88 protein-coding genes (2 of these 88 cut by a window edge) are annotated in these 115,343 nt (G+C 62.9%); 43 read left to right on the forward strand and 45 right to left on the reverse strand.

The genetic code is table 11. From position 1 onward, the window contains the following. The 4 genes in view from GVM20_RS00515 to GVM20_RS00530 are tightly spaced (at most 6 nt apart) and all read right to left on the reverse strand, a layout consistent with a single transcriptional unit that may run on beyond the window. A protein-coding gene (locus GVM20_RS00515; protein ID WP_166545349.1) for a nucleotidyltransferase domain-containing protein crosses the window boundary here: on the reverse strand, positions 1-461 show its beginning. It extends 730 nt beyond the left edge of the window; only the first 461 of its 1,191 coding nucleotides appear in the window; its start codon is at positions 459-461; the stop codon falls past the left edge of the window. Continuing rightward, positions 454-2,202 carry an asparagine synthase-related protein gene (locus GVM20_RS00520; protein ID WP_166545350.1) on the reverse strand — a complete coding sequence of 583 codons (1,749 nt, stop codon included), beginning with the start codon at positions 2,200-2,202 and terminating at the stop codon, positions 454-456. The genes GVM20_RS00515 and GVM20_RS00520 overlap by 8 nt, the downstream gene beginning before the upstream one ends. Positions 2,203-2,208: 6 nt before the next feature. Further along, entirely contained in the window at positions 2,209-2,613 is a 405-nt protein-coding gene (locus GVM20_RS16475) for a lasso peptide biosynthesis B2 protein (protein WP_166545351.1), read from the reverse strand. Beyond that, a complete protein-coding gene (locus GVM20_RS00530; RefSeq protein WP_166545352.1) occupies positions 2,598-3,548 on the reverse strand; it encodes a hypothetical protein in 951 nt (316 codons plus the stop codon). Before GVM20_RS00530 ends, GVM20_RS16475 begins: the two co-directional genes overlap by 16 nt. A 206-nt stretch (positions 3,549-3,754) precedes the next feature. Here GVM20_RS00530 and GVM20_RS16480 point away from each other — a divergent pair, with 206 nt between their 5' ends. Further along, complete coding sequence (locus GVM20_RS16480) at positions 3,755-3,871, forward strand: lasso RiPP family leader peptide-containing protein (RefSeq protein ID WP_353653084.1); 117 nt, start codon at positions 3,755-3,757, stop codon at positions 3,869-3,871. Here GVM20_RS16480 and GVM20_RS00540 read toward each other — a convergent pair. Together GVM20_RS00540 and GVM20_RS00545 are read right to left on the reverse strand one after the other, a co-directional pair. Continuing rightward, on the reverse strand, positions 3,868-5,346 hold the full coding sequence (locus GVM20_RS00540) for a methyltransferase regulatory domain-containing protein (RefSeq protein ID WP_166545354.1): 1,479 nt from the start codon (positions 5,344-5,346) through the stop codon (positions 3,868-3,870). The genes GVM20_RS16480 and GVM20_RS00540 overlap by 4 nt on opposite strands. Further along, entirely contained in the window at positions 5,343-5,675 is a 333-nt protein-coding gene (locus GVM20_RS00545; protein ID WP_166545355.1) for a PqqD family protein, read from the reverse strand. Before GVM20_RS00545 ends, GVM20_RS00540 begins: the two co-directional genes overlap by 4 nt. 186 nt (positions 5,676-5,861) lie before the next feature. On the opposite strand from GVM20_RS00545, the gene GVM20_RS00550 reads away from it, so the two are divergent. Then, positions 5,862-6,572 carry a hypothetical protein gene (locus GVM20_RS00550; RefSeq protein WP_166545356.1) on the forward strand — a complete coding sequence of 237 codons (711 nt, stop codon included), beginning with the start codon at positions 5,862-5,864 and terminating at the stop codon, positions 6,570-6,572. A gap of 531 nt (positions 6,573-7,103) precedes the next feature. On the opposite strand, the gene GVM20_RS00555 is transcribed toward GVM20_RS00550, so the two are convergent. From GVM20_RS00555 to nusG, 4 genes are all read right to left on the reverse strand, one after another. Continuing rightward, positions 7,104-7,994, reverse strand: a complete 891-nt coding sequence (locus GVM20_RS00555) for a UTP--glucose-1-phosphate uridylyltransferase (protein ID WP_166545357.1) — start codon at positions 7,992-7,994, stop codon at positions 7,104-7,106. Positions 7,995-8,082: 88 nt separating this feature from the next. Continuing rightward, positions 8,083-9,090, reverse strand: coding sequence for a GDP-L-fucose synthase (gene fcl, locus GVM20_RS00560; protein WP_199799384.1), 1,008 nt, complete (start codon positions 9,088-9,090; stop codon positions 8,083-8,085). 28 nt (positions 9,091-9,118) lie between these two features. Further along, complete coding sequence (gmd, locus tag GVM20_RS00565) at positions 9,119-10,162, reverse strand: GDP-mannose 4,6-dehydratase (RefSeq protein WP_166545358.1); 1,044 nt, start codon at positions 10,160-10,162, stop codon at positions 9,119-9,121. 371 nt (positions 10,163-10,533) lie between these two features. Continuing rightward, positions 10,534-11,031 (reverse strand): transcription termination/antitermination protein NusG, encoded by a 498-nt coding sequence (gene nusG, locus GVM20_RS00570; RefSeq protein WP_166545359.1) that lies wholly within the window; start codon positions 11,029-11,031, stop codon positions 10,534-10,536. A gap of 1,359 nt (positions 11,032-12,390) precedes the next feature. On the opposite strand from nusG, the gene GVM20_RS00575 reads away from it, so the two are divergent. Beyond that, positions 12,391-13,806, forward strand: coding sequence for an exopolysaccharide biosynthesis polyprenyl glycosylphosphotransferase (locus GVM20_RS00575; RefSeq protein WP_166545360.1), 1,416 nt, complete (start codon positions 12,391-12,393; stop codon positions 13,804-13,806). Positions 13,807-13,860: 54 nt separating this feature from the next. Here the strand turns inward: GVM20_RS00575 and GVM20_RS00580 are convergent, their stop codons facing one another. Then, positions 13,861-15,108, reverse strand: coding sequence for a glycosyltransferase family 4 protein (locus GVM20_RS00580; protein WP_166545361.1), 1,248 nt, complete (start codon positions 15,106-15,108; stop codon positions 13,861-13,863). Positions 15,109-15,780: 672 nt separating this feature from the next. Between GVM20_RS00580 and GVM20_RS00585 the strand changes: the two genes are divergently transcribed. Continuing rightward, positions 15,781-16,197, forward strand: coding sequence for a hypothetical protein (locus tag GVM20_RS00585; RefSeq protein WP_166545362.1), 417 nt, complete (start codon positions 15,781-15,783; stop codon positions 16,195-16,197). 398 nt (positions 16,198-16,595) lie between these two features. Here the strand turns inward: GVM20_RS00585 and GVM20_RS00590 are convergent, their stop codons facing one another. From GVM20_RS00590 to GVM20_RS00610, 5 genes are all read right to left on the reverse strand, one after another. Next, positions 16,596-17,939, reverse strand: coding sequence for an O-antigen ligase family protein (locus tag GVM20_RS00590; protein ID WP_234031790.1), 1,344 nt, complete (start codon positions 17,937-17,939; stop codon positions 16,596-16,598). Between the two features lie 5 nt (positions 17,940-17,944). After that, positions 17,945-19,117, reverse strand: coding sequence for a hypothetical protein (locus GVM20_RS00595; protein WP_166545364.1), 1,173 nt, complete (start codon positions 19,115-19,117; stop codon positions 17,945-17,947). Positions 19,118-19,170: 53 nt separating this feature from the next. Next, a complete protein-coding gene (locus GVM20_RS00600; protein ID WP_166545365.1) occupies positions 19,171-21,393 on the reverse strand; it encodes a GumC family protein in 2,223 nt (740 codons plus the stop codon). Positions 21,394-21,402: 9 nt separating this feature from the next. Next, positions 21,403-22,146 carry a polysaccharide biosynthesis/export family protein gene (locus GVM20_RS00605; RefSeq protein WP_166545366.1) on the reverse strand — a complete coding sequence of 248 codons (744 nt, stop codon included), beginning with the start codon at positions 22,144-22,146 and terminating at the stop codon, positions 21,403-21,405. 146 nt (positions 22,147-22,292) lie between these two features. Next, entirely contained in the window at positions 22,293-22,529 is a 237-nt protein-coding gene (locus tag GVM20_RS00610) for a hypothetical protein (RefSeq protein ID WP_166545367.1), read from the reverse strand. Between the two features lie 411 nt (positions 22,530-22,940). Between GVM20_RS00610 and GVM20_RS00615 the strand changes: the two genes are divergently transcribed. Continuing rightward, on the forward strand, positions 22,941-23,273 hold the full coding sequence (locus GVM20_RS00615) for a hypothetical protein (RefSeq protein ID WP_166545507.1): 333 nt from the start codon (positions 22,941-22,943) through the stop codon (positions 23,271-23,273). Positions 23,274-23,463: 190 nt separating this feature from the next. Here GVM20_RS00615 and GVM20_RS00620 read toward each other — a convergent pair whose 3' ends face one another. From GVM20_RS00620 to GVM20_RS16485, 6 genes are all read right to left on the reverse strand, one after another. After that, the gene (locus GVM20_RS00620) at positions 23,464-25,770 is read right to left on the reverse strand and encodes an SdrD B-like domain-containing protein (RefSeq protein ID WP_166545368.1); all 2,307 of its coding nucleotides are present in this window, start codon (positions 25,768-25,770) and stop codon (positions 23,464-23,466) included. Then, on the reverse strand, positions 25,757-26,614 hold the full coding sequence (locus GVM20_RS00625; RefSeq protein ID WP_166545369.1) for a hypothetical protein: 858 nt from the start codon (positions 26,612-26,614) through the stop codon (positions 25,757-25,759). The genes GVM20_RS00620 and GVM20_RS00625 overlap by 14 nt, the downstream gene beginning before the upstream one ends. Positions 26,615-26,619: 5 nt before the next feature. Continuing rightward, positions 26,620-27,108, reverse strand: coding sequence for a hypothetical protein (locus tag GVM20_RS00630; RefSeq protein WP_166545370.1), 489 nt, complete (start codon positions 27,106-27,108; stop codon positions 26,620-26,622). Further along, positions 27,105-27,785 carry a hypothetical protein gene (locus GVM20_RS00635; protein WP_166545371.1) on the reverse strand — a complete coding sequence of 227 codons (681 nt, stop codon included), beginning with the start codon at positions 27,783-27,785 and terminating at the stop codon, positions 27,105-27,107. Before GVM20_RS00635 ends, GVM20_RS00630 begins: the two co-directional genes overlap by 4 nt. A 650-nt stretch (positions 27,786-28,435) precedes the next feature. Then, positions 28,436-28,975 carry a hypothetical protein gene (locus GVM20_RS00640; RefSeq protein ID WP_166545372.1) on the reverse strand — a complete coding sequence of 180 codons (540 nt, stop codon included), beginning with the start codon at positions 28,973-28,975 and terminating at the stop codon, positions 28,436-28,438. Between the two features lie 606 nt (positions 28,976-29,581). After that, a complete protein-coding gene (locus GVM20_RS16485) occupies positions 29,582-30,340 on the reverse strand; it encodes a MarR family transcriptional regulator (protein ID WP_166545373.1) in 759 nt (252 codons plus the stop codon). 1,025 nt (positions 30,341-31,365) lie between these two features. Here GVM20_RS16485 and GVM20_RS00650 point away from each other — a divergent pair. From GVM20_RS00650 to GVM20_RS00685, 8 genes are all read left to right on the forward strand, one after another. Further along, on the forward strand, positions 31,366-34,929 hold the full coding sequence (locus GVM20_RS00650; RefSeq protein WP_166545374.1) for a cadherin-like domain-containing protein: 3,564 nt from the start codon (positions 31,366-31,368) through the stop codon (positions 34,927-34,929). 39 nt (positions 34,930-34,968) lie between these two features. Next, a complete protein-coding gene (locus tag GVM20_RS00655; protein ID WP_166545375.1) occupies positions 34,969-39,348 on the forward strand; it encodes a beta strand repeat-containing protein in 4,380 nt (1,459 codons plus the stop codon). Positions 39,349-39,550: 202 nt separating this feature from the next. Next, entirely contained in the window at positions 39,551-39,763 is a 213-nt protein-coding gene (locus tag GVM20_RS00660) for a hypothetical protein (RefSeq protein ID WP_166545376.1), read from the forward strand. A 58-nt stretch (positions 39,764-39,821) separates the two neighbouring features. Continuing rightward, a complete protein-coding gene (locus GVM20_RS00665; protein WP_166545377.1) occupies positions 39,822-41,159 on the forward strand; it encodes a TolC family protein in 1,338 nt (445 codons plus the stop codon). After that, positions 41,159-43,267 carry an ATP-binding cassette domain-containing protein gene (locus tag GVM20_RS00670; protein WP_166545378.1) on the forward strand — a complete coding sequence of 703 codons (2,109 nt, stop codon included), beginning with the start codon at positions 41,159-41,161 and terminating at the stop codon, positions 43,265-43,267. The genes GVM20_RS00665 and GVM20_RS00670 overlap by 1 nt, the downstream gene beginning before the upstream one ends. 78 nt (positions 43,268-43,345) lie before the next feature. After that, positions 43,346-44,464: a beta-barrel domain-containing protein gene (locus tag GVM20_RS00675; protein ID WP_199799386.1), complete on the forward strand. Its 1,119-nt coding sequence runs from the start codon at positions 43,346-43,348 to the stop codon at positions 44,462-44,464. Positions 44,465-45,592: 1,128 nt separating this feature from the next. Continuing rightward, positions 45,593-46,105 (forward strand): hypothetical protein, encoded by a 513-nt coding sequence (locus GVM20_RS00680; RefSeq protein ID WP_166545380.1) that lies wholly within the window; start codon positions 45,593-45,595, stop codon positions 46,103-46,105. 479 nt (positions 46,106-46,584) lie between these two features. Next, positions 46,585-47,763 (forward strand): L,D-transpeptidase family protein, encoded by a 1,179-nt coding sequence (locus tag GVM20_RS00685; protein ID WP_353653081.1) that lies wholly within the window; start codon positions 46,585-46,587, stop codon positions 47,761-47,763. Between the two features lie 22 nt (positions 47,764-47,785). On the opposite strand, the gene GVM20_RS00690 is transcribed toward GVM20_RS00685, so the two are convergent. After that, positions 47,786-49,234, reverse strand: a complete 1,449-nt coding sequence (locus GVM20_RS00690) for a M20/M25/M40 family metallo-hydrolase (RefSeq protein ID WP_166545381.1) — start codon at positions 49,232-49,234, stop codon at positions 47,786-47,788. Positions 49,235-49,269: 35 nt separating this feature from the next. Further along, a complete protein-coding gene (locus GVM20_RS00695) occupies positions 49,270-51,744 on the reverse strand; it encodes a zinc-dependent metalloprotease (protein WP_166545382.1) in 2,475 nt (824 codons plus the stop codon). A gap of 202 nt (positions 51,745-51,946) precedes the next feature. On the opposite strand from GVM20_RS00695, the gene GVM20_RS00700 reads away from it, so the two are divergent. The 3 genes from GVM20_RS00700 to GVM20_RS00710 all read left to right on the forward strand — a co-directional run bounded on the left by GVM20_RS00700 (position 51,947) and on the right by GVM20_RS00710 (position 58,594). Then, entirely contained in the window at positions 51,947-55,267 is a 3,321-nt protein-coding gene (locus GVM20_RS00700) for an amidohydrolase family protein (RefSeq protein ID WP_166545383.1), read from the forward strand. Between the two features lie 85 nt (positions 55,268-55,352). Further along, positions 55,353-57,512 carry a TonB-dependent receptor gene (locus GVM20_RS00705; protein ID WP_199799387.1) on the forward strand — a complete coding sequence of 720 codons (2,160 nt, stop codon included), beginning with the start codon at positions 55,353-55,355 and terminating at the stop codon, positions 57,510-57,512. Next, positions 57,512-58,594, forward strand: a complete 1,083-nt coding sequence (locus tag GVM20_RS00710) for a PepSY-associated TM helix domain-containing protein (RefSeq protein ID WP_166545384.1) — start codon at positions 57,512-57,514, stop codon at positions 58,592-58,594. The genes GVM20_RS00705 and GVM20_RS00710 overlap by 1 nt, the downstream gene beginning before the upstream one ends. Here the strand turns inward: GVM20_RS00710 and GVM20_RS00715 are convergent. Then, complete coding sequence (locus GVM20_RS00715; RefSeq protein WP_166545385.1) at positions 58,566-59,198, reverse strand: TetR/AcrR family transcriptional regulator; 633 nt, start codon at positions 59,196-59,198, stop codon at positions 58,566-58,568. The genes GVM20_RS00710 and GVM20_RS00715 overlap by 29 nt on opposite strands. Positions 59,199-59,299: 101 nt before the next feature. Here GVM20_RS00715 and GVM20_RS00720 point away from each other — a divergent pair, with 101 nt between their 5' ends. The 3 genes from GVM20_RS00720 to GVM20_RS00730 are packed head-to-tail and all read left to right on the forward strand — an operon-like array spanning position 59,300 to position 65,145. Beyond that, complete coding sequence (locus tag GVM20_RS00720; RefSeq protein ID WP_166545386.1) at positions 59,300-60,466, forward strand: efflux RND transporter periplasmic adaptor subunit; 1,167 nt, start codon at positions 59,300-59,302, stop codon at positions 60,464-60,466. 3 nt (positions 60,467-60,469) lie between these two features. Beyond that, positions 60,470-63,712, forward strand: a complete 3,243-nt coding sequence (locus GVM20_RS00725) for a multidrug efflux RND transporter permease subunit (protein WP_166545387.1) — start codon at positions 60,470-60,472, stop codon at positions 63,710-63,712. After that, the gene (locus GVM20_RS00730; protein WP_166545388.1) at positions 63,709-65,145 is read left to right on the forward strand and encodes an efflux transporter outer membrane subunit; all 1,437 of its coding nucleotides are present in this window, start codon (positions 63,709-63,711) and stop codon (positions 65,143-65,145) included. Before GVM20_RS00725 ends, GVM20_RS00730 begins: the two co-directional genes overlap by 4 nt. 8 nt (positions 65,146-65,153) lie before the next feature. Here the strand turns inward: GVM20_RS00730 and GVM20_RS00735 are convergent, their stop codons facing one another. Continuing rightward, on the reverse strand, positions 65,154-65,738 hold the full coding sequence (locus GVM20_RS00735; protein ID WP_166545389.1) for a TetR/AcrR family transcriptional regulator: 585 nt from the start codon (positions 65,736-65,738) through the stop codon (positions 65,154-65,156). A 102-nt stretch (positions 65,739-65,840) separates the two neighbouring features. Between GVM20_RS00735 and GVM20_RS00740 the strand changes: the two genes are divergently transcribed. After that, positions 65,841-67,244: an NAD(P)-binding protein gene (locus tag GVM20_RS00740; protein ID WP_166545390.1), complete on the forward strand. Its 1,404-nt coding sequence runs from the start codon at positions 65,841-65,843 to the stop codon at positions 67,242-67,244. 13 nt (positions 67,245-67,257) lie between these two features. On the opposite strand, the gene GVM20_RS00745 is transcribed toward GVM20_RS00740, so the two are convergent. After that, positions 67,258-68,325 carry a BLUF domain-containing protein gene (locus tag GVM20_RS00745; RefSeq protein ID WP_166545391.1) on the reverse strand — a complete coding sequence of 356 codons (1,068 nt, stop codon included), beginning with the start codon at positions 68,323-68,325 and terminating at the stop codon, positions 67,258-67,260. A gap of 598 nt (positions 68,326-68,923) precedes the next feature. Between GVM20_RS00745 and GVM20_RS00750 the strand changes: the two genes are divergently transcribed. Both GVM20_RS00750 and GVM20_RS00755 read left to right on the forward strand, forming a co-directional pair. Next, complete coding sequence (locus GVM20_RS00750; protein WP_166545392.1) at positions 68,924-69,193, forward strand: GlsB/YeaQ/YmgE family stress response membrane protein; 270 nt, start codon at positions 68,924-68,926, stop codon at positions 69,191-69,193. A gap of 17 nt (positions 69,194-69,210) precedes the next feature. Beyond that, positions 69,211-69,501 (forward strand): hypothetical protein, encoded by a 291-nt coding sequence (locus GVM20_RS00755; protein ID WP_166545393.1) that lies wholly within the window; start codon positions 69,211-69,213, stop codon positions 69,499-69,501. Positions 69,502-69,591: 90 nt separating this feature from the next. On the opposite strand, the gene GVM20_RS00760 is transcribed toward GVM20_RS00755, so the two are convergent. Next, entirely contained in the window at positions 69,592-70,128 is a 537-nt protein-coding gene (locus tag GVM20_RS00760; protein ID WP_166545394.1) for a sigma-70 family RNA polymerase sigma factor, read from the reverse strand. A gap of 205 nt (positions 70,129-70,333) precedes the next feature. Between GVM20_RS00760 and GVM20_RS00765 the strand changes: the two genes are divergently transcribed. Continuing rightward, positions 70,334-70,939 carry a DUF4142 domain-containing protein gene (locus GVM20_RS00765; protein ID WP_166545395.1) on the forward strand — a complete coding sequence of 202 codons (606 nt, stop codon included), beginning with the start codon at positions 70,334-70,336 and terminating at the stop codon, positions 70,937-70,939. 69 nt (positions 70,940-71,008) lie between these two features. Here the strand turns inward: GVM20_RS00765 and GVM20_RS00770 are convergent, their stop codons facing one another. The 3 genes from GVM20_RS00770 to GVM20_RS00780 all read right to left on the reverse strand — a co-directional run bounded on the left by GVM20_RS00770 (position 71,009) and on the right by GVM20_RS00780 (position 74,555). Beyond that, on the reverse strand, positions 71,009-72,427 hold the full coding sequence (locus GVM20_RS00770) for an alpha,alpha-trehalose-phosphate synthase (UDP-forming) (protein ID WP_166545396.1): 1,419 nt from the start codon (positions 72,425-72,427) through the stop codon (positions 71,009-71,011). A 158-nt stretch (positions 72,428-72,585) separates the two neighbouring features. Next, positions 72,586-73,299, reverse strand: a complete 714-nt coding sequence (gene otsB / locus GVM20_RS00775) for a trehalose-phosphatase (RefSeq protein ID WP_166545397.1) — start codon at positions 73,297-73,299, stop codon at positions 72,586-72,588. After that, complete coding sequence (locus tag GVM20_RS00780; protein ID WP_166545398.1) at positions 73,296-74,555, reverse strand: cation:proton antiporter; 1,260 nt, start codon at positions 74,553-74,555, stop codon at positions 73,296-73,298. Before GVM20_RS00780 ends, otsB begins: the two co-directional genes overlap by 4 nt. 629 nt (positions 74,556-75,184) lie before the next feature. On the opposite strand from GVM20_RS00780, the gene GVM20_RS16490 reads away from it, so the two are divergent. Next, a complete protein-coding gene (locus GVM20_RS16490) occupies positions 75,185-75,937 on the forward strand; it encodes a Crp/Fnr family transcriptional regulator (protein ID WP_166545399.1) in 753 nt (250 codons plus the stop codon). 63 nt (positions 75,938-76,000) lie between these two features. Here the strand turns inward: GVM20_RS16490 and GVM20_RS00790 are convergent, their stop codons facing one another. After that, the gene (locus GVM20_RS00790; RefSeq protein ID WP_166545400.1) at positions 76,001-76,375 is read right to left on the reverse strand and encodes a response regulator; all 375 of its coding nucleotides are present in this window, start codon (positions 76,373-76,375) and stop codon (positions 76,001-76,003) included. 13 nt (positions 76,376-76,388) lie between these two features. Continuing rightward, entirely contained in the window at positions 76,389-78,527 is a 2,139-nt protein-coding gene (locus tag GVM20_RS00795) for a PAS domain-containing protein (RefSeq protein WP_166545401.1), read from the reverse strand. A gap of 153 nt (positions 78,528-78,680) precedes the next feature. Here GVM20_RS00795 and GVM20_RS16235 point away from each other — a divergent pair, with 153 nt between their 5' ends. The 3 genes from GVM20_RS16235 to GVM20_RS00810 all read left to right on the forward strand — a co-directional run bounded on the left by GVM20_RS16235 (position 78,681) and on the right by GVM20_RS00810 (position 80,299). Next, entirely contained in the window at positions 78,681-78,926 is a 246-nt protein-coding gene (locus tag GVM20_RS16235; protein ID WP_234031775.1) for a hypothetical protein, read from the forward strand. Between the two features lie 169 nt (positions 78,927-79,095). Next, positions 79,096-79,833, forward strand: a complete 738-nt coding sequence (locus GVM20_RS00805; RefSeq protein ID WP_166545402.1) for a Crp/Fnr family transcriptional regulator — start codon at positions 79,096-79,098, stop codon at positions 79,831-79,833. A gap of 163 nt (positions 79,834-79,996) precedes the next feature. Next, complete coding sequence (locus GVM20_RS00810) at positions 79,997-80,299, forward strand: SemiSWEET family sugar transporter (protein WP_166545403.1); 303 nt, start codon at positions 79,997-79,999, stop codon at positions 80,297-80,299. A 35-nt stretch (positions 80,300-80,334) separates the two neighbouring features. Here GVM20_RS00810 and GVM20_RS00815 read toward each other — a convergent pair whose 3' ends face one another. Beyond that, positions 80,335-80,697: a PRC-barrel domain-containing protein gene (locus GVM20_RS00815; RefSeq protein ID WP_166545404.1), complete on the reverse strand. Its 363-nt coding sequence runs from the start codon at positions 80,695-80,697 to the stop codon at positions 80,335-80,337. A gap of 258 nt (positions 80,698-80,955) precedes the next feature. On the opposite strand from GVM20_RS00815, the gene GVM20_RS00820 reads away from it, so the two are divergent. The 4 genes from GVM20_RS00820 to GVM20_RS00835 all read left to right on the forward strand — a co-directional run bounded on the left by GVM20_RS00820 (position 80,956) and on the right by GVM20_RS00835 (position 88,027). Further along, positions 80,956-81,474, forward strand: a complete 519-nt coding sequence (locus GVM20_RS00820) for a sigma-70 family RNA polymerase sigma factor (protein WP_166545405.1) — start codon at positions 80,956-80,958, stop codon at positions 81,472-81,474. A gap of 39 nt (positions 81,475-81,513) precedes the next feature. After that, positions 81,514-82,437, forward strand: coding sequence for a FecR family protein (locus GVM20_RS00825; protein WP_234031794.1), 924 nt, complete (start codon positions 81,514-81,516; stop codon positions 82,435-82,437). A gap of 31 nt (positions 82,438-82,468) precedes the next feature. After that, positions 82,469-84,811, forward strand: a complete 2,343-nt coding sequence (locus GVM20_RS00830; RefSeq protein ID WP_353653082.1) for a TonB-dependent receptor — start codon at positions 82,469-82,471, stop codon at positions 84,809-84,811. A 75-nt stretch (positions 84,812-84,886) separates the two neighbouring features. After that, positions 84,887-88,027, forward strand: a complete 3,141-nt coding sequence (locus tag GVM20_RS00835; protein WP_234031776.1) for an autotransporter outer membrane beta-barrel domain-containing protein — start codon at positions 84,887-84,889, stop codon at positions 88,025-88,027. A gap of 60 nt (positions 88,028-88,087) precedes the next feature. Here the strand turns inward: GVM20_RS00835 and GVM20_RS00840 are convergent, their stop codons facing one another. From GVM20_RS00840 to GVM20_RS00865, 6 genes are all read right to left on the reverse strand, one after another. Further along, the gene (locus GVM20_RS00840; protein WP_166545408.1) at positions 88,088-88,702 is read right to left on the reverse strand and encodes a 3,4-dihydroxy-2-butanone-4-phosphate synthase; all 615 of its coding nucleotides are present in this window, start codon (positions 88,700-88,702) and stop codon (positions 88,088-88,090) included. Beyond that, complete coding sequence (locus tag GVM20_RS00845; protein WP_166545409.1) at positions 88,699-89,271, reverse strand: NADPH-dependent FMN reductase; 573 nt, start codon at positions 89,269-89,271, stop codon at positions 88,699-88,701. Before GVM20_RS00845 ends, GVM20_RS00840 begins: the two co-directional genes overlap by 4 nt. Then, positions 89,268-90,758, reverse strand: coding sequence for a glycerol-3-phosphate dehydrogenase (locus GVM20_RS00850; protein WP_199799388.1), 1,491 nt, complete (start codon positions 90,756-90,758; stop codon positions 89,268-89,270). Before GVM20_RS00850 ends, GVM20_RS00845 begins: the two co-directional genes overlap by 4 nt. Beyond that, positions 90,758-91,852, reverse strand: coding sequence for a YeiH family protein (locus GVM20_RS00855; protein ID WP_166545410.1), 1,095 nt, complete (start codon positions 91,850-91,852; stop codon positions 90,758-90,760). The genes GVM20_RS00850 and GVM20_RS00855 overlap by 1 nt, the downstream gene beginning before the upstream one ends. Positions 91,853-91,936: 84 nt before the next feature. After that, positions 91,937-93,202: an MFS transporter gene (locus tag GVM20_RS00860; protein WP_166545411.1), complete on the reverse strand. Its 1,266-nt coding sequence runs from the start codon at positions 93,200-93,202 to the stop codon at positions 91,937-91,939. Positions 93,203-93,307: 105 nt separating this feature from the next. Next, complete coding sequence (locus GVM20_RS00865; RefSeq protein WP_166545412.1) at positions 93,308-95,623, reverse strand: TonB-dependent receptor; 2,316 nt, start codon at positions 95,621-95,623, stop codon at positions 93,308-93,310. A gap of 164 nt (positions 95,624-95,787) precedes the next feature. On the opposite strand from GVM20_RS00865, the gene GVM20_RS00870 reads away from it, so the two are divergent. From GVM20_RS00870 to GVM20_RS00905, 8 genes are all read left to right on the forward strand, one after another. After that, positions 95,788-97,776, forward strand: a complete 1,989-nt coding sequence (locus tag GVM20_RS00870) for an alpha-glucosidase (protein WP_166545413.1) — start codon at positions 95,788-95,790, stop codon at positions 97,774-97,776. Next, positions 97,773-98,780 carry a LacI family DNA-binding transcriptional regulator gene (locus tag GVM20_RS00875; RefSeq protein WP_166545414.1) on the forward strand — a complete coding sequence of 336 codons (1,008 nt, stop codon included), beginning with the start codon at positions 97,773-97,775 and terminating at the stop codon, positions 98,778-98,780. Before GVM20_RS00870 ends, GVM20_RS00875 begins: the two co-directional genes overlap by 4 nt. Continuing rightward, complete coding sequence (locus tag GVM20_RS00880) at positions 98,781-99,695, forward strand: aldo/keto reductase (protein ID WP_166545415.1); 915 nt, start codon at positions 98,781-98,783, stop codon at positions 99,693-99,695. 138 nt (positions 99,696-99,833) lie between these two features. Continuing rightward, on the forward strand, positions 99,834-100,922 hold the full coding sequence (locus GVM20_RS00885; protein ID WP_166545416.1) for an LLM class flavin-dependent oxidoreductase: 1,089 nt from the start codon (positions 99,834-99,836) through the stop codon (positions 100,920-100,922). Positions 100,923-101,182: 260 nt separating this feature from the next. After that, complete coding sequence (locus tag GVM20_RS00890; protein WP_166545417.1) at positions 101,183-102,379, forward strand: acyl-CoA dehydrogenase family protein; 1,197 nt, start codon at positions 101,183-101,185, stop codon at positions 102,377-102,379. A 24-nt stretch (positions 102,380-102,403) separates the two neighbouring features. After that, entirely contained in the window at positions 102,404-103,534 is a 1,131-nt protein-coding gene (locus GVM20_RS00895; RefSeq protein ID WP_166545418.1) for an acyl-CoA dehydrogenase family protein, read from the forward strand. Between the two features lie 102 nt (positions 103,535-103,636). Beyond that, entirely contained in the window at positions 103,637-104,161 is a 525-nt protein-coding gene (locus tag GVM20_RS00900) for a sigma-70 family RNA polymerase sigma factor (protein ID WP_166545419.1), read from the forward strand. 2 nt (positions 104,162-104,163) lie between these two features. Then, the gene (locus GVM20_RS00905; RefSeq protein WP_166545420.1) at positions 104,164-104,808 is read left to right on the forward strand and encodes an NrsF family protein; all 645 of its coding nucleotides are present in this window, start codon (positions 104,164-104,166) and stop codon (positions 104,806-104,808) included. Positions 104,809-104,823: 15 nt separating this feature from the next. Here the strand turns inward: GVM20_RS00905 and GVM20_RS00910 are convergent, their stop codons facing one another. The 4 genes from GVM20_RS00910 to GVM20_RS00925 all read right to left on the reverse strand — a co-directional run bounded on the left by GVM20_RS00910 (position 104,824) and on the right by GVM20_RS00925 (position 109,467). Further along, entirely contained in the window at positions 104,824-106,623 is a 1,800-nt protein-coding gene (locus GVM20_RS00910; RefSeq protein WP_166545421.1) for a DEAD/DEAH box helicase, read from the reverse strand. Between the two features lie 176 nt (positions 106,624-106,799). Next, positions 106,800-107,060 carry a hypothetical protein gene (locus GVM20_RS00915; protein WP_166545422.1) on the reverse strand — a complete coding sequence of 87 codons (261 nt, stop codon included), beginning with the start codon at positions 107,058-107,060 and terminating at the stop codon, positions 106,800-106,802. 50 nt (positions 107,061-107,110) lie between these two features. After that, positions 107,111-108,136: a LacI family DNA-binding transcriptional regulator gene (locus GVM20_RS00920; protein WP_166545423.1), complete on the reverse strand. Its 1,026-nt coding sequence runs from the start codon at positions 108,134-108,136 to the stop codon at positions 107,111-107,113. 2 nt (positions 108,137-108,138) lie between these two features. After that, positions 108,139-109,467, reverse strand: coding sequence for an MFS transporter (locus tag GVM20_RS00925; RefSeq protein ID WP_166545424.1), 1,329 nt, complete (start codon positions 109,465-109,467; stop codon positions 108,139-108,141). A gap of 176 nt (positions 109,468-109,643) precedes the next feature. On the opposite strand from GVM20_RS00925, the gene GVM20_RS00930 reads away from it, so the two are divergent. From GVM20_RS00930 to GVM20_RS00945, 4 genes are all read left to right on the forward strand, one after another. Then, positions 109,644-112,115, forward strand: a complete 2,472-nt coding sequence (locus GVM20_RS00930) for a TonB-dependent receptor domain-containing protein (RefSeq protein WP_166545425.1) — start codon at positions 109,644-109,646, stop codon at positions 112,113-112,115. Positions 112,116-112,203: 88 nt separating this feature from the next. Next, on the forward strand, positions 112,204-113,283 hold the full coding sequence (locus GVM20_RS00935; RefSeq protein WP_234031777.1) for a glycoside hydrolase family 68 protein: 1,080 nt from the start codon (positions 112,204-112,206) through the stop codon (positions 113,281-113,283). Continuing rightward, positions 113,283-114,143: an ROK family protein gene (locus GVM20_RS00940; protein WP_166545426.1), complete on the forward strand. Its 861-nt coding sequence runs from the start codon at positions 113,283-113,285 to the stop codon at positions 114,141-114,143. Before GVM20_RS00935 ends, GVM20_RS00940 begins: the two co-directional genes overlap by 1 nt. Positions 114,144-114,194: 51 nt before the next feature. After that, positions 114,195-115,103, forward strand: coding sequence for an alpha/beta hydrolase (locus tag GVM20_RS00945; protein WP_166545427.1), 909 nt, complete (start codon positions 114,195-114,197; stop codon positions 115,101-115,103). Positions 115,104-115,150: 47 nt separating this feature from the next. Here the strand turns inward: GVM20_RS00945 and eda are convergent, their stop codons facing one another. After that, positions 115,151-115,343: the final stretch of a bifunctional 4-hydroxy-2-oxoglutarate aldolase/2-dehydro-3-deoxy-phosphogluconate aldolase gene (gene eda, locus GVM20_RS00950; RefSeq protein ID WP_166545428.1), read on the reverse strand. Its footprint extends 416 nt past the window's final position; 193 of the gene's 609 nt are visible here — the last part of the coding sequence; the start codon falls outside the window, past its right edge — the gene reads right to left on this strand; it ends in the stop codon at positions 115,151-115,153.

Raw genomic sequence — 115,343 nt, forward strand, 5'->3', positions numbered from 1 at the left:
ATGACCGGAAGGTAGCCAGAGGCCTCGAGCAGGTCTGCCACCCTGTCCCTGTCCTCAAGGGAAACCAGCAGGTCGATGTCGTTGAACTCTCGAAACTGCGCAGCGCCATAAACCTGCTCGCCAAGAACGGCGCCCTTGAAGAAGACGGCCGTGACACCCTCAGCTTCAAGAGCGTTGGAGAGGGACACAATCTCGGCCGTCTTCTGCAGAACGGCAAAGGCGTGCCCCCTCGTGAAGTCGGCCAGGTCTGCCACCAACCAGGGCGGTGGCAGGCAGCTTTCTGGCAGCCGTTTCAGCGACTGTGCCAAAGCCGGCCGAACGCCATGGAAGCCGCAGAACCGCCACGCTGCCTGCCAATCGTCTGGACAGACCTCCCCTTGGCGAGGAGCCCACGAAAGGGGGGTCAGTAGCCTGACGGTTGCGTCCATCGGATCCCGCTGGGCGATCTGACGGCTAGCCATGCTGCACTCTGAGCCAATGGTGGAGGATCGCTACACGCGTGAGCGCATAGATATCGGGGTGGGAGGCGGGATCTTCAGGCAGTTTTTCCAGATCGACAAAGTCTTCGATGGCATCTCCCGGCCGCGGCATCGCCGGCAAGTGCCTCCGTAGAAGTTCCGCTGTGTCATCCCTGTGAAGCGGGGTCTTGGGACGACGCAAGATCTCTTCCGGCAATTTCCCCTCCATCGCGCGGCGGATGAGCATCTTGCGGCGCGCCCAAGGGATTGGCGGAGTCGCCAGCAAGAACTCGAGCACGCGCAGGTCCATGTAGGGGTGACGCCATTCGATCCCCAGCCTTTCCCCTTCCGCGTCAAAGCGCTCAAACATCAATTGCCACAATGGGCTGGAAAGGCCGCGGTGCGCCCTTGGGCGCCAGTCGCATGCCTGATTGTCTGGGTTGGGAGAACCTTCACAGCGCACCCAGTTGGGCTCCGGCCAGACACCCTCGCGATGCCGGTGCCCACAAAGCCCCAGACGTGTCTGGAAGGAGGTTGTCCAGTCGGCGAGGGGCTTGGTCGCAAGGTAATTTACGACCACCGCAGGCAAGCGGCCCCATTGCCGATGGCGGACCAGCCATTTGAGGTGCATTTGCCACTCGAAGGTGAGGGCGTTGTCTGGCCCCTCGCCATAGAACCAGCACGCCGCCTGGGCGCGCATGGCCTGCGTGTCAGCAAAGTACGCCGGAGGCGTGAGAACATCCAAGCTGGGTTCGGGTGGCGCGGTCGCCCTGGCCGACCACTGGGGATCAATCCGCATTGAAGTGCCGTCGAGTACAGTTTGTTCGATGCCAAGATACGCGGCAACGGTGGCGCTCGCCTGCGCCTCCGGGTCGGCCTCGCCGCCCACAAGCCAGGTGCGAGCAACAATCTTGAGACCGGGTGCCCCAAGCTCCAGCGCCTTGGCCGCGAGCGTCGAAGAATCGAGCCCACCGCTGAGCATTATGCCGAGCTGGCCGCTCGGCAGCCGATCGCGCATTGCGGCATCAAGCCGGGAATGAAATTCCACTATATAGTCTGACCGGGATTTCAGGTGCAAAGGCTGAGCTACTTCAAGCGCCCAATACCTCTCCGTGATGAGGCCGTTGGGGCCCAGCGAGAGCAGATGCGCAGGCGGCAACCTAGAAATGCCGGCATAGACCGAGCGGGCCGGATCCTCACATAAGCCTGATCGCAAGAAGTTGGAAATCCACACCGAGTCGAGTTCGCCAGCATCGGGAGCGGCGACGGCGCAAAGGTCCTGCATCGATCCGGCTATCCAGCAGGCTTCCCCGCGCCGACACCAGGCAAGCATCCTAACGCCAAACCTGTCTCTCGCACAAACAAGCTCACGCGTGGTATCATCATAGATCACGAAGGCAAAATCGCCGTGGATATAATCCACAAACCGCTCGCCCCACCTAGCATAGGCCAACAGGCAGAGCTCTGCATCGGGCAGCCTTGCAAGCTGGTTGCCCTGATCAGTCGCCAAGCTCGCGCACAATTCTTTCCGCCGATCGAGCCTGACCCTGCCTACGATTAGGCAGTCGCCAGCATCGCCGCGCCTGAGCCGGGCCGTCGTGGCCAGCGGCGACAGACAAACGGCGCCGCCTTTGCTGTGATCCCCGGGGTCGAACCACACGACAGGGACACCGCCAGCAGCCCGCAGGAGGGGTGAAGGATCGGTTTGGCCAGCTTGTGCCGAGGCAAGGACGAGGAAAGCCATGCGGGTCTACTTCCCGCTCTGCCAGCTCGCGAGCACGGAAAATTCCTCTGCCTCCTGCCCGCCGCCCTCAAGGGTTTCATCACCGCAGACGAGCCACGCGTGGGCCTCGAAACCCTTGCCGGTACGCCCGACCCCAATCCGAAGTTCCGACGGATGGCCATATCGCGACAGCAGGTACTGCAGCGCGAGAGCCCTGATGAGACAAGTCCCTCCGAGGCGGCGAGAGGCCCGCCGGAATGCGAGCAGGACCTCATCGCGGTCACGCGAGCGCCTGCCGTGTTTCGTGGCCCAAGCCTGCAAATCCTCGACTGGCGCGACTCGCAATCTCCAGCGAGCCTGCAGGAGGGCCACTGCCGCCTCTGCAGCCAAAAGCACGTCACGAGGTGATTGGCGGATCAACCCGCGTTGCATTTCGACAAGATCGTCTCTTCGAGGGTTCGGACAACATCGGGGAGGATATCATGACGCCGCGGATAATGAAGGGCGTAGACAGGCAGCTTTTGCGCCAGGCGCCTGGCAAATTTGAATTGCCGGGCCAACCGGTCGGCAGTCTGAAGTCGGTAATTCATTGTAGAGGAGGTGAGCGTCTGGAACAGTTCGAGCCCCTCGAGACGGCGCAGTTCGATTTTGTCTGGCGCCCCCTCGCGAGGCGGCGCCAGAAAGATCAGTGCATCCAGGGGACGATGCGCGCGGAGGGATGCCGGGGCGGCGAGGTCGAAGAGATACTTCTGGGACACCGGGTTCCATTTGCCCTTGTTGACCGACGCGGTCAGGTGACGCGCCGCTGCCTCTTCGAAGAGCTTCAAACGAGGCTGACCTGGCTCGGCATAATGCACGCCGTTATTCTCGGTGATGCGCAGCATGTCGTCCGTGACAAGTTCGGCCCCGCAACCAATGAGATGCGCCGTCAAGGTCGACTTTCCTGCGCCGCTGGGACCGAGGAAGCCCAGACCCGCGCCGCGATACTGGACGACGGTTGAATGCAGCACCTCCTCGCCCTGAAGGAGGAGGCAGGCAGACACGGCAAAATTACCCACATAGGCCTCGAATGCAGTCGGATACGTCTCGTTCTTCACCCGGTAAATTACCGAGCGCCCTTCGGCATTGATCCAGAACCAGAGCCAGTCCCTCCACTCGATTTCCACGCCGCCTCCGGAGTAGACGCGCAAGGTCACCCAATCATCGCCGTCTTCCTGGACAATTTGCCCCGCACCAACGGCCGGCCAAGCACCTTTGCATTCCTCAAGCTGGAAACGAAGCGGTTCCCCGATGGGAGCAGAAGGCAATTGGAGCTCGATGTCGGAACAAAATGGCACGCCAAAAAGTGTGTAACGATATCGCCTCAATTGGTTCCTCCAATGCGGTCGCTAGACTTGATGGGCCAGCCGTCTTTTACATAGATTTGCCTCATGCATCTGGCGCTAGCACGAAGTGGAACATGGATCCTGATGGCCATTGATTGACCGCACACAACCAGATAGAAGACGGACTACGATTTTGGAGTACGCGTCACATGACTAAAATACCTCAGAAAAATTCCGACCGCAGCCAAATGGAATATTCGACTCCCCGCCTCGTCGAATATGGCACACTCAGAGATGTCACTCTGAATGTTCTTAATGGCAAAGGTAAGAACGATAACGCTCAGTCATCAAACAAGACTAGTTAGATTTTATTGAACCTTGTTAAAGCAAGAGTTTGGTAAATTTTTACAAGGCAAGCGAAATTTGCTGCATATTTTAGCGTTTGAACAGCGGATATTTTTTGTTTCCCTTGTTCGCGAATTGCCAGCCTCGACATAAGCTCTTGGGGCTGGTTGGCATAAGCGATCAGTTCTTCGTCGAGGGCTGATAGATTCGCCGCAGAGCCAATAGCGGGTGATACTCGCAACTGCTTTTGCTTTTCGCGGAAAAGAGTGGCGCAAAGAAAGTCGTCTAGCCTCTCACTCGAAGTCCGGGAGGCGGCGCAGTCACTCGCTGCAACCGGGTGGGTGAAGCCATTGTTCAAGGCTACGCAGAGCGCAGCAAGATCCTGCCTATCGCCTGTTGCCTCCCCCCCGCTGCGCAAAAGCTCTCCAATACGCAATCGCGAAGGAGTATGGCTCTCCAGCTTTTCGAGGAGCGTCCTGACTTGGTCTGCAATTCCCTGGGCCTCGGGATCCGCGGGGGACACATCGACTTCATCGGGCACCGCAGTCAAGGCGATGACCTGATCGTTTAGCTCTCCGACCGTAGCCAAGCGCGCGGAGCCGAGCGGTGCGCGCACAAAAAGGTCCGAGCGGAAGGACCGGTCAAGTCGGAAATCGCGCAGCGTTTCCTCCAGGACCAGGTCTGCCTCATTAACTTCCGCCCCCAGGGTTACGATCCTCTGGGGATCAAGGTAAGCCGACCCGCAGAATTCTAGCCCGATCTGCTTCATCTGCGCCGAAACTTCACACAGGAGCTCGGGCCTCCAGGAGGCTACGGTATATTCGTGGAGAAGGTAGGGCGACTTGCCCCCCAGAATCCGGTCGAGACGCTCTCTCGCTTTCGGGTAGCCGTCGAAGTGGTTGCCCGGCTCTTCTGCTACATTGCTAAGATAGCCACGGGCCAAGTCAAACCGCTCGCCCTCCGAGAGGGATGAGTCCATTGACGCCGTGACCGCATGCAGGAGACGCTGGACCGCTATCCCGGACGCTGCCCCTGGCAGGGCGTTGTAGCTGATATAGAGCAGCCCGCCCGGAGCCAGCCTTTCATCCAGGAACCGGAGGACCGCCTCTCGGGTCCCGTCGGCAATCCATGACCAGATGCCGTGGGCAACAATCACGTCGAACTGGGGCAGGTCACGCCGCTCGGCCAACTGCTCGAACGAGTCGCCTAGGAGATGGATGTTAGCACCGGACGCCTCGGCCATTTGGCGGGCGAAGGCAACATGCTCCGGGTTGTAGTCGTTACCCCAGTATTCTCCCGGGTTCGCCGCCGCATGGACGTTGAGTGAGACGCCTTGCCCGAAGCCAAGCTCGAAGTAACGAAGCGTCTCACCCGCCGGGAAAGGAACGCCGCGCGACAGGGCAACGAGACGGAGCCAGGTCGGCGACAATTGCCGATAGTAGCCGAAGGTGTAGCCCGACCGGACGCCGTATCCGTCGACTTCGGCGGTGGTCACACTGCACTTTCCTGTACCTGCAACAATCCCCGCTCCGACAAGGTCTCGAGGAAAGCAGCCACATCGCTCCGGCACTGCTCTGCCTCAACATCGTATTGTGCCATCACGGCAATCACGATGTCGGCGAAGCTTTGCGGCGTTTCGAGTTCACGCCAGACCGCCGCCGCAACATCGGTCAAACCGAAGTATAGCTTTGACCCGAGGTTGAGGATGGCGATTTCGCCATCTAGCTCGCACGACAGCTGCTCGGGGGCTCGGACGAAACGCAGATTGGAATTCGCGAAGTCCATTTGATCTCCAAAGATGAGCAAGGGAAAGGCTTTGGCCATCAACCGTTGGCTCGAGCCATGCAAGTGGCCTAAACTAGGCCAGCAGGCAAGAGGCCAGCCACGGTGGCCGGGCGCTCTACATTCCGCTTGCTCAGCCACGCCTTGACTTGAAGGCTTTCAGTTTAGCCTTGACGCCTCGCCCTGCAGGAAGCCACGTGGTCGCAGTCGTCGGTAAGGGATCATTCCATGGAAGTGAGGGAGAAACATTGGCTGAACCCCAATTTTCTGGCGCCCAATGTCCTGGAGGTCGAAATCGACCCGGCAACCTTCTCCGCGGCATTCGGCCTGGTGCCAGAAATCCAGTCTGTCGAGGCGGGTTCAAGAGAACTTGCGCTCGGCGGCGGTCTCCGCTTCAGCGTCAAGTCGATGGCTTCGTTGTGGGCGAGCGACATCCTCTGGATCTCGCAGGATGACATGGCGACGTATAACTTCTTCAACGCCATGTTCCGCGCTTCGGGCATCGCCGAGAAGGTCGCCCACCGCGTCGATCACGATCACGATTTGCGGCTCTATTCAGGCTTCTTTGTCACCCGCAGCAAGTGCGAAAAGCCCGACTTTCACGAGGATTGGCTAGAGGCGAACAATGACGCCTTCACCTTCCTCATGCCGCTGACCGCAAATTGTGGAGAGGTGGGCCTCACTTACGCCAATGCGCGAGGCGGTGTGGCGCACTATGCGTACCAGATGGGCAAGGGGCTGATCTTCGGGGATCACTTCGTCCACGCGACTGCTGCGGGGCAGACCAGTCAGCGGTGCGTCCTCTTGTCCTTCACCTTCGGCACAGACAGGATGGATAACTGGCCGCGCATTGCCGAGACGGCGGCAGCCCAAGGCCGTCTGCATTGCCGGCCCGACGGGGTGGTCATGCGCGGGGACAAAGTCGTCGGCACCGTGTGAGGGCCTCCGCCAGCGAGCAGACGGGCAGGGAGCAGATCGCGACAGGCTTTCAGGTAAGCGGCGGCCCTGCCAGCATTGCTGGCCTCCCGGCTTGCTTCATCGCCAATTTATAGGCGCGACTAAAGCACCCCACGCCCGATAACCCCCACTGTAACGCGCTCACGTAGCGGAGCGATAGCGCAACAAGAACGCGCTCACGTAGCAAAGCGATAGCGCGACAAGAACACGCTCAATTGGCCAACGGGTAGCGCGATCTACAAAACTGCGAGCCTTTTGTCCGCACGCGATGTCCCGCCTGCGGCGGTTCAGCTGCGCTTCCCGGTGTGCGAAATTCTCGCCCGCACGCACTTCGGGCGGGTGGCGCTTCGCGCCGTCTGCGACGCCGCTGCGGGCGGGAGTGTCTGTTTGGCCTGTCGCCGAGGCTGCTTGATGCCAATCGCCGCTGCGGCCCCTACGCGGTCCGACCCAAAACTTGCCACAGATGTCGATCCGCGCCGCGGTGTCCGCGGCCCTCGCCCACCGGCGAGATCCTCACGCGAGCAGCCGCTCGGCCAGCTTGCGTACTTCGGCGCCCATATCGGGGCGGGCGAGCGCGATGGCCAGCGTCGCCTCGACAAAGCCGATCTTGCTGCCGCAGTCGTAGCGTGCGCCGTCGAAGGTCACAGCGTGAAACGGCTGGGTGCCGATCATCTTGGCCATCGCGTCGGTCAGCTGGATCTCGCCGCCCGCGCCCTTGCCTTGGTTCTCCAGCACCCGCATCACTTCGGGCTGGAGGATGTAGCGGCCCGAGACGATCTTGTTGGACGGCGCGTCGGCTTGGGTAGGCTTCTCCACCAGCCCGCGCACTTCGGTCAGCGCACCGTTTGCGGCACCGGGGTCAATCACGCCGTAAGAGGAGACCTGCGCCATCGGCACTTCGAGTACGCTGATGAGGTTGCCGCCGACTTCGCGATAGGCCTCGACCATCTGCTTCATGCAGCCGGTGCCCCCTTCGCGGGCGACCATCAACTCATCAGGAAGGAAGATCGCAAACGGCTCGTCCCCCACAATCGCGCGGGCGCACCAAATCGCGTGGCCCAGGCCCAGCGGCACCTGTTGGCGCACCGCGATCACATCGCCGGGCGTGGCGCGGGTGCAATCGAGCACCGACAGGTCCTTGCCCCGCTCGCTCAACGTCTGTTCGAGTTCAAACGCGATGTCGAAATGCTCGACGATCCCGGTCTTGCCGCGTCCGGTGACGAAGATCATCTGCTCGATCCCCGCCTCGCGCGCTTCGTCCACCGCGTACTGGATCAGCGGACGATCAACGACAGGGAGCAGTTCCTTGGGCACCACCTTGGTCGCGGGCAGGAAGCGGGTGCCAAGACCGGCTACGGGGAACACGGCCTTCTTTATCGGCCTGGGGCGAACAGGCTCGCTCACTAAATGATCCCCTCGCGAATGTATGGCATGAACACGCGCAGCCGCGTGCGGTACGGAATGGGACGTGTCGACGGGGCCACGCTTCGGATCACGCAATCGGCCCGTTCACCGCCGGGGCGACGCCCCGCACGCCCGCTCCTCCAGCCTCCGCCAAGAGTTGCGCCCGGTACCAGTCGTAAGTCTCGGCAATGCCTTGCGCCAAGCCGGTCGCCGGACGCCAGCCCAGGCGGGTGAGCTTGCCCGTGTCGAGCAGCTTTTGCGGCGTGCCGTCGGGCTTGGATAGGTCGCGCGTGATCGCGCCTTTGAAACCCACCACCTCGCATACCAGCTGCGCCAGCTCGCCAATGGCCACATCCGTGCCGCAGCCGACATTGACCGGCGCCGCGTCCGAATAATGCTGCATCAAAAACACGCAGGCATCGGCCAGGTCATCGACATGCAGGAATTCGCGGCGCGGCGTGCCCGTCCCCCAGATGGTAAGGTCTGCAGCCCCGCTCTCTTTGGCCTCATGCGCCTTGCGGATCAGAGCGGGCAAGACATGGCTCGCCGCGAGGTCAAAATTGTCGCCGGGGCCGTACAGATTGGTGGGCATGGCCGAGATAAAGTCGCAGCCATGCTGCCGGCGATAGGCCTGGGTCAGCTTGATCCCGGCAATCTTGGCAATCGCATACCACTCATTGGTCGGCTCAAGCGGACCGGTGAGCAGCGCCTCCTCAGCCATCGGCTGCGCGGCGAGCTTGGGATAGATGCACGAGGAGCCCAGGAACATCAGCTTCTCGGTCCCGCTGCGCTTGGCAGCCTCGATGACATTGGCCGCAATCATTAGATTGTCGTAGAGAAAATCGGCCGGAAAGGTGTCATTGGCAAGGATCCCTCCGACCCGCGCCGCCGCCAGGAACACTGCCTGCGGCCGGTGCCGCTCGAACCAGGCGCGCGTGGCAGCCTGATCCATCAGATCGAGCTCGTCACGCCCCGCGGTCAGCACCTCGCATTGCTCAGCCGCCAGGCGCCGCATAATCGCTGCACCCGCCATGCCCCGGTGGCCCGCGACAAACACCCGCTTGCCGGCCAGATTGTAGAGTGGAAGCTCCATCATGCGGTCTCACACTGCAAAATTAGCAGCCTCACCCGAGCAGCGCCAGATCGGCCGCGACCATCTCGCGAGCCAGCTCGCGCACGCTGGTCTGGTGCGTCCACCCAAGCTTTTCTTTTGCCTTGGAAGGATCGCCAAGGAGAAGATCGACTTCGGTTGGCCGGAAGTAGGCCGGGTCGACCTCGATCAGGCAGCGCCCGTCAGCGCGCGCATAGCCCTTCTCCTCGACCCCCTCGCCCCGGAACTCGATCGGGATCCCGGCATCTTCGAAGGCCCAGCGCACAAACTCGCGCACCTGAGTGGTCTCGCCGGTCGCCAGCACATAATCGTCCGGCGCCTCCTGCTGCAGCATCAGCCACATGCCATACGCATATTCCTTCGCGTGGCCCCAGTCGCGCTTGGCATCGAGATTGCCAAGATAGAGCTTGTCCTGGCGCCCCAACGCAATTGCGGCCGCAGCCCGGGTGATCTTGCGGGTCACAAAGGTCTCGCCGCGCAGCGGGCTCTCATGATTGAACAAGATGCCATTAGAAGCATGCATACCATAGGCTTCGCGGTAGTTGACCGTGATCCAATAGGCATAGAGCTTGGCAGCCGCGTAGGGGCTGCGCGGATAGAACGGTGTGGTCTCGCTTTGCGGGACGGCCTGCACCAACCCATAAAGCTCCGAGGTCGAAGCCTGATAAAAGCGAGTTTTAGTCTCGAGACCCAGGATCCGGATCGCCTCGAGCAAACGCAGCGTGCCGATCCCGTCGGCGTTGGCGGTGTATTCAGGTGTCTCGAAGCTCACTGCAACATGGCTTTGCGCGGCCAGATTATAGATCTCATCGGGCTGCACTTCCTGCACAATCCGGATGAGATTGGTTGAATCCGTCAGGTCGCCGTAGTGCAGCACAAAGCGCTGATGATGCTCGTGGGGGTCCTGGTAGATGTCCTCAATGCGCCCCGTGTTGAACGAGGATGAGCGCCGCTTGACCCCATGCACCAGATAGCCCTTCTCTAGCAGAAGGCGCGCCAGATAGGCGCCATCCTGGCCCGTCACTCCGGTGATCAGTGCTGTCTTGCCGTTACTCATCTCTTGCCCTTATTGGTGCGCCGCCTAGCCCCGTGCGGCAGCAACTGCCTCCTGTAGGGGAAGGGCTGGGGGCTTGCCCTAACCCACCACCTACCGGAAACTGTCTGGGTCGTTTACGTTAGAGGCAGAACCGGTGCTTCGACAAGCCGCTCGGCCAGCAGCCCATCGCGGCCGTCCCTGAATGCCAAAGGGAGCTGCTCCAGCCGGCATCCAATTTGTCGCTCCGCCGCTCAAGCGCGATCCGCGGCGCCTGCCCGTTGCCAACGCTCCCACGGCTACCGCACTCGGCGGGAAGTGCGCCCGCTTGAGATCGTGAAATCGGACGCCTTCGCGCCGTCGCCAGAGGGATAATGCAAAGACATGCTGAGCCGCTAGGCCGCGATCAAACGCGCACGCGGCACCTGGACCCGGCGCGGACCAGAAAGCAGGTCAACCAGCACCATGACCCGCGCATGACGATCGCCAGACAAAAGAATGCCGGTCACATCATCGAGCGCGCCGCCTACAATCCGCACGGCGTCACCCGCCGCCAGAGGCGTATCGAAATCCACCACGCCGTGCGCATCTGAGCGCGTGGCCAAGCCTTCGACAAAGCCTGCGGGCAGGCAGGCAGGCATGTCGCCGAACATCACAAGCCGGGATACTCCGATCGTACCATTGACCGAGCGCCAGCTGTCGCGGGTCACGTCGAGCGATACAAACACATATCCAGGGAAAAGCGCTTCACGCACATCCAGAACGCGGCCAGCGCGGCGGCGAGTGCGGGAAATCCGCGGCGCAAAATGCGCGAAATCTTGTCGTCCCAGATGCAGGCAAGCAAGCGCTTCCTTGCGCGGCTGGACCTGTACTGCATACCACTGCTGTGTCATGCGAGAGCCCCTTTTGCGGCCGTGGAGAGGGGAGCATGGCCGCACCGCGAGGTATATCGCTGCCTCGCACTATGTCCATAACCAACCAGCGCTTTTTCGCTTCGGGTCACCGCGCATTGCGCCACGAATTGCTAGCTCAGGGGCGGCCGGGCAGCTTTGCCATAGGAGGCACACACAGGCAGCGACCTATGCCGGTCACACCGAGCGGTAGCAGGACCGAAACCCTGAAGCGGCGCTTTACGATAAACAATAATGCGCTGGTCACTTTCACCCCCAATAGAGCTCTGCGCGACCCGAAGGGATGCGGTCCATGCCGGCCATCCCTTATTGTCCTAAGCCCCGCCCACACCCGGGGTGCGGGGCCATCTTTCTGGCTGGGTGGCGCCACTTTCTGGGCGCGAGTGGCTGTCGATCCTGCAGCGAGTTCACACCGCTGCTGAATGGCGCGCGACAGAGTGGTCCGAATAGATCGCCAATCTGCCGGCTCCGCAAACTACCGACAGAATTTTGCACTGAAGGTCGCTGGCAGCCATTCATCTAGCGGCCGGTAGACTGCGAATCTTGCCAATCTGTTGCCAGATCAAAAGTCGTGCAGTGATGATGTGGCCCGAATATCACAAAGCGGGCTCGCGTGAGCAACAACACCGTTGGGCGCAGTTAATCGCGTTCAGGCCCAGGGAGCCTGCGAGGCAAACAGTCACAATGCTTGGCTTTGGCCTCCTCCTGCCGGAGTGCAGAGCACAGTCCAGCGTCGCCGAGCCTGCCGGAAAGCTCATCCCTGCGAGGAGCGAAGTCAAATTTTTGGGGCGCCAACCGCGTTTTGGGCTTGGTGACCCCGCCGCCTTGCTGCGGCCACAGCTCCCACGATATTCTGCAGCAGCATAGCCTTATTGTGTTGCTCGACTAACAAGCCCGCCAAGAAGGCGGCTGTCACCAAGAGATCACACTATTGCGTCAAGCCTACGTGACGGTCATGTTACGGCACAGAAAAATAGACCCTTTTGCCTTCATTGCACCGCACGATTTGCCCGGTTTGTCGCAATGGAAGTGCCATTTCATCCGACTTCCCGCACATTCGACGTCTAGCAATGTGGGTGGCCCGATTGCCACCGTTAGACGTTTCCTTGGGGAGGGAAAACGGGGGTTAGGTGTCATACGATGTTTGGCGCAGGATAACTGTAGAGTTGGCGGCATCGAGCGGCGTGATCAAGCGCTCTCGTGCACTTTTAGCCTTCAGCCGCGTACTCGCGGGCTCATTTGGCCCGTCCGGATGCTTTCACTCCGCCATCAGATCGTTGGGATCGTTAAATGACAGAAGGTCCTTTGCCCCCTCTTTCTGAGGTCTCGCTTGGCCGATCTATGATTGTCAGCAGCGACACAACCGCCGAAGCCAAGAACGATCCAAGCACTTCTTCCGAGGGGCGCCCTACTCAGCCTCCGCACTTATCTTCGTCTCCCGCGGGAGTTGAAAAGTCAGAAGGCGGAGAGGCGGTCAATGTTGTGCCTCCGGAGCTTTTCAGCGCTTTCATGGTGCGGCGTCTCGAGCTGCCCTTCCTCCTTGTCGGCGGGATAGCTCCATCGATTGCTGTTTGGCGGTTGCAGGGGCGCGCACTTTTTGGCGAAGGCTTTACCGAAACTCTGCTTATGCTCTCGCTCAGCATAGCCGTCAGTTGGTACGTTCTGGACCGTCTGCGCGCGCACGCCAAGGCACGGCATTTGTCTTATGTTATGCCTGTCAACACACTGGTCTATGGCAGTGCGTTGTCCGTTATCGCTTTGATGCGCCTGCCTTACTCAGCCTCATTTTTCTTGGTGGGCGCCACCAGCGCCATCGCGGTGAGCTTTATTCTCGCCGTACGCAGGCGCGGAATTATGAAACCGCACCTTATCCTGCTCAATGGGCGAGCCTCCGAGATTCGTCTAGGAGGGCAGTACTTGGCGGCACCATCGCTCGATGATCTTACTGCTTTATTGCAATCGGGACGACGTGGTTGGGCGCTCGTCGCCGACCTACATTACTATCACTCTGCACCATGGGAACGCCTATTTGCACAGGCTTCGTTGGCGGGGGTTCCGGTCTATCACTTTCGCCAGATTGCCGAGATGCAGACTGGACAGGTCAAGATCACCCACCTGAGCGAAAATGAGCTTGGCTCTCTAATTCCCAACGTCACCTATATGCCATTCAAGCGGCTTATTGATTTTCTGGCAGCGTTGCTTTTGCTACCATTCTGCGTCGTCGCCTTTGCGATCATTGCGCTTTTGGTAAAAATTGACTCGCCCGGCAGCGCGTTCTTCATTCAGGAGCGTGTGGGCTTCCGCGGGCGTACCTTCCGCATGATCAAGTTTCGTACCATGCGCCAAACTGGACCATTGGAGGACGCACAGGATAGCCGCGAGGATGCGATGACCCGCACTGACGATGATCGGATTACCAGGATTGGTCGGTTTATGCGCCAGACCCGGATCGACGAACTTCCGCAGATATTCAACATCCTGAAAGGCGAAATGAGCTTCATTGGCCCGCGTCCTGAAGCTCGCTCACTCGCTGAATGGTATGAGGAAGAACTGCCGTTCTACTCCTACCGCCACATCGTGCGTCCCGGCATCACGGGCTGGGCGCAGGTCAATCAAGGCCACGTTACCGACGTAACGGACATTCTTTCCAAGCTGCGTTTTGATTTTTATTACATCAAGAACATATCGCTCTGGCTCGACCTGCTAGTCGCGTTGAAGACCGTCCGCGTTATCGTTACTGGCCTTGGAGCAAAGTGATCTCTGATATGGTTGAGGCTGTGTCGCCCAGCCAGCATGGCTCCGACGCGAGTTTCAATCGGTTCCGACGATGTTCTTGGACACCGCCTCTTCGATGACGGACCGCCATTGAGCGATGCGATCAACCCGCGAAAGCTGACCGACAGAATAGGTTCGCGCGTTCTTTCCAAGCCTCTGCCGAAGTGCAAGGTCCCCCGCCAGCCGCGATACAAAATCGGCTACACCTTGCGCGTCGCCCTTGGCGAAACTCGACCCGCAGTCTGCTTTCCGGATCAGACGAGCGACCTCGCCTTCAATATCACCGATATATACGATGGGTCGTCCGACCGCGGCCGCGCCATAAAATTTGCTCGGAACAATCAAGCCTTCGAGTTCTGGTTCGAGTGAGAGCCAATGAATGTCGGGTACGCTGAGGCTCTGTCGCAATTCGGCGCGTGGTCGGTATGGCCGCTGCGCGACTACACTGGCTAGGCGAGCCTCCTTTGCTGCCGTCTCAAGGTCAGCATGTTTGGCGCCCCCGCCAATGAACAGAAACCGGACCGTCTCGGCCTGCCTGACTGAGAGGAGGGCTGCGGCTTCAAGCATGGTGGCTGCATCATGTGCCCGGCCCAAATTGCCCGAATATCCAACAACAATGTCGGTTTGGCTGAAACCCCATTGCGCGCGCAGAGAGTTATCCTCTGGCGAAAGCGGCAACAGCACATCGTCCTCCGCCCAATTTTGGATGACGCATAACTGTCTCTGGAAAACACCCCTAGATTGCAGCATTTGAGCCATGCGTTCCCCGATTATCACGTTCTTATCGGCGTGTTTCCATGCCCAATCGCGCAGCCGGATCACCCAACGGATTACTGGGTTCGAAGGCGAGCCAATGCCGAGACGCATAGCCGTTTCGGGATAGATATCCTGAACCCAATGGATGAGCCGCGCACCCTTGAATCGTGCGAGCAACGCCGCAAAGATGCCAACCAGCGGCGGGTCGGTCAGGCAAATCACAATATCGCCTTGGCGGATATGGTGCAGCCCAGCGAAAATCAGGCCACAATAGAAGACAATGAAGTTTAGCGCACGCCCAGCGAGTGATTGATGTGAGATCGGTAAGTTAGGCAGGCGTGTAACGCTGACATCGCCCCCGAATAGGCTAAGCTGAGAGCCATCGGCTTCCGGCGTGTAGGAAGCTGCAGTGGTAATAACATGTATTTCAAGACCAATCGGCGACAATCCGACGACCAGATCGGTGAGCATCAGCGCCGTGGCGCTTTCGTCAGGATAGAAAAATCGGTTGATGAATATGAGGCGCATGAGCCCACGCGTACAAGGTGACACGACGTCGCTGCAAGGCCTGAGTGGCGGCGCTGCGCGTCAGAAAGGCGGTAGCGATCACCGTGATCAGCGCTAGCGCCTCTTTTCTTCTGGCAACGGCGCATGGGGAGGGGAGGATCTGCCTATTTCTGGACGACCCTTCAAGCTAATCCGGTCTTGTTCCGAGCCGGTCGTCGTCATCCACGCGACCGATGCGTCCTTCCTAGGCCTACGGGACGAGGACGAGGGCGTCTGAAGGATCGCCCCCGCAAAATGCGGCCAGCGCAAGTGCAAAGGCCAGCGCCATGCGACCGAGAATGGTTGCAAACGCAACCCCGGCAAGGGTCTGGAACAAGGGCCACTAGCAAGGGCTATGGTTGGACGATGTACATGCAGGCACCCGTCACCCAATCTCAGGAGAGGGTAGGAAACAAGCTGGCTGGTGCAGCACAGCCTGGCTGTCATGCTTGCGCGATTTCGGCGCAGCTCTGTGACCATATGGGCGCCGACTGCGGGGCCTTGGCGTTGTGGATTGCCATACGTCTAAACCGAACTCCGCGCCGCACCGACCAGCCCATTCTCTATCGCAAAAACTCACCTGGATCAGGGATGATAGACTTTATTCGGTAAGGTTTTGATGCTATGGGACTACTACACATGGGAGTACAAGCCGTGATCAAGATTTCAAACCGCAGCACTTGGGCCGCGCTCGCGTCGCTTGCGGTCCTTTCGTCCGCCGCGATTGGCGGTGTCGCGATTGCACAGAATGGGCCCGCGCCGAAGCAGTGCGGCGTGACGATTGATCGCAGTGCAGATCCTTCAAGCTTTGGCCTCGTACGCCAAGAATTCAAGAACGGCAGCTGTATATGTGCCGTGACGACGGGTCCGTTGGATCAATCCGAGTCGGTAGAGAAGCGGATCGCTTCGCTTGTTGAAAGCAGGACATGCGCTGATGCGACCTCAGTCGTTATGCCCGGTCAAGGCGCCGGCCTGTCGGGAGCTGTGATAGGTGGCGTAGCCGGTATTGTCGCTGTCGTTGGCTTGGTATCTGCACTCGATGACGACGAACCGCAGCCCGTTAGTCCGTAACGCCGCTCTCGAATGTGCCGGGCTGCGCCGATGACTTGGGCATTCGTGCAGTTTTGAATTTCGCATAGGATGATCAGCGCGAACGTTGAAGTCTTAAGGCGCACCAAGACAGCTCAGAGGTCATGTCTCGGTATAGGCTGCAAATTAGCAGCCGCGTGTATTTCGAGAAACGCTCCAAAAGGGCTATCGCAGACTAACCGCTGGCCTCTGCTAGACATCCTTCGTCGCGCGTTGCAAATCGCCCAAAACCACTCGTAAACCGGTCGCGATTATGCAGCGGTGCCTAAGAGCACATCAACTTTGCTTTGTCGCGCCAATATGCCCGGCACCGTGAGCAAAGCTTGCCTGCGGCTATATGCGCCAACCGCTGCTGCGCCTCGGCACACGCTAGCTTTTCATTAAGCTTGGTCCGGCGCGCGATCCGGCTGTTTCGGCGCCTTACCTATTGCTGCCGACTGAACCGCCATCATGACCAGGCTGATTGCAAAAACACCGCTGATCGCCGCCGTTCGCAGTGGATAGTCGACGACCGAATGAATTAGAATTGTCCCCACGGCAATTGCGCCTGCCAAAGCAAAGGGGTTGTCGGTCTCATTTAGCCAGATCCGGACCAAGCTGCGCATCCACCAGGCCAGAAAGGCCACCATCAGCGGCAGGCTAAGGAAACCGAGCTCGAGCAACAATTCGAGATAATCATTATGCGCATGATTGATATAGGCTTTGCTCACCTTATCGGTATCTTCGTAGCGCTGATAGACCTCGGAAAATGTGCCAAGGCCCGACCCGAAGGGTAAGTGATCGCCAATCGCCTCAAGCGTGTGGCTCCAGATTTGCTGGCGGCTGCCACCCGAGGAATCGAGCTCCTCAAATTCCAGAAGCTGTGCACCTTCTTCAGTCACCAGCAGCCAACTGAGCCCCCCGACCAGCACAAGCGGCAGCAGTATCAGGCTCGCCTTGCGGATCTGCCAGGATCTTACCAAAATCATCGCGCTCGCGACAAGCACCGGCCCAATCAGCGCGAAGCCCGCCAGGGACCCATTGACCACAATCCCTGTGATAACCAGCGCAGCGAGCCCGAGGCCAATTGCGATAAAGAGTACATTAAATTCCTCTTTGCCGGTCTTGAACTGCCGCGCGATCAGTGCAGCTATAAATGGCAAGCTTACAAGCATCAGGGTAGCCAAATGATTGCTATTGGCGAAAAATCCGACCGTAGAACCAACGTTGGTGATGGTGTAGAGATAGGCTAACGATCCTCTACCTTGCCCAAGCTGGATAGCGCCCAGCAAGACGGAAAGCGCCATTGCCGCCACGATCGCCCAAGCCAGGCGCTGCGGCTGCCAGGCCGACAGCCGCAGCATGCCAACGGCCAAAGCCATCGCCGGTATCAACCAGACAGCCGATTTGAGCGCCTCGTTGGGCAAGAGACCCCAAAACACTGGTGCATAATCGAGCCCAATCGCTGCCCCCTCTGCCGCCAACGCAGCGCGCCCTGTAGGCATGTCCCACAGAGCCTGGGGGATTGGGACAAACTGCAGCAGTATCATGAGCACGGCGGCGATGAGCAGCCGAGCGAATATGCGTCCATCGGCTGTCTGGGGTGACGATGGTTGCCACAATGCCCAAGCGATCAGGATAGCACCGAGAACCTGCAACACACCATTCGCAAAAAAGCCCCCATTACTGGCGCCTCCCAGAATGAGGCAGGCCAGCAGATACAGAGGGATCCATAGGTCGCGCATCGGCACTACTCATTCCCCAGTCTTAGGATCTCAACGGAACGGATCACGACCGAGCGGGCCCCCCTTTCGTCCCCAACGCGTGCTGCAAGCGCCAGCCACTGTGCCGGACAGGCATCGACCGGCACCGTAAAGCGGTCCGTGACGCGGGTGCCGAGAATGTTCGCGCGCTCGAACGGCAGGTCGATTAAGGTTGTCCCGCTGGTCGCACAATCGACCCGCCAGGCAAGATCGGGCAAGCTGGTACCTTGTGTGCCAAGACTATAGTTTAGGCGATAGGTCCCCGGCGTGAGCAACAGCGCCTGGCGAGCCACCACCCAATTTTTGCGACCGAAATGGACGACCTGCAATCCTGCAACACTCTGCTCTGCCAAGCCACCGTCAGACGCGGAAATCTGCCACCCAAATGGCGGACCCACATTGCCCGAGAATTTTGGATCAATGACACGCCCAAGATCGGCCGGCTGACGGGCGTAGAAATGCGCCCACAACTGCGCCGCCTCTGGCCACCGTTCTGCCTTCAGATAGGGGTCGATCAGACCACCAACCTGCTGCCTGATGCTATCGCTGCTCAATTGCTCTGCGGTCATACGAGCGCTTAATGCCATAATAAGCGCCGGATCGACCTGCTGCTCAGCCAGTTCGCGCATGATGGGATAGTTCAGCAGCGACCCCTGAAGCGCCTGTTTCGTTGCCGCGCGGGTAGTATCGTTCTGCACCAAGCTGGCAAGGACCGGTAATAGTGTTTGCGTCGAGCCAGGCCGGAGACGCTCGAGCACGCCAGCCTCAGTCACGACCTGCTTCGCATTGGCCTGCCGAAGATAGGCTTCCAAAAGCATGACGCGCGTGATTGCGTTTCGAGGATCACGCTGTCGAGCGATTTCGAGCAAGCGCAGGGCTTCACTGTAGCGCCCTTCATTGGCGGCGCCAAAGGCAGCCACCACAAAGGCTTCATCGCTCAGAGGTTCGCGGCGTGCAGCGCCCAGAACCGCTGAGCGATATGCAAGTGATGGGCCTGATGGATTTCGTGTCAGCTCGGCGCGCGTTTGGCTCAGGACCCGAAAAGGATCATCGGCAAGCGAGCCGGCAAGCCGGGAGTCAAAGGGCGCCAACCTCAGATTCCAAGTCATTGCCAGCAGAGCCAAAGCGCCAAGGCTTAAGGCCGAGAAAGTGGCCACCATACGCTGCGCCCAAATCACACTAACCTCACCGAAAACTACCAGCCCTTCCTGAGCTAATCCCGCCCCGGCTCACTACCTTCGAACAATTGCGGAGACAGCTCATGACCCCTCGACTCTCCGGAGATTTGGGTCTGGCTGTCATAATAGCCATAGTCATATCCATAGGCGACGGCGCTGCTTGGGCATTTGGTAAGCGCAACGCCAACAATACGCGCGCTGGCCGACTGCAATTGTGCAATGGCCTCCAACACCACTTTACGCCGCGATCGTCCACTCTCTACCACCAGCAAGGTCCCATCGCTAATGGAGCCGAGAATTATGCTGTCGGAAAAGCCTAGGGTCGGCGGACAATCGATGATGATCTGATCAAAGAGCGTCCGTAGCCTGGCGATCAAGGATCGCATTTCTTTGGAGTTCAAAAGCAGGCTAGGATTGGGCGGCACGGGACCGCTCTGGAGCACATAAAGCCCCCCAGAGTTTGTACGGATGAGGTTTTCTTCAAGCGATCCGTGTCCAGTGAGCAAATGTGACAGACCTGCGTCCTGCCGATCATCGAAAATGAACGAGGGACGCCGCATGTCGCCATCGATTAATAAAACGCGTTTACCAATCGCAGCCATACGTTTGGCGAGCACCAGACTGGTCGTCGACTTGCCTTCAGCAGCTGTCGAACTGGTCACCGTCAGCACCTTCGGTAGGCCTAGGCTAGTGCTGAACTGCAGCGTCGTCAGCAAGGAGCCATAGGCCTCTGACATTGGCGATTTGGGGTCGAGTAATTCATCAGTCAGATTTTCGTTGCGCTTGAGCTTGGGAATGGTGCCCAGCAGGGGCTGGCGCAGCTTTTCGCGAACGTCATCCGCTGTCTTGATCAGATCGGTCATGAATTCGTGGAGCATTGCAGCTCCCACACCGATCGCTAGGCCAAGCAGCAGGCCGAGGATCAGATTACGCGGAATGTTCGGTGTAAACGGCACGCCAGGAACTTGGGCGCGGTCAACGATAACTCCAGCTGGTGTGCCCACGCCTTCGCCCACACCAATCTCATTATACTGCTCGAGCAGCGCCTGGTAGAGTGACTGCTGCGTATCAACCTCACGCTTAATGACCTTGTATTCTGACGTAAGGCCTTGCTCTTGCAGCACGCTCCCACTCAATTGTTGCACGCGAGCCTGCAATGCGGCCTCTTCGGCTTGTGCAGCGCGGAACTCTGCCGCGAGACCGCTTGAGGCGGTTCGGGACTCGCGATTAATGGCCTCGTTGAGCGCGTTAATGCGCTCCCGCAACCGCACCATGTCGGGATAATCATTGCCAAGATAGGTGGATTTCTCCCGAAACTCTGCATCGAGAGCAGACTTCTGGCTCCGCAACGACGCCGTGGCTGCCTGGTTCTCCGTCAGGGCGCCGGCTTGGCGATAGCGCTGTTCAGTGGCAATCCGGCGTTGCTGCGCTTCGGCAAGGGCAGAATTCAACGTGGTGAGCGAGCTGGAGGTCAAACTGGTAGTGCCCTCGCCATCCTCGCCGTCTCCACCCGGCATGATGATATTGTTGGCCCGTGCATATTGAACCAAAGCCAGCTCGGCCTCGCTCAGCTTCTCACGCGTGATTTTGAGTTGTTGGCTAAGGAAATCACGAGTCTTAGCGGTGGATTCGTAACGTCGATCAATGCTGCTTTGAACATAGGCGTCGGCAAATCCATTGGCGATACGAGCAGCTTCCTGTGGATTGTCAGACGTGTACGATAAGGCAACAAGTCGGCTGTCGGGCACAGGTGCAACCTCAAGCCCTCCTGACAGTTGCGCCGCCAAGGCCTCTACCCGCTCGACAAGCCCAGTCGCTGAGCCTGCCGAGCCTGGCTTGTTGGCCAGGCTCAGGTCTTCTACCACGCGCTTAGCCAAGTCCCGGCTCTTCATCAGGCCATATTGCGTGGGCAAAAACTGATAGTCATTGCTCATGTAATTCATCGACTCGTTGGACGCACCGGCGGCAATAATCGGCACGGTCGGCGGACTAAGTTCGAGCGTTACTGACGTGCGATAAAGCGGCGTCACGGTCAATGAATAGGCCAAAGCAGCCAGCAGGCCGAGCACTGCTGCCGCCGAGATCCAAGGCCACCGAGCAAGAAGCACCCGCAAGATTGCGCGCAAATCGAGCCCGTCATCCTCGTAATCGTCATCGACAAAGCGCTGCGCCTCCGAAAGCGCCAGGGGGGTTGGTTTTGCGCTCTGCTGTTCAAGATTGCGCGAACTGTCGCCGGAGCTGGAACTGATTTGGTTCATGCGCGATGCCTAGAGCGGAGAAAAGATTTGGAAGATCGGAAAGGCTTGAATCGTGTCGCGCCATGCGCGCCGAACATTATTGCCGTCCACTACGATGATGTCACCGCGGAACACTTCAGGATCAGGCGCTTCTCCCGATCGGATCGTGGTCACATCGAAGGCAGCCGCCATCCGCTGACCATCGACCTGACGAAAGATCGCAACCCGCTTGGGGTTGCCGTATTCGTCCACACCGCCGGACCGAGCGATTGCTTGCAATAGGGTAGTGCGTCCGATTACGGGGTATACACCGGGAGTTTTCACTGAGCCTTCCACCGTGAGCACACTGCCGCGGGATTCGGCAACACCGACACCAATTTCAGGGTTCTTGAGATATCCTTGCGAAAATCGTGTCTTGAGCTCTTGTGCCAGCTGGTCGGCAGTCAGGTCGACCGCTCGAATGCTACCGATAAAAGGCATCGTGATCCGCCCGGTCAGGTCGACTTCGTAGGTACCAGAAAGCTCGGTGACCTGAAACACTTGAACGGTCAGCTTGTCGAGCGGGGCAATGGTATAATCGGCCTGCAGAGCGGTTTGAGATATCGGATCGGGCTTGCCAAAGTCGGCCACATCATAAGGGATCGCGCCGCCCCTCGACGCACAGCCTGTCAAGACGAACACGCCAAGGATGAGCGACACCATAGCGATTGCCGAAGACATTGTCACAGCAACGCCGTTAGGAAATTGAGACTGCTCAAGCTTATCTGGCGACATTTCTTCAAACCCTCATTGATCTGACATTTGAGACAGAATCAGTGCCTTGGTCTCGGGATTACTCCGAGTACTACCCCGCCAGAGGCTCCGTGGCTAGCTCGAGGTTGAGGGTTCGGCCCTAGCTTGATTTAGATCTGGGCGGTTGTTTAGCGCATCAGCGCGGTTGAAGCAGGCCATAGCTTATCGAGTTCGGCGGCGAACGCAGCCGGGGTTGTGTAGCCAAGGGACAAGTGCAGCAAGCAGCCGGTGGCCTCGGGGATCTCGCACAGACTTGCGCCGTCGGCGCGGCGCATCAGCTCGACCACGGCATCGATCTTGTGGGGGCGGGAAGGGGAAGTTTCGGTGATAGCGAGGGTGCTGATTGTTTTTGCCGTACGGGCCATGAGGTGGCTCCAGCGTAGGAAGCGTCCTAGTGTCGTTGCTATCACCTTAAGCCCCGGTCGCGCGCATGCGTCGGGGTTGCCGCACCGGCCGACATGCGACTCGCTGGCGGAGCAACACACGCTCGACCGTGCGGGGCGGTCGAATGGAATGTGCAATGGTTCTAGAAATCGGCCCGGCCTTTCGGTTGACCGCGCGTCCCTTCCAGATGCATGAAAGCCGCGCGCCGAGCCGAAAGTGCTTGGCTGGTAACTTGCGCCGCGAAGTAGCCAATCAGACTTAAGGACGCACGGACTGAGACAGCCAACAAGACGCGGTGATTTCGCTTGCAATAGCGTCCAAATCCGCGATCTTTGCGTTCTGAAACCGGGGTAATGGGGGCTAATATGTATAACTGGATAAAGGCGGCAGTGATGGCCGCAATGCTGCTTTTTGGGGCCACAACCGTCTCGGCGGGAAAGCAGGATTTCGATCTTATCAATGCCACGGGGTACACGATTGCCGAGGTTTATGTTGCGCCTTCCTCCAGCAATGACTGGGAGGAAGATGTTCTCGGCCGTGACATGCTTTCCGATGGTGAGGGGGTGACGATCAACTTCGCGCCCAATCAGAAGGCCTGCATGTATGATCTTCTCATTGTGTGGGAGGATGGCGACCAGGCCACCTGGGAGGGCTTCAATCTGTGCACCGTCTCAGAAATCACGCTCTATTGGAATAACGGCAAGGCAACCGCCGAATACCAGTAAGGGTAAGGTTAGCCAGCTTTGCGCCGGTCGCGCTTTATTGCGTGATCGGCGTCCGTTTTTTGGCTTGGCAGCGCGAATGCGCGAGGCTGCAAAGAGGCACTGGGGCAAAGCTGTCGGTCTCCTACGTGTAGCGGTGCGGTTGCCTGCACTATGACCGATGCAGCACAAATCTACACGACTGCCAACGTGCTCATTGCCTCGTAGCCGCGATATCGAGCTGCGTTGTTGTGCGCACCTCAACCTTGACCGTAGCCGCATAGGGCAATCCAATCTCATCCGTGCCCTTGCGCTCGATGACCCAGGGCAGCGGCAGGTTATCGGCGTTCAGCGTGATGCGGTGCTCGCCGTCAGCCACACCGGGGAACTGGTAGAAGCCCGCTTGATCGGTTCGGATGGCTTCACGCCCGTCGAGAATGACGATGATGCCGGGTACGCCAGCTTCGGCGGGGTCGCGTTTGCCGTTCTCGTTGGCATCGAAAAACACCGATCCCGCAAGGTTGCCCACGCCGCCGACCGGGAACTGGCGGTTGCCCAACATGCTCCGCGGACGTCCGGCCGACATTGTGTAGCGAAGTGTCAGATAGGCTGCGCGCAATCGGAATGAGCTTCGCCGAAGTTCCTCAAGTTGAGCGGGATCGGGACCAAGCGGTGAATTGAAAAACGGGATGCCGAGACGTGACACCAGGCTTGATCTTGTGTCGGTGTAAGAGCCCGAGAGGCTCCAATTGGCCGAAAGCCGCGCAGAGGCAACCAACGTTGCCGAAAATGAATCCGATTGCTGCGAGGCAAGGCTACCGAAGGACGCGCCAGTGGACTGGAAGGGTCCAAAAAACTCCGACGCCGCTGTGCTGTTGTCGGTGGTGTATGCAACGTTGGCGTCAAGGCTGACGTCCTTGAAGGGCATCAGGCCGGCGCTGACGGCGAGCGAAAAGCCGTCAGCCCGCTCGCTCTGGACGAGGCCTGCTCCCGAGAATCCTTCGCCAGTCTGCTTCCGATATTGATAGGACGCCTGCGTACTCAGGCGGCTGCCTGCAGGCAGGCTCTCCGGCAGTGTCCAATTCTGGACGAAACCGATCCGATAGAAGTCTGATAAGGCATCCTGGCTCCAGCCAGCTTCGGCCCGAGATGTCCCGAGCCCGGTCTCGAAGTCGACATAGGCGAGCGCCTGTCCAGAGCTCTGCCCGTTGGCAACGCGAAAACTCGAATTTAGGCCGACAGCCGTTGAAAACCCGATGCTTCGGCGCATGTCGGCGTTCACGACAAATCCGCCAAGGCCCGAATTGTCGACAGAATCGATGGCATCAAAGTTGAACGTCCAACGCCACCGCTGCGACGAACGCGAGAAGCGGTAATAGGCCCCGTAGGCGTTGCTCAGCACTGCTGATGCGCCCCAGGTGAGCCCTGGGCCGAAGTAGTAAATGCCGCCATTATGGACCTTGCGACCCGAGCGGTATCTCACGTCGATCGAGCCGCCCGCAGCTGCACCAGCCTCAGCGAAAGCCTGGGTCTCTGCCTGACTGACCGAACGGTTCGACCATATCGCATTGGCCTGAAGGCGCAGCCCCGGCTGCGCGTAAGCCAACGATCCAACCACGGCCTGTGATGATATCAGTGGTACGGCATCATCCGCGCCCGGCGTCTGTATAAACGCTGCGAAAGGATCGCGCGTATCGTCAACAGCGATCGCCTGCGCGCCTGCTGTCCAGCCCGGTGCCAGTTCGAGCTGGCCGCCGCCGGACACCAGCAGACCTGACAGGCCCGAATAGTCGTTCAATCGCAGCCCGCCGAGCAATCCGGGCTCTCCGACCGAGAGGTTAAGGCTGGCGAACGGAACCGGATCCTTATCGATCTCGGTCGGACTGATTGGTTTGTAGGCCTCGAGCGAAACGGCAGCGCCCATGATCGGGGTGACGGGCAGGAAGAACCGGGTTTGCCGATCAAACAAGCCAATAAGCGGCGTGGAGGTCGCGCCCAATGCACCATCGCCAAGCCAGCCGGACCCGAGCGGCAGATCATCGGTCGCAAGCCTGAACAGGCCGTTCCAGCGGTCAGTGCCGGGCTCGCTCAGTGGACCGAGACTAGACCCGCGCCGGATCTGCGCATCCAGCCCGATCATGCCGAAATTGTCGGTCTGATACTTCCCGGACACAAGAATGCCCGCTTCTTGCTGTGGGCGATCAAGCGCCGAGGTATCAAAGCTGCCGGACTGCGATTTGGACGTGATCCGCGCTCCGCCCACTTCGATAACCAGTGACCGGAGGTTGCCACTGGTGTTGCTGGAGGGGACATCATCGGATTGAAGCGACGGCTCGAGCGAACCGTCGCCAATCAGGCGATCAACATAGGCGACCGCGGGCTCGGACTTTTCGTTGGGAGCGGACTGGGTCTGGCCATATGCGGCAGAGGCCGCAAGCACGGGTGCGAGGACCGCGACCCGCAAACCAGAACTGTAACAAACCCGAACTCGAAGCAAGGCGTGGTTGTCACTCTTGTACATCAGGCTCGAACACCCCTTCGAATTTGAAGGAGTTGGTCGAATCGTCCATCTCGCCAGCGATCGTTATCGGAAAGACGATCGGTTCCTTTGCCTTGCTCTGCGTTGTCTCTCCGGCTTCCAGCAGCTCTTCGCCATCATCGGGATTGAGCGCGATCATACGCGTCTCGCCGGGGAGAATGGGGAGGGTGGAGGGAGAAAACTCCCGCCGCACACCGGCAGCATCGGTGCCGCTCAGAAAGGCTGAAAGCCGACCATGCGCGGTTCCCGTGTTCTCCACCATCACCACAGGTGTCTGGACGCCGCCAATCGGAACAACGTCAGCCTTCACGATTTTGAGCACGGGCTTCACGTCGCCGACAGCAACATAGACAATAAGGGCGATCTGCCCGCTCACCGGAAACTTGACGTTCTCCGCAGGCGCGACGTTGTTGTCACCTCCCGCAATGACAATCGCAAACCGGCATTCGGTTGGCGGCGTCTCGGGCGGCGGGGTGACCTCGAACCGGTAGCGTAGCGAAGTTCTGCCGGGCAAGGATGTCTGACGCCGTTCAATCGCTACCCACGGGCGGCAGGAGCCGGGCTTCAGCGCCTCGGTAAGGATCACGCCCCCATCCGCCGTCAGATCCCATTCCGCCGTGGTAAATGTCAGCTCGGCTGGAACGTCGGACCGGTTGCTCAGCTCTGCAACGGCCCGCACCGTCTCGCCTGTTTTGGCGGAAAGCTCGAAACGCGGCGGCGAGACCGCGAGGGCAAACTCATTAGCCTGTGCAGGAAGCGCCCCGAATGCAAGCGCCACACCTGCGGCCCACAGGGCCGGCGGAAAACGGAGTGTTTGATTGGTCATTGGCGTCACTGGTCCAATTCGATTTCAAAGCCGAACGCCAGAGCCTCAGGCTGGGTCAATCGCGCGCCATCAGCCTCCAGCGCAATGTCGATTAGATCGCGCAGCGCGACGCTGGTCACGGGGCCGGCATAGACCAGCGTTCGGTCACCCGAGATCACGGTGCCCGGCAGCAGTGTCCCGCCCGTTCTCCAGGTGGCGCGGACCGTGGGCCCAGGGGTGCGCGGCAAGGTCATGTAAATCCGCCCCGTCCGCCCGACCCAGGCGGCCAGGTTGAGCTGGACGCTGACACGCGTCGAAGCGGCGACCAGCGAGGTCGTGCCGCTGCGTCCGGGCGGCTGCCACTCCATTTCGAGAACGGGATCGAGGACGACAGTGCCGCTGTCATCCACTCTGAAGACCTGTCCCGAAGACACCACGTCCTCTTGCGCGGCATAGGCTACTGACGCACCGGCAGGGGTGCAGCACAGCAGAGCGGGAAGGATGAACCTTTTCAAGGCAAGCTCAGGGTGTAGACCGCCCGTCCGGTGTAGGTTCCGGCCGCAGGCACCACGGTATTAGCGTAGGAGAATGTCATGCATTGCTCCTTCCACGTATTGCGCGCGAGGGTGCCAAGGGTCTGCGTGCCACCGGTGAATGTTCCATTCGGGAACTGGAAAACCGTATCGCCATTGCCCGACATGACCCAGCTGATCTGGCTGAAGGGGATGGTGTTGCTACCGCTGGTGAGATTGGCCGGCGATGTGACAGTCAGCGTCGCCACGCCATTCCCCGACCCCGGCCGAGACCATGCACCGATATAGACCTGCGCGGGGGGATTGCAGAAGGCAAAGCCGTCGATCGGGCTCTGCGATACGGTGCTGTTCGACGTCATGGCCTGAGCCGTGCCGGAGCCGACCGCCCCATTCGGCACAGTGACCGAGACAACGTTGATCGTCGCGTTGTTTCCCGGTGTCCCGCCCGACGCGTTGGTGCCGGTATATCCTCCGGCCCCCACTTGCAGGTAGATGGATCGCGCCCCCGCAGTGATCGTGATCGTGTAAGCATGCGCGGCTTGTGAGCCGAAAGTACATGCGAGCAAGGTCATGGCCGCAGTGCTTCGCCAGAAAGCGGTCCTGTAATGAAGAAACCTGTCGGCAATGCGCCCGAATTGTTTAGCACCTTCAGCGATCATGCTGGGAATCCTTGATTAATTCACGCTGCCAGTAAAGCCTTGATTGGAGGTCATGCGGAATTCAAGGTATGGCCACAAGATATACACCGATTGGCGAAGTTTGAGCTTCCCCGCCTCTGGTGCCGACGTCCCGGCTCTGTGCCCGAGCAGCACGTTCAGGCGCGAAGGCCAGGGTTCCGGCATTGGTTAGCACCACATAGGGCTCGCGCGACATTGCACCATTGGCCCTTTTGGCGCTCAACGGTTGCTGAGGGTCGTTAACTATCCCCGCCGAGGCCGAACCAAGGTAAACAACCTCCGGGATCACGATGGTAAAGTCGAGAGATACGGCAGGTTTCGTGCCTGGCATCGGGATGGTCTCAAACCGTGATCCCGCCTGCGCTGCCTCGATGAAAAGAGCGAGCGCACACAGCGCCGCCAGTCTGCGTATCGTCGATGCCCCCCAACGCCTCACGCTCTGCCCCTCTCTTATCTCCGCATACGGAAGACGGGCAGGCGTAGCTCAGTTTAAGGGAGTGAGGTATAGTTAATGAAACGTGTCTTGCGATGGGACGCAGTTTCGGCTGCACTGGCAACCAAGACGAGCTGTCTCCCCACTTTGACTTGCCGGAGCCCGGCGCGAGCATGCGCCGCGCTCCGGCAGAGCAAAATCAGGGCATCGACACCGCGTAAGTCACGCGGCCATTCTGCGCATTGACGCCACCATAGGTGCCGGCTGCGACGATGTTCTGGTTGAGGTAGGAGAAGGTCCAGCGCGCATCAAGGTTCGTCACCTTCGTCCCGCTCGTGGGGGAAAGATTGATGCTGGTCGTCGCGCCATCAACCAAGGTGGGGTGAGCCAGCGCGGTGGCGCTTGTATTGGCGGCTACGGAAACGGCCATCTGCGACCACGAGATCGTGTCGCCAGCGCCATTGTTGAGCGCGCCAAGCGTCGTCGAGCTAAAGGCGATCGTGCCATTGTTGCCGGTAACGCGCGCGGTGACCTGGCCATTGGTCAGGTCGCCGCCCGTGCCAGCAACCGACGTGCCGTCACCCACGTTGGCCGCGGGTACGGTGAAAACGAGGTTGTCGACCGTCGTGTTGACGGCCCGATCCGTGCCGGTGCCGATGCGGACATAGACGAACTTCGGAATGGTCACGGTGAAGTCGAGATTGGCACTCGCCGTCAGCGGGCTAGCAGTGCCAGTCACAAACCGCGATTCTGCCTGGGCTCCGGTCGAAAAAGATGCTGTGGCAGCAAGGATTACTGCCGAGAGAAAAAGCTTAGTGGTCACGATTTGGTCTCCGATCTTAATAATCATGCGTTCGAGTGATCGCGCCGCTGCCTATATCCCGTGAATGGTTAACATCTCGTTCAGTCTGTTTTTTATGGCGAAATGCACCGAGAGAGCCGGCCGTGGATTTGACCGCCAGCCTGCTTGTAAGTCTCTGCGCCAAGAACGGCGTGTGCCCGCAGAACCGAGTATTGCAGCAGTCAGATGAAGAGACATGAGGCGCCGCCAGAGCAAATGCACTGGACTGTATGAGTTGGTGAGAGGCGAGGCTGGGGCGGTGCCACCGTCCCAAGACATTCGGTACCTCGGCGCCGCGCCGGAAGCCGGATGGCACGCGGTGGCAATGTGAGTGTGGTTCCGGCTTGGCCTGCGGAGTGGCGGGGCCACATTGTCTATGCTGAAAGCGGGAAAGGGATCGCTTCGCCATGCGGACCGGCGTGCGATGATGCGGACGGCATCCACCGCAAGCGATAGAGCCTAGGCCACTATTGGAATGTCCGCTCTATCACTGCACAGCTGTGCCTATGGAAATTCTTCCAGTGCACGGCCGACAGCCACCACCCCTTTGCGGGTCAGATCGATGAGCGTAACGCGCTGGTCGACATCGCTGGTTCTGCGCTTGATCAGACCCTCTCGCTCCAATCGATCGATCTGACGAAAGGCTGTCGTTGGCGGCGCGCGGGATACCTTGATCAGGCTCTTGGTAGAAACGGCCGTCCCCCCTGAGAACTGCACAAAGAGTTCCAGAAGCATATCCCACGCCGGCCCATCGTGAGCATCTGGCGGCAAGAACTTGGCGCGTTGTTGGCGAAACTGAATGAGGAGCAGGGCTACCTTTGCAAGTTCCAGCGCGTTACGCTCAATCCGGGCGGCGGTAGACGGCATGTTGTAGCTTGAACGGACAACCGCGGGCCGCCAATCCTGCTCGACCGCTTCGGCCATGTTGATCAGTCTCCGCCCCAAGCCGCGCAGCTCATCGGGTGAGAGCCTCGCGACGAGCTCGTCCAGCAACGCAATCTTCAAAGTCAGGGGGTGGCGCGGGTCGGATGATCTGGTGGCTGGATAGGGCGGTGGCATGTCAAACGCTGTCGCTTCGGCCATGTCGGGGTCAAAACTCTCAGACTGTTCTGGCAGCATTGAACTCAGCTCGACCAACCGTTTGCGAGCGTCCTCCACCAAAAACCCGTGCGCGCTTGCAGCATCTTCAAGCGACAGGCCATCGGCCAACGAAGATAGCAGGAATTGAACCCGCGATTCGCGTACCTTCGCTTGTGACTTCACAGCCGTTCCCCCGTCGCGATTGCACGTGGTGCTATATGACCAACTTAGTTGAATCAAGCGCGTTGGATAACATTACAAAACAATGAAGGTCGTTGTTAGACTTAGAGCGTTTAACTATACATTTGTGCATCGTTCTATCGGGCATCGAAATGCGGTGCGCGCTTGGCGGACCAAAGAAATGAATCGCGCGGCCGTTTCGGGCTTCATTCGCGCACCAGCATGGTCGCCATGCGATAGCCAAGGCATCCCAGCTATCGCTGTCGGCACCTGCCCGATGATGGGGCTTTCAGACAAATAATCACTGAACAGGTCGTTCGGTGAATTAGACTGTCTGGTGCGATGCGGCGCTCGTCAGAACATCCGAGGCGGTATCTGATCGAAAGTCCTAGCAGGTGACGTGGGGAGGGGGCGGCATGCTGCCTGGCTGGCAAAAGGCTGCCCCGCATACGAATTCGCTCTGCGTCTGGTCTGGTCGCCCGATACTTGAGCATGGCCAGAAAGGCGTCTCTGCTGCCGCGCTGAGCAAAGGGCGCACTGGGTCTGTTCCGAAACGCCCCCAAAATGCATAGCCCAACATTGCCGTGCGATGGCGTTTCAACTGGAAACCGGCCTCGCCGAGGCTGGCGCGAACCCAACCCCACACTGTCACTCTGACCGCCAAACCGAACGGATTTTGTCGCCAACGCTCCCACATTTTCGTCACACGGAAGTAAGGAAATTGGGGAAAAGGTGCCAAGATGGTGCAAATTGACAACACTGTGTGCAGTGAATCCCGTCAAAGCATAAACACCCAAAACGAGGCTTGCGTTGCCCCAAACCACTGGCTAATGCACCGTCACGCACTAAGGGAGTTTCTTTTAATGGACAGGATGGTGAGTGTGAACAGTAGCGCAAATGAGGCTACAGTTAGCCACAACGAGCAGGATGCCGGACACTCGGCAGTTCAGGCGCAAAAGGCGGTCGTTGCTGCTTCGCAGCCGAACGCTCAGCAAGCTCACGCTGCTCCGTCTCAGCCGGCGCGCGCAGTGCCGACCGAAGCCGAACTGGCAGCGGTAAAGGTTGCTGCTGCAAACTCGGCCGCTGAGGCCGAAGAAGTTCTCGCGAAGCTCGCTGAGGACGCCGAGAAGGACAAGGAAGAACTCCAGCTTGCGGTTGCTGAAGAAGCTGAAGCCGAAGCAGATGTGGTCGAGACCGCAGAGTTCACGGCCACTGCTCCTGCAATCGATCTGACCTCGGGCCTGACCACCGTACAGTTCGCTCAGGCTGGTATGCCCGCGCGTCAGGGCGTTGATGGTTCCAGCTCGCTGGGTCAAGATGATGAGGATGGCGGTATCTCCGGCGTCCTGATCGGTGTCTTGGCGCTCGCTGCGATCGGCGGCGGCATTGCTGTTGCAGCCGGCGGCGGAAACAAGGAAAGCGATCTTCCCAGCAATTCGCCCCCCGTCGCGGGTGATGATACGCTGGCCGCGACCGAAGGTTCGGGCACTGTCAATCTGTCGGTGACCGCCAATGATAGCGATCCCGATGGCAACACCTTGACCTACACGGCCAACGGAACCCTCCCGGTCGGCGTTACGCTTTCGGCCACTGGTGCTGTCACCTTCGACAGCAACAACGCCGAATACAACAGCCTGGCTGCTGGTGCGACCCGCGCTCTGACGTTCTCCTACACCGTCAACGACGGCAACGGCGGAACTGACACTGCGAACGTCACGCTCACCGTAACCGGCACGAATGACGCGCCGGTCGCTGTTGCGGACACCGCTGCGGCAACTGAAGATGCTCCGGCAGTGACCGGTTCGGTCGCAACCAACGACAGCGATGTCGATGCTGGTACGACGCTCACCTACGCCTTGGCGGCTCCGGTTGCCGGTCTGACGCTGAACGCGAACGGCACCTACAGCTTCGACCCGTCGAACGCTGCCTATCAGCCGCTTGCGGCTGGTGCGACGCAGGTTGTTGTGGCCAACTACACCGTCAGCGATGGTGCAGGTGGTACTGCAACTTCGACCCTGACCATCACCGTGACCGGCGCGAATGATGCTCCGGTGGCTGTGGTTGATGTGGCTACTGCGACCGAAGATGGCGCCGTGGTGACGGGCTCGGTGGCGACCAATGACAGCGATGTCGATACGGGCGCCACGCTGACCTACGCGGTTGTGGGTACCCCGCCGGCTGGCGTTACGCTGAACGCAAACGGCACCTACAGCTTCGATCCGTCGAACGCAGCTTATCAGTCGCTTGCGGCTGGCGCGACCCAGTCGGTTGTCGTCAATTACACTGTCAGCGACGGGATTGCCCCGCCGGTGGCTTCGACCCTGACGATCACCGTGACGGGCGTGAACGACGCTCCGGTGGCTGTGGCTGATGTGGCTGCTGCAACCGAAGATGGTGCGGCGGTGACTGGTTCGGTCGCAACCAACGACAGCGATGTCGATACGGGTGCTGTGCTGACCTACGCACTGGCGGCGCCGGTGGCAGGTCTGACCCTGAACGCGAATGGCAGCTACAGCTTCGATCCGTCGAACGCTGCCTATCAGTCGCTTGCGGCTGGTGCGACCCAGGTGATTGTTGCCAACTACACCGTCAGCGATGGCAATGGTGGTTCGGCGACATCGACCCTGACGATCACTGTAACCGGCACGAACGACGCTCCGGTGGCTGTGGCTGACGTTGCAACTGCAACCGAAGATGGTGCAGCGGTGACCGGTTCGGTCGCGACCAACGACAGCGATGTCGATAACGGCGCGGTCCTGACTTATGCGCTCGATGCACCGGTTGCTGGCCTGACGCTCAATGCCAATGGTAGCTACAGCTTCGATCCGTCGAATGCAGCCTATCAGTCGCTCGCAGTTGGCGAGACCACCGATGTGGTGGCGACCTACACTGTGACCGACGAGAACGGTGCAGAGTCGACCTCGACCCTGACGATCACTGTGACTGGCGTGAACGACGCTCCGGTGGCTGTTGCTGATGTTGCTGCTGCGACGGAAGATGCTGCGCCGGTGACCGGTTCGGTCGCAACCAACGACAGCGATGTCGATAACGACGCGGTCCTGACCTACACGCTGGACGCTCCGGTGGATGGTCTGACGCTCAATGCGGATGGTAGCTACAGCTTCGATCCGTCGGATGCGGCCTATCAGTCGCTTGCAGTTGGCGAGACCACCGATGTGGTGGCGACTTACACTGTGACCGACGAGAACGGTGCAGAGTCGACCTCGACCCTGACGATCACTGTGACCGGCGTGAACGACGCTCCGGTGGCTGCGGATGATGTTGCAACCGCGACGGAAGACGGCCCGGACGTGACCGGTTCGGTTGCGACCAACGACAGCGATGTCGATGCCTCCGACGATCTGACCTACGAACTGGACGCACCGGTTGCGGGCCTGACGCTCAACGCGGACGGTAGCTACACCTTCGACACGTCGAATGCGGCCTACCAGTCGCTTCGTTCGGGTGCGACGCAAGTTGTGGTTGCGAACTACACCGTCAGTGACGGCAATGGTGGTTCGGATACTGCCACGCTGACGATCACCGTCACCGGGACGAACGATGCTCCGGTCATTACGTCGGCGACGACGGGGACGGTGGCTGAGAACGCCGCTACTTCGACGGTCGTGTATGATGCGAATGCAACCGATGTCGACGCGGGTGACGTGCTTTCCTACAGCATCAGCGGTGCTGATGCGGCGGCCTTCAATATCGATGCTGCCACGGGTGAAGTGCGCTTGAACGCTCCGGCGAACTTCGAGCGTCAAACGAGCTACTCGATCACAGTGACGGCAACCGACAACGGGAACCCGGCACTGTCGGCCACTCAGGCGATCACCATTGCCGTTACGGACCAGATCGATGTCCTGTCGATTGATGTCGGTGCGTTTAATGATCCGGAAGTTATCGACGCCGGAATTCAGCCCGGTGACGTGACGGACACGAACTTCCAGTTCACCGAAACGTCGGGTGGGTTCTCTGAAGTCGAAATCGTCAACTTCAGCGGCAACGATTTCATCTTCTTCGATGGGTTTGATCCGAGCGATTACACCTTCCAGGACGATGGCAACGGGAACCTGGTGCTTTCGCGTCTCGATGACGACGGCGCCACCACCAACCTGATCACTCTGGTTGATGTGCTGGACGGCCTGACGATCGATCCGATCGTGACCGAAGCTGATGCAGAAGCGGCTCTGGCGCTTGCCTTTGGTGCTGGCGATTACTTCCGGGGCTCGGCTGCTCCGGCAGATGTCGCAACCTCGGGTATCGCCACGTTCAATGCGGCGGGTGTGCAGGCTACCTTCATCGAAGACCTCGATGCACCGGAAAGCTTCATCATCATCCAGAACTTCCGCGCTGACGACCGCATCCTGTTCCTCGATGGCGACATCGGTGAAGTGAGCTTCGGCACCGACCCCGATGACGCCCGCGATCTGCGCATCGAGTACTTTGATTTCACCACGAACCAGGCGAGCACGATTATCCTTGATAACGTGCTCGACCCCGACGGTCCGATCGTGTTCGACGAGGCAAGTGCCGAGGCGGCGGTTGGAGCTATCATCGGCGCGGGTGATTACTTCCAGGTGGGCTAATAATAATAAGTCTTACAAAAATTTTAGAAGGAAGAAGTTATGGCACGGGTTACTCTTGGTACCGGTGAATCGATCACCGTCGGGGGGAATACTGAGATTTTCGGTACCTCTGGCGCGCAGAACGTCACCATCATCGACGGTTCGACCGTCACTTTCCGCAGCGGTTTCAACAGCGGCGGTGACACGATCCGCCTTAACGGGAACGCATCGGATTTCTCGGTGTCGTTCAGCGGCTCGAACGTGACGCTGACGAGCGTCACGGATGGGATCACCGTGGTTATTCCGATCGGTGTTGTTGCCAACACCATCGTGTTCGACAACGGCGACTCGCGCAGCCTCTCGCTCGTGAACGGTGTCCCGACCCTTGGCGGTCAAGCCATCACCGGCACGCCGACCGCTCTTCCGGCTGGCCCCGGTGTGTATGAAGTGACTTCGTCGGGCGAAGTGCTCGAAGGTGGGGTTCTCACCTTCACCGTCACGCGCACCGACACCAGCACTGCCGAAACGCTTCAGGCAACTGCCCTCGGCTTCACCAATGGCGGTACCATCGTTGATGCGCAGCAGGGTGATGACTTCACTGTCGCTGGTGCAACCTTGACCTTCGCAGTGGGTCAGGCAACGCGCACCTTCACAATCTCCGCTCCGCTCGATGCAGAAGTCGAAGGCGTTGAAGGCCTTCGGGTCAACATCGTGAAGGGCGGCAGCCAAGTTGTTGCAACCACGACTGCGCTGATCCTTGACGGCACGCCTGAAGGTCAGACCTTCCAGCTGACCACCGGTCTTGACACCGTTGGCACTGGCGTTCCGACTGATCTGATTGGCAGCGGCGGCAATGCTGGCACCGGTGGTAACGACACCATCGTTGCCGTTACCGGCGAAGTCAGCCTGCTCAACCCGAACCTCGGCCTGACCGGCACTCTGACTCCGTTCGACAACATCAACGGCGGCGCTGGCACCGACACCCTTCTGGTGCTCGACAACGGCAACCCGTTCACCTCGGCCCCCAACTTCACCGGCGTCACCGTCGATAACGTCGAGAGCCTCGATTATCGTGCGCCGACCCGCGGGTTCCTCGGTGGCGCGTTCAACGTGAACACCGCTGGGTTCGATGGTCTTGAGAACGCAACGTTCTTCATCAACGGTTCCACGACCCAGACCATCACGCTTGACGACGAAACCACGTCGACTGCGGCCAATGGCGTGACCCCCACGGACGTCAACACCAGCGCCACCGTCACCCAGATTGGTGATGGCGACTTGGTCATCAACGGCGGCGGCGATAGCCTCAACGTGACGGCTGCTGACGGTAACGTGTTTGTCGGCGGGGCAAATCAAAACGGTGGGCTCGCTCCGACCGGGACGGCCGCTTCGAACTCGTACGACACGGTAGCTATCACCGGCGGTCGGAACGTCACTGTCACTGATCGCGGTGCGCAGGAACTGGCGACCGTTTCGGTTACTGGCACCGGCAACAACGTCAGCGTCCGCGGTGCGGCGGTGACTGCGGTCAACGTCTCGAACCTCGCTGACACCGGCTTCCGTGACATTGATGTTGACGTGAACGCGGCAGCAACGCTTACGCTTACCGGCATCAACGACGCCGACGATTTCGGCTCGCAGTTGTTCGACATCAATAGCCAGGGCAACATTCGCGTCGTAACCGACTCGAGCGTCAACGGCCTGGCCGATCTGATCTCGAAGGGCACCCGCGTTGACTTGGTCAGCAATGGCGACCTCGCCTTGAGCGACATCAACGTGCTCGGAACCAACGCTACGGTCAGCATTGAAGCCAACGGTGACGTCGGTCTCGACAACATCGATGGTGGCGCTGAAAATGGCGTGCCGGAAGTGTTCGGTAATTCGGCTGGTTCGACGGCTAATGACGTTCGGAACGTGATCCTGTCGGGCACTGGCTCGGTAACGATGACGTCTGTTCAGCAGGCAGGCAATACGAACGACACCAAGACCACGATCACTTCGACCAACGTTCCGGGCGGGATCACGATCTTCGATCAGCTTGGCAATGACACGCTGTTCAATGGATCTGCCAACACCGGCAACGACAACATCACTTTTGGTGCAACCACTGAAGACAACAGCTTCGGCGGCGGAACCGACCGTGTCACCTTCAATTCCGACACCTTCGGGACCACTGGTGGGACTGGTACGAGTGGTTCGTTCGATGGCGGCGAAAGTGTCGGCGACGACGACCGTCTGGTTATGGAATCGAACGACGCGGCGACCTTCACCAGCACCGCTCAGGCCGTTGTCAACTTCGAGCATCTCGAACTGGATTTCCAAGATGTCGCCAAGCATGACGTCATCAACCTGGCGAACATCGGTCTGAACGACATTTCGAATGTGACTTCGGACATCGGTGCGGGTTCTGAGCCCGAGATCTCCCGTGTGTTGTTTTCCGGTGAAACTACCGGGGCTGACAGCGTCACGATTACTGCTGCCGGTCTTAACGTGACCGTCCCGCTCACCGATGACCTTGGTGACGGCATCCCCAACAATGGTGATGACGCAGCAGCGATCGCGGCGAAGGTTGCGGCAGCCATCGATGGTGTGAATGGCTACAGCGCGGTCGTCGATCCCGACAACAGTGAAGCTGTCATCATCACCGGTCCCACCGGCGTCGATGCCAACGTCGCTGTAAGCTTCACCGACGGAACGGATATCGGTGCGCCGGGCCGCGAGCAAATTCTCGGAATCCTCAACAATGATGGTCGGGCTCCGGCCGCTGAAGATCCCGATACTGCTCTGCTTGAGCTCACATCGGTGACCATCCTGAATGGTGAAACCATCACGATCCAGTATGACAATGTTGATGGGACCGATGGCGAGTTCACCTTCACGAACACCACCGGGCAGGCGTTGACTCAGGAGGGCGGTACTCTTGCTGACCTGATCGTTGCGGCAGCAAATGCTGATGGTGACTTCAACGATAATGCAGTTGCAGTTCGCGTCGGTAACAATGTCCGCTTCACCGCACTTGCTGGTGAGACGGATGGCGACACAGCCTTCATCTTCAACGGATCCAACACCGGTCTGACTACTGGTCTTGATGTCTTTACCCTTACCAACGAAAAGGGTTCTGCGGCCATTACGGGTCTTGATGAGGATGCGGTCTTTGTCTTGGATGGTGAGGCCTCGGCCGATGATACGCTTGAAATCACGCTCCGGGATAACGACCCCCTGACGGCTGATGAGGTAATCACTGTTCAATTCGAAGATGGTGATACCAACCTCACCGGTCTTCGGAACGCGGTGATTAACGCGATCAATGCTCAGTCTTCGTTGTACACGGCTAACGTGTTTGCCGGTGCTGAGTTCGGGTTCGCTGGTGTTCCCTTCATTGGTATTGGTGTTCAGATCCAGTCGATCAACAACGAGAACCTACCCGACCTCACGGCGGCGGATTTCCGCTTCATCGATGACAGCAACGTCGGGACGCCGGGTGCAGCGGTTACGGTTCTTCAACAGGGTACGACTTCGTCGGTGACGCTTAACAACTTCATCAGCGGATCGACCCTGACCCTGACGAACACCAACGGTAACCACACCGTCAACATGAAGACCGACACCACGGCTGATGTTCTCAACCTCGTGCTGGCGGTTGATGCCGGTGACCACGGTGTTGTGACTGCGAAGGATGCCGAGACGGTCAACATCGATACTACCGGTTCGCTTGGTACTGACACTCTCGACCTGTTCGGTGGTGATCTTACGACGCTGGTTATCGAAGGTGCCAACGGTCTGACGCTCGACACCAACAGCACGAAGATTTCGTCGATTGATGCGACGGGTCTTGGTGGTCTGTTCACCTGGTCGGCTGATGCCAACACGGTGGCTATCACAGTGCGTACCGGTGCTGGGGACAGTGATGTTGATTTCAGTGCGATGACGATCCCGGGCGGTAACGCGTCCGCCGGCACCGCTCCGATTACCTTCATTGGTGGCTCGGGTGATGACGTCGTGACTACCGGCAATCTCGGCACCTCGCGTGGTACTATCACGACTGGTGATGGCAACGACGTGGTCTTTGTTGGGATCGTCGACGGCGGTAACGACTTCTGGTCGATCAAGGACTTCGACGAGAAGGATGGCGTCTCAGACCTCGAGTTTGATGTGCTTGACTTCGCTGCCGCGCCGGTCTTCATCGGTCGTGATCAGGAACTCGAACCCACTGCCATCTTCCAGGATTACCTGGACCAGGCGGCCCGTGGTAACACTGTTGACGGCAACTTCACTGCCGGTGGCATCCGTTACTTCTGGTACGATGAAGACGGCGATGGCGACTTCGATGCGACCTACGTGGTGCAGGACAACTCCGACAGCGAAGATTTCGTTGACGGCAGCGACACTGTGATCCGCCTCGAAGGTCAGATCACTCTGACCGCCGACAACTTCATCTAAGTCGAACGGCAACGTTCGGAGAATTGAGCGACGGCCCTCGGGCCGTCGCTTTTTTCGTGTCTCAAAGCGAGATGCGTTGCGGTGAAGGAAAGTGAGGTCTAGAGAGCAACGACCTCGAACAGTCTTACCGGTCGGCGATTGACGATTGTCTGAGGCTGTTCATCTGCCCAATGGGCACAGTAGAAATTCTGAAGGAATACCGATGTTGATTGAAGGTTTGGGTACTGCAACGATCGTCAATGGCATGATGCGGATTGAGACTCTCTATCGCAACGCCAAGGGTGACGATGTGTCCGGTCCGGAAATGCTCATCCCCGTGGCGCGCGTTGCCGCCGTGGCACAGGGTCTGCAGCTCCTCCTCGAACGTGCGGAACAGGCCGCCAAGTCGCAGGCCGCCGGTACGGAACTGAATTGAGGTTAAGGCGGGGGTATCCTCTGATGACGACAGATGTTGCCATTGATGGGGGCAGGGCATGAAATTGCGGTTCGCGCCCGCAGTTGCCGGCCTGTGCGGATCATTAATCTTTGCAGGCGCCGCCCTCGCGCAAACTGAACCTGTCTATGGTCCTCCGGTGCCCGCGGAATTGGTACCGGCCGCCGTGCCAGAGCCCGAAGCGTTGCCGGTTGGCATCCCTCTCGCGCTAGGGCAAGTTGTCGAGATCGCGGCGCGTCAACACCCGCTGATCCTGCGCTCCATTGCCGATCGACGCTCAAGTCTCGCTGATCTGCGCGGTGCGAAGTGGCAGATCTATCCGAGCCTGTCGGTCGAAGGCTTGGCGCTCGGCGGTGGCAGCAATGTCGGTACGCAGAACGGGGTGGCAGCCAACCTCATTTTGGAGCAGCCGCTTTATACCTTCGGCAGGATCAGCGGCACGATTGACCGGGCTGAGGCAGCCTTGGAGTCGAGCACTTACGCAGTGGTCGACTCTCAGCAAGAAATCGCGCTGCGGACAGTAGGCGCCTATTTCGATCTCTCTCTGGCAACGCGCCGGGAGCTGATCCTGAAAGAGGCGCTTGCTCAGCACCAAGAGCTCCTGCGCACGATGGAGCGCCGTGTTGAGCAGGAAGTGTCGCCCGGTTCGGACCTCGATTTGGCGCAATCACGCACTGCGCAGATTGAGCAGGATCTCGCGTCGGTGGCAGGCTTGCGCTCGACCAGCTTCAGCCGGTTGCAGGAGTTGATCGGCTACGCTGAAATCGAATTGGGATCGGTGCCGGAGTTCAATCCGAACCTGCTCACGCCGACCGAAGAAGAACTCGTCGCGATGACGCTCGAGTGCAGTCCGCGGCTCAAGGCGCTTCAGGCCTTGCGGGCCGAGGTTGACGCCGAGCGTCGCGTTGCCAAGGCGCGGCTGTTCCCGCAGCTCTTGGCCCAGGCGAGCACCAATGAAATCACTGGGACACGCGCCGGCGTTGCGGTCCGCGTTCAGACCGGCAACGGCCTGTCACAGTTGTCGGCGGTCCAGTCCGTCGAGGCTCAGATCGTCTCGGCCGAATTCGAATTGGCGACGAACGAGCGTGAGATCCGCGAGCTGATGCGGACGGATTATCTGACCTATATCTCGGGTTTGAACCGCGCTCTGGCCAGCGAGAGAGTCTCGCGCTCATCCGAACTGGTCACCGAGTCCTACAAGCGCCAGTTCATCACAGGACGCCGCGGATGGCTCGATGTGATGAACGCCGTGCGCGAAAGCATGACGGCGAAGCTCTCCGAAGCCGATGCTGAAATTGGCACACTCGCCGCTTATTCGCGCCTCATGTTGCGCAGCTGTATCTGGCGGCCGACACCGATTGCTATGGAAGACAACTGATGACTGTCAGTGCAACACATACCATCTGCTCCGCGATCGACCACCTGGCTTTGGCTCAGGGCAAGTCGCTTCCTCCCGGTTGGTCCGATGAAATCGATGAGGCAGAATTGGCCGGCGATGTCGCTGACATTGCCCGCGTCTGCAACAAGATGGGTTGGGCGATTCCTGTGCTTCAGCAGGCACGTCCCCGGCCCGACCAGCTGCCGCTGATTGTCTACGACAAGAATGAGGGCTGGGCGGTCGTCGATCAGTGGGAGAACGAGCATCAGTTCCGGCTGCGGAACGGAGGGGGTCTGAAGGACTTCGACGATGAACTCGTCTTCTTCGATATGAACCTGCCTGATCCGCTTCAGGGCGGATCGGTGCAGACAGCACGGTCAATCTTCTGGCAGGCGATCATGCGGCGCAAGCAGGTGCTTGTGTCGGCGGCGATTGCCACAATTTTTGCCAATATCATTGCGCTCGCAACCTCGCTTTTTTCGATGCAGGTGTTTGACCGGGTTATCCCGCTTGCGAGCTATTCGACCCTGTTCGTGTTGACCCTCGGGACGCTTGTAGCGCTCAGCTTCGATTTCGTGCTTCGTACAGTGCGCTCGCTCATGATTGAGCGTGAGGCCGCTGATATCGATTTTGAGGTGTCTGAGTACTTCTTTGCTCGCTCGCAAGCGCTACGGATGGATACCCGCCCGCCGGGCGTTGGCACTTTGGCCGCCCAGCTGCGCGGTCTCGAACAGGTGCGCAGCACCATGTCGTCGGGCTCGCTGTTTCTGATCGCCGACTTGCCGTTCGCACTGTTCTTTATCGGGTTCATCTATTGGGTCGGCGGGCCGGTGGCCTTCGTGCCCATCATTTCCCTGCCGATTGCCCTTCTGTTTGCGATGATCCTCGCGCGGTTGATCCGCAACGGGACTGATCGGGCTCAGGTCAGTGGGAACCGCAAGAACGGCCTTTTGGTCGAATCTCTCGATGCCGTGGAAACCATCAAGGCATCCCGCGGCGGGTGGTTCATGCTGGCCAGATGGAACCGACTGGTCAGGGACGTGCACCACTATGAAGACCCGGTGAAGCGGACCTCGGCGGTCGCCCAGTCGGTGTTCTCCATTCTTCAGCAGGTATCCTATATCGCCATCATCGCGGTAGGCGCGATCCAGGTTGGGGAAGGCCACATCACCTCCGGCGCGTTGCTTGCGTGTTCGATCATCGGGGGCCGGGTGAATGGGCCGCTGATTGCGCAGCTTCCGAACCTCATTGTTCAGTGGGGCTATGCCAAGTCATCGCTGGCAGCACTCGACTCCATCCTGAAGTTGCCGATCGAGCGAAGCTCTGGCGACAATTCGCTGCGCCCCGATGTTCTGAAGGGCCCGCTGATCGCTGATGGCGTGCGGTTTGGCTACCCGGGTGCTCGCGAATCCCTCGAAATTCCGGGGCTGGTCATCAAGGATGGCCAACGGATCGCGATCGTGGGTGGCATCGGGTCAGGAAAGACGACCCTGCTGAGAGTTCTGTCTGGGCTGTATTCACCGCAATCGGGGGCGCTGAAGCTGGGCGGCCTTGATATGGCGCAGATCGCTGATGACGTGCTGCGAAAGTACATCGGCTATCTTCCGCAGGACTATCGTCTGGTGAACGGGACGCTGCGTGACAATCTGCTGATGGGTATCGGGTCTACGGACGATGAAGCCATTTTGGCTGCCGCCAGCAAAACGGGCCTTGATCAGACGATTTCGGCCCACCCGATGGGTCTTGATCTCCCCATCCAAGAAGGTGGTCGCGGCCTTTCGGGAGGTCAGCGGACTCTCGTCGGCCTGACGCGCTTGATGCTGATCAACCCAAGTATGTGGATCCTGGACGAGCCGACCTCGAACCTCGATGCGAATTCCGAAGCGCAGTTCATGGATCTCATTGGCCGCGAATTGTCCAGTGACCGGACGCTCGTCGTGGTTACGCACAAGTTGCAGCTTCTCAATCATTTCCAGCGGGTCATCGTAATGGCGCGCGGGAAGATTGTTGCCGATGGTCCGCGAGACGAAGTGCTCCGCAGGCTGCAAGCGAATGCGGCAAACGTGGCTTCGAGCACCGTCCACCCGCTGTCTCGCGCGACTTCATAATGTTCATGACGATAATTTAACTTTAATTTGTCCAGAGATATTATGTTACAAAGATTCCGCCTGTCTCACACGATCGTATTGACCATCGGGCTATTGATCATAGCCTCGATCACTTGGGCACGATGGGCGGAACTCGATCAGATTACGCGCGCACCGGGCACCGTTATTCCGATTGGCCGCGTTCAGATCGTCCAGAGCGTCAATGGCGGCGAGATTGCGCGCATCAACGTGCGTGAGGGTGACCAAGTCCGCAGGGGTCAGGTTCTGGTCGTCCTGAGCAAGGTGCGGGAAGCGGCTGCCGTCGAAGAAGCCCAGGGTAAGGTCGCGGCCTTGCTCAGCCAGCGGACTCGCATCGACGCCGAATTGTTCGACAAAGCACTGGTCTTTCCAGCCGAGGCGCTGGCGTACAGTGACTTCGTTCGCAACCAGACGCAGCTCTATCAGCGCCGGCGTGAGGCGCTCGCCGCTGAGCTTTCAAGCCTGGCCGAAATGAAGGCGCTCCTCAAGCAGGAGCTGGATCTGAACCTTCCGCTCCTCAAGACCGGTGACGTCGCCCGCGTTGAAGTCATTCGCATGGAGCGGTCCATTGTTGATGTTGAAGGGCAGATGTCCTCCATCAGGCAGCGCTACATCCAGGAATTGCAGACAGAATTGGCACGGACGGAAGAGGAGCTCGTCACAGCGCAGCAGGTGCTTGCGCAGCGCAATGATGCTCTTAAGGTGACCGAGCTTGTTGCTCCTACTGATGGGATCGTGAAGAACGTCCGCCTCACCACTGTCGGTGGTGTGTTGCGTCCGGGTGATGAGGTTCTGCAGATTGTTCCGACCGGAGAAATGCTTGTCGTGGAAGCCAAGGTGCCGCCGCGCGACATCGCGTTTGTGAAGGCAGGCCAATCCGCGTCGATCAAGTTCGATGCCTATGATTACAGCACCTATGGCCCAGCCTCCGGGAGGGTCACTTACATCAGCCCGGATACCCTCACGGAAGAGGGCGCAGACGGTAAGCAGGAAGTCTATTACCGGGTCAGCCTTGAGGTCGATGTCTCTGGGATGCGGCCAAAAGAGGCGGGAGAGAAGATTATCATCCAGCCTGGGATGACGATCGTCGCTGAGATCAAGACCGGTAAGAATACCGTGTTCGACTATCTCACCAAGCCGATCACCAAGACCTTCTCTGAGTCCTTGCAAGAAAAGTGATCGTCGCGACCTGCGGGGTCTGGTCGCGCGCAAAAACGGGAACATGGGTCGCTGGAGGTTTGCCAGCGACCCATTTTTGCTTCTGAGCCAAATGGCGCGGAACGATCGCTATGACCGATCATGCGCCAAGCGGAGCGAGTGACCAGCGTAATGGTCGGACAGCGATCCTGTGTTTTCGCTAAACGCTGTGAGCGCGTCTTCCAGCACTTTTACTGATCAAGTGATCGCTCGGCCATGATGCTTTCCCCACGCTATGGGTGAGATGCTTCCCGTTCGCGCTCGAAATCGCTTTTGTCAGTTATGACCATCATCAAAATATTCGAAAGGCGTCGAGTTAGCAGATGTGTGCCTTGTGTCGTCAGTATCGCCTTGGCCGCTGGCTTGAAGGGTATTTCACCTCGGGGCTGCCGTTTCCGATCAGAACAGGAGCTGGTCGTAATCCACCGGCTCAGCCTGTGCAGATGCTGTTTGTTCCAAACAGGATTGTTCAAGCCGAAGCTGGTCACTCTGGCTAAGTACTGGCCGAGACTTTGCGTTTGACCGTTCTCGCTGACCAAGTGCCTTTGGGCGATAGTGCGCATGGCGCTTGAAGATCTGGCTGCGGGCACCGCCTCCCAGATTTCCGGCCCATGATTACGCCCGCCTCAAAGTGCCTAGGATGAGCGACAACGATTACGTCAATAGACGTAGGGCCCTCTGGGATCAGACTTGCTAGTCTCTAACAGTTTTACCTACACTCCGCATTTCGCCGTGGTCGGAGGGCGGCTAGATGCGCATGGGGAAGGGGCCAGCTTCCAGCTGCGTATCGAGCACCGCTGACTAGCGTGCGCTGACGCTCATTCGATCAGTTAGAAACGAAATTCTTGATGCTGGATATTTTTTTGGTAATAGAAATGGGTCTAGCGGCAGTCGTCTTGCTTTGTGTCATAGCATAACGAAGACAAGAGCTGTCAAAGATCTAAAGCAAAAACGATTTATAGTAGCATACAAGAAAAAAGGAGACGAATGAAGCCATTTCATCCCATTTTGTACTAAATTGTTATACACTGTCGAGCCCTTTGCGGGAGTTGGTTAAACTGACTCCCATCAGAGGGACGGGTCGCAAAAAAATAAGTGGTTGTAACAAGCATGAACAAAGCAACATTGACGCTCACGATAGCGGACATCGAGGCGCTTAGCACCGCCGCGAGAGAGGAATTGCAGCAGCTGTTTTTTGGGGCGCTTGAACAAGGTGTTTCAAACGCGCTCGCTGGCCGGCCTGAGCCGGTTGAAACTGCATCAGAGATTTTGGAGGGGCCGGCAGACTTGACCGTCGCGATGTGTCGCAGGTTGATCGCCCACCCAATCCACGACAAAAGCCTCGCGATCCTGCGGACGATCGCGCAGAACGAGACACCGAGATTCCGCATGGCGGACATCTTGGCGACGGCTCCTGATGCCAAGGAGCCCAATGACCTCCGCGGGGCTTGGGCCGGACTGTCGCGGCGCACTCGCACGATCCTCGGGAACGACGAGGCCGAATTCGTGTGGTGGGAAGGTGAGTTGATTTACGATGACGCCCACAAATATGTCGACCGCGTCGGCCGCGTCTCGGTAATCACCCATCAGTCGCTCAGGGCCGCATTGGGTATCCGGTCCTAGCGCGTGCGAACCGGGTGGAGGTCATGCGCGCAGCAATTGCGATCATGCCACCGGTTCTTTTTCGGGAAATGCCTAGGCTAGTGGAAAGCGGCCGACAGGTTGAGTCGGGGTGATGCCCAGACCCTGCAAACCTGCGAGCCCTTTCCGCTACGCCGAGGTTTTGCCTGACGTTACGTCTTCACTCTTGATGTGAGCCAACCGGCCCAGCGGACCGGCCAATGGGGGCATTTGCTGCGGGCACCTGGCAGCAATCGATAATGGGATCCACACCGCCTGCGACGCACACCTGCCGCACAGCTTACGCCGCTCGTCCGCGTGATTGCCATGCTACCCGACAAAGGCTGGGTACCGCGCGTCTTCCGCCAACTGCATCCTCCCACGAAAATACCAAAAGCAGGATAGGATCTGGCCTCACGTCTCGTGCGATAGGGCAGATCGCCGCGGATTTCCCATGTCTGCCATCTGTCTGATGGCGCATTGTGCGCAAGGTCTGGAGCGGAATTCTTGCGTCGAAGGCGCAGTTGATAATCGAAGGAAGTGTCTTGCGTCTGACATCAATGACTGCCGCCATCCTCTGTTCGTTCGGAATGCTCGGCGCTTGCGGCCCGAATGGGGCTGGAGACGCTGGACAGTCCGATCAGCCTGCCTCCGCTGTCGCCACCGACAACAACGGCGCCGACTCCATGGCCTCGCGTGATCCAGCTGCAGGCGAGGCGGCCCAAATCGACGATGCCGATACCGAATTGCGCCCCGTCATGCAGGCGCAGGTGGTGCTGGAAAGGCTCGGCTTCGGACCGGGCGTTATCGACGGCAAGCAAGGCGTGTCGTTGGCGAATGCGCTCAAGGGGTTTCAGGAAGCCCGTGATCTGCCCGTGACGGGAGAGCTTGATGACGCGACACGGTTGGCGCTCGCCAAATGGGACAACATTGCCGCGACCCGGATTGTCACGATCCCGAAGGCTTGGGGCGACATCCCATTCAGTCCGATACCGGAGGACGCCGCGCAACAGGCGGAAATGCCCCACCTAGGATATGAAAACCTCGCCGAAAAACTAGCCGAGCGGTTCCACACGACCCCTGAGGTGCTGGCTCAGCTCAATCCCGGCACTCAGGAGCCGCGCTTTGCGCCGGGACAGAAGCTGCGCGTTCCCAATGTCGGGGCCGACCGGATTGATGCGTCGCTGGTGGACAATAAGGAATGGCTGGAAACCCTGCGCTCCTTGGGAGTGGGAACCGGCCAGCCTGATGTCGTACGGATCCTCGTTGATGAATCCGAAGGCTGGTTGAAGGCGTTCGATGCGCAGGATCGGCTCGTAGCCATGTTCACGGTCACGACCGGATCGCAGAACGATCCGCTACCGATTGGCAATTGGGAGGTGAAGGGCGTGGCCTACAACCCGCATTTCGCGTTTGATCCCAAGCTGTTCTGGGACGTTCCCGACAGCGAAGAGAAACAGCAACTTCCCCCAGGGCCCAATGGTCCGGTTGGTGTCGTCTGGATTGATCTGTCCAAGGATCATTACGGAATCCACGGGACGCCCGCACCCGAGACGATTGGCCGCGCGCAAAGCCATGGCTGCATCAGACTGACGAACTGGGATGCCGCGCGGCTTGCGCTGATGGTCAGCGGCAGCACCAAGGTGGTGCTCCAGAAATAGGGCGCACGGCGGTCGCGCGATGTCAGCCTGCAAGGTCTTTGAGCAGGCGATACCAGTGGTCGAGCCCGCCATAGAACGCATCGACCGACAGCCGCTCGTTCAGGCCGTGCGCGAACATGTCCTGCGGCCGACTGGCTGCGCCCGAGATCGCAACCGTCGCATAGCCGCGGGCGCGGTAGTGCATTCCGTCGGTGCCGCCCGATTCCATGTAGGGCTGGATTGGCAGGCCGGGATAGCGCGCGTCGATGGTCTTGCGCAGCGCCGCCATCACCTCGTCCGGCACGGCGGATTCCGGGCTTTCGGTAACGTCGGTGACCAGCTTGAAGAGGACCTTGTCATTGCCGATCACCTGCTTGAGCGCAGCCTCGGTCGCGGCGGCGCCTTCCCCCGGGAAGATCCGGCAATTGACCGTCGCAGTCGCCGATTGCGGCAGAGCGTTCTCGGCATGGCCGGCCTTGAGCATGGTCGCGACGCAGGTGGTGCCGAGCGTGCCCACAGTTTCCGGGTTGGCGCGCAGCACCGCAATCGCCGCTGCGTCGGCAGGATTAGCGGCGAAGGCGCGCATCGCCGCCCCGGTCTCGCCTGGCGTGATCTGTCCGAGCGCGCCTAGGAAGGAGCGGGTGAGCGGGGTGGCCTGCACCGGGAAGCGATAGGCGGCGATCTTTTGCAACGCGTCGGACAATTCGTAGATCGCATTGTCCTTGCGCGGGCGTGAGGAATGACCACCGGGGTTGGTCACGGTGAGTTCAAAGGTTGCGAAGGTCTTTTCCGCCGCCTGCACGGCCATGGCCAGCGGCTTGTTGTCGGGCGCGAGCGTGATACCGCCCGCATCGGAATTGAGAACATAGGCCGGGTCGATGGACTTGGCGACATAGTCCGCCTGAGCGCGGGTGGAGATCATGCCGGTTTCCTCGTCGCCGGAGAACACCAGATAGAGATCGCGCCGGGGCGTCCAGCCTTCGCGCTTCAGGCGGATGAAGGTCTGGGTGAGGTTGGTGATGCCGTACTTGTTATCAGTCGTACCGCGCCCGAAGAAGAAGCCGTCTTTCTCGGTCACGGTGAAGGGGGGTAGCTCCCAATCCTCGGCCAGCGCGTCGACCACGTCCATGTGGCCGAGCAGCACGATCGGTTTGCGCCCATCGGGCTTGGCGGCGGCAAAGCGCACGATGAGGCCCTGCACACGTTCGCCATTGCTGTCGTAGTCGCTGACCATGATGTCGGCATCGGCGAATCCCGCCTGCTTCAGCCGCGCCACCAGATAGGCGACCATCTCGGGTGTCTTGGCCTGCCCGCGCGCGGTGCGGATGGCGATGATGTCACGGTAGATATCGAAGGCCTGCTGCTGATCCGCAGTCAGCGGCGCACGCTCTGCCCCGTGGGCGGTGCCGCCCGATGCGAGCACGCCAGCGGCCAGTGCCAGCGCAGTGGCGGTGCGCAGTCCGAAGCGCCGCGCGGTGGTTGCCTTGGTCATCATCATCCCCTTCCCGTTGTCTTTTCTTTGCGCGATCATTCGACCGGCGCGAGCAGGCTGGACAGGTCCATCCAGTCATCCTCGCCAATCGGGTCGCCCGGCGGCACGGTCACCATCCTTGGCAGGCTGGCCGCCAGCTGATCGCGCTGCGCGGGATCGAGCAAGCGCCGTGACAGGCTCAACGCCCAGGCCCGCTCGGCCCCGCTCGCCTTGCGCTTGGCCAGCGCTGTGCCGACATCGGTGAGCTTCTGGTCGATCGCGGCGGCGACTTCAGGGGTGGCATCCGGGCGGCGCGCAACCTGCGCCATGGTCGCCAGCGTGCGATAGGCGATACGGCGGCCGAGATCGTCGCCGGTCGAAGCCAGCACGGTTGCCGTCAGCCGGTCGAGCAACTCGCCCACGCCCAGCGCCGAAGCATCGCTCTGGCTCTGGACGACCAGTCGCGCCAGTCTGCGCGGGGCGAGCAGCGTTTGTGCGGTCAGTTGGGCGGCGGCGTCGGCGGCGACCAGCGGATCGAACACCGGGCCGCCGGCGGTGGCAAAGATCTCGGTCTCGTACTGGCGGTCGGTCGTCCCGTTCTGCGCGGCTGAGAGCAGCGGGACCAGCGCAGGCGGGACGCGCAAGGCCTCGGGCCGCAGGGTTGCCAGCGCCGCATCGAGCGCCGCGCGCTGTTGTGCAGGCGCCACCGGCGCTGCCGCTTCACGACCGCCACCCTTGACGGCATAGACAAAATCGACCCCGCCAATCGCCTTGGCGGCGGCAACCAGTTGATAACGATGCAGCAACCATAGGGGTACGAACCGCCGACGAAGGTTCGCAACCGGCTCGCCGGGGCTGAGAGCATCCAGCCCGAAGCGGGACAGCGCGGCGGCGCGCACTCCCATCAGCCGGTTGAGCTCAGCAGTAGGGTCCGCGCCATCGTCCCACAAGCCGCCCCACACCTGGGACGTATCGGCCGCGCGGGCGTTGTCGTCCTGGACAAAGCGGTAGCGTGCCGCCGCTTCGGCTGTCTCGCGTTCGCCCGCGTCGGCATAGAGCCAGCGCACGGTTGCCACGTCCCAGATGCCGATCCCCTTGGCATAGGCGTCCGACAGGTCGGGCTTGCCCTCGGCAAGGCCGATCCGGGGCGGGGGGTAGTCCATCACCGAGGCGCGGTCTTGCGTACTGGCGGCAAAGTTATGCGCAAAGCCCAGCGTATGGCCGACCTCGTGCGCGCCCAGTTGGGCCAGCCGGTCGAGCGCGACCTTCACCGGATCGTTCGGCCCGCCGCTGTTCAGTTCTGCGGCACCGACCAGCGCCTGAAAGATCTGGATGTCCTGCCGCGCCCGCAAGGAGCCGAGCACCACCATGCCCTTCACGATCTCCCCCGTGCGCGGATCGACGATCTGCTGGCCGTAAGCCCAGCCGCGCGTTGCCCGGTCGACCCAGTTGACCATGTTGTAGCGCACATCGAGCGGATCGGCCCCTTCGGGCAGCATCTCGACCCGGAAGGCATCGATGTAGCCCGCCTGGTCGAACGCATCGGACCACCAGCCGATCCCCTCCAGCAAGGCCGAGCGGATCGGTTCGGGCGTGTTGCGGTCGAGATAGAAGATAATCGGCTTTTTCACCCGCGAACGGGACGCAGCGGGATCGAGCTTTTCCAGCCGGAAGCGGTTGGCCAGATCATATACCACCGGCGCGCCCAGCGGCGCGGAGAAGTCCACCGCCTGAGTCGCAAAGCCGCCCAGCCGAGGATCGAACCGGCGGGGTGCGAAGCCGGGTTCGGGCAGGCGGACAAAACTGTGATGGACGGTCAGCGTCACCTTCCGGGGTTCGGGCACGATGTTCTCGATCTCGGCCCCCGGCTTGTCGGAGACGAAGGTCTGGATCGCGTCCACCTCCATATTGTCGGGAAACAGCCGTACGGAGGCCGGATCGGCCAGGCTCAGCTTGTCGTCCAGCCGGAAGCCTTGCCCGGCGATCGCGGTGGCCGCGCCAACGCCCAGCACATCCGCTTCCTGGTTGAGCGAGGCGGCAATGCCCAGCGTGTCGAGCGCGAGGAACGGGGCGATGTCGATCACCAACCGGCCATCGGGCAGCGTCTCGGCAATGTCGGTCAACCAGACGGTCGAAATCCCGAAATCGCTGGCGACTGCGCTTTGCTGCGCGGCATCGCCCGCGCTGGCCCGGAAGCGCGGGTTTTCAAACTGCACGGCGATCTTGCCGCCGATCCGGCGGAAAGCGAGGAGCTGGGTATTGCCGATCCGCCCCCGATCCAGCCCGAGCGGCGCCGAACCAAGCCCGGTCTTGAGCGCGGTGCTGTAGAGCAGGCGCAGCGACACGCCGTCTTGTGCAGGGGCGGGCAGGGTAACGAGGATACGGCCCTTGGCCGCTTCGGTGCGCACCGCCACCAGCCCGGTCTCACCCACGGGTGCCGCGACCTCCTGCGGGCCAACCTGCGCGCTCAGCGGTGCAAGCGGCAGGGACCAGGCCAGCAAAAGCGCTCCAAAGCGCAGGCGTTGCGTCATTGTCCGTCATCCCCTGTTGCGGCCGGTGGTCCCAGGCCCGATTGCCAGAGTGGGTGTTCGGGCAAGAACCGCCAAAGCTCAAGCAGGAATACTGCTGGGGCTGTTCCAACAGTGGCTGCTGCTAATCGACCAACGGCGTTCCGCCCCCTAGCAATATCCTTTCGCGCCGCTAGTCTCCCGCTCCAACAGAGGAGACATTTTCATGCGCCATATCGCCGCCGCCCTGCTTGCCGGGGCCGCCTGCATTGCCACACCGCTTGCTGCTCAGACCAAGGGCAAAGCCGCCAAGGCTGAGGAAAGCTGGAGCGTCGAGGCGCCAAAGGGTGCCACCATCAAGCAGGTGCCGATCAAGACCGACGAAGGCACGTGGATGGATGTCGATGTGTCGCCCGATGGAAAGACGATCGCCTTCACGCTGCTCGGCGATATCTACACCATGCCGATCACCGGCGGCACGCCCAAGCGTATTGCCGATGGCCTTGCGTGGGATGTCCAGCCGCGCTTCTCGCCCGATGGCAGCCGCATCGCCTTCACCTCGGATCGCGGCGGCGGGGACAATATCTGGGTGATGAACACGGATGGCTCTGACAAGCGGCAGGTGACCAAGGAAGATTTCCGCCTGTTGAACCAGCCGACCTGGTCGCCGGACGGACGCTTTATTGCCGCCAAGAAGCACTTCACCACGGAACGCAGCGCCGGGACGGGCGAGATCTGGCTTTACCATGTCAGCGGCGGCGGCGGGGTGCAGGTGGTCGAACGCGCCAATGAACGCTTGCAGAAGGAACTCGGTGAGCCGGTGTTCGCGCCTGATGGCAGTGCGATCTATTACACCCGCAACACCACGCCCGGAAACACCTTCGAATACGCACAGGATTCCAACGCGGGCATCTTCGCGATCGAGCGCCACGATCTGGCGACCGGCGAAGTCAGCACCGCGGTTGGCGGCTATGGCGGCGCGGTGCGCCCGGCGCCTTCGCCCGATGGCAAGGAACTCGCCTTCGTCCGCCGCGACAAGGACCAGAGCCAGCTGTGGGTGAAAGACCTCGCCAGCGGGCGGGAGCGGATGATCTACGGCAAGCTCGATCTCGACGTGCAGGAGACTTGGGCCGTCACTGGGGTCTATCCCAATATCGACTGGCTTCCCGATAGTTCGGGGATCGTGTTCTGGGCCGGCGGGAAGCTCAACCGGGTGGGCCGCGACGGATCGGGCCATGCGGTGATCCCCTTCACGGTCAACGACACGCGCGGGGTGGCCGATGCGCCGCACCCGCAGATTGCCGTCTCGCCCGACAGCTTTGTTACCACAATGCCGCGCTTTGCCACGTTGTCGCCTGATGGCAGCCGGGTGGTGTTCGAAAGCCTCGGACGGCTGCACAGCAAATCGGCCAAGGGCAGGGACGCGCCCGCACCGCTGACCGGCGACACCACCGACGTGCTCGAAGCCTTCCCCGCCTTCAGCCGCGACGGGGCGAGCCTTGCCTATGTGCGCTGGAACGATGCCAGCTTGGGCGAGATCGTCATCGCCGACGCCAACGGCCAGAATCGCCGTGTGCTGACCGGGCCGGGGCATTTCGGCAATCTCGCCTTCTCGCCCGATGGTTCCATGATCGCCTTTGAAAAGCGCGAAGGTGGATACCTGACGGCGCCGGACTATTCGGAGAATGCCGGGATCTACGTGATGCCGGTCAATGGTGGTGAGGCGCGGCTGGTGACGCGCGACGGGGGGAACCCGCAGTGGGGCGCTGCCTCCGACCGGCTGTTCATGCTCGCGCGCGAAGGCGGCGGGCTGGCGTTGGTCTCGACCGACCTCAACGGGGAAGCCAAGCGCGTCCACGCCAAGGGCGATCTTGCCAATGACCTGCGGATCGCTCCCGATGGCCGCACCATCGCGTTCCGCCAGAACTACGAAGTCTTCGCGATGCCCTTGATCCCCGGCGGCAAGCCGGTGGATGTGAGCGAGACCGGCGGGTCGATCCCCGTCACCAAGGTCAGCACCGGCGGTGCGGATTACCTCGGCTGGTCGGGCGGCGGCGAGACGCTGTTCTGGTCGATCGGGCCGAGCTTGCAGAGCGCCAAGGTTGCCGAGTTCTTCCCTGCTGCGCCCAAGGCGGATGCGGACAAAACCAAGCCCTATACGCCGCCCACCACCGGCATTCCGCTGGGTGTGACGGTGCAGGCATCCAAGCCCACCGGCACCACGGTGATCACCGGCGCGCGGGTGCTGACGATGCGCGCGGGCCTCGGCGCGGAGGATGCGGGCGTGATCGCAAACGGGATGATCGTCATCACCGGCGACCGGATCACCGGCGTCTATGATGCGACGGTTGTGAAGATGGCCTTCCCGGATGGCACGCGCTTTATCGACGCCAGCGGCAAGACCATCATGCCCGGTCTCGTCGATGCCCATGCCCACGGCGGCTACGGAGTCGGCGATCTGATTCCGCAGCAGAACTGGTCGCTGCTCCAGGATCTGGCGCTGGGGGTGACCACCGTCCACAACCCGTCGAGCCAGGCGAGCACCGTGTTCGCCGCCGCCGAACGCCAGCGTGCGGGGCTGACGCTCGGCCCGCGCATCTTCTCGACCGGCGAGATCATCTACGGGGCCAAGGCGCCGGATGTCTATGCGCGGATCGACACCTATGACGATGCGCTCGCCCATGTGCGGCGGATCAAGGCGCAGGGCGGCATCTCGGTCAAGAACTACAACCAGCCCCGGCGCGAGCAGCGTCAGATGGTCGCGCGTGCCGCGGCAGCCGAGAATATGCTGGTGGTGGCTGAGGGCGGATCGTTGTTCGGGATGGACATGAACCTCGTCGCCGACGGCAACTCGACCATCGAGCACAATGTGCCGGTCGATGTGTTCTACGAAGACGTGCTGCAATTCTTCGGCCAGTCGAACAGCAATTACACCCCCACGCTGGTGGTGACCTATGGCGGGCTGGCGGGCGATCCCTATTGGCGGCAAGCGACCAACGTCTGGGAAAACCCGCTGATGGTGCACACCCCGCCCAAGATGCTGCTGGCCGAGACCGGCCGCCGCACCAAGGCGCCCGATTGGGCCTTCGTCGATGACGACAACGCCCGTGAGGCGCGCAAGCTGGCGCAGCGCGGCGTCAAGGTCAGCATCGGTGCGCACGGCCAGCAGGCCGGCATCGGCGCGCATTGGGAGCTGTGGAGCTTCGTGCGCGGCGGGATGACCCCGGTCGAGGCGCTGAAGGCGGGCACGATCACCTCGGCCCAGTCACTCGGCATGGCGAAGGACATCGGCAGCATCGAGGTGGGCAAGCTGGCTGACCTCGTGATCCTCACCGACGATCCCAGCGCTGACATCGCCAATTCGGACAATATCGAACAGGTAATGCTCGGCGGGCGGCTGTATGATGCCAGGACGCTGAACGAAGTCGGCACCGGTACCGCGACGCGCCAGCCCTATTGGTGGGAAGCCAATGGCGGCAACGGCGCGGGTGGATCGGAAGCGGCGACACAGGAAGGCCGCAGCCATGCAGATGGGGACGCCGGTTAGGGCTGACAGCACGAGCCAACAGACAGCGCAGGGCGAGGGCAGAAAGGGATTGCCTTATTGATAATCATCCGCAATAGGCTTGCGAATGATTATCAGGAGCGATTCCCCGATGCGCCTCGCACTGCTGCTGTCTGCGGCCATTCTCCCTTTCGCCGCGTCCGCTCAGGCCGCAGAGACTGCTGACACGTCTGGCCTGGCCCCTGCCAGCGCCGAGGATCAGGCAGCCGAGCCGATCATCGTCACCGCAGCGCGTACCAATCTGCCGGTCACCGCCCTGCCGCTGACGGCCGATGTGATCGACCGCGAAACGCTGGAGCGGCAGCTCCAGATTTCCGGCTCGGTGGTAGACGCGGTCGCTGCGCTGACCCCCAGCTTCTCGCCCTCGCGCCAGAAACTGACCGGGCAGGGCGAGACTCTGCGCGGACGCTCACCCCTGTTCGCGATTGACGGCATACCCCAGACGGCACCCCTGCGCGATGGATCGCGCGACGGGTTCACCATTGACCCGTTCTTCATCGACCGGGTCGAGCTGATCCTCGGCTCCAACGCGCTCCAAGGCATTGGCGGCACGGGCGGGGTCATCAATCAGGTCACGGTCTCCGCTCCTGCCGAAGACGGCTGGAGCGCCCGCACGATCCTGCAAGGCACCGCCGAAAGCGGTTTCCGCAGCGACGGCTTCGGCGGGAAGGTCGGCGCGCTGGTCGCCAACCGGTCCGGCGCGTTCGATGTTGTCGTCGGCGCGGCTTACGAACGGCGGGGTGTGTTCCGCGATGCGCGTGAGCGCCGGATTGCGCCGGATGGCACGCAGGGCGATCTGATGGATTCGGACAGCCTCAGCTTCTTCGCCAAGGCGGGTGTGGAACTGGGCGAAGGCGTCAGGCTCGAAGCGATGGGTCAGCGCTTCCGCTTGCAGGGCGACGGTGATCTGATCGCGGTGAACGGCAACCGCGCCACCGGCCTGCCCTCCACAGGCGCGGCGGGCATCGTTCCCGGTGAGGCGCCGGAGAATCTGGCCGAGAGCCTTGCGCTCACGCTGACCGCCGATGATCTGGCGGGCGGCGCGCTGCGGGTGCGTGGCTTCTGGAACCGCACCGCCGATATCTATGGCGGCGGCACCTTCGCCGACTTCCAGGACCCCGCCATTGCCCCGGTCGGCACCCTGTTCGACCAGTCGCAGAACATCAGCCGCAAGTGGGGCGTCAACGCCAGCTGGGAACGCGGCTTCGGCCCGCTCAATATCGTCGCCGGGATCGACCTGCTCAATGATTCGACCGTCCAGAAACTCGCGGCGACCGACCGCGCATGGGTGCCGCCGACCGATTACCGCTCCATCGCCCCCTTCGGCCAGGCCAACCTCGCATTGTGGGACGGCAAGGTCCGGCTGGCGGGCGGCGTGCGCTGGGAGAATGTCCAGATCGACATTCCCGACTATCAGACCCTGTGGTTCTACGGCCCGCAACAGGTTGGCGGCGGCACGCCCAGCTTTGACCGGGTGCTGCCCAATGGCGGGATCGTGATCGAGCCAAGCCCCGGCATCCGCGCCTATGCCAGCTATGCGCAGGGCTACACCGTGCCCGATGTCGGCCGCATCACCCGCGCAATCCGCACGCCGAATGTCGACCTCGACACTTTCCTCGATATCGCGCCGGTGGTGGCCGATAACCGCGAGATCGGGATCGAGGTCAATCGCGGACCGATCGAGGCGAGCGCGACCTATTACTGGTCGGACAGTGACGAGGGCCAGTTGCTCGTGCTGGTTGGCGATGTGTTCGAAGTGCAACGCCAACGGATCGAGATCGAGGGGCTGGAGCTGAACCTCACCACCGCCACGCCGATCCCCGGCCTGCGGCTCGGCGTCGGCTATGCGCATATCAATGGCCGAGTCGACACCAATGGCGACGGCGTGGTCAACGCTGATCTGGACGGGGCCAATATCGGGCCTGACCGGCTGAACCTGTCAGCCGACTGGGCGCTCGGCCCGGTCAACCTGCGGCTGCAATCGCGCACGCACTTCTCCAAGCGCTTCGACGGCGGCGATCCGCGCAATGACTTCGAGGGCTTCCACCTGCTCGATGGCGCGGTCAGCGTGGCGACTGATTTCGGCAGCTTCACGCTTGCGGGGCAGAACCTGCTCGACCGGCAATATATCGACTACAACTCTGACACCCAGCGCCCGACCGATAACCTGCGCTTCTTTGCCGGACGCGGGCGGACGGTGACGCTCGGCTGGCTCGGCAGCTTCTGATGCGGGCTGCGCTGGTTCTGCTGCATCGCTGGATGGGCGGGCTGATTGGCATCGGCCTGGCGGTGCTCGGGCTGAGTGGTGCGCTACTCCTGTGGAAGCCGTGGTGGGCGAGCGTCGCCCAAACCCCGCGCGCGCCCACCGAGGCCGAAACACTGGCCATCATCGGAGCGGGCGAGAAGCTCGGGGCAGGCTACGTGACGCTGCCTTCGGCCGAGTTCGGCGTGGCGCAGGCTGGTTTGCCAGATGGCGGGGGTGCATACCTCGCGCATGACGGGACGCTGCTTGCGCGTTGGGGCAGCACGTGGGACCGGCCCGAGACTTGGCTGTTCGATCTCCACCATCACCTGCTTGCTGGCGAGACGGGCGAACTGGTGGCGGGCTGGCTCGGGATCGCGGCGGCGCTGTTCTGCATCACCGGTGTGATCCTGTGGTGGCCGACGCGGCGAACCTTCCAGTGGCGCGCGCTGCCTGCGCGGATGACCCGGCCCGCCATCATCCGCCACCACCGCGATATTGGTGCGGTGCTGGCGCTGCCGATCCTGCTTGCCGCGATCACGGGCGCGCTGATGGTGCTAAGGCCTTTGGGGCAGGCGGTGCTCTCGCCGCTTTCTCCCGCGGGTGCAGTTGATTCGTGGCAGGCAAAGCCGCCAGCTGCGCCCTCAGACGCAGAGGCAGACTGGCCCGCGCTGCTCGCCGCCGCACGCACCCGCTTTCCCGATGGGACAGCGCGGATGATCGTGTGGCCCAAGGCTGCGGGCGAGGCAGTGACGATCCGCTTGCGCCGTCCGTCCGAATGGCATCCCAATGGCCGAACCACCCTGACGCTCGCCGGTGACGGCACGATCCTGCTGGCGCGCGATGCCCCCGCCGCGCCGCTCGCCGTGAGGGCGGGCAATGCGCTCTATCCGCTGCATTCGGCGCGGATGGCAGACAGCGCGCTGGCGCTGCCGCTGCGGATCGTGATGACGCTGGCGGGGATCGGGCTGTCCCTGCTGGGTAGTCTCGCCGTTGTGACCTTCTGGAAAGGCCGCACCGCGCCGCGCCTTGCGGCAATCAGGCCGGAGACTCCGCAAGCCGGTTGATCCCTGCGGCGGCGATGAAGAAGTTTGTCCGCTCCTGAAGCCGGTCGGGCAAGGGGCTGATGCCCACGCCGTGGCTGATCGCCTGGGTTTGCAGATCGCTGACGAACAGGCCCATGAACATCTCGGCAAGGAAGCCGGGGGTGCCGTCCATCGCCACGCCGTTGGCCTGCCAGCGCGCAAACACGTCTTCCAGCGCCTCGCGGGTCGGGTTGGCGGTGCGTTCGAAGAACTGGCGGGCGAATTGCGGATCGCTGATGCTGCGGGCGATGACGATTCGGACCAGCGCGATCACGTCGGGGTCGAGGAAGTGTTCGTGCAGCCCCTTGGCGATGCGGTGCAGAGTTGGCACCGGCGCCAGTCCAGCTGCGGCCGCCTCGCGGATCAGGGCTTCACCCGATGCGGCGCTTTCGAACACCACCGCTTCGAGCAATTGGTCCTTGTTGCCGAACAGCTTGTACACTGTCGCCAGCGATCCCCCGGCGCGGGTGACGATATCGGCGAGAGTCGCACGTTCGTAGCCTTGTTCGACGAAAAGCTCCCGCGCGGCCGCGATGATCGCCTTGCGGCGTCGATCCAGTCTCAAGTCATCGGGCAGCGGCGTCATGGCGAAACGGCTCTCGGTGGTGCGGAGGAGATTGACAATGGTGTAATGATCATTACACCTTCGCAACTGCAATAAAACTAGCAAATGAAAGAACTCCCCCGATGAAGCGCATTTGCACCGCCCTTGCTGCCTCTCTCCTCATTGCGGCGTGCTCGGGCGAGCAGGCCCCGCCTGCACCTCAGCCGATTCCGGTGCAGACGGTCACGATTGTCAGTCAGGCGATTCCCAACGTGATCGAATTGCCCGGGCGGGTGGAGCCTGTGCGACAGGCCGAAGTGCGCGCGCGGGTGACCGGGATCGTCGAGAAGCGGCTCTACACCGAAGGCACCTATGTGACCGCCGGCCAGCCCCTGTTCCGAATCGATCCGCGCGAATTGCGGGCGAGCTATGCGCAGACCAAGGCGGCGCTCGACCGGGCGCAGGCGACGCAGCGAAACGCGCGCGCAGTGGTGGAACGCTACAAGCCGCTGGTGGCCGAAAACGCGATCAGCGGTCAGGAATTTGATGCAGCTCAGGCCGCAGCGCGCGAGGCGGAGGCCAATGTCGCGCAGATCCGCGCGCAGCTCGAAGCAGCCTCGCTCCAGCTCAATTACACCACCGTACGCGCGCCGATTTCGGGCCGGGCCGGGAGGGCGGAAATCACCGAAGGCGCATTGGTCAGCCAGACCGAAGGCACCTTGATGACCCGGATCGAACAGACCGCGCCGGTCTATGTCAATTTCAACCAGGCCGCGAGCGAAGTGCTGACCATCCGCCGCGCGATCTCGGCGGGCAAGATTGCGCTGGATGCGAATGATCGGGTCGAGGTCCGACTGAGCTTCACCGACGGCAGCGAATATCCCATCCCCGGCTATATCAACTTCCTCGCCTTCTCGGTCGATGAGGAGACCGGCACGATTGGCTTGCGCGCGGAGTTTCCCAATCCGAGCGGGCTGCTGCTCCCCGGTGAATTCGTGCGGGCCAAGCTGTTCGTGGGCGAATTGAAGCAGGGCATCACCGTGCCGCAGCGGGCGGTGACCTTGTCGGAGAAGGGCGGATCGGTGTTCGTGATCGACGCCAAGGGGCAGGTCGCCCCGCGCCCAGTGAAGCTGGGTTCGCTGGTGGATGGCAACTGGATCGTCCAGAGCGGGCTCAAGGCTGGCGACGTGGTGATCGTCAGCAACCTCCAGAAGCTGCGGCCCGGCGTGCCGGTGACAGCGGTGAACGGGACCAAGGGAGCAAAACCCGCCGCCGCGCCCAAGCCTGTTGCAACCACCGGGGCGCGCTGATTTATGGCCCGCTTTTTCATTGATCGCCCGATCTTTGCGTGGGTGATGGCGCTCGGCATTCTGCTCGCCGGGATCATCGCCGTACGCGCCTTGCCGATCGAGCAATATCCCGAAGTCGCGCCGCCATCGCTGACGATCAGTGTGGTCTACCCCGGCGCTGACGCGCAGACGCTGGAGCAGAACGTCACGCAGGTGATCGAGCAGCAGCTCAACGGGGTCGAGGGCTTCCTCTACATGGCCTCGTCCAGCGCATCGAACGGCACGGCGAGCATCACGCTGACCTTCGAAGCCGGGACCGATATCGATATCGCCCAGACCGAAGTGCAGAACCGCCTCAGCACGGTCGAGGCGCGCTTGCCGGAAGAAGTCCGCCAGCAGGGAATTACCGTCCGGCAGGCCAATGCCGGGTTCCTGCTGATCGTCGCGCTGACGTCGCCTAAGGGTGATCTCAACAGCACCGACCTCGGCAATATTGCCTCCAGTCAGGTGATCGACGAACTTCGCCGCGTTCCGGGTGTGGGCGATGTCACGCTGTTCGGCTCGCCTTATGCGATGCGCATCTGGCTCGACCCCGATGCGCTGGCGTCCTACAACCTCTCACCCACCGCCGTGCTCAACGCGATCCGCGAACAGAACGCGCAGATCGCGGGCGGGTCGATCGGAGCCAAGCCGCTCGCCGCCGGTCAACAGATCACCGCGACAATCTCCAGCGACGGCCGGTTCAAGACGGTCGAGGAGTTCGAGAATATCATCCTGCGCGCCAATACCGGCGCGGCGGTGGTGCGGCTGGGGGAAGTCGCCCGGATCGAGATTGGCGCGCAAAGCTACGCCACGTCGACCACGCTCAACGGCACGCCGATGGCGGGGATGGCGGTGCAGCTGGGCACCGGCGCCAACGCGCTCGCCGCCGCGGAGGGCGTGAAGGCGCGCATGGCCGAGCTGGCCCCCGGCCTGCCGGGCGATGTCACCTGGTCGATCCCCTATGACACCACCCCCTTCGTCCAGGCCTCGGTAGACGAGGTGATCAAGACGCTGGTTGAGGCGATGGTGCTGGTGTTCCTCGTCATGTACCTGTTCCTCCAGAACTGGCGCGCGACGCTGATCCCGACGCTGGTGGTGCCAATTGCTCTCGCAGGCGCGTGTCTGGGGCTGTGGCTGTTTGGCTTTTCGATCAACGTGCTGTCACTGTTCGGCATGGTGCTGGCGATCGGAATTCTGGTCGATGACGCGATCGTCGTGATCGAGAATGTCGAGCGGATCATGCGCGAGGAAGGCCTCTCTCCGCTGGAGGCGACCCGCAAGGCGATGGACCAGATCACCACCGCGATCATCGGTATCACGCTGGTGCTGATCGCGGTGTTCGTGCCGATGGCCTTCTTCCCCGGATCGACCGGCGGCATCTACCGCCAGTTTTCGGTGACGCTGGCGATTGCGATCTTCTTCTCGGCGTTTCTGGCGCTGTCGCTCACCCCGGCGCTATGCGCGACGTTCCTTAAGCCGATTTCAGGTGAGGGACATGGGGCAGGGCACGCATCCGAGACTCCGGGTGATCCCGCCCCGCGTCAGCCGGGCTGGCGTGGCTGGCTGGCCAGCGCGCGTGCGTTTGCCGGGCGCTTCCTCGGCAAGTTCAACATCTGGTTCACGCGGATGGAGGGGAAGTACGACCACTCCAACACCCGCATCCTTTCGCGCCCCAAGCGCGGCATGGCGGTTTTCCTCGCTCTCGTCGCCGTCACCGTGCTCTTGTTCCTGCGCCTGCCGACCGCGTTTCTTCCGACCGAAGATCAGGGCTATCTGATCACCGCCGTGCAGGCCCCTCCAGGTGCGACAGAAGAACGGATGGACGAGGCGCTGAAGCCCGTCACCGATTTCTGGATGGCGCAGCCCGAAGTCGATAGTCTCGTGGTGATCCGCGGCTTCAGCTTCTTTGGCCAAGGCCAGAACAATGCCCTCATGTTTGCCTCGCTCAAGCCGTGGGAAGAACGCGGTGCCCCCGAAAGCGGCGCGGACGCGCTGCTTGGCAAGGGGATGGGCACGTTCATGCAGAATGACGGGGCGACCGCCTTCGTGATCCAGCCGCCTGCGATCCAGTCACTGGGGCAGGCCTCCGGCTTCACGCTCAAGTTGCAGGATCGCGCCGGTCTGGGGCGTGAGGCACTGATCGCCGCGCGCGACCAATTGCTGGGCGCGGCCTCGCAAAGCGCCGTCATTACGGGATTGCGGCCCGAGGATCAGGGGCCGAGCCCAGAGGTCAAGATCAAGATCGACCGGGTGCAGGCCCGCGCGCTCGGCCTGTCGATGGCCGAGGTCAATGCTGCGCTCTCGATCACCTTCGGTTCGGCCTACGCCAATGACTTCAACCGCGAAGGGCGGGTGTTGCAGGTGCTGGTGCAGGCCGATGCGCCCTTCCGCATGACGCCGGATAATGTGCTGGCCTTGCGCATTCCCAATGCCGTGGGCGAGCTGGTGCCGTTCGGCGCCTTTGCCACAGCGGAATGGTCCGCTGCTCCTGCCAGTCTGGCGCGGTATAATGGCTATCCGGCCATGACCCTCTCGGGGATGGCCGCGCCCGGCCAATCATCCGGCGCAGCGCTGGCCGAGATGGAGCGGCTCGCAGGCGAGCTGCCGCAAGGCATCGGCTATGAATGGACCGGCGTGTCGTTCGAGGAAAAGCAGGCGGGCGGGCAGATCGGCCTGCTGCTGGGCCTGTCGGTGGTGGTTGTGTTCCTGGTGCTCGCCGCGCTGTACGAAAGCTGGACGATCCCGCTTGCCGTGCTGCTGATCGTGCCAATGGGCGTGCTGGGTGCGGTGTTGTTCTCGATGCTGCGCGGGCTTTCGGCCGATGTCTATTTCAACGTCGGCCTGATCACGATCATCGGTCTGGCGGCCAAGAACGCGATCCTCATCGTCGAATTCGCGATCGAGGAGGAAGACCGTGGCGAGACCCCACTGGACGCCGTCCGGTCAGCGGCGCGGCTGCGGCTGCGGCCGATCATCATGACCTCGCTCGCCTTTGCGATGGGGATGGTGCCACTGGTGCTGGCAAGCGGCGCGGGTGCGGCCAGCCGCATTGCGGTCGGTACGGGTGTGCTGGGCGGGATGGTCGCGGCGACAGTGCTCGGCATCTTCCTGATCCCGCTGCTCTACCTGATGGTGCGCCGCCTTGGCCGCGGCAAGCGCAAGGACAAGCCCGAGCCTCCCGCGCTGCCGCATGATCCACAACATGGTGGGGAGCCTGCCCAATGAAGCGCCTCGTCACTCTTACGTTGGCATCGACGATGCTGGCCGGCTGCGTCAATCTCGCGCCCGATCACACCCGCCCGGAGCTGGCGACCGCACCCGCCTTCGATCCCGCCTACCGCCCGGATGGCACGGTGGTCGCATCCCAGCTGTCCTATCGCGAATGGTATCGCGACCCGCGCCTGCAAGACCTGATCGCCAGCGCGCTCGCCAACAACCGCGATCTGATGGCGGCGACCGCCCGTATCGAGCAGGCCCGCGCCAGCTTCCGCATCGAGAACAGCCGCCGCTTGCCGAGCGTTGTGGCCACCGCGAGCGGCACGCGCACGCGGCAGGCCACGGCGGGCAACCCCGCGATCGGGGCCGGGGGCGGCAATCTGCCCGCCTCCTTCACCTTCAACCGCTATGACATCGGGGTTGGAGTGAGCGCGTTCGAGCTTGATTTCTGGGGCCGGGTCAAGAACCTGAGTGAAGCGGGCCGGGCGAGCTACCTCGCGTCGGTCGCGACGCAGCGGGCGTTCTATCTCTCACTGATTGCCGACACCGCCACGACCTATTTCGAGATCGTCGAGACCGAGGAACAGATCGTCCTGGCCGAGGCGACGGCGGCGAGCCGCCGGGAAGGCTTGAAGATCGCCAAGCTGCGGCTGGATGCCGGGGTAACCTCAGCGCTGCCCTACCGGCAGGCGGAGACGCTGCTGACCCAAGCCGAACAGCAGATCGCCAGCGAGCGATTGGCGCTGGCGCAATTGCGCAACCAGCTGGCGGTGCTTGTGGGCGGGACTGTGCCGGACAACCTGCCGCAAGGCCTCTCGCTCGCAGCGCAGGCGGACGAGCGGCGGCTGGCGGCGGGGCTGCCGTCCGAACTGCTGCTGGCCCGGCCCGACATTATCGCGGCCGAGGAACAGTTGCGCGCCGCCCGCGCCAATATCGGCGCGGCGCGCGCGGCGTTCTTCCCGTCGATTTCGCTGACCAGCAATGTCGGCCTGACCTCCACCAGCCTCGGCAACCTGTTCGATGGTGATGGCCTGGGCTGGAGCTTCGGGCCTTCGATCTCCCTCCCGATCTTCGACTTCGGCCAGCGCGAAGCGAGCCTCGATCTGGCCAAGGCGCGGGAGGTCGAACAGGTGGCGACCTATGACCGCACGGTGCAGCAGGCGTTCCGCGAGGTGTCCGATGCGCTGGCCGGGCGCGAATATCTCGCCCAGCAGATCGCGACCCTGGAACGGGCGCGGGCGGCGCAGGTCGAAATCGCCCGGATCGCGCGGGCGCGCTACCGCGAGGGCGTGGCCGATTACCTCGAAGTGCTGGACGCCGAACGCAACCTGTTCAGCGCCGAGCAGCAATTGCTCGCGACCCGGCGCGCATGGCTGCAAAACGGTGCGACGCTGTTCGTGTCGCTGGGCGGCGGCGCGGGCGCGGGCGAGCCGGACAGCTGACGCCCGCGTCAGGCGCGCATCCCGAGCCTGCCGAGCCATTCCAGCGTTTGCCGGGCTGAGCCGGGCGGCGTCGTGCCGGCCAGTTCCAGAGTGACCGCGCCGTGCAAGGTCGACCAGATCAGCAGTTCCAGCGCGCGCGCTTCGGTTTCCGCCATGCCGCTGCCGATCAGCCCGTCGCCATAGACCGACAGCGTCGCCCGCGCCCGCGCAACAGCGCGGCCCAGCGCGCTGTCGCTCCCGTCCTCCTGCTGATGCTGTTCGAACATCAGGCGATAGGTGTTGGCGTTGCTCAGCGCGAAATCGAGATAGGCGCGCCCGGCCGCTGCGGCCTTGGCAGCGGCGCCGGGGGTTGCGGCATAGGCGGCCTCCAGCTGATCGGCGAAGCGCTCGAAGCCGCGGATGCGCACGGCCGCGAGAATATCGTCCCGGCTGGCGAAGTAGCGATAGGGCGTCATCGGGCTCACCCCGAGCGCGGCGGCGATCTGCCGCATCGAAACCTGCTCTGCCCCGCGCTCGGCAAACATCACCTCGGCCACATCGCAGAGCTGGGCCTGAAAGCGGGCGAGGTCATCATCGGTAAGCGCGCGGGACAAGGGGGTTCTCCGTATCAGTGGCGAGCATAGCGAAGGGCGCTTGACTCCTCAATCTTACGGTGTAAATTTACAGTGTAAATAGATTGCAAGCAGGGGCACGCCATGACCACCATCGAAACCGACTATCTGATCATCGGCGGCGGAGCGGTCGGCATGGCCTTTGCCGATACGATCATCGCTGAGACCGATGCGCTTGTCACCATTGTCGACCGGCAGGCCAAGCCCGGCGGGCACTGGAACGACGCATATGGCTTTGTCGCGCTGCACCAGCCCTCGGCGTTCTATGGGGTCAATTCGCTCCCCTTGGGGGAGAACCGCAAGGACACTCACGGCGCGAATGCCGGCCTCTATGAACTGGCGTCGGGCGCGGAGGTCAGCGGCTATTACGACAAGGTCATGCGCCAGCGGCTGCTGCCGTCGGGGCAGGTCACCTATCTGCCGATGAGCGAATATCGCGGGGACGGCCGCGTCGTCTCGGTGATGTCGGGCGCGGAAACGCAGGTGACGGTGCGCCGCAAGACGGTGGACGCTGCCTATAACAGCCCGACCATTCCCGCCAACCACACCCCGCGCTTTACCGTTGGGGAGGGCGTGCAACTGGTGCCCCCCGGCGAGCTGCTGCGCCTGTGGCGCAAGCCGGAGCGACCGTCGCGCTTCGTTGTGCTGGGAGCGGGCAAGACCGCGATGGATGCGGTCGGCTGGCTGCTCGCGATGGGCACGCCGCCGGACGCGATCCAGTGGGTCAAGCCGCGCGAAAGCTGGCTGATCAACCGCAATTGCACCCAGCCCGGCGTGGAGTTCTTCGACGCGGTGTTCGGCGGGCAGCTGGCGCAGATGCAGGCCTTTGCGGAAGGCACTTCGCCGGACGACGTGTTCGCGCGGCTGGAAGCGGCGGGCATGATGCTGCGGATCGATCCTGACGTGACGCCCACCATGTTCCACTACGCCACGATCTCGGCAGGCGAGGTCGAGCAATTGCGCCGGGTCACCAATGTCGTGCGCAAGGGCCGCGTGAAGGCGATCACGGCCGCGGCGATTGAACTGGACGAAGGCAGCGAACCGGCGGCGGCGGATGCGCTCTACATTGATTGCACCGCCTCGGCGGTCGAGGTGCGGCCGCCGGTGCCGATCTTTCAGAGCGACCGGATCGTGCCGCAATTGGTGCGGGTGCCGCAGCCGTGTTTCTCGGCAGCGCTGATCGCTTTTGTCGAAGCGCATTATCCCGATGATGCGACCAAGAACGCGCTGTGCCGCACGGTGCCGTTCCCGCATGATCTGACCAGCTATTGCACCACCAACAGCGTCAACCTGATGAACCAGGGCGCGTGGTTCGGGGATGACCGGCTGGGGACGTGGATCCGCCAGAGCCGGCTCGACGGTTTCGGCAAGATCGCCGCCAGTGTGGATCGCAGCGATAGTGCGCGGGTGGCGGTGCTTCAGCAGATGCGCCAAATGGGCCCGCTGGCGGTACAGAACCTGATGCGCTTGGCCAGCGCTGCGGCCTAGAGCGGAAACCGCTCTAACGGCCTCGGCGGCTGTTTTCGCGGCGGCTCTTGCGCACCAGTTCGGCCATGCGGATGCTGGCACCCGCCACCGTCATGCGCGCATGATCCGCGCCGACCGAGGCAGCGGTCGCGGCTGCCTCGGCAAACAGGCGGCCGCCCACCGACACCACCGTGGGGTGGTTAGCCGGAACAAGCCGGCTGTGTTCGACCGCGCTGCGCAGACGTTCGAGCGATTGCTGGCGGAACAGGGCATCGGACAGACCGATGTCGATCGCATCGGGCTTTTGCGCGCCGAGCTGGTTGAGCAAGGCTTCCTCGGTATCGGGGAAAGCCATCTCCACCTGCCAGCCTGCATCGGTGAACTGGTCGGCCAGCAGCGCCGTGCCAAGCATGTGCGGCTCCCCCGGCGCGGTAGCCAGGAGGATGCTGTAACGGCTGCTGCGGATACCCTGCTGGGCCGTTTCATACCGCACAGCGTGGCCTGCCATCTGCAACATACTGATGGCGATTGTCAGTTCGAGCTCGGTGCAATCATCGGCGAGCCAGGCATCGCCGAGCGCGCGGGCCGCAGGCTCAATTAGCAGGCTGAGCACAGCATCGCTCGTCCAACCCTGTTCGGCGAGCGCTGCCATCAACGCATTGAGGCCTATATCGTCGCCATCCAGCGACATCTGCACGGCCTTGCGAACATGATCGGCCACGGCTGGCGGCAGGTCGAATTGGCCGCCGACCGGATCGGGAATGCGGCTGACATTGCTGCTCAGGAACATGTCCCAGCCGGTGAACAACCGGGCCGGGGCCATGTGCTTGCTCAGCACTTCGATTTCGCTGTGGCGCTGATCGCGGGCAACCGAGGACCAGATGGCCTCCAACCCTTCGGGCGGGCCTTCAAGGGTCTGGAGAAACCGGCCTTCTTCGAACAACAGCATCCCCGTGACGCCGACGCTGCGATTGCGCGCGCGGGCTTGCCGGGCGAGCGATTGCAGCTCGGTTGCGTCCGGAATCTTGGTCGCGGTGCTCTGATACGTCAGGCACCCGATCCAATTGTCTTGCGCGCCTTGAAGGTTGTCCGTCCTGGCCATTCACCCATCCCCACTGCACCTTTACGAAAGGGTCAGTCGAGCACCGCAGAGAACGAACTCCGCACAGGCCCGGCGCGATCCCTCCGCCGCCTCTTGTCTTTCCCTGGCAAGTGGTCCGGCATCTGTCGCACCGGTCGTTCCGCCCTGGATTGCCGCTTAGCCCATTGAGGCCGGGCGACTTCGGCGTGCCCGTACGATCATCCGGCGCCCACACATTGCGTGCTGAAAGCTGCGGTCGGCCTGCGGGCAGACCGTTCTGCCGTATCGGGATCATCAGGAGAGCCGGTAGTTTCGTCAAGTGATATATCCCGCACCCGTTTGCCCGATTGCGCAACAATCGCGGCTTTCCGGGGTATTGCGCCGGCAGATTTACCGATGGTCCCGCTCTGGGGCGAGCCTGGAGGCGCGGACATGGCCCGCGATCCGGCGCGATTGGCCCTCTGCAAGCCTGAGTCGCACCCACACTGGGAGCACAACATAGGTGATGGTGAATAGTCGCCGACCTGTCAGTCAGGGCCGCGTCGAGGCCGTTCCGCGCATCGCTGCCTGGCAGCGTCAAGGTGCCGGACCGGAACATTCCTCGGCCAGGAGACAACGAATGAACCTAATAATTGTCATAATCGTCGGCGGCATTCTCGGCTGGCTCGCCAGCATCGTGATGCGGACCAACGCGCAGCAGGGCATTCTCCTCAACATCGTGGTCGGCATTGTCGGCGCGTTGCTTGCCGGGTTCCTGATCTCGCCCTTGCTCGGCGTTGCGCCGATCACTTCGGGCGCATTCGATATCAGCGCATTGCTGGTGTCCTTCCTTGGCGCGCTGATCCTGCTCGCCATCGTCAATCTCGTTCGCCGCGGTTCCGTGCGTTGAACAAAGGAGCACGTCACATGAAGAAGATCATTACCATCGCTGCGCTCGGCGCATCGGCCCTCGCGCTTGCCGCCTGTGCGGAGAGCAAGCAGGAAGAAGCACTCGAAGCCCAGGCCGAAGACGTCCGCGAAGCGGGCGAACAGACCGCCGATCAGATGGAAGACCGTGCCGACACGCTCGACAAGACGGTCGACGGGGTGGATTCGACCGCCGAGCAGAACCTTGAGAACAAGGCTGACGCCGTGCGCGACACCACCGAAGCCAAGGCTGACGCGCTTGAGGAAAAGGCCGACAACCTTCCCCAGTAAAGCCTTTGGGCTTCAGACGGCGCTGATTGTGAGGCACATCCGCGGCGCCGTCTGTGTGCGGGCCTGTCCAGTGGACAGGCCCGCCCATGTTTAGGCCTCGGGCAAGGCATCCGCGCCGTCGATGATTGCCCGGATCGCCGCGCGCCCGCGATTGATCCGGCTCTTGACGGTGCCGATCTTGCAATCGGTCGCGATGGCCGCTTCCTCGTAACTCATCCCCGCCCCCGCGATCAGCATCAGCATCTCGCGCTGCGTGTTGGGCAATTGTCCCAGAGCCACCTCGATATCGTGGAGATGGAGCCCTTCTTCCTGATTGGGTTGCTGGATCAGAATCCGCTCCGCTGCCTCAGGATCCCACGGGGTCAACCGGCTGCGCTTGCGCGCGGTGCTGTAGAACTGGTTGCGCAGGATCGTGAACACCCACGGACGGAACTTGCTGCCCGGCTGGAAGGTATGACGCGATGACCAGGCGCGAACCATGGTCTCCTGCACCAGATCGTCAGCCATATCGCGCTGACGGCATAGCGACTGCGCAAAGCGCCGCAGCGCCGGGAGCGATGCGGTCATTTCATCGGTGAAGCCGGAGGCAGGATTTTCACAGGAACTGGTCGGGGCTGGCTTGTGCATGGCACCTTTCCGTCACGTTTCTCTCCCGTGCCTCTCTTGGGCCACCTTCCGTCCGTGTTCCCTATACTCGGCAAGGATTTGCGCGCCGCCGACGCACGCAAAGCGTTAAACCGGGTCATTGGCTTATGTGAGTTCGCCCGGCTGTCTCCCGTCCTATCAGTGGCAGCCTCCCGCCGCGTGCGCGGCTGATGTGAAAGGATGGAGCATGCGTATCCCATTGCTGATCGCCGCCAGCCTGCTGGCAACGGCCTGTGACAGCCCCGGCTCTGACGCAAACATGGCTGCCAGCGGTGTTGGCGAAGCGCAAAACGATGCCGACAGCGCCTTGACCGAAGAAGCCCCCACGTCGCTGGCCTTCGTGCAGGCCGCCGCCATGTCGAACCTTTATGAAATCGCCGCTGCCAACATCGCGCTGGACAAGGCCGAAGCCGGGTCAGTGCGGGATTTTGCGCAAATGATGGTCACCGACCACTCGAAGGCGCTGGAGACGCTTGAGGATGCGGTGGGAAGTTCGGGCCAGACGCTGGCACTGCCGATCAATCTCGATGCCGATCATCAGGCCAAAGTCGATATTCTTCAGAGCCTTCAGGGCGCCGCCTTTGACCGCGAATATCTGAGCCAGCAAATGACCGCGCACCGCGAGGCGCTGACCTTGCTCAAGGCCTATGGCGGTGAAGGCGAGATTGCGGAGCTGCGCCAGTTTGCCCAAGGCGCGATCCCGACCGTCCAGAAGCATCATGACTGGCTCGAAAAGAACACCCCGCAGCCGGGTACAGCGATGGCGGGTGGCCAAGCCAAACCCACGCCGTAACGAGACCATCGTTCCGACAATGCAAACCCCGTGTGGCGGTGCGCCGCACGGGGTTTTGTTTGCTTGTGTTCAGTCGGCGTTGACGGCTTTGTGCACCAAGCGCGCGGCGGGCTTTGGCCCGGCTTCTTCCAGCGCGGCCAGGAAGGTCTTCGACCACCAGTGAACGTCCTGCTTGACGATGCAATCGAACATCGCCTTGTGCCGCTCCTGCCGCTCGGCGAGCGGCATTGAAAGCGCCCGGGCGATGCCATCGGCCATGTCCTCGCTGCTGTGCGGATTGACGATCACCGCGCCTTCAAGCTGCGCGGCGGCCCCGGCAAAGCGTGACAGCACCAGCACGCCGGGATCGGCGGGATCCTGGGCTGCGACATATTCCTTGGCGACCAGATTCATCCCGTCCCGCAAGGGCGTGACCAACCCGACCCGCGCCGCGCGGTAGATGCCGAACAGCTTCTCACGCGAGTAGCCGTGATTGACGTAACGGATCGGCACCCAGTCGATTGTCGCGAACTCGCCATTGATGCTGCCTGACAGCGCGTTCAGTTCGGCGCGGATCTGCTGATAACTCGGCACATCCCCGCGTGATGGCGGCGCGATCTGCAGCAGCGACACCTTTTCGCGCAATTCGGGGTGGTTGGTGAGGAACTGCTGGTAGGCGATGAAGCGCTCCTGCAACCCCTTGGAATAATCGAGCCTGTCGACCCCCACAATCATGTCGCGCCCGACCGCGCTCACCATCAGCTGGGTCTGCGCCTGCTTGGCGGCCAAGGTGTGGGCGGCGCTACAGAAGTCGGCGGTGTCCAGCCCGATCGGGCAGACGAGCATTCGCGTGCGCCGCTCACCGAAGCTGACGATCTCGCCGTCAATCTCGGCATCGAGATGGGCGGTGACATAGTCCATGAACGCCTGCCGCCACTCGTCCGACTGGAAGCCGACCACATCGTAATCGAGCAGGCTTTCGACCAGCTCGCGGTGATCGGGCAGCGATATCAGCAGGCTTGGCGGCGGCCAGGGGATGTGGAGGAAGAAGCCGATCCGGTTGCGAAAACCGCGCTCGCGCAGCTGCTGGCCAAGCGGCAGGAGGTGATAGTCATGCACCCAGACCAGATCGTCCGGCTCGATCAGCGGGCCGACGGTTTCGGCAAAGCGGTGGTTCACCCGCGCATAGCCGCCGGCAAAATCGCGCGCGATTTCGGTCAGGTCGAGCCGGTAGTGGAAGAGCGGCCACAAGGTGCGATTGGCAAAGCCGTTGTAATATTCCTCGATGTCCTGCGCTTCGAGGTCGATGGTCGCCGTGGCGACTCCGTTGGCGCGGCGGAAGGTGATCTGGCCGGTGAATTCGTCGGTCTGCTCACCCGACCAGCCGAACCAGATACCGTTGCTGGCGCGGAGACCTGCCGCCAGTGCGACGGCCAGCCCACCACGATTGGCGGTCTCGCCTTCGGTTTCGGTTTGCACGCGGTTGGAAATGGCAATCAGGCGAGGCATCGGCGACCCTCCGTTGTGGAGCAGGGCCGCACCGGGTGCGACCTTGCAGGGGTAAAGCCGGGGCGGAGCTTGTCCGCGAAATCCAGCGACCTTGCGACCCTTGCCCGAACCGGGCCAGCCAAAAAATGGCCTATGTGGTAAATCTGGCCGAGGCCCGGTTACGCCAGCAATTTGCGGATGTGGCTGATCACTTCGGCTGGGCCAGCAAGCACGTCATCGGCGTGGGCGGCGATCTTCTGACCCACCGCAATCCCGCGCCCGCCCAACTTGCGTGCGGCGATGATGGCCGGAATATCGGTCAGGTCGTCACCGATATAGACGGGTGAGCTCCCCGCAAATCGCCGCCGGTCCATGATCTGGCGCACGGCCTCCCCCTTGTTCGCACCGGGCAAAAGCAGTTCAAACACCATGTCGCCGGGCTGGATCGCAAGGCGATGATCCTCCGCGCATTCCTTGGCCCACTCATGCACCGCCTCGCGCAGTGTCGGCGCCAGCCGGTAGTGGAGGCCGAGGCCGAAGCTCTTGAGTTCGATCACCACGCCCTGCTGCGCGCCGAAGCGCTTGTGGGTCTCGCGCGCCAGGCGGGCGAACAGCGCAGAGTGCTCGGGCACGCTCAGCAGGCCGTCGCTGCGCAATTCGAGCCCGTGGCTGGCGGCGACGGTAACGCCGCTCAGGCTCTCGCCCCACAGCGCATCAAGCTGTTCGAGCGAGCGGCCGGATATGATCGCCACCCGCCCGTCCAGCCGTGCCATCGCCTCGGCGATCAAGGCGCGCAGATCGTCTCCAACCGCGATGGCATCGGGCGTGGCGACGATCGGCACCAGCGTGCCATCGAAATCCAGCAGCAGGGCGAGGGGCTGCGGCAGCGTCATTGCGCCTGCTCCGGTTCGTGCCGGGGTCTTCGTTGTGGTTCTGATGCGGTATCGGCGCGGATGCCTGCGAGCACAGGGGCGGCGCTGAGGCCGTGGACCAGTGCGGACAGCGCAATCGCCAGCAGCACGATCAGCCACAGGTCGGTCAGCCCCGCCAAAGGCGCCGCGCTTGCGGCAAAGGCGAGGTAGTAGAGGCTCCCGATCCCGCGCACGCCAAAGGCGGCGGTGACAAAGCGTTCGCGCGGCGGCAGGCCCGATCCGGCGAGTGCTACCCACCCGCTAAGTGGGCGAACAAGGAAGATGAGGCTCGCCGCGATAGCGACGTGTTTCCACTCCACCCACGCCGCATAGGTGCCGAGCGCCGCCCCCGTCATCAGCAGCAAAACCGCCGTCAGCGCGTGTTCGATGGCGAGGTTGAAGAGGTGGAGATTGCTGTGGAAGCTGTGCTTGGCCTCGACCCGGCGGAACGCCATCCCGCCCACGAAGCAGGCGACAAAGCCATAGCCGTGGATGAACTCGGCCGCACCGTAGCACACCAGCACGCCCGCCAGCGCGAGCACGCCCGATCCGGTCTCGGCGAGGATATTGCCCATCGGCCAGCGGAACACCACTTGCCCCAGCAGCCAACCCGTCAGGCCACCGCTGACCGCACCCGCTGCGATCCGGTAGGCGACGTCATAGCTGAGCCAGTTGAACGCTTCGGTGCCGGAAATCCCGCCCAGCGCTGCAATGGCGAGGTAGACGAAGGGGAAGGCCAGCCCGTCATTCAACCCGGCTTCGGTGGTGAGGGCGAAGCGCACGGGATGCTCGCCGCCTTCGGTTGGCGGGCCGACCTGTAAATCGCCTGCCAGCACCGGGTCGGTGGGCGCAAGCACAGCGCCCAGCAGCAGCGCGCTCGCCAGCGGCAGGCCGACGGCCATGCCTGCCAGCACCATCGCGCCGATGGTCAGCGGCATCGCCACCGCCAGCAGCCGCCACGTCACCCGCCAGCGCGCAAAGGGACGCACCACGTCAAGCCGCATGCCCGTGGCAAACAGCGCGACGATCACGGCCATTTCGCTCATCGTCTCCCACCATTGTGGGTGGCTGATGGGCGTGAACAGCGGCGGCGCCTCATCGATCGCCAGCGCGCAAATGAAGCCGGCAAGGATCAGCAAGGCCGATGCGGCAGGCTCGCGGCCAGAGACGAACCGTGGCAACCAGAATGCGGCCAGAATGGCGAGTCCCGCGAACAGCAGGAATTCGTGATAGGACATGAATAGGTGACTGCCATTGGTCCCGCGGGAGGGGCGGGAGCCGCGGGCATGGCGTGGGCAAGGGAGCCGAACACTAACCGGGTATAGCAACCCGGTATTGCCGACCCTTGCGGTTCCCTCAAGGTGTGGATGCGAAGCCCACAAAAAACCCCGCCCATCGCTGGGCGGGGAGTATATTGGGGCAATGACCGGGCCAAAAAGAAAGCCGAACGCAGCCCGGGTCATCCGATGACCGGAAGGATCGGGACCTTCTGGTGCCATGGTCTCTGCCCAGCCCACGCACGGCACGCTCTAACCTAAATTGGACTCGTGCAAATTAGGGCGCCCCAACGGCGATTGCGTTGCCATTTCCGGCCTTCGCCCGCCGAGCCGTGACAGACCGTCGTCCCTGTTTTCAGGCATCAAGGAACCAGATGGGCCAAACCGCATTGTTCCATGGTAGCCAGAAAGGCAACGTTGAGGGACTTTGCTTCGCCCAGTTTACCGATCAAGGTGGTTGTTTAAGTCAGTGTGCCGCTTTTTTCCGGTGAGCCGAACGCAATTCGACCCCCGACGTAACTTTTGAGTGAGAGAAGAAACGGCTATTCAGGGATATTGCATATGACGCAACACTCCCAAGGAGGACGCCAGTGTCCAATGCTTTTTTACAACGCCTGACGCACGCGGCCGTACTCTCGGATGAGGAGCTGGCTGCCGTTGAAGAATTATGCCGACAGCCCAAGGATATCGCGGCCAAGAAGTACCTCTCGCGCGATGGTGACGAGATGGTGTCCTTCCCGGTCGTGCTCAGCGGTTGGGCCGCCCGCTACCAGATCCTGCGCGACGGAGCGCGGCAGATCACGCGCTTGCTGCTGCCGGGTGATGCCTTCTACTTCGATTCGTCGCCCGATGGCGTCGCGATCGAGGAAGTCATAACCCTCAGCGCATGCCGCATCGTGAACATTCTCCACGCCGATATGCGCCGCGTGATCGACCGTTTCCCAGCGGTGGGTGAAGCGATGCGCAGCTATGGCAGCATGGAAAATGCCGTGATGGCGTCATGGGTGGTCAATGTCGGTCGCCGCGATGCGCTGGAGCGGATGGCGCATCTGATCTGCGAGGCGCATTACCGGCTTTCGCTGGTCGATCCCAAGCTGGATGAGCAGATGTTCTTCCCGCTGACGCAGGACGATCTGGCCGACGCGCTTGGCCTGACCCCGGTGCACATCAACCGCAAGCTGCAACAGTTGCGTCAGGATCAACTGATCACGCTGCGATCAAAGCAGTTGATCATTCATGACCTGCGAAGCCTGCAACAGGTCGCCGGGTTCGACAGCGCCTATCTCGCGCCCCGCACCCAGACGCCGCGCGATCAGGAACGGCTGAAGGCTATCGCGGCCTAACTGTCCCGCGCAATTAGGGAAATGGTGAGCGCAGTGGCATCACTGCGCTCACCGAACCTTGCGCTAGCTCCCGCGTGTCGCCAGTCTTGCGATGACGCTGATCACCCGGTCAAGGTCGGCCGGCTTGCTGATGCATACGCTGGCGGCAAGATCATCGGGCAGCATCCCCGCGTCATAACCGGTCAGAAATGCGAACGGGATTGCCCGCGCCTGAAGCTCGCGCGCGAAATCGAACGTGTGGCTATGGCCCAGATTGATGTCGATCAGCGCCGCATCAATCGGCCCTTCGGCGAGTAGACTGGCCAGATCGGGCACGATCGCGGTGACGGCGACGACCTTGGCACCGGCTTGCTGGAGCATCTGCTTGCAATCATGGGCCTGGTAGTAATCATCTTCGACGATGATGATGCGGCACCCGGAGAGCACTCTGTCGGTCATGGCAGCGCCCCAATCAGGAACGGGTCTCGAGAATGCTGCCGGAATCCGTCAGCGGAAACTCCAGCTGCGCCAGCACTCCGGTGTCGTGAATATCGAAGCGCCCTTCGCCCTGCAATTCGTAGGGCACGCGTTCCTCGATCAGCCGCCGCCCAAAGCCCTTGCGGTTGAACTTCGTCTTGCGCTGCGGGGAGGTTTCCTGCCAGCGCAAGTTCATCCAGGGCTTTCCATTCTTTTCCAGAGTCGTCCACACGATCCGAATATACCCGGTATCGCCGAGCGCGCCATATTTGATCGAGTTGGTTGCAAGTTCATGCACGGCGAGTGTGACAATCTCGGCGGCATGGGGCGACAGAGCGATGGGTGGCCCGTCCAGATGATACTGATGCGGCTGAGCGGCGTGGACCAGCAATTCCTCGCGCACGAGCTCGGCCAGATCGACGTTGCGGCCGGGTGAGCGGGTGAGGGTGCTCTGAGTCCGGCCCATCGCTTGCAGGCGACCGATCAGGTGATCGACATAATCGCTGACATTGCGATGGCTGGGCGCCGACAGCCGGGCAACCGAACGGACCATGCCGATCAGGTTGCGCACGCGGTGCTGCAATTCGGCGACGAGCAGCCTTTGCCATTCCTCCTCGCGGCGGCGCTGGGTGGTGTCGACCATCGCGCCGAGCATTCGCACCGGCTTGCCGTCATCGTCAAACAGGAAGCGACCGCGCGCGGATAACCAGCGAACTTCACCGGTGGGATGGCATACGCGATATTCGTTGACGTATTCGCAGCCGCTTTCCATCGCTTCCCTGATCTTGGCCTCGGTTGGGCTGCGATCATCCGGGTGCACACGTTCAGACCAAATTTCATAGGTCGGGACGATCTCGCCCGGCTCGTACCCTTCCATGCGGAAATGTTCGTCCGACCAGGTCAATTCGCCGGTTTCGACATTCCAGTCCCACAACCCCACCTTGCCGATCTCGCTCGCCACCCGCAGCATTTCTGCGCCGTGGGATAGCTGCTGTTCAACCTGCCGGCGGGCGGTGATGTCGGTGGCCATCCCGAACCATTCGGTGATCTCGCCATCTTCGCCCAGCACCGGGATCGCGCGCGAGGAAAGCCAGCTGAGGATACCGTCAGCGGTCAGCACGCGGTGTTCGATCTTGAGCGGCTGACGGTTGCGGATCGCCTCGGCGAGCGCGGCTTCCACCATCGCCCGGTCACTTTCAGGGACGAAGTCTTCGATCCAGTTACCCGGAGCGCCACGATTGCCGAGCAGGTCCCTGCCGCCGACCTGCTCCATCTCCGTGCCTTGCGGGTTCATGCGGAAAATCAGATCGGACGTCGCCTCGATGAGGGATTGCAGGCGGCCTTCGCTGTGACGCAGCGCGATTTCCATCGTCTTGCGGGGGCCGATGTTCTCGAACAGGATCCCGACCTGATAGGGGGCCTGCTCGCCGATCGGGAAGGCGAAGACGTCGAACCAGCGGCCCATGGCGGAGGATTCGCTCTCGAACCGCTTGGCCACCCCGCTCATGGCGATGGCACCATAGGTTGCCGGCCAGTGATCTTCGATATCAGGCTGCATCGCGCGCATGGTCCGGCCGATCGGGTCGATCAGTCCGGTATGGCCGACGAAAGCGTCATTGGCTTCGAGGAAGCGATAATCGACGCCCTTGCCCTCGTCATCGAAGACCACTTCGATGATGCAGAAGCCTTCATCGATCGCATCGAACAACAGCTTGTAGCGGGCATCGGCTTCGCGCCGTCCGGCACGGGCGACGTGTTCGCTAGTGATGTCACGGATCCGCACCATGATCGCCCCGCGCTGGCCATGATCGATCGGGGTGAGTGCGATTTCATAGACCAGCGGCTGATCTGAACCTTCTTGAACCAGCGTCTCGGACGTCGAGTTGGCGAGAGCGCGGGCGAAGTGTTCCGACCACTGGGTCGCGTGCCTGGGGAACCGGTCGCGCAGGCGTTGTCCGGTGAGGTCATCCAGTTTGAAGAGCTTACAAAAGGCAGTGTTGGTCGAAAGATAACGCCAGTCGCTCTCCTGATCCTCTACAACCTCCAGCGGTTCAAGGACGCACACTGCATCGGGCAGCGCCTTGAAGACGGTGCTGAACAGGCTTTCGGCAGTCGGTTGTGGAAGATCCGGCATTAACTCGCCTCTCGAGCGGGGCATAAGCGATAGGGCAGTGCGCGGGATTAACATAAGTTGGTCTGGGGAAAAGCACCTGCGAGGCTGCTAACGCACGATAGGGACACACGGCTCCCGGAAGCAGAGAATGGTTCGCATGCAAAGGAGCATACTATGCGAATGATTCTCACGATGCTCGCTGTTGGCGGCGCGGCCTATGCGCTTTCCCGCAAGCTGGGTGAGCGTAGCAACGCCCACGGCAATGCCGCCTATGCGGGCAACCAGCCGCGCCAGTCCCACGATGATGTCCGCGATTCCGGCCCCGAAGCGATGCGCGATTCCCCTGGCCGCAAGTGGACGGGCGTGGACGAAGCCAGCGATCAGAGCTTTCCCGCAAGCGATCCGCCCGGCAATTACTGACGCCATCGTCGCAGAACTCGGCGACGAGCGATACGACAGGCCGGATTTCCAAGGCATTCGGTCGCATCTTTCGTCGCCAGAATGATGATTTGGGTTAGTGTCCCTTATTGCGTATTCGCTTTGAAGCGGGCTGGGTGCTCCAGCCTGATTTGAGTCGGGACCAACAATAATGGCCACAATGACCGATGCCGGGACGGAACCACTGTTCCGGCTGCTCAGCCGCTACATGGCGCTCGACCATGCCGACCGCGTGGCGCTTTCGGCGCTGGAGACAGGCCCGATCCGCAGACTCAACGCGCGCAACGACATTGCGCGTGAGGGGGAGAATCCCTCGGTCGTCCGCCTGCTGGTGTCGGGCTGGGCGTGCCGTTACAAGGACTTGCCGGATGGGCGCAGGCAGATCGTCGGCTTTTTCCTACCGGGCGATTTCTGCGATCTCAACGTCTATATTCTGCAAGAACTCGACCATTCGATCGGCGCGCTGACGAGCGTGCAGTTCTACGAAATTCAGCCTGAGCAGTTTCAGGAGGTGATCGACCAGCGCCCGAACCTGATCCGCGCGCTGCTGTGGCACGAAATGGTCTCGTCCGGCATCCAGCGCCAGTGGCTTCTGTCGATCGGGCAGCGCTCGGCGCTGGAGCGGCTCGCGCACCTGTTCGTTGAGCTTTACTACCGCTTGCAGGCGGTGGGGCTGGCGACGGGGCTGACGTTTGAACTGCCGATCACGCAGAACCATCTGGCCGAAGCCAACGGGCTGAGCCCGGTGCATCTCAATCGCACTTTGCAGGAAATGCGTCGCGAGGGATTGATCGAACTGTCAGACCGGCAGCTGAAGATCGTCGATCTCAAACACCTGAAAAAGGTGGCGATGTTCAACAGCAACTACCTGCATTTCAACCGGACTTAGCGCAAGCCGTCGCCCCGTTGCGCGAGCCGGTCGCACGCTCCGGCGGGTTTTGAACCCAGGTTATGGGCGATTGCTCCATTTCCGTCTGTCTTGCAGCCGGATCATCAGGAGCATTGGGCATGGAAGCGAGCGTACAACGATGTCTGGAACAGGCGCGGATGTCATGACGGTCGACTGGGTGACGATTGTTGGCACTATCGGCGCCTGCGCATCGGTGGCGAGCTTTACCCCGCAGGCCTGGAAGATCATCCGCGAAAGATCCACGAAGGGATTGTCGCTCGCGATGTTTGCGCTGACGGCGCTGGCGTTCGCGGCTTGGACCACGTTCGGGGTCCTCCAGGGCGAATGGACGCTGATCATCCCCAACGCAATCTGCCTGTGCTTTGCGCTGTTCATTCTCGGCATGATCGCGCTTCCGCAGCGCAAGACCGAAGAAGTCGCTGAAGCGCTTGATCCGGTGGAGTGATGGCCCCGCCACGGGGGCGAGGCCATCGGATCGGTTTAGTAGGTCACGCCGTAGTAGGAATAGACCTGCTGGCCGTAACCGGCATTGTAATCCGGTTCGTCGTTATCGGCGTAGCGGGGTGCATCCTGAAGCCGATCCTTGTCGAGATCGACCACATAGCCGCCGTGATCGGTGCTGTAGTTCAGCATCTTCCACGGGATCGGATAGTAATCGGCGCCGATGCCGAGGAATCCGCCGAATTGCATCACCGCATATTCAGCCTTGCCCGAACGCTTGTCGACCATGAAGTTGTTCACCGTGCCGAGCCGTTCGCCGCCCATATTGTAGACAGCCGTGCCTTCGACCTTGTTCGAAGCAATCAGTTCGCTGGTTTCGCCGGTATTGATGGTATCTGCCATGGGAATGTCCTCCGTTAGTAGGCAATCACGATGCTGCGGCTCGGGCGGATTGGCGGCACTCACATAAATCAGCCACCTGCGCCCACGTCCGCGAACCGCCCCAAAGCTGCGGTGGAGGGCGGCTGCGGCAAGGCCGTGCTTCTGCATGGCCTGTTCGGGCGGGAGATTTGCGCTTAAGAGAGCCGCGTTCGCCCTGGGTTCAGGCGCGGGGCGGACAAGCTTCGACCACTCTTCGCCCCTACCGTGTCCGGACTCCCGATGGCCCCCACCGCCCCGATCGAGCAGGCCTATCTCGCCAACCGGACGCGCTTGCTGCGCTTTCTGCGCGCGCGCGGAGCCGGGGATGCGGCGGAGGATCTGGTGCAGGAGCTGTGGCTCAGGCTGGCAGCGGCGCCCGATCCGGTGGCTGCGAGCGGGATCGGCTACATGATGCGCGCGGCCGACCGGCTGATGATCGACCGCTACCGGGCCGAGCGTCAGGGCAGTTTGCGTGACCGGGCATGGTCCGAAGCCCAGCCGGGCCTCACCGACAATATTGCGCCAGCGCCGGATGCGACCCGCATCATCGCCGCGCGCCAGCATGTCGCGCTGATCGAGCAGGCCTTGACCGAAGTGGGCGACCGGGCCGCCGCCATGTTCCGCCGCCACCGGATCGACGGCGTCACCCAGCGCCAGCTCGCCGATGAATTCGGGGTCAGCCTCAGCACGGTCGAGAGCGATCTGCGCTGCGCTTACAGCAAAATCGTGGCTGTGCGGGGGATGATCGATGAGGCATGAGGCGATCGGCTCCGTCTTGTTGGCAGGAGAAACCGTGTGATGAGACCTGACCAGCCGATCCGCGAACAGGCCCTCGCATGGGCTATGCTGACGCGCGAGCCCGACTTTGCCGATTGGGACGGCTTTACCGCCTGGCTTGAGGCGGACGCTGAGCACGCGGACGCCTATGACGCGGTGCAATTCGCGCTGGATGAGGCGGACGCCGCGCTGGACATCATGCCCGAGACCGAATTCACCCTCGCCGCCAATGATAACCCGCCGAAAGGCTGGATGACCACGCGCCGCGCTTGGCTGGGCGGGGCGATTGCCGCTTCGCTGGTGCTGGCGCTGAGCTTTATATTCGGGTTCGGTCCGCAAGGCGAGACGCTCTACGCCACCGCTCCGGGCGAGACGCGGCTGATCGCGCTGGACGATGGCAGCACCGTGGAATTGGGGGGTGGAAGCCGCTTGGCGGTGCTGGATGATCGCGCGGCCCGGCTCGAAGGCGGGCAGGCGCTGTTCACCATTCGCCACGATGCCGCCGATCCTTTCGTGCTGACCGCGGGCGCCGACCGGCTGGTTGATGCAGGCACGGTGTTCGATGTGCGGCTGGCAGGCAAAGCGCTCGATCTCGCCGTGGCCGAGGGTGCGGTGATCGTGAACCCCGAGGCGCAGGCGCTCAGGGTCGATGCAGGCGAGCGGGCCGTGCGGACGGGTGAGCGGTATTGGGTCGGGCCCATCGATCCGCAGGCGGTTGGCGAATGGACCCGCGGGCGGATCAGCTTCGAGGCGGCGAGCCTCGCCGAAATCGCGGCTGAACTGACCCGCGCCACCGGCATTGTCTTCACCGCAGCCCCCAGTGACATTCGCCTTGCCGGGAGCATCGCGCTGGATCAGGTGCGGGCCGATCCGCGCGCGCTCGAAGCGCTGCTCGGAGTGCGGGTCACGCCGCGCGGCAAGGGCTGGGTGATCGCGGCCGAGTGATCCTGTGAGAGCCTTCGTCCCTCTTGCTGTTGTGGCTGTGCTGGCCGCGCCTGCGCCGCTGGCTGCACAGGCGCGCGAGCTGGCAATTCCGGCCGGCACGGTGGCCGAGTCCGCGATTGCGATTGCACGGGCAACCGATGCCAGCATCGTCATCGCTGACCCCGCATTGGGGCGGCAACGCGTGGCCGGGATCAAAGGGCGGATGGATGCCGAAGGCGCGGTGAGGAAGCTTGCGCGGGCGAGCGGGATGCAGGCGGTCAAGGTCGGGCCGAAGGCATGGCGGCTGGTGGCGGCACCGCCCCGCCGTGCGTCAGTCATGCAGCGCCCGCGTCCACTGCGCGTTGCGGCGCCCGCAGCCAGCACCACGCCCCCGTCGGAGACCGAAGGCGCGCCGATCATTGTCACCGCCAGCAAGCGCGATCTGACCTTCGATGAAATCGCGGGGCAAGTGACGCTGCTCGACGGCGCGGTGCTCGAACGCGGCGGGGTCGGCGGTACCGAGAAGATCATGCAGCGCGCCGCCACGGTCAGTTCGACCTATCTCGGCAGCGGGCGCAACAAGCTTTTCATTCGCGGGATCGCGGATTCGAGCTTTACCGGGCCGACGCAGGCCACTGTTGGCCAATATTTCGGCGACCTGCGCCTCAGCTACAACGCGCCCGACCCGGACCTGCGCCTGTCCGATATGGAGCGGGTGGAAATCCTCGAAGGACCGCAGGGCACGCTCTATGGTGCAGGTTCGCTGGGCGGGATCATCCGGCTGGTGCCGCGCGCGCCGGAGGCGGGGGAGACCAGCCTTGTCGTCTCGGGCGGGGCCAGCGCGATTGCCAATGGCGAACCCGGCGGCGATCTTCATGCGACCATGAACCTGCCGCTGGTGGGTGAGACCGCGACCTTGCGGGCCAATATCGATCTCGCATCGCTCGGCGGCTATATCGACAAGCCTGAAATCGGCGGCAGCAATGTCAATCGCACCGCGATCCTGTCGGGCCGCGCGGCGCTGCGGGTCGACATCGCGCCGGGCTGGAGCGCGGATGTGATCGTGCTGGGCCAGGACACCGAGGCGGAGGACAGCCAGTATGCCGACCGCAGCGGCGCACGGCTGGTCAGTTCGGCGCAGGTCACTGAAGGCAGCCGCGCGCAATATGGGCAAGGCCAGCTGGTGGTCACCGGACAGATCGGCGAGGTGCGGATCAAATCCTCGACCGGGATCGGTGCGCAGGATCTGACCGAGCGTTATGATGCGACCGAACCTGGCGGCCCGCCGCGTCTGTTCCGCCAGCGCAACGAAACCCGCATGATCGCGAATGAAACCCGGATCTGGCAGCCGGTGGGCGAACAATTCGGCTGGGTGCTTGGCACCAGCGTGATCGACAACCGCAACACGCTGACCCGCGCCCTCGGCCCGGCGGGGGAACCTGCGACAGCGGCAACCGGGGTCGAAAACACCGTGTTCGAAATCACCGGCTATGGCGAGGCCAGCTATCGCCTGTTCCCGGCGGTGACGCTGGCGGCGGGCCTGCGCGTCACCAATGTCGAAATCGGCGGTGAGGGCGAGAATGTCGCGCTGCAAGTCGCGCTCGCCGGACGCGCGGTCACGGCCAAGCGGCGCGAGACCGCCTATCTGCCGTCCGCCTCGGTGCTGGTCGATATTGCGGAGGATGGCCGCGCCTATCTCCGCTATCAGGAGGGCTTCCGTCCCGGGGGGCTGGCCGTCTTTGGGGATTTCGTGCGCCAGTTCCGCTCCGACTACGCCCGCACCATCGAGCTCGGCGGCGGCTGGGGCCTTCCCGGTCGCGGGCCGTTCGACCTTGCGGCCAGCATTTCCTACACCCGTTGGCGCGATATTCAGGCCGATTTCATCGACGATGGCGGCCTGCCGTCGACCGCGAACATCGGCAATGGCACGATCTGGGCGGCGAGCGTTTCGGGCAGCGTCCGCCTCACTCCCGGCCTGCGGGCCGAGGCCGGCGCGACCCTCAATGACAGCGATGTGGATGAGCCGGTGTTGATCGCGCTCGCCCGCCTCAGCCGCATTCCCAACATCGCGCGCTTTTCGGGCCGCGCGGGGCTCGCCTGGCGGCAGGCCTTCGACAATGGCACCGCGATCGAGGCGGATGGCTGGGTCAGCTATGTCGGCAAGTCCCGGCTGGGGATCGGGCCGGAGCTGGGCGAATTGCAGGGCGATTACCTCGACAGCGGGCTGATCCTGCGCTTCGGGCGCGAGAATGCCGGGCTGACGCTCTCGGTCACCAACCTAGCGGGGAGCGAGGGCAATCGCTTCGCGCTCGGCACGCCGTTTACCACCGGGCGCGAACAGATCACGCCACTCCAGCCGCGCACGATCCGCATCGGGTTTGACACGCGCTTCTGATTTTTTTCGCACAGCAGCCAAGGCTGCGCAGCCGTGCCTCCGTCTCTTGGTGAAAAGCACCAGGAGAATACCCCGATGACTGCCCTGCACCGCACGCTTCTTGCCGGTACGGCGCTTGCCGCAATGGCGCAGCCGCTCGCCGCACAGACCGTCATCAGCACCGCGCGCACCACGCCGGTCGTGACCTCGAACGTGAACGGTGGGCAGCCGAATGACGTGCGGATCGAGACCGCAGGCTCGGTCACCGTGACCAGCGGCACAGCGGTGACGGTCGACAGCAACAACGCCGTCGCCAATGCGGGCAACATCACAATCAGCAATGCCAATGATGCGACCGGCATTCTGGTGACCGGCGCCCGCACAGCCAACATCACCAACACCGGCACGATCACGATCGACGAGACTTATACCCCCACCGACAGCGACAATGATGGCGACATCGATGGTCCCTTCGCGCTTGGCAGCGGCCGCACCGCGATCCGAATTGATGGTGCGCTGACCGGCAATCTTGTCCACTCCGGCACGATTGTGGTCGAGGGCAACAACTCCGCTGGCATCCGCGCCAGTGGCCCGATCACCGGCGCCTTCACTCATGACGGCAAGACCACCGTGACCGGTAACAATTCGGTCGGCGTCGCGGTTGGCAATGTCTCCGGCAATGTCCGGCTGGCGGGCGAGATCACTGCGCGCGGGGCCAATGCGCAGGGCGCGGTGCTGGGCGGCAATCTTGGCGGCGCACTGCGGGTGCAAAGCGCTATCACGGTCACTGGTTATCGCTCGGTCCCGGCCCCGTCTGACGTTTCGCGGCTCGATGCCGACGATCTGCTGCAAGGCGGCAGCGCGCTGGTGATCGAAGGCAATGTCGCCAAGGGCATCATCTTCGAAATCGCCCCGGCCGACCTCGTCACCACCGATAATGACGAGGACAAGGACGGGATCGAAGACGCCAAGGAAGGCAACACCCGCATCCTCGCCTATGGCGCGGCGCCCGCGGTGCAGATCGGCGGGGTAAGCAATATCGTCATCGGCGCGACCGAGGGCACAGCCAACAACTTCGGCATCGTCATGGCCGGTACGATCCTGGGCGACGGCGTATATGCTGGCGTGAACGGCACCGGCATGCGGATCGGCGGGCGCGGCGGGAACGTGACCATCGCCAACGGGATGCAGATCAACGGCCAGATCGGCGCCGCCGCGCGTGGAGCCAATGCGACCGCTCTTGAGCTGGCGGCAGGCACCACCGTGCCGATCTTGAGCAATGGCGGCACCATCGCCGCGACGGTCTCCGGCACCACCACGGGCGATGCCACCGGGGTGCTGATCGGGGCGGGCGCGTCGCTCCCGGTACTGCGCAATTCGAAGTCGATCAACGCGACCACGGTGTCCGGCGGCGGGGCTTTTGCCATTGTCGACCGGTCCGGCACGCTCGGCCTGATCGAGAACAGCGGCGCGATCAGCGCAAGCGGCGCGCTGGCGACCTCGAACCGCAATGTCGCGATCGACCTTTCGGCCCGCACCGGTGACAGCATCGTCCGCCAGACCGTGGTTGCCGCTGGCAATACCGCGCCCTCGATCATCGGCGATATCCGCTTCGGCAGCGGTTCCGACTTGCTCGATCTGGCCGACGGTGTGGCGAGCGGCACGATCAGCTTCGGCGGCGGCACCAACCGCTTCCAGATGAGCGGTGATGCGGCCTTCAGCGGCACGGTCGATTTCGGCGGCGGGGCAGGCACGCTGTCGATTGCCAACAGCGCCGGGTTCGGCGGGCGGCTGGTGAATGCGCAAAATGTCGCCATCGGCCTCAGCGGCGGTACGCTTGCGCTGAACGGCCCGACCACCATCGCCAGCCTCGATGTCGGCGCGACCGGCGTGATCGGCGCGACGCTGGGCGGTGGAGCGGGTAGCGACACCGCGATCACCGTCACCGGCAATGCCACCTTTGCGAGCGGCTCCAAGATCCGCATCCGCCTCTCTGACCTCAACACCGCCGGGGGCACCTATGCGGTCATCTCCGCCGGCAGCCTGACCGGCGCGAGCAACCTGACCGCTGATTCTGCGCTGGTGCCGTTCCTCTACAAGGCTGCGCTGGCGGTGAATGGCAACACCATCAACGTCGCGATCAACCGCAAGGCAACCGGCGAACTTGGCCTCAACACCGCTGAAAGCGCGGCCTTCGACAAGTTGTTCATCGCGCTGGCCGAGGATGACAAGGTCGCCGATCTGTTCCTTGCGATCGGCACGGCGGACGTGTTCCAGGCCTATGTCGCCCAGACCCTGCCCGATTATGCGGGTGGCACCTTTGAGGGCCTGTCCAGCGGGCTGCGTGCCTTTGACCGGCACTTCATGGATCCCAACTCGCCCTTCGATGAGGAAGGCAAGTTCCGCATCATCGCCGATTTCGCCAACTGGAATTCAGAGAAGGACCGCGGGCAATCGGCGGCGTTCGATCTCAACGGTCTCGGTTTCCGCGGCGGGGTGGAATACCTCAGCAAGTTCGGCGCCATCGGGGTCACGGGCAGCTGGCTGTGGAGCAAGCACACCTCAGGCCCGTTCGACAATTCGGTGCTGGGTGACAGCTACGAAGGCGGCGTCCACTGGCGCGGCAAGTTCGGCCCGGTGATCGGCTTTGCGCGCGTCGGCGCGGGCAAGTCGGACTTCTCGGGCAGCCGCGTGTTTGCGGGCGGGACCGGGGACGACGCGGTCAACCTCACCATCAACCGCGACTGGAGCGGCGATTTCGTCTCGGCCAGCGGTGGCGTATCGATTGAAGGTGGCGGGCAGTTCTTCTTCTTCCGCCCTTCGCTGGTGGTCGATTACCTGCGCTTGAACGAAGATGGCTACGCGGAAACCGGCGGCGGCGACGCGCTGGACCTGACGGTCGAGGGCCGGTCGAGCAAGGAAGTCGGCATCAATGGCGGCGTCACGGTCGGCGTCGACATGTGGGGCATGCAGGCGCGCGACACCGGCTGGTTCCGCATTGAGGCCGAAGGCGGCTGGCGCGAATTGCTGACGAGCGATCTGGGCGTCACCCGCGCAAAATTTGCCGATGGAGCGCAGTTCACGCTGACCCCGGAAGGGCGCGACAGCGGCTGGTACGCCCGCGCCCGCGCGCTGGGCGGGGACGGCAGTTACAAGATCGCCGGTGAAGTCGGGCTGGAAAACCAGTTCGGCAATATCGGCTACAGTTTGCGTGCGTCGATCCGCTTCGGCTGGTGACGCACGCGGGTGCCGGCTTTCTATGCCCCCCCGCACGTTGGGCCGGCACCCACCACTATCTCAGACCCGCGCTGATTCCAGCCGGGCGATCAATGCGCCGATGTCGGCGACAGCCAGATCATGGGCGGCGATAAGCTCGCCGATATCGTCGATCCGCGCCATCTCGCCATCATCGCGCATGATAGAGCAGATCACCGCCGCATCGCCCGCACCCGCCAAGCGGGCCAGATCAATCGCCGCCTCGCACGCCGCCGGACGGGCCAGCACGCCGCCGCTCTGGCCGATCAGCGGGAAGACATGGCCAGGGGAGTGGATCTCGGCAGAGGTCGCGCCATCAGCCATCGCAACCTTGACGGTATGCGCACGGTCGGCAGCGGAAATGCCGGTGGAAACCCCCTCGGCCGCCTCGATCGAGCGGGCGAAGGGCCGTCCGGTCTGGCGCGCGGTGCCGGGGTTCACCAGAGTGAGGCCCAGCTGATCGGCACGCTCCGGCGTGACCGCCAGACAGATCAAGCCGCGCCCGTGGGTCGCCATGAAATTGATTGCTTCAGGGGTGACGTGCTTCGCCGCACACATCAGGTCGATGTCCCCACCGCGCAGCCGATCGCCCGAGATCACCACGATCCGCCCCGCGGCAACCGCGGCAAGTGCCGTGTCCAGAGCCGCGCTGGTCACGCCAGATCCCTCCCGGCCGCAAAGCTCTTGGCGCCGAGCACCACCTGCTTGCCGACCAGCTCCAGCTGCCCCCGCGCGCGTTCATCCAGACATTCGCCATCGGGCGAGAATAGCCCGCGATAGGTGCGGATTGTCGCGCCCATCGGGGTCGGCCAGCCGCGCAAGGCATGGGTGATCGCGCGCATGGTGAGCAGGGTCGACATCGACGCCTGATCGCCGAACGCGGTGGCAATCAGCCCCACCGCGCGGCCATCGAGATAGGGGCGTTCATCACGCGCAAGGTCTTCGAGGTAATCGAGCGCATTCTTGACCACGCCCGAAATCGTGCCGTGATATCCCGGTGCGGCAATCAGCAAGCCATCGGCCGCGCGCACCGCTGCGACCATCTCGGCCCCTTGTGAGGGATCATGCAGCGGACCGAGATAGTGGGGCAGGGCGGTCAGATATTCGCCGCCGAACACCGTCACTTCTGCCCCTTCGCTCGCGGCAATTCCGGCGGCGAGGCGTAGCGCCTGCTCGGTGGAGGAGCCGGGATTGACCGTGCCGCCAAGGGCTACGATTCGGGTCATGCGGGGGTAATCCTTTCGGTGATGTAGGCAGCGAGCCGCGCGGTTTGCGCGTCCGTGAAATGCAGGCCGAGCTTCGTCCGCCGCCACAACACGTCAGCGGCAGTGCGGGCCCATTCGTGAGCGATGAGGTAATCGACTTCCGCCGCCGTCAGCCCGTGGCCGAACGCCTCGCCGAGATCGGCAGGCGAGGTCGCATCGCCGAGGACGGTCGCGGCGCAGGTGCCATAAAGGCGGATCAGGCGATTGGCCTCGCGTGATCCCAGAAAGGGATAACGCGCGGCCAGATCGCGGGCGAGGGCGGGCGCATCGAACCGCCCGAAATCGCCGCCGGGCAGGAATGCTTTGCCCGTCCAATCCTCGCCTTCCAGCACCGGCAGGAAGGGTTCAAGCTGGCGGATCGCCTCGGCGGCGAGTTCGCGGTAGGTGGTGATCTTGCCGCCGAACACCGAGAGCAAAGGCGCCGCGCCGTCCGCTCCGCCGTCGAGTTCAAAGCTGTAGCCGCGGGTTGCCGCTTCCGGCTTGCCCGAGCCGTCGTCAATCAGCGGGCGCACCCCGGAATAGGTCCACACGACATCGGCGGGGGTGACGGGCTTGCGGAAATACTCCGACGCGCCTGCGCAGAGGTAAGCGATTTCCTCGGCACTGGCGCGCACCTCGTCGAGGCTGCCGTCGTGATCGACATCGGTGGTGCCGATCAGCGTGAAGTCCTGCTCGTAAGGGATGGCGAAGAAGATCCGCCCATCAGGCAACTGGAAGAAATAGGCGTAATCGTGGTCGAACAGCTTGCGCACCACGATGTGCGAGCCCCGCACAAGTCGCATCTTCTGCGCCGTAGGCTCGCCCGCGCGGCCTAGCAGGTCGAGCACGCGGGGGCCTGCCGCATTGACGACGGCGCGGGCGTGGAAAGTCTCGCCCCCCGCTTCGATCCGCCATTGATCGCCCTCGCGGGTCAGTGCCGTCACCTCGCAGCGGGTACGCACCTCCGCGCCGCGATCCGCCGCGTCGCGGGCGTTCAGCACCACCAGCCGCGCATCATCCACCCAGCCATCGGAATAGGCGAAGGCGCGGGTGTATTCCGGCTTGAGCGGCGCGCCGGCCGGATGGCGGGTCAGGTCGACACCTTCGGCTGAGGGCAGATATTTGCGCCCGCCGATATGGTCGTAGAGGAACAGGCCCAGTCGCAGCAGCCAGCGCGGGCGCAGGCCGGGGCGGTGGGGCAGGATGAAGCGCAGCGGCCAGATGATGTGCGGCGCGATGCCCCACAGCACCTCCCGCTCGGTCAGCGCCTCGCGCACCAGCGCAAATTCGTAATGCTCAAGGTAGCGCAAGCCGCCGTGGATCAGCTTGGTGGAATTGGATGAGGTGCCTTCCGCCAGATCGCCGCGTTCCAGCAGCAGCACCTTTGCCCCGCGCCCGGCGGCATCGCGGGCGATCCCGGCGCCGTTCACGCCGCCGCCGATCACCGCAAGGTCGAAGACATCGGGCATCAGATCATCCACCACGCAAAGCCCAGCGCCGCCGCAAGCGAGGCGATGGTCGCCGCCAGCACCGGCATCACCGACCGCCAGCCGAGGCCAAGCAACAGATCGGTCCGCGTCCGCATCGCTGTGGCGGTGACGGCCAGGAGCAGCAAGGTCTTTGACAGGGTCAGCGCATAGTCCGCGAGATCAGCGGGCAGGGTGATGAGCGAGTTCACCCCCACCAGCGCCAGAAACGCCAGAATAAAGCCCGGCAGCAGCGGCACGCGCGTCCGGCCCACGCCTTCGGGCAGAGGTTCGGCGCGGGCGATCCACAGCGCGGCGAGCGTCACCAGCGGGGCGAGCAGGGCAACGCGGGTAAGCTTCACCACAGTCGCCTGCGCGCCCGCGGCGTCCGAAACCGCGAAGCCTGCGCCAATCGCCTGCGCGACATCATGGATCGATGCGCCGACAAGGAACCCCGCCTGCGCATCGGTAAAGCCGAGCATCCGGGTCAGCGGCGGATAGGTGACGAGCGCAATCGCGCTGGCGGCGGCGAGGATTACCAGCGTCAGGGTGAAAAGCGCCTGATCGATCCGCTCGCGCCCGATCACGCCATACAGCGCCAGCGCCGCCGAAGCCCCGCAGATCGCGGTCGCCCCGCCGCCGAGCAGGCCGACCGATTGGCTCTGACCGGTCAGGCGCGCGGCAGCGAGGGCGGCGATCAGCGCGGCAGCCATTACCAGCGCAAGTCCAAGGAACGGCACCAAACCCATCGCCATCACCTGCATCGCGGTGACCTGCACCCCGAGCAGCACGATCCCGGCGCGCAGGCCGTGGCGCGAGACCCAGTCGAGTCCTTCATGGGTGCGGGGGTCTGTGGCCGCAAAATTCAGCGCAAGGCCGAGCAGCAAGCCCGCCAGAATGATCGGGACCCCGTAATTCTGGCTGAGCCACGCAGCCGCCGCACCGGCAATGGCGCAGATCGCCAGGCCTGGAACGAAGCGCGAGAGCGGCTTCTTCTCGGCTTTGGCAGCGGCTGAAGCAGCCGTATCGGCGAGCATGATCTCGCCGAACAGGTCGCCGGCAAAAGCCTCGTAATCGGGGCGCGCATCGCGCTTCATGCCGGTAAGCCTGCCTTATGTCTCACGGTGTCATAGCTCTACTCCGCAAGCCTCATAAATGCAACCGCACGGCTTCCCGCGCGCCTACGAAAGCAGATCGGCCGCGTCATCATCTGGACGCCGGATTACCGGCAGCAGCCACTGGAACCATGCCAGCGCAACCAGATAGGACGAGGCGGCAAAGATGAACAGCGGCACGAAGCCGAAGCCTGCATCGAGCACGCGGCCAGTAACCAGCGAAATCGCCACCCCGCCCATATTGCCCATGAACGCGCCGAACGCCGTCACTCGCCCGACCTTGGCGTTGGGGACGACATCGGTGATGGTCGAGAACAGCGAGAGCGAGAAGCCCTGATGCCCGGCCATCACCACCCCGATCATGACGGCCACGGGCCAGAAGGCGTTGAGCTCCAGCACCAGCGGCAGCGGTGCGACCAGCAGGGCCGAGGCCAGCATCACGCCCTTGCGCACCCGGTTGGGGCTGTAACCGCGCTCCAGCAGCTTGGTCGACACCCACCCCGCCAGCAGCGCGCCGAGGCCTGACCCGGCGAAGGCAATCGCCAGCGGCACCGCGAGTTCCAGCGTGGTGAGGCCAAATTCCTTGCGGTAATAATCCGCCAGCCAGAAGTTGATGAACCACCAGGTCATGTCCGACAGCGCCTTGGCGCCGACGATTGCCCAGGTGGCGCGGTTGGCGAGGATGGCGCCGTAGCGCGCGCTCTCGCCGCCCGGATCGGGACTGTCCGCCAGCGTGCGCTCGCGCAATTGCGCTACTCCGCGCGCCAGCCACATCCATGCGAGCAGGGAGAGAAATCCGCCGATCCCGCCCGCCACCAGCGCGCCGCGCCAGCCCACCGCCAGGGCAAGGGCCGGGATGACGAACGGCATTGCAATCGTCCCTGCGCCCGCCAGCATGGTCGCAAAGCCGAAGGCGAAGCTGCGCTTGTCCGGCGGGAACAGGCTCGCGACGGTCTTGATCGTCAGCGGGGTCTGCACTGCCTCGGTCACGCCAAGCCCGACACGCGCGGCGACCACCTGCGCGGTCGAGAGCGCCCAGCCATGGGCCATCGCGGCGAGGCTCCACGCGGTTGCTCCCACCTGCATCGAACGGTTCACGCCGAGCCGGTCGACCAGCCAGCCGGTGAACAGGAAAGCGAAAGCGGCGGAGAATTGCGTGACGGCGGCGAGATCACCGAAGTCACTATCGCTCCAACCGAAATCGGCCATCATGTCGGGCTTGAGGATCGCAATGATCGGGCGGTCCATCGCATTGAACACGCCCGCGATGCACAGCACCGTGAACAGTGACCAGCGCAGCCGCGCGGATATGGGCGAGGAAGGTTGGGCCATCACGGGTTCCTAGAGTTCAAGCACGCAGCAGGGCAAGCAAGGCCAGACAAAAAGGGCCGCCGGATCGCTCCGACGGCCCTTGTTGATGTCACGTTGCCACGCGGGTCAGAACGTCCGCACACGCAGGCTGATGCCGAAGTAGCGGTCAGCATCGCGCGGGATCTGCAAGCGGCGCCCGTTCTCGATATTGAGCAGCACGTAGCTCTCATCGGTGATGTTGCGGGCGTGGAAGGTCAGGCGGTACTTGTCGTCCGGATCAGAGAAGCCGAGCGAGGCGTTCCAGATGCCGTAGGGGTCAATCTGGGTGGTCGGCGACTGGCCAAGGTCGGAGAACTGCGTGCTGGTGTGGCGGTAATCGGTGTTGAGGTACAGCGTCACCCCGCCCAGTTCCTTGGTGTAATCCCCGCCGATGGTGTAGACGAACTTCGGCGCCAGCGGCAGCACAGTGCCATTGCGTGCGTCGGGCGCGTTGGTGGTCGGGTTCGGGTTGAACTGCTTGACCCGCGCGTCGGCATAGGCCGCGCTGGCGCGCAGGTTCAGCCCGTCGATCGGGTTGACCACGAGATCGGCCTCAAAGCCTTCGCTCTTCACCGTGCCCGCGTTGGTTAGGTTCGAAATCGTCGCGGTGTTGACGACGATGAAGTTGTTGGCCTGGAACCCGTCATACTCAACCGTGAAGGCCGCGACGTTGAGCTGGACGCGGTTGTCGAGGAACTGCGTCTTCGCCCCGATTTCGAAGCTGTCCGACAGCTCTTCGGAAATTGGCACCGCGTTGTTCGGTGCGGTGTGGTTGAAGAACACGTTGAAGGCCGGACCCTTGTAGCCGCGGGTGTACGAGCCGTAGAGCATGATGTCTTCCGACGGCTTGAACTGGATCGCCGCACGACCCGACAGGTTGCCGTTGGTCGTCTCGCCGCGGCTGGTGTTGGTGCCGTTGCCGCCGCTGGCGATGGTGCCGCCCGCCGGGTTGCCATTGGTGCCGGGGCCAGTTGCGGGCAGACCGGTGGTCCGGTTCACCGCCGGTGCGCGGGTGTGGGTGAATTCAAGATCATCCCAAGTGTAGCGCAGTCCGCCGGTCAGCGAGAGCTGATCCGTGATCTGGTAGGTGGCCTGTCCGAACAGCGCATAGTTCTTTGACCGCACGTCGCTGCGCGAGGTGGCGAAGGGGAACAGCGTGTTGACCGTATCGGAAACATTGCATGGGATCGCCCCGCCCGGCAGCGCCGCCAGGGTCGAGGTGGCACAGGTCACGCCCTGACGGGTGAAGTCCTGGGTGTTGTCCGATTGCCAAGCGAAGGCGCCGACCTGATAGAAGAACGGCTTCGACTGGTCCGAGGCAAGGCGGATTTCGGCAGAGACCTGTTCGGTCTTCACCGTGCCGACATCGTGCAGCTGCCCGGCCGTGGTGATCGCGCGCGGCAGGAAGTCACCGTCGCGGTTCTCGGTGTTCTCCCAGTTGCGGTAGCCGAGCACCACGCTGAGCGTGTGGGTGTCGGTGATCTCGAAATCGCCGGTGCCGGTCAGGCTCCACTGCTGATCCTGCGTGCTGGTAACGAGGTCATTGTTGATGAAGCGCTGGTTCTCGCCAATCGCCACGCCGTTCGGCAGGCCGAGCAGCGCATCCTGCGCCGCGCCGCGGCTGGCGCCGGTCACATCGACGCAGCAATCGTCATCAGCCTTGTAGTAGTCCGCGATCAGGCGAACGGTGTTGCCGCCGTCGTCATAATCTATGATCCCGCGCACGCCGTAACGCTCGTAACCATTGACCTTGTCGTTGCGGCCGCCGTTGATGTTGGTGATGTTGCCATCAAAGCTGCCGTAGAAGCCGGTCAGGCGGGCGCTGAGGTTTTCACCCAGCGGGCCAGAAATGGCGGCGCGCAGGCGATATTCCTCGCCCTCGAACCAGTCGGCGCTGGCTTCGGCTTCAAAGCTGTCGGTGCCGCCCTTGGACACGATGTTGACCAAACCGGCGGAAGCATTGCGGCCGAACAGCGTGCCCTGCGGCCCGCGCAGAACTTCAAGCCGCTGGAGATCAACCAGATCCATGAAGGCCTGACCCGAACGCGACAGCACCACGCCGTCGACAACGGTGGACACAGACGGTTCAGCCGCGACTGAGAAGCTGATCGTGCCGACGCCGCGCATCACGATCGCGCTGTTGGCGCTGGTGGTGCCCTTGCGGAAGGTCACCGAAGGAACGACGGTCGAGATGTTCTCGAGGCTGATGACCCCTGCCTGGATCAGGCGGTCGCCCGAAACCGCAGTGATCGCGATCGGCACGTCCTGGACGTTTTCCTCGACCTTCTGGGCGGTTACGATGATTTCTTCGACCTGCGCCATGGCCGGCGCGGTGTGCATCAGCGCCAGCGAACTGGCGGAAATGGCGAGCGTTTTGAGCGCAATTCGGGTGGTGGCGGACATCGTGTTTCTCTCCCCTACATCGTGATCGGGTCTTTCGGGCGATAGCAAAGACCATCGCCCGTGCGGTCGATCTTTCAGCGCTCGGGTTGCGCTTTCCGCTGCGATCTGTCAAGCGGTGTCACAACGGGCCAAGGGATAGCTCGGTGAGGAAACCTGGGACGAAAATGGTGGCAATGACGCCATGCGAGGGGGGATTTGACCTGCGATTGGCCGGGCGATCCTTGCTGTGTCATCGACCTGATTATCCCGCAATTTCCGTAGCTTCGGGAGATCCTCTGGTGACGATGGTGCGCGGCAATTTCCGCCTGTCGGATACCCCTGTGGCAGCAAGGCCACTGTCTGTCTGCGAAGTGGCAGGCGAGGGCGCAGTGGTGCTCTCCAGCGCCGATGGAGCCGCGAAATTGGCGCTGAGTCTTGCGCCCGGCGCATCGCGGCTGAGTGTGAACGCGCTGACCGGGCACGACCGCATCACGCTGGATTTCACCCTTGCTCCTGATGATGTCCTGTGGGGGGGTGGTGAGCAGATGAGCTATCTCGCCCTCAATGGCCGCACATTTCCGATCTGGACGAGCGAGCCGGGCGTGGGGCGCGAGCCCGGCTCGCCGCTGACCGATCAGGCGAGCGCCGACGGGTCGTTTGCGGGTGGGGACTACTGGACGACCAACTATCCTGAACCGACAGTGCTGTGTTCGGGCGGCTGGGCGCTTTCCCTTGCCAACAGCGAATATGTGGAACTCGACGCGCGCGAGCCCGGGCGGCTGCGGGTGCATGTCTGGTCGGGCGAGGTCACCATCGACCTGTTCGAAGGCGCCCCCGCCGACCTCGTCCGCCAACTCGCGGCCCGCTTCGGCCCGCGCGCAGCCCTGCCCGAATGGGCGCTGGGCGGGGCGGTGGTGGGCCTGAAACAGGGCGAGGCCAGCTTTGACCGCCTCGAAGCCCTGATTGATGCCGGAGCGGCGGTCAGCGGCTTGTGGTGCGAGGACTGGGTCGGCATCCGTGAGACCAGCTTCGGCCGCCGGTTGTTCTGGGACTGGCAGTGGAACGCGGAACGCTATCCCGATCTGCCCGCCCGCATCGCGGCGCTGAAAGCGCGCGGCATCCGCTTCCTCGGCTATGTGAACCCCTATCTTGCGGTCGATGGCCCGCTTTACCCCGAGGCCGCCGCCAAGGGTTATTTCGCCCGCTGCCTCGACAGCGACGAGCCTTACGCGGTTGATTTCGGCGAGTTCCACGCAGGCGTGGTCGATTTTACCAACCCGGCCGCTGCCGACTGGTTTGCGGAAGAAGTCATCGGCAAGCGGATGCTCGATTTCGGGCTCGACGGGTGGATGGCGGACTTCGGCGAATATCTGCCCACCGATCTGCGTTTGCACGATGGCGACCCGATGCAGGAGCACAACCGCTGGCCGGTGCGCTGGGCCGAGGTCAATGCGCGCGCCGTCGCTTCACGCGGACGGACAGGTGACGTCTTGTGGTTCATGCGCGCAGGACACACCGGCATTCAGGCGCATTGCCCGCTGTTGTGGGCGGGCGACCAGTCGGTTGATTTCTCCCGCCATGACGGCATCGGCACAGTCATCACCGCCGCACTCTCCTCCGGGCTAGTGGGCAATGCCTTCAGCCATTCGGACGTTGGCGGCTACACCAGCTTGTTCGGCAATGTCCGAACCCCTGAGTTGATGCTGCGCTGGTACGAGTTGGGCGCGTTCAGCCCGGTGATGCGCACCCACGAAGGCAACCGCCCCGACGACAATCTCCAGATCGACAGCAATGCCGAACTGATCGAGGGCTTCGTGCGCTGGAGCCGCGTCCACGCGCACCTCGCCCCCTATGCCGCGCACCTCGTCGCCGAAGCGCAGGACACCGGCCTTCCGGCGCAGCGGGCGCTGTTCCTGCACTATCCCGACGACCGGGAAACCTTCACGATCCAGGACCAGTATCTCTATGGTGCGGACCTGATGGTGGCACCGGTGATCGAAGCGGGGGCGGTGATGCGGAAGGTCTATCTGCCGCAGGGCGACTGGCGGCACTTGTGGAGCGGCGAGGACGTCGCCGCCGGTTGGCGCGATGTGCCTGCACCCATCGGTGAGCCGCCCGTCTTCTATCGCCGCACCAGCGCCTTTGCGCCCCTGTTTGCGGAGCTCGCCCGATGAGCCGCGCCAACATCCGCGATGTCGCCGCCCGCGCAGGCGTCGCGGTCAAGACCGTCAGCCGCGTGCTCAACGGCCACCCCTATGTCAGCGATGCCTTGCGCGAGAAGGTCGAGCAGGCGATGGCCGATCTCGACTACCGGCCTTCGGTGGCCGCGCGCATTCTGTCAGGTGCCAAGTCCAATCAGGTCGCGCTGATCTACGACAATCACAGCCCCTATTACATGTTCCAGATCCAGAAGGGCTGCTGGGAGGTGTGCCAGGAGAACGGCATCCGTCTCCTCGCCCAGCCGGTCGATGTCGCCGATCCGCGCGTCGGCGATCAGGTGCGCGGGCTGGTGAGCGAGACGCATGTCGACGGCATCATCCTCTCCTCCCCCGTTACCGATTGCGATCCGGTGCTGCGCGCGCTGGAGACGATGGATGTGCCCTTCGTGCGCATCTCGCCGGGGACAAACCACGCGCTGACTTCCAGCGTGTTCATGGACGACGCGCAGGCCGCCGACGATATGACCACGCACCTGATCAATGCAGGCCACCGCCGGATCGGGTTCATCAAGGGCCACACCAACCACATGGCTTCGGACGACCGCCTGTTCGGATACCGCCGCGCATTGGACCGGGTTGGCATCCCGTTCGAGCCGCAGATGGTGGTCGACGGCGAGTTCGACTTCGATTCCGGCGTAGCGGGCGCGAAGGCGTTGCTCGATCAGCCCGAGCGGCCCACCGCAATTTTCGCCTCGAACGACGATATGGCCGCCGGCGTGCTCGCCGTGGCGCATGATCGCGGCATCAATGTGCCGGGCGATCTGTCGGTTGCCGGGTTCGATGACACCACGCTGGCCCGCACCGTCTGGCCGCCGCTCACCACCATTCGTCAGCCGATGGCCGATCTGGCGCGCACAGCCACCCAAATCCTGATCGCAGGCGGGGACATCACCCACAAGCGCCTGCCCCATGACCTTGTCGAGCGCGCCTCGGTCGCTCCGCCAAAGAGGAACCCCTAGATGAGTGAACTGCCCCTTCCGCCTGCCACCCGCGCCCTTGGTGCGAGCGGCATTGAGGTGTCTTCCATGGCCTGGGGGATGTGGCGGCTGACCGAAAATGGCCGCACCGCCGCCGAAGCGGCCAAGCTGGTGCACGCGGCACTGGATGCGGGGATCACCTTCCTCGACACCGCCGACATCTATGGCTTTGACGGGAGCGGCGGCTTTGGCGATGCCGAGGCACTGCTGGGCGAGGTGCTGGCAGCCGAGCCGGGCCTCCGCGACAAGATGGTGCTGGCGACCAAGGGCGGGATCCTGCCGCCGCTGCCGTATGACCAGAGCGCGGCTTATCTGAAGAAGGCGATCGACGATTCCTTGCGCCGCCTTAAGGTGGACTGCGTCGAACTGTGGCAAATCCACCGGCCCGATATTCTCGCCCACCCGCAGGAGACGGCGCGGGTGCTGGATGATGCGATGGCGAGCGGCAAGATCCGCAGCCTTGGCGTCTCCAACTTCACGATGGCCCAGACCGCCGCGCTGAACCACTTCCTTGGTAACAAGCTGGCCACGACCCAGCCTGAGATCAGCCCGCTGCGGATCGATTGCTTCGAGAATGGCGAACTCGATCAGGCGATGATGCTGGGCCTCACCCCGATGGCCTGGTCACCGCTGGGAGGCGGCAGGCTGACCGCGCCGGAGAACGCGCGCGAGACCGCGGTGGCAGCCGCGCTGGATGTGGTGGCCGAGGCGCACGGCGTGTCGCGCACGGTCGCCGCCTATAGCTGGCTGATGGCGCATCCGGCGGGGATCATTCCCATCATCGGATCGCAGAACGCCGAGCGGATTGCCGAGGGGGCGCAGGCGCTCAAGGTCCGCTGGACCCGCACCGAGTGGTACGCCGTACTGGTCGCCGCGCGGGGCGTGCCTTTGCCTTGAGGTAAATTCTCCGTTCGCCCTGAGCTTGTCGAAGGGCCGCACTTTTCTTCGGGTTCAGCGCTAACCTTCAAGAAAGACAGTGCTTCGACAAGCTCAGCACGAACGGGTCTTGAGAAGAGTTTGGATGAGGACGAGAATATGACCCAGCAACAATGCGAAATCGCGTGGTTTTCCGCGCTATGTGACGACGATTACGAGTTCCTCGGCGTCCCCGATCCCTACCTCGCCTCAAGCTGGGAGCATTGCCGCAACATCGTGCTGCGTGCGGAGGAAGGCGGGTTCGACAACATCCTGCTGCCCTCGGGCTATCAGCTTGGGGTCGACACCACGATCTTCGCCGCTGCCGTGGCGACACAGGTGAAGCGTATCAAGCTGCTGTGGGCCACCCGGATGGGCGAGGACTGGCCGCCGCAGCTGGCGCGCCGGATCGCGACGCTCGACCGCATCCTCGGCCCCAATGCGGCGGGGACGGGCGGGCGGCTGAACGTCAACATCATCTCCTCCGACATGCCGGGCGAGAAGATCGAGAGCGGCCCGCGCTACCGTCGCGGCACCGAGATCATGAAGATTGTGAAGACGCTGCTGAATGGCGAGCACCTCGATTTCGACGGCGAGTTCTACAAGCTGAAGCTCGATCCGCCGCGGATCACCACGCTCAATGGAAAGTGCCCGCCCTTCTACTTCGGGGGCCTCAGCCACGAAGCGCGCGAGTGTGCGGCCGAGGCGGCGGACGTCTACCTGATGTGGCCCGACACGATGGACAAGGTCCGCGAGAACATCGCCGACCTCAAGGCGCGCGCCGCCAACTACGGCCGCACGCTGAAGTTCGGTTACCGCGCCCACGTGATCGTCCGCGAAACCGAGGACGAAGCGCGCCACTACGCCGACCGGCTGCTGTCGAAGCTCGATGACGAGGCCGGCCGCGCGATCCGCGAAAAGAGCCTCGATGCCAAGAACTACGGCGTCCAGCGCCAGCAGGAACTGCGCGGCGCGGCGGATGGCGATGGCTTCGTCGAGGAGAACCTGTGGACCGGCATCGGCCGCGCGCGTTCCGGCTGCGGGGCGGCGATCGTCGGCACGCCCGATCAGGTGCTCGCCAAGCTGCGCGCCTATCAGGCCGAAGGGATCGAGGCCTTCATCCTGTCGGGCTATCCCCACGCGCAGGAGGCCGATCTGTTCGCCCGCCATGTGCTGCCGCATATCCAGCACGGCCCGCTGGAGATGTAATTTCTCATTATCGTCATCCCAGCGAAAGCGGGGACCTGGGGCTGCAAGCAGTGTCCTTCGTGGCCCTGGGCCCCAGCTTTCGCTGGGGTGACGAAAGGGAGAACCCGGCGATTCGCGCCCCGGGTGCCTGCCCGCGGTGCATCTGCCCACCTCCTTGCCGCTACGGCGATGGGCCCTCGCGCAATTGCCTCTTTTCCGCGTCCGCAGGGCGTGACAAAGCGTATCGCAAAGCACAGACAATCTGCTGGAGAGAGCACGCCATGAACCTCGAATTCACCCCCGAAGAACAGGCCTTCCGCGACGAAGTCCGCGCTTTCATCGCCGAAAATCACCCCAAGGAGTTGGGCGATTTCGGGATGCGCGAAGACATGACCCGCGAGGAAATGGTCGCCTGGCACAAGATCCTCGGCGCCAAGGGCTGGTCCGTGCCCGCATGGCCGGTCGAATATGGCGGCACCGGCTGGACCCCGACCCAGCGCTACATCTGGTCGGAAGAAAACGCCCGCGCCAACACCTTCATGCCGCTGCCCTTCGGCGTGTCGATGGTCGGCCCGGTGATCTACACCTTCGGCAACGAAGAACAGAAGGCCAAGCACCTGCCCGGCATCCGCAGCGGCGAAGTGTGGTGGTGTCAGGGATACTCGGAACCGGGCGCGGGCTCCGACCTTGCCAGCCTCAAGACCACTGCGGTGCGCGACGGCGATCACTATGTGATCAACGGCCAGAAGACCTGGACGACGCTGGCCCAGCACGCGGATTGGGGCTTCTTCCTGTGCCGCACCGATCCGACCGCCAAGGCGCAGGAAGGCATCAGCTTCATCCTCGTCGACATGAAGACCCCCGGCGTGGAAGTGAAGCCGATCAAGCTGCTGGACGGCGGGTACGAGGTCAACGAGACCTGGCTGACCGACGTGCGTGTCCCGGTCGAAAACCTCGTCGGGGTCGAGAACAAGGGCTGGACCTATGCCAAGTTCCTGCTCGCGCATGAACGCAGCGGCATTGCTGGCGTTGCCCGGTCGAAGCGCGGCGTCGAAAAGCTGCGCGAGATCGCCGCGAACGAGACGCTCGATGGCCAGCCGCTCATCAAGGATTTCGACTTCGCCAAGAAGGTGAGCCAGCTCGAAATCGACCTCGCCGCGCTCGAAATCACCGAACTGCGCACGCTGGCCGGAGAGCAGGCGGGCAAGGGGCCGGGGCCGGAAAGCTCGATCCTTAAGATCAAGGGCACCGAAATCCAGCAGCGCCTCACGGAACTGACGCTGGAAGCGGTCGGCACCTACAGCGCGCCCTATTACGGCAGCATCGCCAACGATACCGGCTCGAATGAATATGCCGTCGGCCCGGCGCACGCGCAGCACGCGGCGGCGACCTACTTCAATATGCGCAAGACTTCGATCTATGGCGGGTCGAACGAAATTCAGCGCAACATCATCACCAAGATGATCCTCGGCCTGTAAGAGCCGAGCGACGGGAGAGAATACGTGGATTTCAATTTCACTGAAGAGCAGGACATGGTCCGCGATGGCCTGTCGCGGCTGGTGCGTGAGCAGTATGACTGGGAAACCCGGCGCAAGGCCATCGCCAGCGCCGAAGGTTGGCGCCCGGAAGTCTGGGCGCAGCTCGCCGAGCTCGGCATTCTCGGGATGCCGTTCAGCGAAGCCGATGGCGGCTTTGGCGGCGGCGCAATCGATGCGATGGTCATCATGGAAGAGTTCGGCAAAGGCCTTGTGGTCGAGCCCTTCGTCCCCACCGTGGTCTGCGCGGGCGGCTTCCTGAAGCACGGCGGCACCGCGGCGCAGAAGGAAGAACATATCGGCGGGATCGTGGCGGGCAGTTCCGTGTTCGCCTTCGCCTATGCCGAACCCAAGGGGCGGTTCGACTATGCCGATCTGGAAACCACCGCCAAGAAGGACGGCGCAGGCTATGTGCTGAACGGCCACAAGGCGGTGGTCATTGGCGCGCCTTGGGCGAGCCACCTGATCGTCACCGCCCGCACCGGCGGTGAGCGCCGGGATCGCTCGGGCGTCTCGGTGTTCGTCGTCGCCAAGGACTCGGCCGGGATCACCACCCGCGACTATGTGACGGTCGATGGCCGCCGCGCCGCGGAAGTCTATTTCGAGAACGTCGCGGTCGGTGCTGACGCGCTGATCGGCGCTGAGGGTGAAGGGCTGGCACTGATCGAGCTGGTGACCGACGAAGCCATAGCCGCGACCTGTGCGGAGGCCTGCGGAGCGATGAAGGTCGCCCACGCGATGACGGTGGAATACAGCCGCCAGCGCAAGCAGTTCGGCGTGCCGATCGGCAGCTTCCAGGTGCTCCAGCACCGCATGGTCGATATGTACACCGCCTATGAAACCGCCGTCTCGCTGACCTATCTCGCCACGCTGCGGCTCGGTTCCGACGAACGTGAGCGCAAGCGCGCGGTCTCGGCCGCCAAGGTGGGTGTCGGGCAATCGGCGCGGCTGATCGGGCAGGAAGCGGTGCAAATCCACGGCGGCAACGGCGTCACCGACGAATATGCCATCGGCCACTACTTTAAGCGCCTGACGATCTTCGACAGCGAGTTCGGCAATGTCGATCACCACATGAAGCGCCACGTCGCCCTCGGTTGAGGCGCAGGCCCACATGAACACCGCCCCGCTCTCGGCCATCCGAGGGCGGGGCTTTTTCGTGGGCGTTGTAACCGCCCGCACCGCGGCCGCGAACCGGCGGGCATGAGAGCCGACGAAGCCTCGCTCGCCCGGTTGATGGCGCTCTCGCAGCACGGCGACAAGCAGGCCTATGCCGCGCTGCTGGAGGCGTGTCAGCGCTGGCTGCGGGGCTATTACAGCCGCCGGATCGCGCCCTCGCACCTCGACGATCTGGTGCAGGAAACGCTGATCGCGCTCCACACCAAGCGCGCATCGTGGGACCCCTCGCGCCCGTTCCTGCCCTGGCTGGCGGCGATTGCGCGCTATCGCTGGGTCGATCACCTGCGCCGCCTGTACCGCGCTGACGAGCATGAACTGCGCGAGGAGCTGATCGGCACGGACGACGAACCCGCCGTCGCCGCGCGCATCAGCCTGGACAGGCTGCTCGGTCTGCTGCCACCCGCACAGGAGCGCGCGATCGCGCTGGTGAAAATCGAAGGGTTGAGCATCGCTGAAGCCTCGGCCGCGACCGGACAGAGCGAAGCGCTCGTCAAAGTGAACATTCACCGGGGGCTCAAGAAGCTCGCCCATATGATTGAGAAAGAATGACAATGCCGCGTAATTCTGAAGCCCTGATTGCCGAGCTGGTCGGCGGTCTTGAACCGGTCAAGCCGCTGCGCTTCGGGGCAGGCATGGCGCTGGCGCTGGGGTCTGCGACGGTGGCGACCCTGATCGTCATTGCGCGGTTCGGCCTGAGGCCTGATCTCGCGGCGGGCGTGGTCAACCCGATGCATCTCGTCAGCACCGGTCTCTATCTCGGCCTTGCCTTGGCGGCGACGGTGACGGTGGTGGTGATGAGCCGTCCGCAGGTTGGCAGCGATCACAGCGGCTGGCGCTGGGCGGCGGGGATGGCCGGGCTGTTACCGCTGGCAGGGGTGATTGTCGGGCTGAGCCGGGGCGGTCAAGCGGCACTGGCCCAGGGTATGGATCATGGGACTGATTGCTTTGTCATTGGCGGCGCCGCATCGCTGCTGGTGTTCGCCATGCTGGTGCTGTGGCTGCGCCGCGGCGCGCCGACCGCGCCGGACCGCGCGGGGCTGGTCGCAGGCGTGGCGGCGGGTGCGTTCGGCACTTTCGCTTTCTCGCTCCATTGCCCGGACAATGACATCGTCCATATCGGCATCTGGCACAGCACGGTGGTACTGGCGATGGCGGGGCTGGGCCGCATCATGGTGCCCCGCCTGATCCGCTGGTAGGCCAGCACCCAGAGCTTAATCGCGACCCTTGGGCTTGCCCTTGAACTTGCCCTGCGGCTTGCCGCCGGCCTTGGCGAAATGCTTCGGCTTGGCAAAGCCACCACCGGGCGCGGCACCCGGACCAACCGGCTTGGGCTTGAACGGGCGCTGCGGGGCGGGGCCATTGGGCTTGCCGCGCTTCGCATTCTCGCGGGCGGCCATGCGCGGCGGCTCGTTCGATTGCTCGATAGCGACATAGCCGCCGTTTTCCTCGCTCCCCGCCGTTGCCGCGATGGCTTCGGCAAACTTGCCGGCGATCGCACGGGGGATCTGGAAATAGGTCTCTGCCTGCGCAATCCGGATCGCGCCGATTTCGTTGCGGGTGATATGCCCGCGGCGACAGATCAGCGGCATCACCCAGCGCGGATCGGCGTTCTGGCGGCGGCCGATATCCATCCGGAACCAGACCGTATCCTCAAACCCTTCGCGGTGACGATCCTTCTGCGCGGCGCGCTGGGCATCGACGGATTGCGCCAGCAGTTCTTCCGGCTCGGGCATCGACGCGCGGTGCGCCTGCACCAGCATCGCCGCGATTTCCTGCGGGCTTTTGGTTTCGAGCAGCTTGTCGGCCAGCTCACGGTCACCATCGGTGACGTCGACGGGCTGCATCAGCTTGTCGAGCAATCGCACCCGGTCCTGCGCGATGATGTCTTCGCGGCTGGGCGCATTGATCCACTCGGCGTTGATCTTGGCATGGTGGAGCATCGACTCCACGCGCCGGCGGCGCGGGAATGGGACGATGATGACAGCGATGCCCTTCTTGCCCGCGCGCCCGGTGCGGCCCGAACGGTGCTGGAGCGTTTCGGCATCACGCGGGATTTCCACATGGACGACGAGGCTGAGCGAGGGCAGGTCGATCCCGCGCGCGGCGACATCGGTGGCCACGCACACGCGGGCGCGGCGATCGCGCAGGGCCTGGAGCGCCTGGTTGCGTTCCTGCTGCGAATGCTCGCCTGACAGCGCGACGACACCAAAGCCGCGTTCCTGCAAGGTCGCGTGGAGGTGGCGGACATTGTCGCGCGTGGCGCAGAACAGAATCGCGGTTTCCGCTTCGTGGAAGCGCAGCAGATTGATGACGGCGTTCTCGATCTCCGAAGGCGAGACGGTGACCGCCTGATAGGCAATATCGCCATGCCCGCGTTCGGTGCCGCCGGTCTGGATACGCAGCGCATCGCGCTGGTAGCGGCGGGCGAGCGCTTCGATCGGACGCGGCATGGTGGCCGAGAACATCAGCACGCGGCGTTCTTCCGGTGTCGCATCGAGAATTTCTTCGAGCTCCTCGCGGAAGCCCATATCGAGCATTTCGTCCGCTTCATCGAGCACCACGGCAGACAGCGCCGACAGGTCGAGCGCTCCGCGTTCCAGGTGATCGCGCAAGCGACCGGGGGTGCCGACCACAATGCTAGCACCGCCGGCCAGCGCGCGGCGTTCGACTTGCGGGTTCATGCCGCCCACACAGGTCGCGATGCGCGCCCCTGCCGACTTGTAGAGCCAATCAAGCTCGCGCGCGACTTGCAGCGCCAGTTCGCGCGTCGGCGCAATCACCAGCGCCAGCGGGCCGGAGGCGCGGCGCACGCGGCCATCTTCGTCCAGCACCTGATCGGCAAAGGCGAGGCCGAAAGCGACCGTCTTGCCCGAGCCGGTCTGCGCCGAGACGACCAGATCGCGGCCATGCGCTTCCGGTTCGAGCACAGCGGACTGCACCGGGGTCAGCGTTTCATAGCCGCGTGTGGCCAGGGCCTCGGCGAGGCCGGAGGCGATATGGGGAAATGGCATGGGGAGAAGGCTTTCAGACAAGGGCGCCGCCACAGGGGGCAGGCGGAGAGACAAGGGGGACAGCGGAGCGCGGATCGGGCCACCAGGCCAACCTCGCGCAGAGCGTCGATGCGCGGCCCTTACACAGTTTCGGGGTGTTTGGCTTGCAATTAAATTACGCGGGCGTTCCGCTATACCTATTCTGGTGCGGCGGCGGCCAGCATATCCATCAGATTGCGGGCGGCCTCGCGGTCTTCCTCATGCGCGAAAGCGACATCCAGATCGGGCACATCGCCTAGCACCATCAGCAGCGTCCACAAGGCAAAGCGCTGCCCGCGGTCCTGCGTCATGCCGAAATCGACCCGCATCCGTTCGACCCCGTCAGGCAGAGCGGCAGGGGATACGGCGTCGAGATCGCGGGTGCCGAAATAGCGTTGCAGGAGGTCAGCCATGTCCATGCCTGCGTCCCTATCGCATGCAGGCGCGCTTGCCTACCGGGCGTAGAGCCTCAGGCCGTGGCCCGCACGACGAGCTGCGGGGGCAGGACGAGGCTTTCGGTCTTCTCGCCCGCCAGCCGCCGTAGCAGCAGATCGACCAGTCCGCGCGCGCCTGCCGCGATGTCCTGCCGCACGGTGGTGAGCGGGGGGACGGTCTGGCGGGCGATCGGGAGGTCATCGAACCCGGCGAGCTTCATGTCACCCGGCACGGCGATCCCGCAGGCGCGCAGTTCGGTGAGGCACAGCGCGGCAAGCGTATCGGTGGCGGCGAAGATCCCGTCGATCTGGCTGGCGCGGGCGGCGAGGTGCTGGGCGATCTCCTCGCTCGCGCGGTCGGGTGACAGGTGGGTGGGCAGGGTGATGATCGGCGGCAGGCCCATGCGCGCAGCAATGTCCTGCGCCCCGGCAAAGCGGGCGGCGAATTCCATCGCGGTGGTGTCACCCAGAAAGGCGAGGCGGGTGGCTCCGGCGGCGATCAGGCGTTCGGCTGCCAACCTGCCGCCCAGGCGGTTGTCGGTGCCGACCACGCAATGCCGCTGGCCCTCGGTGTGGTTGCCCCACACCACCATCGGGCCGTATCCGTCGGCGACATCTTCGATCCGGTCGAACTGGTCGGACTGGCCGATCACGATCACGCCGTCGATCATGCCGGAACCGATGAACCGGTCGAGCCAGTCGGCATCGTCCTCCGGCACCACGCGGCGCAGCATCAGGTCATAGCCTTCGCGCGTCAGCTCGTCGGCGAGATGGCCGAGCAAGGTCATGAAGAAGCTGTCGGAGATTTGCTGGCGGCTGTCATGGCCGAGCGGGATGACCACCCCGATCACGCCGGTCTTCTGACGGCGCAATCCGCTCGCCATCTGGTTGGGACGGAAACCGTGTTCGCGGGCGAGCGCTTCGATCTTCTCGCGGGTCTTGGTGTTGACAAGGCTCTTGCCCGCCAGCGCGCGGCTCACCGTGCCGGGGGAGACGCCCGCCAGCCGCGCCAGATCGGTGATGTTGCGCACCATCACGCGGGTGGTCTTGTCCTCGTCCATCGTCAGCTTGTCGCCAGCCCCTGTGTGCGCGGCTGTCTGTGCCCCGCATCCACCAGCAGCGTAGCCAGCGCGCCCGCCAGCATCAAGACGCCGCCGAGCATCAGCACATGGCGCGGATCGCCGCCCAGCAGCGGGCGGTAGATCAGCGGCATGGTCAGCGTCTGGATCAGCATCGGGATGACGATGAACAGGTTGAAGATTCCCATGTAGATCCCGTTGCGCTGCGGCGGGATGCAATCGGCGAGCATGACATAGGTGTTGCCCATCATCCCGGCCCAACCGATCCCGATGCCGAGCATCAGCACGAACAGCGCGGCAGGGGTCGAAGCTCCCGGAATCAGCAACATCGCCGCACCCGATGCGGCGAGGCACACCGCGTGGACATGGCGCGCACCGAAGCGCTTGACCACCGGGATCAGCACCAGCGCGCCGAGGAAGGCGATGAAGTTGTATAAGGCGCCCGCCTGCTGCGCGGTCAGCGTCGCTTCGCGGAAGGCGGCGCTGGCGGGATCGCTGGTGTTGTAGATGCTGCGGCCCACGGCAAAGGTGATGTACTGCCAGTACGCGAACATCGCGTACCACTGGCACAGCATCGCCCCTGCCAACTGGCGCATCGGGCGCGGCATCTCGCGGATCGCATCGCGGATTTCAGCGAGGGTCGCGCGGGCGGTGAGGGGCTTGGCGGCAAGTTCGGCCTGTTCAGCCTCGTCGAGCGGCAGCTCGGGCACACGGAACACCGACCACACGATGGTCGAGATCGACAGGATCGCACCGATCACGAAGGCGATGCGCACGATCACCGGAATGCCGTTCGCGTCGAGCACATCACGCGCCACGACCGCGGTCAGCAGGCTTGGTGCAAGGTATGACAGGGTCTGGGCAAGCCCGGTAAAGGCACTCTGGGTGAGGAAGCCGGTCGAGCGTTGGTCGGGCGCCAGCCGGTCGGCCACATAGGCGCGATACGGCTCCATCGTGATGTTGTTGCCCGCGTCGAGAATCCACAGCAGGCTGGCCGCCATCCACAGGGTGCTGGAATAGGGCATGGCGAACAGCGAGAGCGTGCAGATCACCGCGCCGATCAGGAAGTAGGGCGTGCGGCGGCCCATCCGGGTGTTGGTCCGATCGCTCATCGCGCCGACAATCGGCTGGATCAGCAGCCCGGTCATCGGGCCAGCCAGCCACAGGAGCGGCATGGTCGCCTCGTCCGCGCCGAGGAAGCCGTAGATCGGCCCCATATTGGCCTGTTGCAGTCCGAAGCTGAACTGCAAGCCGAAGAAGCCGATGTTCATTTCGACGATTCGCAGCAACGAAAGCCGTGGCTTATCGATCATGTCCGCCTGTCCGATCCTCTAGTCCGCACGATCATGTCGCCGCGCTGTGGTTTTGGAGTGACATGATTCCACGCAATTTGCAAACGATTGCAAGATTCCTGTTGCAATCGTTTGCAGGAAAGTTAGGTCTGCGTCGTCGTCGCCAAAGAAGCGCGCACCCGAGAGGAGAGAAAGCCATGAAATTGCGTACCGCGCTTTGCGCCAGTGCAGCCGTGTCGAGCCTGCTGATGAGCCCGGCTCTGGCACAGGATGTTGCCGCCACCGATGCCGCGACCGAAACCGAGGGCGAGGAAATCATCGTCACCGCTGTGGCCCGCGGACAGAACCGGATCGAAAGCTCGGTCTCGGTCAGCACCATCGGCTCGCAGGCGATCGCCAACCTTGCCGCGCCGTCTTCGGCTGACCTGATCCGCCAGATCCCCGGCATCCGCTCGGAAGCCTCGGGCGGGGAGGGCAACGCCAATATCGCGGTGCGCGGTATTCCCGTTTCGACCGGCGGCGCGCGCTATATCCAGCTTCAGGAAGACGGCCTGCCGATCCTCGAATTCGGCGACATCATCTTCGGCAATGCCGATAACTTCCTGCGCGCTGACCGCTCGGTTGCCCGCGTTGAAGCCGTGCGCGGCGGTTCGGCCTCGACCTTCGCGTCGAACGCCCCGGGTGCGGTGATCAACTTCATCTCCAAGACCGGCGAGCAGGAAGGTGGCGCGATCCAGGGCTCTGTCGGCCTCGATTTCGAAAGCTACCGGCTCGATTTCGATTACGGCGCGCCGCTGGCGGACGATCTCTACTTCCACGTCGGCGGCTTCTACCGCACCGGGGAAGGCCCGCGCGACATCGGCTACAACGGCTATGACGGCGGCCAGATCAAGGCCAACATCACCAAGGAATTCGACGGCGGCTACATCCGCTTCCACGCCAAGTATCTCGACGACCGCACCCCCACCATCCTGCCGCAGCCTGTGCGGGTGGCGGGCAGCGGCGGCAACCCCGATTATCAGGCGATCGCGGGCTTCGATCCGCGCACCGCATCGCTTTACAGCCCATTCCTCACGCCGGCCCAGTCGCTCGACGGCAACAACAACCCGACAAGCTACGATTTCCGCGATGGCCTGTCGGTGCAAAGCCTCGCCTTCGGGATCGAGAGCGAGATTGATGTGGGTGGCGGCTGGACGCTGACCAACCGGTTCCGCTTCGCCGACAATTCGGGCAGCTTCCAGTCGCCCTTCCCGGCGGGTGCGGACACGGCGCAGAACATTGCCAATGGCATCGGCGGCGCGGGTTCCAGTATCGTTTTCGCCAGCGGGCCGAACGCCGGACAAGCCGCCAATGCTTCGACCATCGGTGGCAATGGGCTCCTCGCCAATATCGTGGTGTTCAACGTCCGTATGAACAGCCTCGACAACGTCACCAATGATTTCCGCGTCAACAAGGCGTTCGACATCGGTGGCGGCACGGCCAACTTCACCAGCGGCTTCTACCTGTCGCGCCAGACGATCAATACCGACTGGCTGTGGACCAGCCACGTGCAGACCATTCAGGGCGACGGGCAAGCCGTCTTGGTCGACATCCGCAATGCCGGCGGCAACCTCGTCACGCAGAACGGCACCGTGGGTTACAGCGCCAGCTTCTTCGGCAATTGCTGTCGCCGGAACTATGACGTCGATTACAGCACCTACGCGCCCTTCGCCTCGCTCTCGCTGGAGCTGGACCGCCTGACGATCGATGCCTCGATCCGGTACGATTACGGCGATGCCAGCGGGACGATCACCGGATCGGACAGCGGCTTCGGCACCGGCATCGGCAGCTTCGATTTCGACCGCAACGGGACGATCAGCCCCGCCGAAGCGCAGACCGCGATCCTGCCGCTCGGCAATGCGCGCCCCGTCAATTACGAGTTCGATTACTTCAGCTTCTCGCTGGGCGCGAACTACCTTGTGACCGACGATCTGGGCGTGTTCGTCCGCTACAGCCAGGGCGGCCGCCACACGGCGGATCGCAGCCTGTTCTCGCCTGCGGTCAGCGCGGTCGATGGCAGCCTGCCGGGCGGCGATCAGGGCGTGGTTGCCTCGGTCGATCAGCTGGAATTGGGGCTGAAATATCAGGCCAATGGCCTGTCGCTGTTCGCCACCGGCTTCTTCGCCAAGACGGCGGAAACCAACGTGGAGCTCGCTCCGCTGGAACTGTTCGACACCGAATACGAAGCCTACGGGATCGAACTGGAAGGTTCTTATCGCACTGGGCCGTTCACGCTGTCGGCCGGGGCCACCTGGACCGATGCGGAGATCGTCGACGCGCTGGCGGCCAATACCATCGGCAACACCCCGCGCCGTCAGGCCGACCTGGTCTATCAGGCGACCGCCCAATATGACGCCGACATGTTCACCATCGGCGCCAACGTGGTCGGCACCACCGAAAGCTTCACGCAGGACAACAACGATCTGGTGCTGCCCGCCTTTGCGCAGGTGAACGCCTTCCTGGCCTTCCGCCCGATCGAGCGGATCGAGGTGGGTCTGAACGCGCAGAACCTGTTCAACGCCACCGGCTTTACCGAGGCGGAAGAAGGTTCGATCCCCGCCAATGGCATCGTGCGGGCGCGCTCGATTGCCGGACGCACGGTACTCGCTTCGGTGCGGTTCGACTTCTAGGAGCCTCACCGGAAGCACACGGGCTGGCCGCCATTCTCCCCGGCGGCCAGCCTGTTTCTTGTTGCACGAATTGGGATAGATTGCCGCCATGACGAGCGCCTGGACAGCCGATCACGTGGGCCGGATTAAGCCGGGGCAGGGCGGCGTCATTCCGCCGGTGGTGGTGCCTGATCGTTCGGGTCTGGATGCCGGGCGGCTCTACTGGGACATGTGGCCGGTGCAGGACGCGCACGGCGCGCGCACGCTGGTTGCTGGGCGGGAGCTGTGGATGGCGCTCACTGCGCCCGATCGCGGCGATCCGGCGCTCCGCCATTTCGAGGCGAAGATCCATTGGATCGAGCGGCGTGGCGGGGCCTGGCATGATCGTGGCCCAGTCTTGCCCGATCGTGCCGTCCCCTATGAACGCGAATGGGCAGGCTCCGCGCTGCTCGATCAGGGCGTGGTCACGCTGTTCTTCACCGCCGCCGGAACCGCGGAGAAGGCCGGGGGCTACCAGCAGGAATTGTGGTCGGCCAGCGCGCCGCTGGGTGCGGATGGCTGGCCCGGCGAATGGTCGTTTCCTACCCCGCTGGTGACGGGATATGGCCCGCATTACATGCCTGCCGATGCGCATGAGGGTGAGGCCGGAAAGATCAAGGCGTTCCGCGATCCGGCCTATTTCTGCGATCCGGCTGACGGCGGTGAATACCTCGCCTTCACCGCTTCGCTTGCCGGGTCTGGCAGTGCGTTCAACGGGGCGTTCGGCTTGGCGCTGAAGGGCGCCAACGGATGGATCCTGATGCCGCCTTGCCTCCATGCGGAGGGCGTCAACAACGAGTTGGAACGCGCTCATCTGGTGTATCACGCGAAACATTACTACGCCTTCTGGTCGACGCAGACCGCGACCTTCGCGCCCGATCTGCGCCATGCGCCGGGGGGATTGTACGGAATGGTGGCAGACAGCATGACAGGCCCGTGGCGGCCGTTGAACGGAACGGGACTGGTGCTCGCCAATCCCGTTGACCGGCCGTTGCAGACTTATAGCTGGTTCGTCGACGCCTCGTTGACGGTTTGTAGCTTTGTCGATGTGCTGCCCGATGGCAGTTTTGGCGGCGTCCCCGCGCCCTTGCTCCGGCTGGCGCTTGATGGCGACCGGGCGACTGTCCACGCGGCAGAGCAGGTCGCCTGATGCTGGGCGCGATTGAGGCGGGCGGCACCAAATTCGTGCTGGCGGTTGGCCCCTCGCCTGACCGGATCACCGCGCGCCACACCATCCCGACCCGCGATCCTGCGACCACGCTGGCCGAGGCGGCAGGATGGCTCGCGGGGCAGGGCGGGATCACCGCGCTCGGCATCGGCAGCTTCGGCCCGGTTGAACTGGATCGCACCTCGCCGCGCTGGGGCTTCATCACCACCACTCCCAAGCCGGGGTGGGCCGACTGCGACATCGCCGGCTATTTCGCCAGAGCGCTGGGCGTGCCGGTGGGGTTCGATACCGATGTCAACGCGGCCGCTTTGGCCGAACATGCCGCCTCCGGGTCGACGGGCGGAAGCCTCGCCTACCTCACCGTCGGCACCGGGATCGGCGGCGGGTTGGTGCTGGATGGCCAGCCGGTCCACGGCATCGCTCACCCGGAAGTCGGCCATATCTACCCGCGCCGTCACCCGGACGATCGCGACTTTCCCGGCGCCTGCCCGAGCCACGGCGATTGCCTCGAAGGGCTCGCCAGCGGCCCGGCGATCATGGCGCGTTGGGGGAGCTCCCTTTCGCTTCTCCCTACCGATCACCCCGGCCACGCAATCATCGCCGACTATATCGCACAGGCCTGCCACACGCTGTTCGCCAGTGTAGCGGTCGCGGAGGTCGTAATCGGCGGCGGCGTGGCGAACACGCCAGGGCTGGTCGAGCGGGTGGCCGAACGCGCCCGTGCGCTTGATGCAGGCTACCTGCCCGGCACCGCCCGTCACCGCGTGATCCGCCCGCGGCTCGGCAGCGATGCCGGAATTACCGGCGCAATGATGCTGGCCGAGGCGGCTGGCAGGGCTTGAGAATTGCAGCTCCCCCCGCGATAATGGCGGCACACAGAGGGAGGGGGCGCCATGCTTCGCTTGATAGCCGCCGTACTGGCGCTGCTGGGCCTCACTGCGCCGGTCCTGGCGCAGGAGCAGGGTCGTCTCATCGAATATGAGCGGATCGCCGCCCAAGGCCTGCCCGACCAGCGCCTGACGATCTGGCTGCCGCCCGGCTATAATTCGTCCGACCGCCGCTATCCGGTGCTCTACATGCATGACGGGCACAATCTGTTCGACGTCACCAAATCGAACTTCAACAAGATCTGGGCCGCCGACACAGCCATGCTGGCCGCCACCGCGAGCGGAACGGTCGAACCGCACATCATCATCGGCATCTGGGCGCCGGGGCCGGACCGCTACCGCCAGTATCTTCCCCGTAGCGCCTATGACGCCGCCCCGCCTGTGGTGCGGGCGCAGATGGATGCGGCGGCTGGGGGCGAGATCGTCTCGGATCGTTACCTCGCGTGGATCGCCGGGCCGCTCAAATCATGGGTGGACGCAAGCTTCCGCACCCGTCCGGGCCGCGACGATACCGCGATCATGGGATCAAGCATGGGTGGGCTGATGAGCTGCTATGCTTTCCTCGAAGCGCCCGAGGTGTTCGGCAAGGCGGGCTGCGTTTCCTCGCACTGGCCCGCAGTCGATCCGCGCAGCGTCGAGGGGGAGAGCGATGCTGTCAAAGCGCTGTGGGATGCATGGTTTGCCGCAAGGCTTGGTCCCCCCGACGGGCGGCGGGTGTGGCTGGACCACGGCACCGCGACGCTCGACCAGTATTACGCGCCCTATCAGCAGGTCGTCGTCGCGCGCTTTGCCGCCGCAGGCTGGCAGAAGGGCCGCGACTGGGAGAGCAAGGTCTACCCCGGCGCCGAGCATGAAGAGAACGCCTGGGCTGCGCGCCTGCCCGAGGTGTTCGGGTGGTTGCTGGCGGAGGATTGAGAGTCTCCAATTCCCTCCCTGTTCCGAAGGAATGGGGAGGGACTGGATCAACGTAACCCGAAAGCCTCGCGCGCCAGCGCTTCGATCGCCGCCTTGTCCGGCGCGCCCTTGGGCGAGACCCAGCTGCCGCCGACGCACAGCACCGGATCGAAGGCGAGCCATTCGGGCGCGTTGTCCAGGCTGATCCCGCCGGTCGGGCAAAAACGGCACTGGCCGAAGGGCGCAGCGAGGGCTTTCAGC

Source organism: Porphyrobacter sp. SLTP (genome assembly GCF_009905735.1).
GTDB lineage: Bacteria > Pseudomonadota > Alphaproteobacteria > Sphingomonadales > Sphingomonadaceae > Erythrobacter.

What these genes read in the sequence shown, in the direction of transcription:
- GVM20_RS00670 (WP_166545378.1), top strand. Translation starts at nt 41,159, where the DNA reads ATGACTGTCAGTGCAACACATACCATCTGCTCCGCGATCGACCACCTG.
- GVM20_RS00595 (WP_166545364.1), bottom strand. Translation starts at nt 19,117, where the DNA reads ATGGTGGCCACTTTCTCGGCCTTAAGCCTTGGCGCTTTGGCTCTGCTG.
- GVM20_RS00865 (WP_166545412.1), bottom strand. Translation starts at nt 95,623, where the DNA reads ATGTCCGCCACCACCCGAATTGCGCTCAAAACGCTCGCCATTTCCGCC.
- GVM20_RS00620 (WP_166545368.1), bottom strand. Translation starts at nt 25,770, where the DNA reads ATGTACAAGAGTGACAACCACGCCTTGCTTCGAGTTCGGGTTTGTTAC.
- GVM20_RS00910 (WP_166545421.1), bottom strand. Translation starts at nt 106,623, where the DNA reads ATGCCATTTCCCCATATCGCCTCCGGCCTCGCCGAGGCCCTGGCCACA.
- GVM20_RS00700 (WP_166545383.1), top strand. Translation starts at nt 51,947, where the DNA reads ATGCGCCATATCGCCGCCGCCCTGCTTGCCGGGGCCGCCTGCATTGCC.
- GVM20_RS16480 (WP_353653084.1), top strand. Translation starts at nt 3,755, where the DNA reads ATGGAATATTCGACTCCCCGCCTCGTCGAATATGGCACACTCAGAGAT.
- GVM20_RS00545 (WP_166545355.1), bottom strand. Translation starts at nt 5,675, where the DNA reads ATGGCCAAAGCCTTTCCCTTGCTCATCTTTGGAGATCAAATGGACTTC.
- GVM20_RS00730 (WP_166545388.1), top strand. Translation starts at nt 63,709, where the DNA reads ATGAAGCGCCTCGTCACTCTTACGTTGGCATCGACGATGCTGGCCGGC.
- GVM20_RS00920 (WP_166545423.1), bottom strand. Translation starts at nt 108,136, where the DNA reads ATGGACGAGGACAAGACCACCCGCGTGATGGTGCGCAACATCACCGAT.
- GVM20_RS00795 (WP_166545401.1), bottom strand. Translation starts at nt 78,527, where the DNA reads ATGCCGGATCTTCCACAACCGACTGCCGAAAGCCTGTTCAGCACCGTC.
- GVM20_RS00680 (WP_166545380.1), top strand. Translation starts at nt 45,593, where the DNA reads ATGAACAAAGCAACATTGACGCTCACGATAGCGGACATCGAGGCGCTT.
- GVM20_RS00600 (WP_166545365.1), bottom strand. Translation starts at nt 21,393, where the DNA reads ATGAACCAAATCAGTTCCAGCTCCGGCGACAGTTCGCGCAATCTTGAA.
- GVM20_RS00770 (WP_166545396.1), bottom strand. Translation starts at nt 72,427, where the DNA reads ATGCCTCGCCTGATTGCCATTTCCAACCGCGTGCAAACCGAAACCGAA.
- GVM20_RS00860 (WP_166545411.1), bottom strand. Translation starts at nt 93,202, where the DNA reads ATGGCCCAACCTTCCTCGCCCATATCCGCGCGGCTGCGCTGGTCACTG.
- GVM20_RS00930 (WP_166545425.1), top strand. Translation starts at nt 109,644, where the DNA reads ATGAAATTGCGTACCGCGCTTTGCGCCAGTGCAGCCGTGTCGAGCCTG.
- GVM20_RS00945 (WP_166545427.1), top strand. Translation starts at nt 114,195, where the DNA reads ATGCTTCGCTTGATAGCCGCCGTACTGGCGCTGCTGGGCCTCACTGCG.
- nusG (WP_166545359.1), bottom strand. Translation starts at nt 11,031, where the DNA reads ATGACACAGCAGTGGTATGCAGTACAGGTCCAGCCGCGCAAGGAAGCG.
- GVM20_RS00635 (WP_166545371.1), bottom strand. Translation starts at nt 27,785, where the DNA reads ATGATCGCTGAAGGTGCTAAACAATTCGGGCGCATTGCCGACAGGTTT.
- gmd (WP_166545358.1), bottom strand. Translation starts at nt 10,162, where the DNA reads ATGAGTAACGGCAAGACAGCACTGATCACCGGAGTGACGGGCCAGGAT.
- GVM20_RS00915 (WP_166545422.1), bottom strand. Translation starts at nt 107,060, where the DNA reads ATGGACATGGCTGACCTCCTGCAACGCTATTTCGGCACCCGCGATCTC.
- otsB (WP_166545397.1), bottom strand. Translation starts at nt 73,299, where the DNA reads ATGACGCTGCCGCAGCCCCTCGCCCTGCTGCTGGATTTCGATGGCACG.
- GVM20_RS00885 (WP_166545416.1), top strand. Translation starts at nt 99,834, where the DNA reads ATGACCCAGCAACAATGCGAAATCGCGTGGTTTTCCGCGCTATGTGAC.
- GVM20_RS00845 (WP_166545409.1), bottom strand. Translation starts at nt 89,271, where the DNA reads ATGACCCGAATCGTAGCCCTTGGCGGCACGGTCAATCCCGGCTCCTCC.
- GVM20_RS00765 (WP_166545395.1), top strand. Translation starts at nt 70,334, where the DNA reads ATGCGTATCCCATTGCTGATCGCCGCCAGCCTGCTGGCAACGGCCTGT.
- GVM20_RS00815 (WP_166545404.1), bottom strand. Translation starts at nt 80,697, where the DNA reads ATGGCAGATACCATCAATACCGGCGAAACCAGCGAACTGATTGCTTCG.
- fcl (WP_199799384.1), bottom strand. Translation starts at nt 9,090, where the DNA reads ATGATGGAGCTTCCACTCTACAATCTGGCCGGCAAGCGGGTGTTTGTC.
- GVM20_RS00880 (WP_166545415.1), top strand. Translation starts at nt 98,781, where the DNA reads ATGAGTGAACTGCCCCTTCCGCCTGCCACCCGCGCCCTTGGTGCGAGC.
- GVM20_RS00520 (WP_166545350.1), bottom strand. Translation starts at nt 2,202, where the DNA reads ATGGCTTTCCTCGTCCTTGCCTCGGCACAAGCTGGCCAAACCGATCCT.
- GVM20_RS00710 (WP_166545384.1), top strand. Translation starts at nt 57,512, where the DNA reads ATGCGGGCTGCGCTGGTTCTGCTGCATCGCTGGATGGGCGGGCTGATT.
- GVM20_RS00750 (WP_166545392.1), top strand. Translation starts at nt 68,924, where the DNA reads ATGAACCTAATAATTGTCATAATCGTCGGCGGCATTCTCGGCTGGCTC.
- GVM20_RS00790 (WP_166545400.1), bottom strand. Translation starts at nt 76,375, where the DNA reads ATGACCGACAGAGTGCTCTCCGGGTGCCGCATCATCATCGTCGAAGAT.
- GVM20_RS00725 (WP_166545387.1), top strand. Translation starts at nt 60,470, where the DNA reads ATGGCCCGCTTTTTCATTGATCGCCCGATCTTTGCGTGGGTGATGGCG.
- GVM20_RS00835 (WP_234031776.1), top strand. Translation starts at nt 84,887, where the DNA reads ATGACTGCCCTGCACCGCACGCTTCTTGCCGGTACGGCGCTTGCCGCA.
- GVM20_RS00625 (WP_166545369.1), bottom strand. Translation starts at nt 26,614, where the DNA reads ATGACCAATCAAACACTCCGTTTTCCGCCGGCCCTGTGGGCCGCAGGT.
- GVM20_RS00855 (WP_166545410.1), bottom strand. Translation starts at nt 91,852, where the DNA reads ATGAAGCGCGATGCGCGCCCCGATTACGAGGCTTTTGCCGGCGACCTG.
- GVM20_RS00760 (WP_166545394.1), bottom strand. Translation starts at nt 70,128, where the DNA reads ATGCACAAGCCAGCCCCGACCAGTTCCTGTGAAAATCCTGCCTCCGGC.
- GVM20_RS00905 (WP_166545420.1), top strand. Translation starts at nt 104,164, where the DNA reads ATGCCGCGTAATTCTGAAGCCCTGATTGCCGAGCTGGTCGGCGGTCTT.
- GVM20_RS00550 (WP_166545356.1), top strand. Translation starts at nt 5,862, where the DNA reads ATGGAAGTGAGGGAGAAACATTGGCTGAACCCCAATTTTCTGGCGCCC.
- GVM20_RS00745 (WP_166545391.1), bottom strand. Translation starts at nt 68,325, where the DNA reads ATGGCCAGGACGGACAACCTTCAAGGCGCGCAAGACAATTGGATCGGG.
- GVM20_RS00580 (WP_166545361.1), bottom strand. Translation starts at nt 15,108, where the DNA reads ATGCGCCTCATATTCATCAACCGATTTTTCTATCCTGACGAAAGCGCC.
- GVM20_RS00605 (WP_166545366.1), bottom strand. Translation starts at nt 22,146, where the DNA reads ATGTCGCCAGATAAGCTTGAGCAGTCTCAATTTCCTAACGGCGTTGCT.
- GVM20_RS00740 (WP_166545390.1), top strand. Translation starts at nt 65,841, where the DNA reads ATGACCACCATCGAAACCGACTATCTGATCATCGGCGGCGGAGCGGTC.
- GVM20_RS00690 (WP_166545381.1), bottom strand. Translation starts at nt 49,234, where the DNA reads ATGACCAAGGCAACCACCGCGCGGCGCTTCGGACTGCGCACCGCCACT.
- GVM20_RS00875 (WP_166545414.1), top strand. Translation starts at nt 97,773, where the DNA reads ATGAGCCGCGCCAACATCCGCGATGTCGCCGCCCGCGCAGGCGTCGCG.
- GVM20_RS00890 (WP_166545417.1), top strand. Translation starts at nt 101,183, where the DNA reads ATGAACCTCGAATTCACCCCCGAAGAACAGGCCTTCCGCGACGAAGTC.
- GVM20_RS00780 (WP_166545398.1), bottom strand. Translation starts at nt 74,555, where the DNA reads ATGTCCTATCACGAATTCCTGCTGTTCGCGGGACTCGCCATTCTGGCC.
- GVM20_RS00720 (WP_166545386.1), top strand. Translation starts at nt 59,300, where the DNA reads ATGAAGCGCATTTGCACCGCCCTTGCTGCCTCTCTCCTCATTGCGGCG.
- GVM20_RS00805 (WP_166545402.1), top strand. Translation starts at nt 79,096, where the DNA reads ATGGCCACAATGACCGATGCCGGGACGGAACCACTGTTCCGGCTGCTC.
- GVM20_RS00900 (WP_166545419.1), top strand. Translation starts at nt 103,637, where the DNA reads ATGAGAGCCGACGAAGCCTCGCTCGCCCGGTTGATGGCGCTCTCGCAG.
- GVM20_RS00825 (WP_234031794.1), top strand. Translation starts at nt 81,514, where the DNA reads ATGAGACCTGACCAGCCGATCCGCGAACAGGCCCTCGCATGGGCTATG.
- GVM20_RS00695 (WP_166545382.1), bottom strand. Translation starts at nt 51,744, where the DNA reads ATGACGCAACGCCTGCGCTTTGGAGCGCTTTTGCTGGCCTGGTCCCTG.
- GVM20_RS00705 (WP_199799387.1), top strand. Translation starts at nt 55,353, where the DNA reads ATGATTATCAGGAGCGATTCCCCGATGCGCCTCGCACTGCTGCTGTCT.
- GVM20_RS00575 (WP_166545360.1), top strand. Translation starts at nt 12,391, where the DNA reads ATGATTGTCAGCAGCGACACAACCGCCGAAGCCAAGAACGATCCAAGC.
- GVM20_RS00655 (WP_166545375.1), top strand. Translation starts at nt 34,969, where the DNA reads ATGGCACGGGTTACTCTTGGTACCGGTGAATCGATCACCGTCGGGGGG.
- GVM20_RS00665 (WP_166545377.1), top strand. Translation starts at nt 39,822, where the DNA reads ATGAAATTGCGGTTCGCGCCCGCAGTTGCCGGCCTGTGCGGATCATTA.
- GVM20_RS00935 (WP_234031777.1), top strand. Translation starts at nt 112,204, where the DNA reads ATGACGAGCGCCTGGACAGCCGATCACGTGGGCCGGATTAAGCCGGGG.
- GVM20_RS00870 (WP_166545413.1), top strand. Translation starts at nt 95,788, where the DNA reads ATGGTGGCAATGACGCCATGCGAGGGGGGATTTGACCTGCGATTGGCC.
- GVM20_RS16235 (WP_234031775.1), top strand. Translation starts at nt 78,681, where the DNA reads ATGCGAATGATTCTCACGATGCTCGCTGTTGGCGGCGCGGCCTATGCG.
- GVM20_RS00820 (WP_166545405.1), top strand. Translation starts at nt 80,956, where the DNA reads ATGGCCCCCACCGCCCCGATCGAGCAGGCCTATCTCGCCAACCGGACG.
- GVM20_RS00590 (WP_234031790.1), bottom strand. Translation starts at nt 17,939, where the DNA reads ATGCGCGACCTATGGATCCCTCTGTATCTGCTGGCCTGCCTCATTCTG.
- GVM20_RS00615 (WP_166545507.1), top strand. Translation starts at nt 22,941, where the DNA reads ATGGCCGCAATGCTGCTTTTTGGGGCCACAACCGTCTCGGCGGGAAAG.
- GVM20_RS16475 (WP_166545351.1), bottom strand. Translation starts at nt 2,613, where the DNA reads ATGCAACGCGGGTTGATCCGCCAATCACCTCGTGACGTGCTTTTGGCT.
- GVM20_RS00810 (WP_166545403.1), top strand. Translation starts at nt 79,997, where the DNA reads ATGACGGTCGACTGGGTGACGATTGTTGGCACTATCGGCGCCTGCGCA.
- GVM20_RS00940 (WP_166545426.1), top strand. Translation starts at nt 113,283, where the DNA reads ATGCTGGGCGCGATTGAGGCGGGCGGCACCAAATTCGTGCTGGCGGTT.
- GVM20_RS00925 (WP_166545424.1), bottom strand. Translation starts at nt 109,467, where the DNA reads ATGATCGATAAGCCACGGCTTTCGTTGCTGCGAATCGTCGAAATGAAC.
- GVM20_RS00755 (WP_166545393.1), top strand. Translation starts at nt 69,211, where the DNA reads ATGAAGAAGATCATTACCATCGCTGCGCTCGGCGCATCGGCCCTCGCG.
- GVM20_RS00715 (WP_166545385.1), bottom strand. Translation starts at nt 59,198, where the DNA reads ATGACGCCGCTGCCCGATGACTTGAGACTGGATCGACGCCGCAAGGCG.
- GVM20_RS00610 (WP_166545367.1), bottom strand. Translation starts at nt 22,529, where the DNA reads ATGGCCCGTACGGCAAAAACAATCAGCACCCTCGCTATCACCGAAACT.
- GVM20_RS00850 (WP_199799388.1), bottom strand. Translation starts at nt 90,758, where the DNA reads ATGCCCGATGTCTTCGACCTTGCGGTGATCGGCGGCGGCGTGAACGGC.
- GVM20_RS00660 (WP_166545376.1), top strand. Translation starts at nt 39,551, where the DNA reads ATGTTGATTGAAGGTTTGGGTACTGCAACGATCGTCAATGGCATGATG.